78 protein-coding genes and 3 tRNA genes are annotated in these 87,705 nt (G+C 64.4%); 32 read left to right on the top strand and 49 right to left on the bottom strand.

Annotated features, from left to right (window positions below):
• On the top strand, positions 1 to 298 hold a 298-nt coding region (locus ACI3K3_RS11860), incomplete at its 5' end, for an L-serine ammonia-lyase, iron-sulfur-dependent, subunit alpha (RefSeq protein WP_404913866.1).
• A 152-nt stretch (positions 299 to 450) separates the two neighbouring features.
• Positions 451 to 681 carry a hypothetical protein gene (locus ACI3K3_RS11855; protein WP_404913865.1) on the top strand — a complete coding sequence of 77 codons (231 nt, stop codon included), beginning with the start codon at positions 451 to 453 and terminating at the stop codon, positions 679 to 681.
• Between the two features lie 54 nt (positions 682 to 735).
• Here the strand turns inward: ACI3K3_RS11855 and wecC are convergent, their stop codons facing one another.
• From wecC to ACI3K3_RS11840, 3 genes are all read right to left on the bottom strand, one after another.
• Complete coding sequence (wecC, locus tag ACI3K3_RS11850) at positions 736 to 2,049, bottom strand: UDP-N-acetyl-D-mannosamine dehydrogenase (protein WP_404913864.1); 1,314 nt, start codon at positions 2,047 to 2,049, stop codon at positions 736 to 738.
• Positions 2,027 to 3,181 (bottom strand): non-hydrolyzing UDP-N-acetylglucosamine 2-epimerase, encoded by a 1,155-nt coding sequence (gene wecB, locus ACI3K3_RS11845; protein ID WP_404913863.1) that lies wholly within the window; start codon positions 3,179 to 3,181, stop codon positions 2,027 to 2,029. The genes wecC and wecB overlap by 23 nt, the downstream gene beginning before the upstream one ends.
• Positions 3,182 to 3,245: 64 nt before the next feature.
• Positions 3,246 to 3,761, bottom strand: coding sequence for a hypothetical protein (locus ACI3K3_RS11840; RefSeq protein WP_404913862.1), 516 nt, complete (start codon positions 3,759 to 3,761; stop codon positions 3,246 to 3,248).
• A 111-nt stretch (positions 3,762 to 3,872) separates the two neighbouring features.
• On the opposite strand from ACI3K3_RS11840, the gene dcd reads away from it, so the two are divergent.
• The 3 genes from dcd (at position 3,873) to ACI3K3_RS11825 (ending at position 6,990) form a co-directional block, all read left to right on the top strand.
• Positions 3,873 to 4,427 (top strand): dCTP deaminase, encoded by a 555-nt coding sequence (gene dcd, locus ACI3K3_RS11835; RefSeq protein ID WP_404913861.1) that lies wholly within the window; start codon positions 3,873 to 3,875, stop codon positions 4,425 to 4,427.
• A gap of 1,804 nt (positions 4,428 to 6,231) precedes the next feature.
• Complete coding sequence (locus tag ACI3K3_RS11830; RefSeq protein WP_404913860.1) at positions 6,232 to 6,807, top strand: DoxX family protein; 576 nt, start codon at positions 6,232 to 6,234, stop codon at positions 6,805 to 6,807.
• 107 nt (positions 6,808 to 6,914) lie between these two features.
• Positions 6,915 to 6,990: transfer RNA gene (locus ACI3K3_RS11825), tRNA-Val, on the top strand.
• A 1,415-nt stretch (positions 6,991 to 8,405) separates the two neighbouring features.
• Here ACI3K3_RS11825 and ACI3K3_RS11820 read toward each other — a convergent pair.
• Positions 8,406 to 8,696: a hypothetical protein gene (locus tag ACI3K3_RS11820; RefSeq protein ID WP_404913859.1), complete on the bottom strand. Its 291-nt coding sequence runs from the start codon at positions 8,694 to 8,696 to the stop codon at positions 8,406 to 8,408.
• Positions 8,697 to 8,909: 213 nt separating this feature from the next.
• Here ACI3K3_RS11820 and ACI3K3_RS11815 point away from each other — a divergent pair, with 213 nt between their 5' ends.
• On the top strand, positions 8,910 to 11,801 hold the full coding sequence (locus ACI3K3_RS11815) for a TonB-dependent receptor domain-containing protein (RefSeq protein ID WP_404913858.1): 2,892 nt from the start codon (positions 8,910 to 8,912) through the stop codon (positions 11,799 to 11,801).
• Between the two features lie 105 nt (positions 11,802 to 11,906).
• Here ACI3K3_RS11815 and ACI3K3_RS11810 read toward each other — a convergent pair whose 3' ends face one another.
• The 5 genes from ACI3K3_RS11810 to ACI3K3_RS11790 all read right to left on the bottom strand — a co-directional run bounded on the left by ACI3K3_RS11810 (position 11,907) and on the right by ACI3K3_RS11790 (position 17,994).
• Positions 11,907 to 12,827 (bottom strand): SDR family NAD(P)-dependent oxidoreductase, encoded by a 921-nt coding sequence (locus ACI3K3_RS11810; protein WP_404913856.1) that lies wholly within the window; start codon positions 12,825 to 12,827, stop codon positions 11,907 to 11,909.
• A 49-nt stretch (positions 12,828 to 12,876) separates the two neighbouring features.
• A complete protein-coding gene (locus ACI3K3_RS11805; RefSeq protein ID WP_404913855.1) occupies positions 12,877 to 14,085 on the bottom strand; it encodes a CaiB/BaiF CoA transferase family protein in 1,209 nt (402 codons plus the stop codon).
• A complete protein-coding gene (locus tag ACI3K3_RS11800) occupies positions 14,085 to 15,104 on the bottom strand; it encodes an alpha/beta hydrolase (protein ID WP_404913853.1) in 1,020 nt (339 codons plus the stop codon). Before ACI3K3_RS11800 ends, ACI3K3_RS11805 begins: the two co-directional genes overlap by 1 nt.
• A gap of 91 nt (positions 15,105 to 15,195) precedes the next feature.
• Complete coding sequence (locus tag ACI3K3_RS11795) at positions 15,196 to 16,338, bottom strand: MaoC family dehydratase N-terminal domain-containing protein (protein WP_404913852.1); 1,143 nt, start codon at positions 16,336 to 16,338, stop codon at positions 15,196 to 15,198.
• 33 nt (positions 16,339 to 16,371) lie between these two features.
• On the bottom strand, positions 16,372 to 17,994 hold the full coding sequence (locus tag ACI3K3_RS11790; RefSeq protein WP_404913851.1) for an acyl-CoA synthetase: 1,623 nt from the start codon (positions 17,992 to 17,994) through the stop codon (positions 16,372 to 16,374).
• A 120-nt stretch (positions 17,995 to 18,114) separates the two neighbouring features.
• On the opposite strand from ACI3K3_RS11790, the gene ACI3K3_RS11785 reads away from it, so the two are divergent.
• Positions 18,115 to 18,894 carry an IclR family transcriptional regulator gene (locus tag ACI3K3_RS11785; RefSeq protein WP_404913850.1) on the top strand — a complete coding sequence of 260 codons (780 nt, stop codon included), beginning with the start codon at positions 18,115 to 18,117 and terminating at the stop codon, positions 18,892 to 18,894.
• Here ACI3K3_RS11785 and ACI3K3_RS11780 read toward each other — a convergent pair.
• Positions 18,891 to 19,760 (bottom strand): LysR family transcriptional regulator, encoded by an 870-nt coding sequence (locus ACI3K3_RS11780; RefSeq protein WP_404913849.1) that lies wholly within the window; start codon positions 19,758 to 19,760, stop codon positions 18,891 to 18,893. The genes ACI3K3_RS11785 and ACI3K3_RS11780 overlap by 4 nt on opposite strands.
• A 124-nt stretch (positions 19,761 to 19,884) precedes the next feature.
• On the opposite strand from ACI3K3_RS11780, the gene ACI3K3_RS11775 reads away from it, so the two are divergent.
• From ACI3K3_RS11775 to ACI3K3_RS11760, 4 genes are read left to right on the top strand one after another with little or no spacing between them, the layout of a single operon-like run.
• Positions 19,885 to 21,486, top strand: a complete 1,602-nt coding sequence (locus tag ACI3K3_RS11775) for a carboxyl transferase domain-containing protein (RefSeq protein WP_404913848.1) — start codon at positions 19,885 to 19,887, stop codon at positions 21,484 to 21,486.
• Between the two features lie 22 nt (positions 21,487 to 21,508).
• Positions 21,509 to 23,365 (top strand): acetyl/propionyl/methylcrotonyl-CoA carboxylase subunit alpha, encoded by a 1,857-nt coding sequence (locus ACI3K3_RS11770; protein ID WP_404913847.1) that lies wholly within the window; start codon positions 21,509 to 21,511, stop codon positions 23,363 to 23,365.
• Positions 23,366 to 23,416: 51 nt separating this feature from the next.
• Complete coding sequence (locus ACI3K3_RS11765; RefSeq protein ID WP_404913846.1) at positions 23,417 to 23,818, top strand: hypothetical protein; 402 nt, start codon at positions 23,417 to 23,419, stop codon at positions 23,816 to 23,818.
• Positions 23,819 to 23,863: 45 nt separating this feature from the next.
• The gene (locus tag ACI3K3_RS11760; protein ID WP_404913845.1) at positions 23,864 to 24,316 is read left to right on the top strand and encodes a MaoC family dehydratase; all 453 of its coding nucleotides are present in this window, start codon (positions 23,864 to 23,866) and stop codon (positions 24,314 to 24,316) included.
• An 11-nt stretch (positions 24,317 to 24,327) separates the two neighbouring features.
• Here ACI3K3_RS11760 and ACI3K3_RS11755 read toward each other — a convergent pair whose 3' ends face one another.
• The 6 genes from ACI3K3_RS11755 to ACI3K3_RS11730 form a co-directional block, all read right to left on the bottom strand.
• On the bottom strand, positions 24,328 to 25,335 hold the full coding sequence (locus ACI3K3_RS11755) for an LLM class flavin-dependent oxidoreductase (protein WP_404913844.1): 1,008 nt from the start codon (positions 25,333 to 25,335) through the stop codon (positions 24,328 to 24,330).
• Between the two features lie 101 nt (positions 25,336 to 25,436).
• Positions 25,437 to 26,402, bottom strand: a complete 966-nt coding sequence (locus ACI3K3_RS11750) for a DUF2889 domain-containing protein (RefSeq protein ID WP_404913843.1) — start codon at positions 26,400 to 26,402, stop codon at positions 25,437 to 25,439.
• 31 nt (positions 26,403 to 26,433) lie between these two features.
• Positions 26,434 to 27,468 carry an NADP-dependent oxidoreductase gene (locus ACI3K3_RS11745; protein WP_404913842.1) on the bottom strand — a complete coding sequence of 345 codons (1,035 nt, stop codon included), beginning with the start codon at positions 27,466 to 27,468 and terminating at the stop codon, positions 26,434 to 26,436.
• Positions 27,465 to 28,787, bottom strand: coding sequence for a cytochrome P450 (locus tag ACI3K3_RS11740; protein WP_404913841.1), 1,323 nt, complete (start codon positions 28,785 to 28,787; stop codon positions 27,465 to 27,467). The genes ACI3K3_RS11745 and ACI3K3_RS11740 overlap by 4 nt, the downstream gene beginning before the upstream one ends.
• A 2-nt stretch (positions 28,788 to 28,789) precedes the next feature.
• A complete protein-coding gene (locus tag ACI3K3_RS11735) occupies positions 28,790 to 29,590 on the bottom strand; it encodes an SDR family NAD(P)-dependent oxidoreductase (RefSeq protein WP_404913840.1) in 801 nt (266 codons plus the stop codon).
• A gap of 13 nt (positions 29,591 to 29,603) precedes the next feature.
• Positions 29,604 to 31,028 (bottom strand): aldehyde dehydrogenase family protein, encoded by a 1,425-nt coding sequence (locus ACI3K3_RS11730; RefSeq protein WP_404913839.1) that lies wholly within the window; start codon positions 31,026 to 31,028, stop codon positions 29,604 to 29,606.
• Between the two features lie 237 nt (positions 31,029 to 31,265).
• On the opposite strand from ACI3K3_RS11730, the gene ACI3K3_RS11725 reads away from it, so the two are divergent.
• Complete coding sequence (locus ACI3K3_RS11725; protein WP_404913838.1) at positions 31,266 to 32,717, top strand: NAD-dependent succinate-semialdehyde dehydrogenase; 1,452 nt, start codon at positions 31,266 to 31,268, stop codon at positions 32,715 to 32,717.
• 73 nt (positions 32,718 to 32,790) lie between these two features.
• Here the strand turns inward: ACI3K3_RS11725 and cydX are convergent, their stop codons facing one another.
• Genes cydX through ACI3K3_RS11710 form a run of 3 tightly spaced genes read right to left on the bottom strand, consistent with a single transcriptional unit; the run spans position 32,791 to position 35,669 of the window.
• Positions 32,791 to 32,907 (bottom strand): cytochrome bd-I oxidase subunit CydX, encoded by a 117-nt coding sequence (cydX, locus tag ACI3K3_RS11720; protein WP_313435557.1) that lies wholly within the window; start codon positions 32,905 to 32,907, stop codon positions 32,791 to 32,793.
• Between the two features lie 10 nt (positions 32,908 to 32,917).
• A complete protein-coding gene (gene cydB / locus ACI3K3_RS11715) occupies positions 32,918 to 34,066 on the bottom strand; it encodes a cytochrome d ubiquinol oxidase subunit II (protein ID WP_404913837.1) in 1,149 nt (382 codons plus the stop codon).
• A gap of 13 nt (positions 34,067 to 34,079) precedes the next feature.
• The gene (locus tag ACI3K3_RS11710; RefSeq protein ID WP_404913836.1) at positions 34,080 to 35,669 is read right to left on the bottom strand and encodes a cytochrome ubiquinol oxidase subunit I; all 1,590 of its coding nucleotides are present in this window, start codon (positions 35,667 to 35,669) and stop codon (positions 34,080 to 34,082) included.
• A 182-nt stretch (positions 35,670 to 35,851) separates the two neighbouring features.
• Here ACI3K3_RS11710 and ACI3K3_RS11705 point away from each other — a divergent pair, with 182 nt between their 5' ends.
• Complete coding sequence (locus tag ACI3K3_RS11705) at positions 35,852 to 37,369, top strand: ABC transporter ATP-binding protein/permease (RefSeq protein WP_404913835.1); 1,518 nt, start codon at positions 35,852 to 35,854, stop codon at positions 37,367 to 37,369.
• Positions 37,366 to 38,943, top strand: coding sequence for an amino acid ABC transporter ATP-binding/permease protein (locus ACI3K3_RS11700; protein WP_404913833.1), 1,578 nt, complete (start codon positions 37,366 to 37,368; stop codon positions 38,941 to 38,943). The genes ACI3K3_RS11705 and ACI3K3_RS11700 overlap by 4 nt, the downstream gene beginning before the upstream one ends.
• 5 nt (positions 38,944 to 38,948) lie before the next feature.
• Here the strand turns inward: ACI3K3_RS11700 and ACI3K3_RS11695 are convergent, their stop codons facing one another.
• Entirely contained in the window at positions 38,949 to 39,368 is a 420-nt protein-coding gene (locus tag ACI3K3_RS11695; protein ID WP_404913832.1) for an ArsR/SmtB family transcription factor, read from the bottom strand.
• Positions 39,343 to 40,008, bottom strand: a complete 666-nt coding sequence (locus tag ACI3K3_RS11690; RefSeq protein WP_404913831.1) for a redoxin domain-containing protein — start codon at positions 40,006 to 40,008, stop codon at positions 39,343 to 39,345. The genes ACI3K3_RS11695 and ACI3K3_RS11690 overlap by 26 nt, the downstream gene beginning before the upstream one ends.
• 860 nt (positions 40,009 to 40,868) lie before the next feature.
• Here ACI3K3_RS11690 and ACI3K3_RS11685 point away from each other — a divergent pair.
• Positions 40,869 to 41,066, top strand: coding sequence for a hypothetical protein (locus ACI3K3_RS11685; RefSeq protein WP_404913830.1), 198 nt, complete (start codon positions 40,869 to 40,871; stop codon positions 41,064 to 41,066).
• 848 nt (positions 41,067 to 41,914) lie between these two features.
• On the opposite strand, the gene ACI3K3_RS11680 is transcribed toward ACI3K3_RS11685, so the two are convergent.
• The 6 genes from ACI3K3_RS11680 to ACI3K3_RS11655 form a co-directional block, all read right to left on the bottom strand.
• Complete coding sequence (locus tag ACI3K3_RS11680; RefSeq protein WP_404913829.1) at positions 41,915 to 42,478, bottom strand: UPF0149 family protein; 564 nt, start codon at positions 42,476 to 42,478, stop codon at positions 41,915 to 41,917.
• 71 nt (positions 42,479 to 42,549) lie between these two features.
• On the bottom strand, positions 42,550 to 44,130 hold the full coding sequence (tnpC, locus tag ACI3K3_RS11675) for an IS66 family transposase (RefSeq protein ID WP_404913828.1): 1,581 nt from the start codon (positions 44,128 to 44,130) through the stop codon (positions 42,550 to 42,552).
• A 68-nt stretch (positions 44,131 to 44,198) separates the two neighbouring features.
• A complete protein-coding gene (tnpB, locus tag ACI3K3_RS11670) occupies positions 44,199 to 44,558 on the bottom strand; it encodes an IS66 family insertion sequence element accessory protein TnpB (RefSeq protein WP_404913827.1) in 360 nt (119 codons plus the stop codon).
• Positions 44,555 to 44,992 carry an IS66-like element accessory protein TnpA gene (gene tnpA, locus ACI3K3_RS11665; protein ID WP_404913826.1) on the bottom strand — a complete coding sequence of 146 codons (438 nt, stop codon included), beginning with the start codon at positions 44,990 to 44,992 and terminating at the stop codon, positions 44,555 to 44,557. Before tnpA ends, tnpB begins: the two co-directional genes overlap by 4 nt.
• Positions 44,993 to 45,429: 437 nt before the next feature.
• Positions 45,430 to 46,692: a tyrosine-type recombinase/integrase gene (locus tag ACI3K3_RS11660; RefSeq protein ID WP_404913825.1), complete on the bottom strand. Its 1,263-nt coding sequence runs from the start codon at positions 46,690 to 46,692 to the stop codon at positions 45,430 to 45,432.
• A gap of 1,160 nt (positions 46,693 to 47,852) precedes the next feature.
• Complete coding sequence (locus tag ACI3K3_RS11655; protein WP_404913824.1) at positions 47,853 to 48,473, bottom strand: TetR/AcrR family transcriptional regulator; 621 nt, start codon at positions 48,471 to 48,473, stop codon at positions 47,853 to 47,855.
• Between the two features lie 106 nt (positions 48,474 to 48,579).
• On the opposite strand from ACI3K3_RS11655, the gene ACI3K3_RS11650 reads away from it, so the two are divergent.
• Positions 48,580 to 49,455: an NmrA family NAD(P)-binding protein gene (locus tag ACI3K3_RS11650; protein ID WP_404913823.1), complete on the top strand. Its 876-nt coding sequence runs from the start codon at positions 48,580 to 48,582 to the stop codon at positions 49,453 to 49,455.
• Positions 49,456 to 49,660: 205 nt separating this feature from the next.
• On the opposite strand, the gene ACI3K3_RS11645 is transcribed toward ACI3K3_RS11650, so the two are convergent.
• The 9 genes from ACI3K3_RS11645 to pepN form a co-directional block, all read right to left on the bottom strand.
• Entirely contained in the window at positions 49,661 to 49,981 is a 321-nt protein-coding gene (locus ACI3K3_RS11645; protein ID WP_404913822.1) for a hypothetical protein, read from the bottom strand.
• A gap of 302 nt (positions 49,982 to 50,283) precedes the next feature.
• On the bottom strand, positions 50,284 to 51,546 hold the full coding sequence (locus tag ACI3K3_RS11640) for a tyrosine-type recombinase/integrase (protein ID WP_404913821.1): 1,263 nt from the start codon (positions 51,544 to 51,546) through the stop codon (positions 50,284 to 50,286).
• Between the two features lie 166 nt (positions 51,547 to 51,712).
• Positions 51,713 to 51,786: transfer RNA gene (locus tag ACI3K3_RS11635), tRNA-Gly, on the bottom strand.
• 123 nt (positions 51,787 to 51,909) lie between these two features.
• Entirely contained in the window at positions 51,910 to 52,446 is a 537-nt protein-coding gene (locus ACI3K3_RS11630) for an adenine phosphoribosyltransferase (RefSeq protein ID WP_404913820.1), read from the bottom strand.
• Positions 52,447 to 52,540: 94 nt separating this feature from the next.
• Positions 52,541 to 53,353: a cytochrome c1 gene (locus ACI3K3_RS11625; RefSeq protein ID WP_404913819.1), complete on the bottom strand. Its 813-nt coding sequence runs from the start codon at positions 53,351 to 53,353 to the stop codon at positions 52,541 to 52,543.
• Between the two features lie 28 nt (positions 53,354 to 53,381).
• Positions 53,382 to 54,695, bottom strand: a complete 1,314-nt coding sequence (locus ACI3K3_RS11620) for a cytochrome bc complex cytochrome b subunit (RefSeq protein WP_404913818.1) — start codon at positions 54,693 to 54,695, stop codon at positions 53,382 to 53,384.
• 23 nt (positions 54,696 to 54,718) lie between these two features.
• Positions 54,719 to 55,252 (bottom strand): ubiquinol-cytochrome c reductase iron-sulfur subunit, encoded by a 534-nt coding sequence (petA, locus tag ACI3K3_RS11615; RefSeq protein WP_313435530.1) that lies wholly within the window; start codon positions 55,250 to 55,252, stop codon positions 54,719 to 54,721.
• A 275-nt stretch (positions 55,253 to 55,527) separates the two neighbouring features.
• Positions 55,528 to 56,307, bottom strand: coding sequence for a peptidoglycan editing factor PgeF (gene pgeF, locus ACI3K3_RS11610; protein ID WP_404913817.1), 780 nt, complete (start codon positions 56,305 to 56,307; stop codon positions 55,528 to 55,530).
• Entirely contained in the window at positions 56,300 to 58,954 is a 2,655-nt protein-coding gene (gene pepN, locus ACI3K3_RS11605; protein WP_404913816.1) for an aminopeptidase N, read from the bottom strand. The genes pgeF and pepN overlap by 8 nt, the downstream gene beginning before the upstream one ends.
• A gap of 84 nt (positions 58,955 to 59,038) precedes the next feature.
• Here pepN and ACI3K3_RS11600 point away from each other — a divergent pair, with 84 nt between their 5' ends.
• Positions 59,039 to 59,899, top strand: a complete 861-nt coding sequence (locus tag ACI3K3_RS11600) for an SDR family NAD(P)-dependent oxidoreductase (RefSeq protein ID WP_404913815.1) — start codon at positions 59,039 to 59,041, stop codon at positions 59,897 to 59,899.
• On the opposite strand, the gene ACI3K3_RS11595 is transcribed toward ACI3K3_RS11600, so the two are convergent.
• Positions 59,809 to 60,696: a DMT family transporter gene (locus tag ACI3K3_RS11595; RefSeq protein ID WP_404913868.1), complete on the bottom strand. Its 888-nt coding sequence runs from the start codon at positions 60,694 to 60,696 to the stop codon at positions 59,809 to 59,811. The two genes, ACI3K3_RS11600 and ACI3K3_RS11595, sit on opposite strands and share 91 nt — an antisense overlap.
• A gap of 29 nt (positions 60,697 to 60,725) precedes the next feature.
• Complete coding sequence (locus tag ACI3K3_RS11590) at positions 60,726 to 61,721, bottom strand: threonine aldolase family protein (RefSeq protein WP_404913814.1); 996 nt, start codon at positions 61,719 to 61,721, stop codon at positions 60,726 to 60,728.
• Positions 61,722 to 61,785: 64 nt separating this feature from the next.
• Here ACI3K3_RS11590 and ACI3K3_RS11585 point away from each other — a divergent pair, with 64 nt between their 5' ends.
• Positions 61,786 to 62,076 carry a GNAT family N-acetyltransferase gene (locus tag ACI3K3_RS11585; protein ID WP_404913813.1) on the top strand — a complete coding sequence of 97 codons (291 nt, stop codon included), beginning with the start codon at positions 61,786 to 61,788 and terminating at the stop codon, positions 62,074 to 62,076.
• Positions 62,077 to 62,081: 5 nt separating this feature from the next.
• Here the strand turns inward: ACI3K3_RS11585 and ACI3K3_RS11580 are convergent, their stop codons facing one another.
• Both ACI3K3_RS11580 and ACI3K3_RS11575 read right to left on the bottom strand, forming a co-directional pair.
• Positions 62,082 to 63,305: a M20 family metallopeptidase gene (locus tag ACI3K3_RS11580; RefSeq protein ID WP_404913812.1), complete on the bottom strand. Its 1,224-nt coding sequence runs from the start codon at positions 63,303 to 63,305 to the stop codon at positions 62,082 to 62,084.
• Between the two features lie 37 nt (positions 63,306 to 63,342).
• Positions 63,343 to 64,719 (bottom strand): lipopolysaccharide biosynthesis protein, encoded by a 1,377-nt coding sequence (locus ACI3K3_RS11575; RefSeq protein WP_404913811.1) that lies wholly within the window; start codon positions 64,717 to 64,719, stop codon positions 63,343 to 63,345.
• 173 nt (positions 64,720 to 64,892) lie between these two features.
• Between ACI3K3_RS11575 and ACI3K3_RS11570 the strand changes: the two genes are divergently transcribed.
• Positions 64,893 to 65,648, top strand: coding sequence for a sugar phosphate nucleotidyltransferase (locus tag ACI3K3_RS11570; RefSeq protein ID WP_404913810.1), 756 nt, complete (start codon positions 64,893 to 64,895; stop codon positions 65,646 to 65,648).
• 172 nt (positions 65,649 to 65,820) lie between these two features.
• Here ACI3K3_RS11570 and ACI3K3_RS11565 read toward each other — a convergent pair whose 3' ends face one another.
• Both ACI3K3_RS11565 and ACI3K3_RS11560 read right to left on the bottom strand, forming a co-directional pair.
• Positions 65,821 to 66,249: an HIT family protein gene (locus ACI3K3_RS11565; protein ID WP_404913809.1), complete on the bottom strand. Its 429-nt coding sequence runs from the start codon at positions 66,247 to 66,249 to the stop codon at positions 65,821 to 65,823.
• 13 nt (positions 66,250 to 66,262) lie between these two features.
• Positions 66,263 to 67,411 carry a CDP-alcohol phosphatidyltransferase family protein gene (locus ACI3K3_RS11560; protein WP_404913808.1) on the bottom strand — a complete coding sequence of 383 codons (1,149 nt, stop codon included), beginning with the start codon at positions 67,409 to 67,411 and terminating at the stop codon, positions 66,263 to 66,265.
• A 172-nt stretch (positions 67,412 to 67,583) separates the two neighbouring features.
• Between ACI3K3_RS11560 and ACI3K3_RS11555 the strand changes: the two genes are divergently transcribed.
• The 3 genes from ACI3K3_RS11555 to ACI3K3_RS11545 all read left to right on the top strand — a co-directional run bounded on the left by ACI3K3_RS11555 (position 67,584) and on the right by ACI3K3_RS11545 (position 70,403).
• Complete coding sequence (locus tag ACI3K3_RS11555) at positions 67,584 to 68,627, top strand: diacylglycerol/lipid kinase family protein (RefSeq protein WP_404913807.1); 1,044 nt, start codon at positions 67,584 to 67,586, stop codon at positions 68,625 to 68,627.
• 79 nt (positions 68,628 to 68,706) lie between these two features.
• Positions 68,707 to 69,621 (top strand): hypothetical protein, encoded by a 915-nt coding sequence (locus tag ACI3K3_RS11550; protein ID WP_404913867.1) that lies wholly within the window; start codon positions 68,707 to 68,709, stop codon positions 69,619 to 69,621.
• On the top strand, positions 69,618 to 70,403 hold the full coding sequence (locus tag ACI3K3_RS11545) for a nucleotidyltransferase family protein (protein ID WP_404913806.1): 786 nt from the start codon (positions 69,618 to 69,620) through the stop codon (positions 70,401 to 70,403). The genes ACI3K3_RS11550 and ACI3K3_RS11545 overlap by 4 nt, the downstream gene beginning before the upstream one ends.
• A gap of 66 nt (positions 70,404 to 70,469) precedes the next feature.
• Here the strand turns inward: ACI3K3_RS11545 and ACI3K3_RS11540 are convergent, their stop codons facing one another.
• A complete protein-coding gene (locus tag ACI3K3_RS11540; protein WP_404913805.1) occupies positions 70,470 to 70,970 on the bottom strand; it encodes a DUF2141 domain-containing protein in 501 nt (166 codons plus the stop codon).
• Between the two features lie 244 nt (positions 70,971 to 71,214).
• Between ACI3K3_RS11540 and rpe the strand changes: the two genes are divergently transcribed.
• The 7 genes from rpe to dxs all read left to right on the top strand — a co-directional run bounded on the left by rpe (position 71,215) and on the right by dxs (position 78,823).
• Positions 71,215 to 71,877 (top strand): ribulose-phosphate 3-epimerase, encoded by a 663-nt coding sequence (rpe, locus tag ACI3K3_RS11535; RefSeq protein WP_313435502.1) that lies wholly within the window; start codon positions 71,215 to 71,217, stop codon positions 71,875 to 71,877.
• 136 nt (positions 71,878 to 72,013) lie between these two features.
• The gene (locus ACI3K3_RS11530; protein WP_404913804.1) at positions 72,014 to 73,888 is read left to right on the top strand and encodes a heparinase II/III family protein; all 1,875 of its coding nucleotides are present in this window, start codon (positions 72,014 to 72,016) and stop codon (positions 73,886 to 73,888) included.
• A 135-nt stretch (positions 73,889 to 74,023) separates the two neighbouring features.
• On the top strand, positions 74,024 to 75,616 hold the full coding sequence (gene purH / locus ACI3K3_RS11525; protein ID WP_404913803.1) for a bifunctional phosphoribosylaminoimidazolecarboxamide formyltransferase/IMP cyclohydrolase: 1,593 nt from the start codon (positions 74,024 to 74,026) through the stop codon (positions 75,614 to 75,616).
• Positions 75,617 to 75,691: 75 nt separating this feature from the next.
• Entirely contained in the window at positions 75,692 to 75,892 is a 201-nt protein-coding gene (locus ACI3K3_RS11520; protein ID WP_404913802.1) for a hypothetical protein, read from the top strand.
• A 193-nt stretch (positions 75,893 to 76,085) separates the two neighbouring features.
• Positions 76,086 to 76,235 carry a hypothetical protein gene (locus ACI3K3_RS11515; RefSeq protein WP_313435494.1) on the top strand — a complete coding sequence of 50 codons (150 nt, stop codon included), beginning with the start codon at positions 76,086 to 76,088 and terminating at the stop codon, positions 76,233 to 76,235.
• A gap of 81 nt (positions 76,236 to 76,316) precedes the next feature.
• Positions 76,317 to 76,778 carry a Fur family transcriptional regulator gene (locus ACI3K3_RS11510; protein WP_404913801.1) on the top strand — a complete coding sequence of 154 codons (462 nt, stop codon included), beginning with the start codon at positions 76,317 to 76,319 and terminating at the stop codon, positions 76,776 to 76,778.
• Positions 76,779 to 76,900: 122 nt separating this feature from the next.
• Positions 76,901 to 78,823 carry a 1-deoxy-D-xylulose-5-phosphate synthase gene (gene dxs / locus ACI3K3_RS11505; protein WP_404913800.1) on the top strand — a complete coding sequence of 641 codons (1,923 nt, stop codon included), beginning with the start codon at positions 76,901 to 76,903 and terminating at the stop codon, positions 78,821 to 78,823.
• Between the two features lie 75 nt (positions 78,824 to 78,898).
• Here the strand turns inward: dxs and ACI3K3_RS11500 are convergent, their stop codons facing one another.
• The 3 genes from ACI3K3_RS11500 to ACI3K3_RS11490 form a co-directional block, all read right to left on the bottom strand.
• Entirely contained in the window at positions 78,899 to 80,194 is a 1,296-nt protein-coding gene (locus tag ACI3K3_RS11500) for an amidohydrolase family protein (protein WP_404913799.1), read from the bottom strand.
• Positions 80,191 to 81,576 carry an amidohydrolase gene (locus ACI3K3_RS11495; protein ID WP_404913798.1) on the bottom strand — a complete coding sequence of 462 codons (1,386 nt, stop codon included), beginning with the start codon at positions 81,574 to 81,576 and terminating at the stop codon, positions 80,191 to 80,193. The genes ACI3K3_RS11500 and ACI3K3_RS11495 overlap by 4 nt, the downstream gene beginning before the upstream one ends.
• A 67-nt stretch (positions 81,577 to 81,643) precedes the next feature.
• Positions 81,644 to 83,299, bottom strand: coding sequence for a peptide MFS transporter (locus ACI3K3_RS11490; RefSeq protein ID WP_404913797.1), 1,656 nt, complete (start codon positions 83,297 to 83,299; stop codon positions 81,644 to 81,646).
• A gap of 277 nt (positions 83,300 to 83,576) precedes the next feature.
• Here ACI3K3_RS11490 and ACI3K3_RS11485 point away from each other — a divergent pair, with 277 nt between their 5' ends.
• Together ACI3K3_RS11485 and ACI3K3_RS11480 are read left to right on the top strand one after the other, a co-directional pair.
• A complete protein-coding gene (locus ACI3K3_RS11485; protein ID WP_313435482.1) occupies positions 83,577 to 83,858 on the top strand; it encodes an integration host factor subunit beta in 282 nt (93 codons plus the stop codon).
• A 97-nt stretch (positions 83,859 to 83,955) separates the two neighbouring features.
• Positions 83,956 to 84,040: transfer RNA gene (locus ACI3K3_RS11480), tRNA-Leu, on the top strand.
• Positions 84,041 to 84,055: 15 nt separating this feature from the next.
• Here the strand turns inward: ACI3K3_RS11480 and ACI3K3_RS11475 are convergent.
• Together ACI3K3_RS11475 and ACI3K3_RS11470 are read right to left on the bottom strand one after the other, a co-directional pair.
• Positions 84,056 to 85,276, bottom strand: coding sequence for an ABC transporter permease (locus ACI3K3_RS11475; RefSeq protein ID WP_404913796.1), 1,221 nt, complete (start codon positions 85,274 to 85,276; stop codon positions 84,056 to 84,058).
• A complete protein-coding gene (locus ACI3K3_RS11470) occupies positions 85,273 to 86,232 on the bottom strand; it encodes an ABC transporter ATP-binding protein (protein WP_404913795.1) in 960 nt (319 codons plus the stop codon). Before ACI3K3_RS11470 ends, ACI3K3_RS11475 begins: the two co-directional genes overlap by 4 nt.
• A 72-nt stretch (positions 86,233 to 86,304) precedes the next feature.
• Here ACI3K3_RS11470 and queG point away from each other — a divergent pair, with 72 nt between their 5' ends.
• Complete coding sequence (queG, locus tag ACI3K3_RS11465; RefSeq protein WP_404913794.1) at positions 86,305 to 87,420, top strand: tRNA epoxyqueuosine(34) reductase QueG; 1,116 nt, start codon at positions 86,305 to 86,307, stop codon at positions 87,418 to 87,420.
• On the opposite strand, the gene ACI3K3_RS11460 is transcribed toward queG, so the two are convergent.
• Positions 87,404 to 87,705, bottom strand: a 302-nt coding sequence (locus tag ACI3K3_RS11460) for an oxidoreductase C-terminal domain-containing protein (protein WP_404913793.1), incomplete at its 5' end; no start/stop codon positions are given. The genes queG and ACI3K3_RS11460 overlap by 17 nt on opposite strands.

The following is an 87,705-nucleotide window of genomic DNA, read 5'->3' as shown; positions in this document are numbered from 1 at the left end:
GGTCTGGGGCGGCACGCCCGAGCAGGTCTGCGCGGCGGCCGAGATCGGCATGGAGCACAACCTCGGCCTTACCTGCGATCCCGTGGGCGGGCTCGTGCAGATCCCCTGTATCGAACGCAACGCCATCGCCTCGGTGAAGGCCGTCAATGCCGCCAAACTAGCCCTCCACGCAGGCGAAACCCCGCGGGTCTCGCTCGATCAGGTGATCGAGACAATGCGCCAAACCGGGCTCGACATGTCCAGCAAGTACAAGGAAACCAGCCAGGGCGGCCTCGCCATCAACGTGGTGGCCTGCTGACCTCAGCAACATTTCGACCGATTTCGTTCACGTTCATCGCAACTTCAAGCTCGCCCGCGCTTTGCTGCCCTGCCTCGGCAGGAGCAGGGCGGGTGCGACGTCCTGTTTCAGCCAAGGCTTTGCAGAACATGATTTTTCGAAGGACGAAACAGATGACGAAGATTGGCGCGACTCTCCTTGCAACCCTCGCACTCGGCGCACTCGTTCCTGCAGGCGCCGCGATGGCTCAGCCCAACCATCACCCGGCCCCGCATCATGCCGCGAACCACGCAGTCGTGAAGAAGACGACCGTGAAAAAGACTGTAGTTCGCAAGCCCGCCCACCGGAAGGTTACCTGCCACTACGTCATGCAGCATGGCCGCAAGGTCAAAGTCTGCAAGTAAGGCTTTCCCGGCCCCCGCCAACGCGGGGGCCGGAAACTGCCTAGCGGCTTGGCTTCAGGCGGTAAGCGCCAGCCGGGCATCCTCGTCGCGCACGACGCGCGGCTGGTCAGGCCAGATACCGCGAGTGTCGTAGACCAGCTTGTCGGCACGCTCGGCCAGTGGGACCACGCGGAACACGTCGTGGTCGACAAGCACGATAAGGATCTCGCACGTCTCCAGCGCGTCGTCGATATCGATCTGGGTCACGCCGGTATCGGTGAACTCGATCGGCAGTTCGGCCGCATAGGGCTCCACCACGTGGATGCGGCTGCCGAACTTGCGGGCGAGGCGGCTGGTGACGAAGCGTGCCGGACTTTCGCGGAAATCGTCGATATTGGCCTTGAAGGCGAGGCCCAGGCAGGCGACCTTCGCCTCTGGGTTGGCTTCTACCAGAGCCTCTGCCCGGGCGATGACGTGGCTCATCTTGCGGTCGTTCACCCCGCGCGCGGTGCGGATCAGCGGAGTATCTTCCGGCGCGCCGTGGACGATGAACCAGGGGTCAACGGCGATGCAGTGTCCGCCCACACCCGGCCCCGGCGTCAGGATATTGACGCGCGGGTGACGGTTGGCGAGGCGGATGACTTCCCACACATCCAGCCCCATGCGGTCGGAAACCATCGAGAGTTCGTTGGCAAAGGCGATGTTGACGTCGCGATAGGCGTTCTCGACCAGCTTGGTCATCTCGGCCGAGCGGGCATCGGTGGTGACGCATTCGCCGCGCACGAAGCGCTTGTAGAAGGCCAGTGCCTTGCGCGCGCATCGCGGCGTGATGCCGCCGATCGAGCGATCGTTGTTGGTCAATTCCTCAAGGATGCGGCCGGGAAGCACGCGCTCGGGGCAATAGGCGATGGAGACATCGGGTGTATCGCGCGTAAGTCCGGGAATCCTGAGATCCGGCCGCAGTTCGGCGATGAGGTCGCGCAGCCGATCGGTCGTGCCGACCGGCGAGGTCGATTCGAGGATCACCACGTCGCCCGGCTTGAGCACGGTGGCGACCGAGCGCCCCGCTGCCAGCACGTAGGAGATGTCCGGCGCGTGCTCGCCCGTGTCGGTCTTTTCGAAAGGCGTCGGCACCGCGATCACGAACACGTCGGCCGCCGCGATCTCGGTCGACGCCGAAAGCAACCCGCGCGAGACGACGCCCTGCACCAGGCCGTCGAGATCGACTTCCTCGATATGGATCTCGCCGCGATTGATGGTGTCGACCACCGTTTGCGACACGTCCAGGCCCAGCACCCGGCATCCGGCGCGGGCGATCACGGCGGCGGTGGGCAGGCCGATATAGCCCAGCCCCACCACGCAGACGTCAGGCTTGGTGTCCGACTTCATTGGCAAGCAGCTCCACGATTCGACGCGCGGTCTGCCCGTCTCCGAAAGGATTGTGGGCGCGCGCCATGGTCTCGTAGGCCTCTCTATCGTCCAGCAAGGTTGATATTTCGGTAACGATCCGCTCGGCCGAGGTGCCCACCAGCCGGGCCGTTCCAGCCGCCACGCCTTCCGGGCGTTCGGTCGTCTCGCGCATGACCAGCACCGGCTTGCCGAGCGCCGGGGCTTCTTCCTGCACGCCGCCCGAATCGGTCAGCATGATCTCGGCTATGGCGATCAGGCGCGCGAAATGCGGATAGTCGAGCGGCTCGATCAGGGCGACGTTGTCCAGCCCGGACAGGCGTTCGTTCATCACCTTGCGGACATTGGGATTGAGGTGGACCGGGAAGATCACGGCGCTGTCGCTGCGCTCCGCGATCCTGCGGATGGCGGTGGCGATCTGCTCCATGCCTTCACCGAAGTTCTCGCGCCGGTGGCTGGTGACGCCGATGATCCGCTTGCCCGCAAACCGCGCTTCCAGCTCGGCCAAACCGGCGGCCAGCGAAGGATCGCGCGCTATCTCTGCCGTCACCCAGTGCAGCGCATCGATCACGCTGTTGCCGGTGACATGGACGCGGGCGGGATCGACGTTTTCGTTCACCAGTGCGTTCTGCGCGGTTTCGGTAGGCGCGAAGTGCAGGCTGGCCATCGAACCGATGATCTTGCGATTCACTTCCTCGGGCCAGGGATGATAGATATTGCCCGATCGCAGCCCCGCTTCGACATGATCAACCGGCAGCTTGCGGTAGTAGGCCGCGAGCGCGCCAGCCATGGCCGTGGCGGTATCGCCTTGCACGACCACCCGGTCCGGCCGCGCCTCATCCATGACCTTGCCAAGCCCGGTCAGAAGGTTGGCGGTAAGCGCGTCGAGCGTCTGGTCCGGCTGCATCACGTCGAGATCGTGATCCGGCACGATCCCGGCGATCTCCAGCACCTGATCGAGCATCTGGCGATGCTGCGCTGATACGCAGACCACGCATTCGAAACGCGGATCGGCCTTGAGTGCGTGAATCACGGGAAACAGCTTGATCGCCTCCGGCCTGGTGCCGAAGACGACAAGGATGCGGGCCGGTTGCATGCGGGTCTGTGCGGTCATGGCGAGGGGCATAGCAGCGCTTGGTTCATGCTGAAATTAAAAGACGTTTCATCGCGGCCAGTTTTCAGGCTGCCTCTTCCAGTCCATCCGCCGGCCCCTCGTCGTCATTGGCTACACGCCGCGGCGTGCCCCGTCTCTTTCGCGTGCGGCCCGGCGGACGCGAAAGCCGGCGCGGGCGGCGGCTCAGCAGCCTGGACGCAAGCGCCAGCGCGGCCTTCACTCGCACCGTGGCGGAAAAGATCATCAGGGCGGCCATCGCGTCGAGCAGGGTCGATACCTCGAACATCATCGCCCAGGATGTGAGTTCGGGCAGCGCCATCGCGGAAATGTGCAGCCCCTCAGCGCCGATGAGCCAGCTGACGAACGCTAGAAAACCGCCAATGCCGACCACGAGCAGTACGTGCCCGCACGTGATTCTCGAGAGGCTCCTGCAAAGCGGCCGGACCAGACCATTGCGCCAGGCCCGGCCCCACAGGCTGGCTCGCGGCGCGGTGGCCATGACTAGCAGAATGAACAGAAACATCGCCTTGAAAACCGAAACGATCACGCCGCCCCCTTGCAGTTGGACAAGCGCGATCATGCCGACCTCTTTTCTCCCGGCAAATTAAAAGCGCGCAAAGCCGCGATCCATCGTGGACAATTTCCCGCCCCGGCCTTGCCGCCGCCCCGCGCATCGGCAATCAACGCAGGCATGTCTATCCTCAGCGACAAATGGATCCGCGAGCAGGCGCTCGAACACGGCATGATCGAGCCTTTCGTCGAGGCCCAGCGCCGCGACGGCTGCATCTCCTATGGCCTCTCTTCCTACGGCTACGACGCGCGCGTCGCGCCGGAGTTCAAGATCTTCACCAATGTCGATTCGGCAGTGGTCGATCCCAAGGACTTCGACAGCAATTCCTTCGTGGACCGTGAGACGAACGTCTGCGTGATCCCGCCCAACTCCTTCGCGCTGGCCCGCACGGTCGAGTATTTCCGCGTGCCGCGCGACGTTCTGGTCATCTGCCTCGGCAAGAGCACTTATGCCCGCTGCGGAATCATCGTGAACGTCACGCCGCTGGAGCCGGGCTGGGAAGGCCACGTTACCCTGGAATTCTCGAACACGACGCCGCTGCCCGCCAAGATCTACGCCAACGAAGGCGCCTGCCAGTTCCTGTTCCTCAAGGGCAACGAGCCCTGCGAGACCAGCTATGCCGACCGCGCGGGCAAGTACATGGGACAACTTGGCGTGACCTTGCCGAAGCTATGACCTCTAGCACGAGAACAGTCGTTTTGGAATTTGCGTGTTCTTCGGCAAAACTTCTCGGTTAAGCGCTCGCTTTCCGACAATTTTATTCAAGAGATTAGACATTCGAGACAGATGGGTATCTTCGGCCTAGCTACCTAATCCGCCTCATTTCTCTCGACCAGGTCAGCCAGTCGCGGCCGAAAGATCGCGTGCTTTCACTGCGTGCCGATGTTCGAAATTCGTCTGCAGTGAAAAGAAATCGCCTAGTAAGGTCTTTCAGCCTGCAGCCCGTTCGTTGCGAGGAGTGCGTCGGCGCGCTCATCGCATCGCGTCGCGATATCTCTCAGCTGCTGCCCGGTTGGCTTATCGAAGAACAGTGCTGCCGAACGCCTATAATTAGCGGCCTGCGCTCGCAGAAAAATCGCGTGCGTTTTAAAAGGCATATGGAACATCCACTTCGTTAAGAGAGATTTTTCGCGCAGTTACGCTGATATCGTAAATGGTAGCATTGCAAAAACACCTCTAACCGCGCGGGACTCACGCCCCAACCGTCCTTCCAGAGTATTCTCGTCCTAGTTGCAGGCTCCAGAGCCTGTTACGGCATCTCTCGATCCTTTTTTCGTATCTTTTCCAGTCAACTTTGAACGCCACTCTCCAATTAGAGTTCCGGTATTATGCGGCTGGGGGAATGATGGTTGGCCGTGCTGAGTCGATCGATGGGTAAGCCCTTCGGAACAAGGCGGCTCCTCAGGATTTAGTGGCGACGCCGAGACCAGGAACGATCTTGCACCGGTGGCCTCAGAAGGATGTCAGAATGAACCTGAAAATTGAGGGGGGGCAAGCGTCTCGCAGGCACCGAATGCTTTTGCTGGGATCGCAAGCGCTGCTTGGAGGGCTAGTACTATCCTATGCTGGCTATAACGTTTGGTCGCTCGGACAACATACAGCGCCAGCCATTGCACCGTTGCATGCGCCACTAAGATAAGCCAGCGGGGGATGATGAGCAAACCCCGCTTCCAACGGTATCGGGCGCAGATACGCGCCACGTCCCAGCCTTCCGCCTAATTGCTCAGCGGTTCCGGCGGGTTGTCGGCACAGCGGGCTGTTGAATTTGCCTTGGCATAGAAGACATCGCTGCGTGCGCAAGGAATGCAGCGAGACGTTTCAAACGATCCCAGGCGCGAGGCTCGAGTGTCACTAAATAATCCTTCCAGCGTGGCCAGCGCGGTAAGTTGAGCCTCTATGATTGGCTGACTGGTTGCAATTTTAATCAAAATGCAACCTGAAGCGGCCGTAGCTGGGCCTTGGAATGACCGATGGTCGCCAGAGTTGATCTGCTTGCTGGATCAGCAGCATGGCAAAAGGCCGGAAATGCAAATGCCGGACGGTGCGGAGAAGGCGGCGATCCTGGTGAACGCGACGACCGACGATATGCCGGTAAAGTCGCGATACGGCGTCGTTCGGATCACTTCGGCTCGCTCATGATGGCGAACGCTCCGGGGCAGTTACTACCCCTTACCTTTCAACCTCTTTGCTTTCGATTTGCGACAGGATGTCCAAGTCGTTACGATGGATAGGCGAAAGCTGGTACGCGGACCAACTGGGCTATCAATCCCCCGGAATTTCAATCAAGTCTGCGATGATAGAGTGTCACGTTATCATGGCAGCGAATTGCCTAAGATTTAGGCGGGACGAGCGTAGATCGGCAGCACGTTCCATGTGCGAACCGCTTTGAAAGCTAATTTTGGCGGTAGTGGCCGATCAGGGAACAATCCCCCCAGATGTCCGCTTCTCCCGACATGAACGCCATGTCGGGAGAGAAGACATGTCCAAGATCGCTGCCATTATCGGGCGCTTCCTAATCGCCCTGATCTTCGTGATTTCCGGCGCCTCAAAGCTGATGGACGTCGCTTCCACCGAAACCATGATCGTCGCCGCCGGCCTGCCGGGCGGCCTGGCGATCCCTGTCGGCCTGTTCGAACTGCTGGCCGGACTGTGCCTTGCCGCCGGATTCATGGTGCGGCTGGTGTCGCTGCTGCTGATCGGATTCGTCGCGGCCACCATCCTTTTCTTCCACAATCGGTTCACCGATCCGATGCAGCAGATCATGGCGCTGAAGAATGTCGCGATCATCGGCGGGCTCTGCCTGGCCTTCGCGCATAGCCAGATGTGGAGCCACTATTACGCCATCACGCGCGAGCGTCGGGGCGAGCTCGAAGCCCGCAACGCCGAAGAGCGCATTCGCGACGCCGAAATGCGGGCTGCGCGCGCGGAAGCCCGCGCCGACGCGATCGCCGACGAACGTGCCGCCCCGACTTACGTGGAAACCACACCGCACACGGTCGGCGACGATTACGGCCGACCGGGCCTCACCGGCCGCCGCCGCTGGTTCGACTGGTAGGAGCCCGGATGGGGAAGACCAGTGGACAAACCTCGTCTTCCCCGGTTGACCCGCTCGCGATTTTCCGTAAAGCGGCCTCTATCGAGCGTGCCCTCATGGGTCGCTTCGGGCGGTTAGCTCAGTTGGTAGAGCATCTCGTTTACACCGAGAGGGTCGGGGGTTCGAGCCCCTCACCGCCCACCATTCCCAAATCCAGAGTGCCCGTACGGTTTTAGGGTTCCAAGTTCACGACGGACTTGAGGATGGCAATCGCGGCCACTCGTCTACGCCCTCGATTTCCAGCCTGTGAGAGCGCGTCCATCGGCGCTGCCGCGGCCCCCGACATATGTCCTCGGGATTCACCTGGAGCGGCCTGCATATGATTGCCTTAGCAGTGCCGCCGAAAGCGGCACCGGATCGGGTTGAACGAAAGCTTCAAGGCTTTGCCCCGAAGGCAGATCTAATGCCCCTTGACCTTGGGACGCAGAATTAAAATATTATGGGCGGCGGGAATAACCGCCAGTGTGAGGAGAGTTGGAAGAAAGGAGGCAACACAATGTCCCTCTCCAAATTTCATCATCCATTCGAGGTCGCGGGACATCCGCAGCTCGAGCCGGAGGTCAAGCGCGCAATCCTAGCGTCTTGGGCTTCCGACGTCCGAAAAGTCGAAAATCGTCTCCCTCCAAGGCATTCGCCTAGCGCCTCGGAGCCAATGCGACGCTCCGACATAGTGTCCGGCCCTGCGCAACCTTGATGCTCGGGAGGCATGACATGTCGGAAAGGCTATTCACGCTCTTGCGCCAAGAGCGCAAACGCTTGGAAATTGCGATCGCGAAAGCAGAGGCCGAAAGGCACATCCGTCAGAAGTAAAGCGCCTGAGGGTGCTGCTCAGAATCGTGGATGAGCAAATCTGCTCTTGGATGCGAGACCTCTGTAGCGACGATCCAGACCGATTGATGCAAGCCGCATGAATTGAGATGAGCCGGAGGCTGTGACTCCGGCTCATCATTGCCATCGCCGAACATTGCAGGCGGATTGTCGGCCCGTTGTTCTCGATCCAGGCGATACCCCCGCAGCTCGGCGGTAACAGGGCCTGGGGAAGGAAACTAAGAATCAGGTTTGCAATCGGCCACCAGCCAGTTCTCAGGCCGCACCGCTAGAGCGATTTACTTGTTCTGTACGTCCTCCGCGCAGCCAAGAGAAAGCTATCACAGATCAAGGCTGGAACAACGGCCGCTGCAGCATGTTAACCGGGCGTCGTTCTCCAGCGACGATACGGTGACCACCCCTCTCCCAGGTTCACCGTACGGAGGCCGCCCTTCAAAGGGGGGGGCGGCCTCTTTCGTTTTCAGGTCAAGCCGGGCTGATGAACCGAGCAGCGGCTGGCGGGATCCGGAAAAGAAGCCATCTCGAAGCATTCCATCGGTTCGCTTTGGTGATGACAGGGATCGGAGCCATCTCCTCATTGTTGTGCGTCCGTGCCTTCACAGCCGATCAACTGTTCCACCAGGTCGCGCAATTGCAGGAGGTCAGCCGCGTTACTGCACGCGAGCTCGCTAGCGAGTGGAACCGCTCTCATTTACCATGGTTCGTTACGCTCCCCATATTTGAGCTTTCTCCTACTTGGCCGCGTCGGGGACCAAGCGCCGCAGGGTGGCAGGATCGTTCAAGTCGATCTCCTCGATGCACAACAGGCCTCGGGTTTGTTCGACCTTCTCTTCAAGCCGCTGCAGCACCGCAGGAACGATATCCACGAGTTGGACGTAATCGTCGATCGTCGCCCCTCCGCGGTCGGCCTGCGCGTACCGATATTGGGCCAGCCTGAGCAGGTCATCATCGGTCAGGGGAAGCGTCAGTTGGTCATGTGCCACGGTTGGCCCTTTCACGAATCGAATAACTGCCTGTAGCATGTTCCCTGTATGTTCGCATCAGGCTTGCATGCGGCACACGCCCAGATAGCCACGAGGAGCCGTGTACTCCCGAAATTGCGGGAGTTTTCTTCCCGATACGATATTTCGTATACTATATTTGACAATGAAGGAAATGTGACGCAAACTCGCCGTAACACAACGGGAGTTACGACCATGAGGGGTCACAGAAGGAAGCTTTATTGCGCGGCCGCATTGACCGCGATCATCGCGGGCACGGCACAGGCGCAGGAATCCGCGCCGAGCGATGCCGGTGTCGCCAACGACATCGTCGTCACCGGCACCCGCATCAAGCGTGCGGACCTCGAGAGCAACAGCCCGCAGACCGTCGTCGGCTCCGACGAGTTCCGCTACCAGGGCGCCACCACGGTCGAGCAGGTGCTGAACCGCCTGCCGCAGTTCACCGCCGACGCCAATGAGAACGTCTCGAACGGCTCGGACGGCACTTCCAAGATCAACTTGCGCAACCTTGGCTCGAATCGCGTGCTGACCCTTCTCGACGGTCAGCGCCTGATGCCCTCGCAGGCGATCAACCTCTCCTTCATCCCCAGCGCCCTCGTGGAGCGCGTGGACGTTCTGTCGGGCGGCGCTTCGGCGGTCTACGGTTCGGACGCGCTGTCGGGCGTCGTGAACTTCGTTCTCAAGAAGGACCTCGACGGCGTCCGCATCGACGCTCAGACCGGCTTCAGCCAGCACAATAACAACAACAGCCAGCTGCGCGCCCTGCAGCGCGCGTCGGGCTATGACCCCGCTCCGTCCTCGGTCATCGACGGCGGCAAGCAGGACGTCACCATCGCGGCAGGCAAGAACTTCGCCGACGGCCGCGGCAACATCACCGTCTACGGCGGCTACCGCAAGTTCAGCCCGGTCCGCCAGTCGAGCCGCGACGTCTCCGCCTGCGCCCTGCAGGACCGCAAGTCGAACCCCAATTCGGACGATTTCGACGAACTGTTCTGCGGCGGATCCAGCAACACGCCCTACGGCTCGTTCATTCCGCTCTCGGATCTCAGCCCCTACAAGGGCCAGACGCTCATCAACAACGGCAGCGGCACCCTGGTGCCCTACGATCCGTCCTATGCGTACAACACCGCGCCGGACAACTACTTCCAGCGCTCCGACGAACGCATAACCGCGGGCGGCTTCGCGCGGTACGAGTTCAGCAAGGCGGCCGAGCTCTACGGCAGCTTCATGTACATGAACGACCAGACTTTCTCGCAGGTCGCGCCTTCGGCGGTCTGGTTCGGCACGGCCTTCCCGGTCTCGTGCAACAATCCTTACGCCAACGCCTCGCAGCTTACCGCGATCTGCGGCAGCGCAGCGGGTACCGACACCACCGCTCCCACCAACGTGGGCTACCGCGTGGTCGGCCAGCCCCGCCGCGACAACTTGCGCTTCAACGATTACCGCTACTCGGCGGGCCTGCGCGGCGACATCGGCAGCGGCTTCAGCTACGACGTCAACTACATGTATTCGCTGGTGAAGTTCAAGGAAACCTACCTGAACGACGTGAACCAGGCGAAGGCTGGCCTCGCGCTGAACGCGGTCAACGTCAACGGCGTGCCGACCTGCCGCGCGGTCATCGACGGCACCGACCCGAACTGTATCCCGATCAACGTCTTCACCCCCGGCGGCGTGACGGCGGACCAGGCCGCCTACATCTTCGGCGAGAGCAACACCGCCTCGCGCAACTCGCTCAGCGTGTTCTCCGGCTCGCTTAGCGGCGATCTCGGCGAGATGGGCGTGACCATGCCCTGGGCCGAATCAGGTGTCGGCATCGCGCTCGGCCTCGAGCGCCGCCGCGAGACGCTGAAGTTCACCGCCGACGAAGTCGCGCAGCAGAACGGCGTCCTGCCTTCGGACGGTATCATCGCCGTGACCGAAGCCTTCGGTGAAATCGAGATCCCGCTGATCGAGGACAAGCCATTCTTCAAGTCGCTGACCATCAACGGCGGCCTGCGCTATTCGTCCTACGACAACAAGCAGAGCTCGACCGGCATCAAGTCCGGCTACAACGTGTGGACCTACAAGGGCGAACTGTCGTGGGCTCCGGTCGACGACCTGCGCGTGCGCGCCAGCTACAACCGCGCCATCCGCGCGCCCAACGTGGGAGAACTCTTCGCTTCGCAGGCGGTCGGCAACGTGAACGGCACCGACCCGTGCGCGGGCAGCGATCCGAGCGCCTCGTTCGAGATCTGCCAGGCCACCGGCGTAACCCAGGCCATGTATGGCAGCATCCCCGGATGTCCGTCCGACCAGTGCTCCGGCCTTGGCGGCGGCAATGTCGCGCTCAAGCCCGAAACCGCCGACACCTACACCCTGGGCGTCGTCCTCACCCCGAAGGCGCTGCGCCGCTTCTCGCTGTCGGTCGACTACTACAACATCAAGGTGAAGGACTACATCGGCTCGATCGCACCGTCGCTGATCATGGGCCAGTGCGCCGCCACGGGTGATCCGTACTTCTGCGGCTTGTTCGTTCGCGATCCGCGTTCGGGCCAGGTCTTCGGCCAGAACTCGGGCTATATCATCTCCACGACGATGAACACCGGCTACCTCAAGACCTCCGGTCTCGACGTCAACGCCGATTACACCTTCGACATCGGCAACCTGGGCAGCGTCAACCTGGGCTTGGTCGGCACCTACCTGATCGAGCAGGTCTCGCAGCCGGTTCCCGGCGGCGGTTCATACGACTGCAAGGGGCTGTTCGGCTATACTTGCGGCCAGCCGACTCCGGAATGGCGCCACGTCGCGCGCCTGTCGTGGATGACGCCGACCGATACGACCGTCTCGCTTTCCTGGCGCCACATCGGCGGCACCAAGCTGTCGAGCCTGACCGACAATCCGCTGCTTTCGGCAGACCGTACGGTCGTGAACAGCAAGATCGGCGCCTACAACTACTTCGACCTGTCGCTGACCCAGGCGATCGACAAGCGCTTCACCCTGCGCGCAGGCGTGAACAACATGTTCGACAAGGATCCGCCGGTGCTTGATTCCGGTCTGCTGCAGCTGTTCGGCAACGGCAACACCTATCCGGGCGTCTACGACGCGCTGGGCCGCACGATCTTCGTCGGCTTCACCGCCAACTTCTGATCAGGAGGAACGGCGGCTCCTTCCACCCACCCTGGGAGCCGTCAATCCAGGAAAGCCCGTCCGGTCGCGAAACCGGGCGGGCTTTTTCGTTCAGCCCGGCATCATTCAAGCGACGGTAGCAGCGCGGATCATTCCGAAGCCGTAGAGCAGATGTTCGAGCTGGCCGTCCGGCACCGGCGGAAAGGCCAGCGTCTCGCCGCCCTGGCGGATCGCCTCGATCTCGGCGCCGACCTGCTCCAGCGACCAGTCCTTGCGGAAAGCGCCCTCGTTCTCGACGATCTTGGCGCGGGCCAGGCGCCCCCCCATGGCGACGAACATCTCGCCCGAGGCCGCGCAGCTTTCATGGCAGAGATAGCCGACCATCGGGGCCACCTGCTCCGGTTCCATCGGCGGGAACTGGCTGGTGTCGATACCGTCGGACATGCGGGTGACGGCGGCAGGCACGATCAGGTTGGACTTCACATCCGCGTGCTGCCCCTCGATCGCTGCGGTGTTGGACAGGCCCATGAAACCGGCCTTGCACATCGCATAAGTGACATTGTCAGACTTGCCGTAGAGGCCGTTGATCGAACTGGTCAGCACGATGCGCCCGTAGCCTTGCGCCATCATGTGCGGGAACGCCTCGCGCACGACATGATAGGCGCCCTTCAGGTGGACATCGAGGACGGCGGTGAAATCCTCGTAGGCCAGATCGGTCAGCTTGCCGCGCCGCACGTTGCCGGCCGAATGGATCAGGATGTCGATCCGTCCGAAGGCATCGAGCGCCGACTGGATGATCGCCTTGCCGCCTTCCGGCGTGGCGACGCTGTCGGTATTGGCGGCGGCTTCTCCGCCCTGGCTGCGGATTTCGGCGGCCAGTGCCTCTGCCGGGCCTTCGTCGGTGGCATCGCCCGCCATCGAGACGCCGGGATCGTTGATCACGATCTTGCAGCCCCGGCTCGCCAGCAGCAGCGCATGCGCCCGGCCCAGACCGCGCCCGCCACCGGTGATCACGGCGACTCTATTGTCGAAGCGCAGGTCGGCCATCTGGAATTCCTCTCAAGTTCTTGTCCCCAGCCTTGCCGGATGTGGCCGATCAGGCAACCACTCCCAGCTTTCGGAGCTGCGCAATTCGCTCCGGCGAAAGATCGAGCACGTCTTCCAGGATGGAATCGGTGTGCTCGCCCAGCACCGGCGGCGCGGTGGGCACGGGTTGCGGTGCGTCGGTGAAGCGGATCGGGCGGCCCACGATGGGGATCGGCCCCAAGGTCTTGTGCTGCGTTTCCACAACCATCTCGCGCTCCACCGCCTGCGGCTGCGCCAGCGCTTCGGACACACCCAGGATCGGCGCGTGCGGCACTTCGTGCGCGGTGAAGATCGCGACGAGTTCGTCCACCGTATGCCGCTCGGTAAAAGCGCTGACCACGGCGTTCACCTCCGCCCGCGCATCGCGGCGCTTTTCCAGCGTGTCGTAGCGCGGATCCTCGATCAGTTCGGGGCGATCGATGGAGCGGCAAATGCGGCTCCAGAACCCCGGCGTCAGGCAGGCGACCACGATCGAACCCTCCCGCGCCGGGAAGATGCCGTAGGGGACGAGGTTGGGATGCTGCGATCCCACCCGGCTCGGGTCGGTGCCATTGAAGAAGGCGAGCTGCGCGATGTAGCCGAGCATGCCGATCAGCCCGTCCATCAGGCTGACATCGATATGCCGCCCCACGCCAGTCCGCTCCCGCTCGTAAAGCGCCGAGAGGATGCCGATCGGCCCGTTGATGCCGCCGACCAGATCGCCCAGCGGAATGCCCAGCTTGGTCGGCAGCCCGTCCGGCTCTCCGTTCATGGAAAGCGCGCCGGACATGGCTTGGAGCACGATGTCGAAGCTCGGCCGATCCTTCAGCGGCCCGGTCTGCCCATAGCCGGAGATCGAGCAGTAGATCAGGCGCGGATTGATCGTCTTCATGGCTTCGTAGCCAAGGCCCAGCCGGTCCATCACGCCGGGGCGGTAGTTCTCCACCAGCACATCGCACTTCGCCGCCAGATCGCGGACGAGCGCCAGCCCTTCCTCGCTCTTGAGATCAACGACGATGGATTTCTTGCCGCGATTGACCGCGAGGTAATAGTGGCTCTCGCCGTCCCGCGTGGGCGGAAACGTACGCGTCTCATCGCCAGTGCCGGGCGGTTCGATCTTGAACACTTCGGCGCCCATGTCGGCCAGCGCCAGCGAGGCGGCGGGGCCGGCAAGCACGCGGGTGAAATCGATCACGCGCACACCCGCCAGCGGCCCGGCCCAAGGTTCATTTGCGACCATCAGTTCAGGTTCTCGCGAAAGAAGGAGAGGATCGCCGCCACGGCATCTCGGCCCTCGGGAATGCCGAGATTGTAGTGGTAGCAGTGCCCCATCCCCTCGCCCACGATCAGCGTCGAGCGCACGCCCGCCTTGAGCAGTTGCGAGTTCGTGAAGATCGCCGGGCTGAGGTCCATGGCGCGTGTGCCGGTGATGACGAGCGTGGGCGGGAATGTGGCCAGCACTTCCAGATGATAGCCGGGCCAGGCGCTGGGATCACGCGGGTCGCAGCCGTCGAAATAGCCGCGAGTTATGTCGACAGGGGTGCTGCCGTCTGCGGGCGGCGGCGGGAACGAGCCATCGATATAGCCAGCGACGTAGGCGGACTCTCCCGCCCCGAACGGCACGCCGCCCGCGCCGAAAATGCCGACCGCGCCTGCCTGCGGCAGTCCATGTGCCGGCAGCCATGCGGCCGCCTGCGCGGTGAGAGCGCCGCCTGCCGATCCGCCGTAGATGCCGATCCGGCCGGGGGCATAGTCCGTCAGCAACGCGGCATAGACCGCCGCGACATCCTCTACCCCTGCCGGATGGCGATGCTCGGGTGCCATGCGATAATTGACGCTGACGACGCGGAACTTGCCGAGGGCGGCGATGGGGATCGCCTCCATGAGCGCGATTCCATCCCACCCCACGGTGAAGGCCCCGCCGTGCAGGTTGATAAGCACGCGCTGCGGATCGTGGCTGCCATCGGCGGGGGGGACGTCGAGCACTTCGACGCCGCCGATCACCCTGGGGGAGATCTCGACCGCGAAGTTCTCTCGCAGCCGCGCCACCCCGGCAGCAGCATAAGCGTTGATCTGCTCACGCCGCACCGCGACGTCCGCTTCCTGTTCGCCCGCCGCATCGAATGCCGGTGTGGTCGCCTGGGCACGCTGGAAGGCCGCCGCTTCCTCGCTCAGCAGGTCGGAGACCGGCAGGACGAAGGCAGGCACTCGCACATCGCCATTGGCTTCGAACTGCGGCCCGGCCTGATCCTGTCCCATAAGCTCTCCGTTGTTATCTTCGCCAGCATACGACACGGCCCGAACCTTTCGCAAAGGTCCGGGCCGAAATCGCTCCCCCGTTATGCGGCGATCAACCCTTGCTGGGCAGTTCCGCAACGGCGGTGCCGAAGGCCGAAAGCTCACCGCGATGGGTGGTGGCCTTCTGCGCCACTTCGACGAACTTCTTGCCGCCTTCCTCGAACTTGCGCGTCACTTCGCCGGTGATGATGATCGCGTCGCCATCCGGGTTGTGGCGGCGGATCTGGCAGTCGGACTTGGTGAGGAAGCCGTCGTCGCCGATCCAGTTGGTCATGTGGTGCGTCAGCCACGAGCAGCGCTCCGGACCGTAGTCGTATGCGCCCGGCGCGCCGACTTCGAGAGCGAAGGCTTCATCCCAGTGAACGCGCTCGGGGCAGTCCGGCACGTTGAAGCGGTTGCGGATGCCCAGGCCCGGGTGGGCCTTCTGCATCTTGTAGGCCAGCTTGTTGGCGCGGATGTAGAGGCCGCCCCAGCCCTGCGCGTAGCAGATGAAGCCGGTGACGGTCATCGGGCCCTTCATCATCGGCGGCAGCTTGTCGCCGACGTTCACGTCCTCGAAGTAGCGCGGGGTGGCGCCGCGGATCTCTTCCTGGTCGTAGATGTCGTAGAATTCGTCCAGCTGTTCCTGGGTGAACGGTTCCACGCGGCCGCGCGCTTCGGTGTACTTGGTGCCGCGCTCGCGCGCCTCGTCACGGTCGGTGCGGAACACCCACGAGTCCGCGCCGGCAACCTGCTCGCCGTTCTGGTTGAAGAAGTCGACGTGGTAGATCTGCTGGAACGAGCGGCCGGCGAACTTGGTCTGGTGCTCGACCAGATCCTTCAGATAGGCAACCGTGGTGATCGTGTCGTTGCGCAGCACCGGCTTGTGCCAGGTCCAGTCGGCACCCGCCCACATGGCGTGGACGCCCGAAAGACCGCCGCAGTAGCCCGAGACGATGCGGCTGGTGGTGAACAGGAACGAAGGCAGCGCGACCAGCGAGCCGTACTTGGTATTCGCGGCATATTCCGGATCGCACCACAGCGGATTGTCGTCGCCGATGCCGTGGGCGTAGTGGCGGATCGCGTCGCGGGTGGCTTCATAGTTCCACGGCTCGACGGTGTTCTCGATCTTCACGCCGATGCGGGCGCGCAGATCGTCGAGGCCGGCCTCGGTGATCTTGGGGAACTTGGATTGGGGCTCTGCTGTGGTTGCCATTTCGGTACTCTCCTAGATTCTCGAGATTGGTTTTCAGCCGACCGCGGGGACGGCATTGGGGGCAGCTTTCGCCGCCTCCCGGTCGCGCAGCATCTTGCGGTGGACCTTGCCCGCCGGGTTCTTGGGAAGTTCTTCCACGAACTCCACGATGCGGGGGAACTCGTGCTGGGCCAGACGTTCGCGGGTGAAGTCCTGAAGTTCCTTGACGAAGCCATCGTCACCCGCACGGTTGGCGACGACGAAGGCCTTCACCACTTGCCCGCGCTGTTCGTCCGGCACGCCGATCACGCCGCATTCGAGGACGTTCTCATGCCGCAGCATGGTGTTCTCGATCTCGACGGCGGACATCGTCCAGCCCGCCGAGATGATCACGTCATCGGCGCGGCCGCAGTGATAGAAATAGCCTTCCTCATCGATCTTCGCGCGGTCCTTGGTGGTCATCCAGGAGCCGCCCCGCCAGAGCATCAGCTCGCCGATCTCGCCGGGCGCGGTGGGCGTGCCGTTGGGACGCTGCACTTCCAGCTTCTGCCCCGGGACCGCCTTGCCCAGCGAGCCGGGCTTCACCGTGAAATCGTCCGCGCCGGGATAGTTCACCAGCACCACGCCGATCTCGGTGGTGCCGTACATCGAGCAGACGGGCACCTTGAAGGCTTCGTCGATGAATTCCAGCGTCGCCGGATCGATCGGCTCGCCGGTGTAGGACAGCTTGCGGAAGTGGAACTTGTAGTCCCCCGCCGCGCCGCTGTTCTTCATCATCCGGTAGTGCGTGGCCGCCGCCGACATATTGGTGATGCCATAGTCGTCCAGCGCCTTCATCAGCCGCACCGGATCGAAGCGCCCGGCGAAGGTGCCGGTGGTTACGCCAAGGCCCAGCGGGGCCAGCGTACCGTGCCACAGGCCGTGCCCCCAGGCCGGCGAGGACGGGCAGAAGAACTCGTCGCCCTCGCCGTTTGTGGTCTTGGGACGGATGCCGGTGCCGTAGAGCGCCGCGAACATCAGCGTCACCAGCGCCTTGTGCGTGTGCTTCACCGCTTCCGGCAGCTCGCGCGTGGTGCCGCTGGTATACTGGAACACCGCAAGGTCGCCCGCCTTCGTCTTCGGCTCGTAAGTCGCCGGGAACTTCGCGATCTCGTCCAGCAGGCCATCATCGGCAACGATCACGCGCAGCCCGTTCTCCGCCGTCACCGCACCGCGTGCGAGATCCGCCTTCTCGGCATTGGTGATCAGGATGGCGGGCTTGCAGTCGTCGATCCGCAGCTTCAGCGCGTCCGGCCCGAACAGGGTGAACAGCGGCACCGAGATCGCGCCGGTCTGCATCGCGCCGAACAGGCAGACGTAGAACGGCAGCGAAGGTTCGAGCATGAAGGCGATGCGCTCGCCGGGCTTCACGCCTTCGGCATCGAGCCAATGCGCGAAGCGGGCGGCGCCGGCGGCGATCAGGTCGAAGCTAAGGATTTCATCGCGGCCGCCCTCATTTCCCTTGGCGGCGTGCGCGATACGGACGGCGGGACGGCCCGAACCGTCGGCATGGCGGGTGATGCACTCGTGGGCGATGTTGAGCACGTCGCGGTCGCCATCGAACAGCTCCCACAAAGCGGCCGACGAGGCCTGCGCCTGCGCATCGGCATAGCTCGTCAGTTCAGTCAGCCTAACCATCGCTCATCCCATTTCCGTGGATCGAAACGACTCCAGCATCGCCGTTTGTCCTTGTGTTCAACAAATGTGATAGAGCGATCTTGATTTGTAAATATTGAATGTTATTCTGTATATTGAACAATGAGCAGATCAGCCCCCCTGGAAGACGCCGTGCGCGCCAGCAAGGCCCCCGCCATCGCCCGGGCGGCGGCAGTCCTGCGCCTGCTGGGCAAGCGGGGCACACCGATGGGGGTGCAGGCCATCGCCCGTGAACTGGGGCTGGTGCCCAGCACATGCCTTTATGTCCTGCGGGCGCTGGTGACCGAGGAACTGGTGGCTTTCGATGCGGATACGAAGCGCTACGCGCTCGACGCCGGCGTGCTCACCCTTGCGCGCGCCTGGCTGAGAAGGGACCAGTTCAACGACCTCGCCCAACCGCAACTCGATCGGATCGCGCGCGAATTCGGACTGACCACCCTGGGCGTCCAGATTTTCGGCCTGGACCACATCATCGTCACCGCGATGTCGCAGTCCGAGCGGAATTTCCAGCTCTCGACGCAGGTCGGCAGCCGCTTTCCCGCGCTGGTTTCCGCGACCGGGCGCTGCATCGCCGCCTTCGGCGATCGTGCCTTGCCAGACCTCAAGCCACGGTTCGACGCGCTACGTTGGGAGGATGCGCCATCCTGGCCGGAATGGTGCGAACAAGTGGAAGAGGCGCGCCAAACCGGCGTGGCGGTGGATGCCGGGCACTATATCTCCGGCGTTACCGTGGCCGCAGCCCCGGTCTGGAAAAGCGGGCGTACACCCAGCCACGCCCTCGTCGCGATCGGGATCGGCGCTGCCCTGCGCGAGGAACTGGGCGGACTGAAGCAGGCCCTTGTCGGTGCCGCCCGGTCGCTCAGCGAGCAGCTGACTGCCTAATCTTGAGCAGGTGTCGCGCGGCCCAGATGCCGCCGCACGATGTCCAGGAAGGCGCTGCCTTGCACGGCGGCACCGTGCAACAGGCCGATCTCCCGCACGAGTTCGAAATCGCGTACCGGCACGAAACTGACAGTGCCGTCCGCAAAGCCTTCCGGCATCATGCCGACCCCGGCTCCGCTGCGGATTACCGAGAGAACGCGCTCGTCGCTGGTGGTCTTCAGCACGAAGCGCGGACGCACCCCCCGCTGCGTGAAGAAGCGATTGATTTCCGGCAGCGCCTCGCAATGACGGCGCAGAGCCATGCGATCCTGCGCCAGTTGCTCCGCCAGGACTTCGTTTTCTCCGGCCAGCGGATGCTCGCGCGGCAGCACCATCATGTAGCGTTCGCGGGACAGCACCTCCGGCCGGTACCGCGCATGATGCGGCCGCACCACGGTGAGCGCCACATCGATACGGCCGCGTTCGAGGCGTTCGGCCAGGTCGCGCTCGCCGCCGTCCAGCAGTTCCAGCGCGTCGCCGGAGAGTTCGTGGTGCTCTGCCAGCGCGCGGCCGATCAGACGGTTGGGGATGGTGTTCAGAACGCCCACACGCAGCAGGCTCGATTCGGCGGGCTCGGCCAGTTCGACCAGCGCGTGCTCGTACTCGGCGGCGATGCGGCGCGCGCGGATGAGGAACCTGCTGCCGGCCGGCGTCAGGGCAACGCGCTGGCGATCCCTGTCGAACAGACGCGCGCCGAGTTCACGCTCCAGCTTGGCGATTCCCGCCGAAAGCGTGGGCTGGGTCACCGCCACACTGCGGGCGGCCCGGCTGAAATTGCCGGTTTCGGCCACGGCCAGGAAGTAACGCAGCAGATATTGATCGATCATAGATGCTGTCTATTACGAAGGGCGGAAACTTTCAATTTCCGCTGATGGTTCGGCGTGTCTACATGGAAGTGACACGTTATTCTGGTTGAAAAGAGGCCGAGCGGCCCGATCGGAGAAGGAAAGCATGAGCGCACCGGTGCTCCAGACGAGCCTGAATCCCGACAGTCCCGAAGCGCAGGCGCGCGATCGTCACAACCGCGCCCTGGTGGCGGAACTGCGCGGCAAAGTCGCCCGGGCCGCGCTCGGCGGCAACGCGAAGTCGCGCGAACGCCATGTTGCCCGAGGCAAGCTGCTGCCGCGCGAACGGGTGGAGAGACTGCTCGATCCGGGCTCGCCGCTGCTGGAACTGGGCCAGCTCGCCGCCGAAGGGCTCTACGAGGACGACATTCCCGGCGCCGGCCTGATCACGGCCATCGGCACGGTTTCCGGGCGCCAGTGCATGATCGTCTGCAACGACGCCACCGTGAAAGGCGGCACCTATTACCCGATCACCGTGAAGAAGCACGTCCGCGCGCAGGAGATCGCCCAGGAAAACAACCTGCCGTGCATCTACCTGGTCGACAGCGGCGGCGCCAACCTGCCGCACCAGGCCGAAGTCTTCCCCGACCGCGACCACTTCGGCCGCATCTTCTTCAACCAGGCGCAGATGTCCGCCAAGGGCATCCCGCAGGTCGCCTGCGTCATGGGAAGCTGCACTGCAGGCGGCGCCTATGTCCCGGCGATGAGCGACGAATCGGTGATCGTGAAGGAACAGGGCACGATCTTCCTCGCCGGCCCCCCGCTGGTTCAGGCGGCGACCGGCGAGGTGATCTCGGCAGAGGATCTCGGCGGCGGTGATCTCCACAGCCGCAAGTCGGGCGTGACGGATCACCTGGCCGATAACGACGAACACGCGCTCACCATCGTGCGCGACATCGTCAGCCACCTCGGCCCGCTGCATCATCACGACCAGCCTTTGCGCGCGCCGCGCCCGCCCAAATACGACCCCGAGGAACTCTACGCGATCGTGCCGGAAGACGTGCGTGCTCCTTACGACGTGCACGAGGTGATCGCCCGCATCGTCGACGGATCAGAATTCCACGAGTTCAAGGCGCTCTACGGCACCACCCTGGTCTGCGGCTTCGCGCATATCCATGGCCAGCCGGTGGCGATCCTCGCCAACAACGGCGTGCTGTTCTCGGAAAGCGCGCAGAAGGGCGCTCACTTCATCGAACTCGCCTGCCAGCGCCGGATTCCGCTGCTGTTCCTCCAGAACATCTCGGGCTTCATGGTCGGCGGCAAGTACGAAGCGGAGGGCATCGCCAAGCACGGCGCCAAGCTCGTCACCGCCGTCGCCACCGCTTCGGTGCCCAAGATCACCGTCTTGATCGGCGGCTCGTTCGGCGCGGGCAATTACGGCATGTGCGGGCGCGCCTACGATCCGCGCTTCCTGTTCACCTGGCCCAATGCGCGCATCTCGGTGATGGGCGGCGAGCAGGCCGCCTCGGTGCTGGCGACCGTCCACCGCGACGCCGCGAAGTGGTCGCCCGAGGAGGCGGAAGCCTTCAAGGCGCCTATCCGCCAGAAGTACGAGGACGAGGGCAATCCCTACTACGCCACCGCACGGCTGTGGGACGACGGCGTGATCGATCCGGCCCAGACCCGCGACGTGCTGGGCCTTGCCCTTGCTGCCTGCCTCGAAGCCCCGATTCCGAAGGCGCCCCGCTTCGGGGTGTTCCGGATGTGAGCGGCGAAACGGGAGACAAGACATGATTCAATCGCTGCTCATCGCCAATCGCGGCGAAATAGCCTGCCGCGTCATCCGCACCGCCCGCCAGATGGGCATCCGCACCGTCGCGGTCTATTCCGACGCCGACGCCGATGCCCTGCATGTGCGCGAGGCGGACGAGGCCGTGCATATCGGCCCCTCCCCGGCACGCGAAAGCTACCTCGTGGGCGAGAAGATCCTCGCCGCCGCGAAGCAAACCGGCGCCGAGGCGATCCATCCCGGCTACGGATTCCTTTCGGAGAATGCCGAATTCGCGCAGGCGGTGATGGATGCGGGCTTGGTCTGGGTCGGGCCGAACCCTTCCTCGATCACGGCAATGGGCCTGAAGGACGCAGCCAAGAAGCTGATGGCCGCAGCCGGTGTCCCGGTGACGCCGGGCTACATGGGAGAGAACCAGGAGCCTGCCTTCCTGGCCGCCGAAGCCGCGAAGATCGGCTATCCCGTGCTCATCAAGGCCGTGGCCGGCGGCGGCGGCAAGGGCATGCGGCTGGTCGAGGCGCCCGAGGATTTCGTCGATGCCCTGGCCTCATGCAAGCGCGAGGCGTCCTCCTCGTTCGGCAACGAACATGTCCTGATCGAAAAATACATCGCGAGCCCGCGGCACATCGAAGTGCAGGTCTTCGGCGACAGCCACGGCAACGTCGTTCACCTGTTCGAGCGTGACTGCTCGCTCCAGCGCCGTCACCAGAAGGTGATCGAGGAAGCCCCGGCGCCCGGCATGGACGCGGCGACACGGGAGGCGCTCTGCGCGGCGGCCGTCCGCGCGGCCAAGGCCGTCGACTACGTGGGCGCCGGCACGATCGAATTCATCGCCGATGGTTCGGGCAAGCTCTCCGCCGACCGCATCTGGTTCATGGAAATGAACACCCGGCTTCAGGTGGAGCATCCGGTGACCGAGGAGATCACCGGCGTCGATCTCGTCGAATGGCAGCTCTTGGTGGCGAGCGGCGGGAAACTACCGAAATCGCAGGAAGACCTCACCATCGACGGATGGGCGATGGAAGCGCGTCTCTATGCCGAAGACCCGGCCAAGGGCTTCCTGCCCAGCATCGGCAGGCTGGAACTGCTGGAATTCGGTGAGGCCGAAGGGGCCGAAGGGCGAGGGCGCATCGACACCGGCGTCTATGAGGGCGCCGAAGTCTCGCCGTTCTACGATCCGATGATCGCCAAGGTCATCGCCTGGGGCGAGGACCGCGACGAGGCACGCGAACGCCTGGGCGAGATGCTGGAGGACAGCGCGGTCTGGCCGGTCCGCACCAATGCCTCGTTCCTGGTCAAGGCCTTGCAGCATCCGGATTTCGCGGCAGGCAAAGTCGATACCGGCCTGATCGGTCGTGACGGGGAAGCCATGGCGCAGGCGCCGCTCCCTTCCGACGAAGTGCTGGAAGCGGCCGCGAATTCGCTGGTACCGGCAAATGCCCTTCCCGGATTCCGTCTCAATGCCGCGCCGATGCGTTCGGCCTGGTTCTCTCTCGACGGCGAGAAGGTCGAGATCGCGCTGACGGGTGAAGGCAGCGAGGAACCGGACGATGCCGTGCTCGTGACCGAACAGGGTCAGGCCTGGCTGCTCGCACCCTGGCGCCGGGACGGCGTGCACGGCGGGGCGGACGCGTCAGGTGCGATCCTCGCGCCGATGCCCGGCAAGGTCATCGCGGTGGAAGTTGCCGAGGGGCAGGCCGTGACCAAGGGGCAGAAGCTGCTGACCCTGGAAGCGATGAAGATGGAGCACACGCTGACCGCGCCGTTCGACGGGGTGGTCGCTGAACTCAATGCCGTTGCCGGGGCGCAGATCCAGGTGGAAGCCCTGCTCGCGCGGGTCGAGCCGGTAGAGCCGTGAGAAAGTAGGCGACCCAGTCCGAACCGCGAATCCGATACGAGGAGAATGCCCGTGAAACTTTCGTATCTTCCTGCCTTCGCCGCGCTGGCACTGACCGGCATGTCCCTGTCGCAGCCCGTCGATGCGGCGCGGCCTTCGCAGTGGCGCACGATCGCCACGCGCACGCTTGCCCCGCGCACGAGCCGCGAGACGATCGGCCTGAACAACCGCGATCGCTATCGCCAGCTTCAGTTCTGCGTTCGCGGCGCGCCGGTACGGCTGAACTCATTTGCCGTGCGGTTCGATAATGGCCGGGTTCAGAACGTGCGGGTGAATGCCCGCCTGACCTCCGGCGGCTGCTCGCGCGTGACCAACCTCGTCAACGGGCCGCGCCGCCTGGCCCGCGTGGATCTGACCTATCAACAGATCCCGCAAGGCGCGCGCCCGCCGCAGCTTCGCTTGCTGGCGCGCTGAAAACTTCTCCGGCCGGACCCGCCGGACCAATTGGGGAGACAGGATTTGCCGGGACGCTTTTTCGACGAATGGACCGTGGGCGACAGGATCACCCACCAGCCGAGCCGCACCGTCACCGAGACGGACAACCTGATGTTCTCGGCCATGACGCACAACATGCAGCCGCTGCACCTCGACGCGGAAATGGCGAAGAAGAGCGAATTCGGCCAGATCCTGGTCAATTCCACTTTCACCTTCAGCCTCGCGGTGGGGCTGTCGATCGCGGACACCACGGTGGGCACCTTGGTCGCCAACCTCGGCTTCGACAAAGTCGTGACGCCCAAGCCGACCTTCATCGGCGATACGCTCACTTGCACCACCGAAGTGGTCGAGATGCGCGAAAGCAAGTCGCGGCCGACCCAGGGCATCGTGGTATTCCGGCACGAACTGACGAACCAGCACGGCGAAGTGGCGCTGTCCTGCCTGCGTTCGGTGCTGCTGAAGAAGAAGGACGCGTAGGGCGGCCTTTTCTAAGCGGCGGCAACCGCCTCCTTCAGGCGGGGCATGGTTCGTTCCAGCAGCTTCAGGCTCTTCCAGCCTTCTTCCGGCGAAAGTCCGCCGAGAAGTGGCTGGAAGCCGACCTGACCGCCCTTTCCCAGCGCGCGGACGCGCTCAACCAGCTGGTCCGGCGTCCAGGCTGCGAACATTCCGGCGTGGCGCAGGGCGGCCGGGTCCGTCAGGCCCTTGAACGGCGAGTTTGAGCCATCGCCCTCTTGCTCCGCCCATTTGGCGTATTCGGTGATGACGTGGACGGCGTGCGGCGCGATCGCCTCCCAGCCGGCGTCGGGATCCTCGCACAGATGGACGGCCAGCGGCATGCCCGGCACCGGGCGGAAATACGTGCGGGGCGCATGGCCCAACCGCTCGCACTCCGCCAGATAGAGGTCGATGAGTTCGGGCTTCATCGGGCCGAAACCCACTCCGAACTTCGCCGCGCGCTTCGCCGAAGCCGGCACGCCGCCGCCGACCATGACGATATCCTCGGGCGCCTGCACCGAAAGCGGGCGAACGTATATCGGACGCCCGTCGAACTCGAACTTCTCGCCCCGGAGCGCGCGCAGGATGATCTCCAGCCCTTCGTCCATCAGGCGCGCCCGGTCCTTCAGCGACTTGCGGAACATCGCGAATTCGAACGGCACGTAACCCGCGCCGAAGATCACGTTGAGTCGTCCGTTCGACATCTGGTCCACGATCGCGATCTGCTCCGCCAGTTCGAGCGGATCGTGCAGCGGCAGCACCACCGCGCCGAGCAGGAAGCGGATGCGGCTGGTGACCGCCGCCATGCCGCCTGCCAGCGTGAAAGGCTGCGGCAGGTAGCCGTCGTCGGAGCCGTGATGCTGCATCAGGCCGATCTGGTCGGCGCCGATGCGGTCGACGAATGCGGCCATCTCGATCGCCGCGCGGTAAAGCTCGTGCGTAGGCGTTGCCCAATCCGGCGAGCGCATGTCGAACGAGACGTTGATGCGGACATTGTTCACGGCCTGACTCCCCTTCGGCGTTCGATCCGGGTGGTGCGGCAATCGCCGAGCGGCGGCAAATCTCACGCAGGAGATACCGCCGGGGCGCTCCCGAACGAGACTCAGGCCGGCTGCCGCAGTTGCTCGACCAGTCGCGGCACATCCGCCAGCGCGCGCAGGGCATCGTTGAGGTGCGTGCAGCCGTCGGGCCCGCGCAGCATTTCCAGCACGTCCTCGCGCACTTGCGCCAGATTGCGCCCGACCAGCCGCGCAAGGTTGTGGACGGCGCCGGGGCATTCCCGGAACGGCAGGATGCGCGCTTCCGGCTCCAGCGTCAGCACTTCCAGGCTTTCGGCATCGACCGTGGCGGCAAGGTTGTATTCGTGGATGGCGACGCGGCCACCCTCACGCAGCTTGGCGCTGTCCTGGAAGGCGGAATCGATGCGAATCAGGCCTTGCTCCCGCGTCACGTCGATGCGGCGGGCGCGGCGAAAGCCGGGGCCTTCGTATTCCAGGAAAGCATGCCAGCCTTCGGGATCCGCCGGGTTGCGCAAATGGCCCGCATCAGCGTCGGCCACGTTCTCCAGCGAAGTGCCGGTAACGCCGCTGTTGCCCTCCCGAAGCCCCCAGCAGACGTTGGCGCGCTGCGCGAGCACCGGGTTGTCCTCGTCGCCGCCGAGCCGCCGACGCAGCAGTTCCATGCGTTCCGGATACCATTGTCCCCAGGCGAAAGCGGAAACGAGCGCGGTGCCGGAAAGATCGTCGAGCACGAGATAGAGCGGATCCGCGCGCGCGATCAGCTGGGCGATGGCCTCCGGCGCCGGATCGGCGGCGATCTCGGTGATCGTCTTGTCCTCGGTCATCCGCAGCGAGAACTCGCCCTCGGCCAGCGTCCGGCCGGTGCCGTCGGCGCCGGTCAGATAATCGCGCGCCCGGCCGACGAAGAGGCGCTGGCCTTCGGGTCCATCGGGCCAGGCGACGTCGATGCTTGTCGTGCGGCGTAGCGAATCGGCGGGGCGCGGCGGCGCCGGGTTCGCCGTCTGGCGCGGCGGCGGCGGATAGTGGTCCGGCGAGTTGGGAACCGTCATGGTGGCATCCTGCGATTTTCTGTTATCGCGGTCAGCCTGACACCTTCACCAGCAGCTTGCCTAGATGGTTGTTGCCAGAAAACACCCCGGCGAAGGCTTGCGGGGCGGCATCCAGCCCTTCCACGACCGATTCGGCGCACTGGACCCGCCCTTGCGCGATCCAGCCCGCGATGTCTTCCAGCGCCTGCTGTCCGCCGACGAGGAACCCGCCGAATCCGCGGATTTCCAGCCCTTTCGACATGATGGTGCGGAAGAAGCCGGGCAGCCGGTCCGGTCCCGGTCCTTCCATGCCCATACCGTAATAGGCGATGAAACCGCAGACCGGCATCCGCGCCCCGCGCTTCAGATGAGGTAGCACCGCCAGCATTACGTCCCCGCCGACGTTATCGATGAACACGTCCGCGCCTTCGGGCAATGCGCTAGCGAGTTGTGCGGCGAAGTCCGGCGCCTTGTAGTCGGCCGAAGCGTCGAAGCCGAGGTCGAGCAGGCCCCGGCACTTGTCCGGACCTCCGGCGATACCGACCACGCGGGCGCCACGAATCTTGGCGATTTGTCCGGCAATGCTGCCGACCGCCCCCGCCGCCGCCGAGATCACCACCGTCTCGCCCGCCGCCACGCGGCCGATGCCGATGACGCAGGCATGGGCGGTCTGCCCCGGCATGCCCAGCGCGCCCAATGCGGTGGACACCGGCGCCATTGCGGGGTCGAGCTTTCGCGGCGGCCCGCGCCAGTCCGCCTTATCCGGCGCGACCACGGCATATTCGCGCCAGCCGGTGCGGTCCTCCACCACGTCGCCCACCGCATAACCAGGGTGGTTGGAGGCGACCACCGCGCTGACGGTCGGTCCATACATCACCTCGCCCGGACGGACCTGGGTGACGCCGGAAAGTCGCTTCTCGTCGATGGCGAAGCGGATCAGCGGATCGAGCCCCAGCCAGAGCGTCTTCAGCAGCACCTCGCCCTCGCCCGGCTGCGGGGTCGGTGCGTCCTCCACGCGGAAATCCGATGGCTTGGGATTGCCGCTGGCATAGCGAGCCAGAACGACCTGCTTCATCGTCTCGCTCATCTGAGCTTCACCGTCACCGCCGACATGCCGCGATGGTCGAGGCCGCGATATTCCGGCTTCGGCTTGGCGGGGTCGAGCGTCATGTTCGGGAAGCGGTCGAGCAGGCCGTTGATCGCCACCACCATCTCCTGCCGGGCAACGTCCATGCCGAGGCAGCGGTGCGGGCCGAATCCGAAGCCCATGTGGTGCTCCTTGCGGCGGAAGATGTCGTATTCCTCCGGCTTGTTGAACACGGTGGGATCGTGATTGGCGGCGCCGAGGCACAAGTGGATGCGGGTACCGGCGGGGACCGGCACGCCCTCCATCTCGGTATCCTCCATGCAGAGGCGCATGAACACCGGGTCGGTCGCGCGCCAGCGCAGGCCCTCTTCCACGGCGAGGTCGATCACGCTGCGGTCGGCGCGGCAGGCTTCCCAGAAGTGGCGGTGGTTCATCAGCGCATCGATGGTGATGCCAAGCTGGCGCCAGGTGGTGCCGCCGCCCGCGAAGATCGCAAGTTTGCAGTAGCCGAACAGCTCGTCCTCGGTGAGCGGCCGCTTGGAGCCGTCTTCATGCGCGATCTCGCAGCCGATCAGCCCGGCGATCAGGTTGTCGCCCGGCTCGCGCTGGTTCTCCGCGATCAGGCGGCGCAGCGTGCCGTCCACCCAGGCGCGCGCCTCGGCGGCTTCCTCCGGCTTGAGGTAACGGGCGCCAAAGGTTGCGCGGTTGAGCTGGTAGCGGAACTCGATCACGTCCTCGCCCTCCAGCCCGATGGCGCGGGTGACGGTGGCCATCGGCAGACGGGCGCAAAGCTCGGTGTTGAGATCGGCGGTGTCGCGATCGAGCAGCTGATCGAGCAGGACGTCCACCGTCTCCTCGATCCAGCGCTTGTTCCACCAGTCCAGCACCTTGGGCCGCTTGAACAGGGGCTGCGCGGCGGAGCGCAGGCGCTTGTGCGGCTTGCCCACCATCGACAGGATTGTGGTGCCCAAGGTGCGCACGCCCGCGCTCTCGTTATACCCTTCCGAGGAATAGAGCTGGTTCTCGCGAAAACCGATCTCGCAGGCGCGATAGGAGAAGAACGTCATGTTCTCTCGCGGCGCGCCGAGCATCGCCACCATTTCCGGCACGCCCAGCAGTTCGCGCAGGGTGCCTTTGTGAACCGCCCCCGCATCGCGCAGGGCATTCATGTCCTCGGTATAGTCGCGCGTGGGATCGACGCCGGAATTGGCGTCCGCCTTGTCGACATCGAACATTTCCGCATAGCGCGGATTGTCGGACAGCAGCGATGCCAGCGCGTTCGAGCGGGAATCGCTTCCGGAATAGGGACAGGTCGCCATGGTCAGCCTCCTACCTTGCGTCCGGCCGAGAGCCCCCCGTCCACGGGGAGATTCACGCCGGTCACGTTGCTTGCGAGATCGGAACAGAGAAACAGCGCAGCCGACGCCGTGTCGCGCGGGTCGATGGCGCGGCCGAGCGGGTGGACGCGGCCCATGCCTTCGAGGATGCGGCCCCGGTGTTCGCTGTCGGGGTCCATCCCGGCATAGTGGGTGAGCATTCCCGCCGGGCAGACAGCGTTCACGCGGATGCCCTTCTCCGCCACCTCTATGGCGAGCGCGCGGGTAAGCTGGACCACAGCGCCCTTGGTGGCGCCGTAGAACACGCCGCCATAGCCGATCAGCCCGGCGACCGAGGCGGTGGAAACGATGGCGCCGCCACCTCCTTGCTTCTCGAACTGGCGGATCGCCGACTGGCAGCCATGGACCACCCCCATCAGGTTGACCTCGGCCACGCGGCGCATGTCCTCGCCTTCGCATTCGATGAGGGTGCGCAGGCCCTTGCCGGGGATCGGGCTGATGGTCACGCCAGCATTGTTGTAGATGCAGTCGAGCCGTCCGTAAGCCTCGACGCCTGCAGCCACGGCGGCGTCGACCGAGGCGGGATCGGCAACGTCGCACCCGACGGCGATGGCCTCCCCGCCTTCGGAGCGCACCATCTCGGCGGTTGCGGTCGCTTCAGCGGCATTCACATCCGCCGCGATCACTTTCGCGCCGTGTTCGGCAAAGAGCAGGCAAGCCGCGCGGCCGACGCCCGATCCGGCCCCGGTAATCAGTGCGACTTTGCCTTCGAGCAGTCCTTTCATCCCGGTCCTCCCCTCACCCGCCAATGTTCAGCGTGGTCATGATCTGGAATTCGCGCAGGCCCTCGATGCCGCGCTCGCGGCCGAGGCCGCTCATCTTGATGCCGCCGCCGCTGGCATGGCTGGAGGCCAGAGCGCCGTTGACGTTCACCGCGCCGCTGCGGATTTTCAGGCCCACTTCCAACGCCTTGACCTTGTCCTTGCCGTGGACCCAGCCGGAGAGGCCGAAGCGGCTGTCGTTGGCCATTTCCACCGCGTGATCAAGGTCGCGGTAGCCGATCACCGAAACGACCGGGCCGAAGATCTCCTCCTGCGCGGCGGGATTGGCATTGTCGGGAAGGTCGAGCACGGTGGGTTCGAAGAAATAGCCCGTCTCCAGCCCCTCCGGCCGCTTGCCTCCGCAGACCACGCGGCCGCCCCCGGCGACGGCGGCGGCGACGAAATGCTCGCAGCGAGCGCGCTGGGCGGCGCTGACCACGGGGCCAAGCTGCGTCGCCGGATCGCGCGCCGGGCCGATCTTCACATTGGCCAACAGCTTCGCCATCGCCTCCAGCACCTCGGCCTTGCTCTCCTGCGGCACGAAAACGCGGGTGCCGAGCACGCAGCCCTGCCCGGCATGGGAGGTGCAGACGGACATTGCCGCCATGGCCGCACGCTCCACCGAGTCCGGGAGGTAGATCTGCGCCGACTTGCCGCCGAGTTCGAGCACCAGCCGCTTCAGCGTCGGCGCGGCCTGCTTGGCAACTTCCACGCCCACGGTGGAAGAGCCGGTGAAGCTCACCATGTCCACGCGCGGATCACTCGTCAGCGCCTGGGCGCCGTCGACGCCCTCCTCGATCACCAGGTTGAACACGCCTGCGGGAAGCCCGGCTTCCTCGGCGGCTTCGGCGAAGACCAGCGCGGAGAGCGGCGTCAGCGGATTGGGCCGCAGGATTACCGTATTGCCAGCCATCAGCGCCGGCACGACTTTCCAGAGGGCCGTGTAGAACGGCACGTTGTAGGCGGAAATCGCCGTCACCACCCCGATCGGGGACCAGCGCCTGACGCTCTGCACCGCGAAGTGGGCGTTGACCCGCTCGTGCAGGGGCAGCGCATTGTCCTCGATCTCCGGCAGACGCAGGAACATCTCGACGATCTCGCGCGCCATGCGCAGCGGCGAGGCGACTTGCGCGCCCATGACCGTGGAGGAAACCGGACATCCGGCCTCGCGGATGGCAATATCGCGAAGGCGTTCGGCCCGAGCCTCCAGCGCGGCGGCGAAGCGGAACATCGCGGCGCCGCGTTCCCGCATGGCGAGGCGCGGCCATTCGCCTGTGTCGAAAGCCCGCAGTGCCGCGGCAATCGCAGCCTGTACCTGTGCCGGAGAAACGCCCGCGATATGATCCACGACGCTTTCGTCGGACGGATCGAGCACCGCGAAGGACTGCCCCTCTCCGGCCACGAAACCGCCATCGATATAGCCTGCCTGTATCAGGGGCCCTCTCCTCGTTAATTCATTATTGTGAATTTTTATTCGCAGATGAGACTAACCAAGGGCGTCGCCAACGTCAATCGCGTCCGCGCTTCCGGCATGACGATCACCTGTCACAGTTGCCTCCCCCCGAAGCGGTGCCTATTTCCTCCGGCACACGCGAGGCGATGCGTCCGGCATCTCCGCAACCAGCGAGGATCAGCACGAATGGCGTACACCGACTTCCTCCGGCAGCAGTGCTACATCGACGGCCAGTGGTGCGACGCCGACAGCGGCGCCACGCTCGATGTGACGGACCCCGGCACGGGCAAGACGCTCGGCACCGTCCCCAAGATGGGCGCGGACGAGACTTCGCGCGCTATCGATGCCGCCGAAAAGGCCCTCCCCGCCTGGCGCGCCAAGACGGCCGGAGAGCGCGCGAAGCTGATGCGCAAGCTGTTCGAACTCATGCTCCAGCACCAGGACGACCTCGGCGAGCTGCTCACCCGCGAGCAGGGCAAGCCGCTGGCCGAAGGCCGCGGCGAGATCGCCTATGGCGCCAGCTTCATCGAATGGTTCGCCGAAGAGGGCAAGCGCGCCTATGGCGACGTAATCCCCGGCCATGCGCCGGATCGCCGCATCGTCTGCATCAAGCAGGGCGTCGGCGTGGTCGCGGCGATCACCCCCTGGAACTTCCCCAATGCGATGATCACCCGCAAGCTCGGCCCGGCGCTGGCGGCGGGCTGCACCATCGTCATCAAGCCCGCCTCGGCCACGCCCTATTCGGCGCTGGCGATCGCGCGGCTTTGCGAGATGGCGGGCATTCCGGCGGGCGTGGTCAATGTCGTCACCGGCAGCGCCGGGCAGATCGGCGGCACTTTGACCGCCAGCCCCAAGGTCGCCAAGCTGACCTTCACCGGCTCCACCGAGATCGGCCGCGACCTGCTGCGCGAATGTGCCGAGACGATCAAGAAGACCTCGATGGAACTGGGCGGCAATGCGCCGTTCCTGGTGTTCGACGATGCCGACGTGGATGCCGCCATCGACGGCGCGATGATCTCCAAGTTCCGCAACGGCGGCCAGACCTGCGTCTGCACCAATCGCTTCTACGTGCAGGACGGCGTCTACGACGAGTTCGTCGAGAAGCTCGCCAAGCGCGTCTCCGGCATGAAGGTAGGCTACGGACTGGACGACGGCACCGAAGTCGGCCCGCTGATCGACGAGAAGGCGGTCGAGAAAGTGGAGGAGCACCTCAAGGACGCGGTCGATGGCGGCGCCAAGGTGCTCGCGGGCGGCCAGCGCAACGAACGCGGCGGCTCGTTCTTCAACCCCACCGTGATTGCGGGCGTGAAGCCCGACATGAAGCTGGCGCGCGAGGAGACCTTCGGGCCGCTGGCGGGTGTCATCCGCTTCACCGACGAGGCCGAGGCTATCCGCATGGCCAACGATACCGAGTTCGGCCTCGCCAGCTATTTCTACGCATCGGACATCAGCCGCGTCTGGCGCGTGGCGGAGGCGCTGGAAGCGGGCATGGTCGGCATCAACACCGGCCTGATCTCCACCGAAGTGGCGCCTTTCGGCGGCGTCAAGCAGTCGGGCCTCGGCCGCGAGGGATCGCACTACGGGCTCGATGACTACATGGAGGTGAAGTACCTCTGTATAGGCATCAAGCCGGCCTGAGACGCAGCCTGAAACAACGAAAAGGGCAGGAGGCCATCGGCCCCCCGCCCTTTTTCATGTGCCGGCCCTCAGATCAGTCGAGCACGGTGTGCTCATCGGCCGGGTCGGTGTGGAATTCGTGCCAGACGCCATTGATGATGCCGAAGCCGACGGCAAAGCTGACGCCGAGGATCCAGGAAAAGTACCACATCGTCGTTTCCTCAATAGAAGTCGGGGTTGAGGTTCACTTCACGCGTCGTCACCCGGCCGAACATGACCTTGTAGGCCCAGGCCGTGTAGGCCAGCACGATCGGCAGCAGCACCACCGTCACCAGCAGCATGATGAACAGCGTCGTGTGACTGGACGAGGCGTTCCACACCAGCAGGCTCGAACGCGTATCGATCGAGCTGGGCAGGATGAAGGGGAACATAGACAGGCCGACAGAGGCGATGATGCCCAGGTTCGCCATCGACGATCCGGCGAAGACCAGCGCGTCCTTGCGTCCGCGAATGCCGATGAGGGCCACCAGCGGTCCGGCGAGGCCGAGCAGCGGTGCCAGGATCATCCAGGGGTGCGCGCCGTAGTTGGCGAGCCAGGCCCCTGCCGCCTGGACCGTTTCGGTCATGCGCGGGTTGGACGGACCAGCCGCCTCGGCCACGCCGGCTACGCGGTAGCCGATGTCGCCCATCGCCAGCCAGACGCCGCCCAGCGCATAGAGCACGAAGGCTGCCACTGCCGCGACCTGTCCGAAGCGCTGGGCGCGGTCGCGCACCGGGCCGTCCTCCAGCTTCAGCGTCAGCCAGCCCGCGCCGTGCAGCACCAGCATCGCCACCGAGACAAGTCCGGCGAGCAGGGCAAACGGGCTGAACAGGCCGAGCAGCGATCCTTCGTAGAAGCTGCGAAGATCGCTATCGAGCCGGAAGGGTATGCCCTGGAGGACGTTGCCCACCGCCACCCCGAACACCAGCGCCGGCACGAAACCGCCGACGAACAGCGCCCAGTCCCAGCGCGAACGCCAGGCGGGATCGGGCTTCTTCGAACGGTACTTGAAGCCCACCGGACGCAGGATGAAGGCGGAAAGCACCAGGAACATCGCCAGGTAGAAGCCCGAGAAGCTCACCGCATAGACGAAGGGCCAGGCCGCGAAGATGGCACCGCCGCCGAGGATGAACCACACCTGGTTGCCTTCCCAGGTCGGGCCGATGGCGTTGATCACCATGCGGCGCTCGGCATCGGTGCGGCCCACGAAGGGCAGGAGCGAGGCCGAGCCGAGGTCGAAGCCGTCGGTCAGGGCGAAACCGATGAGCAGGACGCCCATCAGCGCCCACCAGATCAGCCGCATCGTTTCGTAGTCGAAGGGTATGGTCATTGTTGCCTCCGTCTCATTCGGCCGGGATGGCGGTGAAGGTGGTGGCAGGCGCCCGCTCGGGCGCGGGTTCGCCCCCGTATCCGCCCTCGTAGATTTCGGGCCCCTTGCGGATCGTGGCGAGCATGAGCTTGACCTCGATCACCGCCAGCACGCTGTAGAGCGCGGTGAAGCCGATGATCGTCGCCCAGATCTGGGTCGTCGTCAGGCTCGAAGCTCCCAGGAACGTGGGCAGCACGCCGTCCACCGCCCAGGGCTGACGACCGAATTCGGCCACGGCCCAGCCCACCTCGATCGCGATCCACGGCGCGGGCATGGCGATCACTGCCAGCCGCAGGAACCACTTGCGATCGAACCGGCGACGGACCGAGAAGGCAAAGGCAGTCGCGAAGAACACGATGAAGAAGAAGCCCAGCCCCGCCATGATGCGGAACATGAAGAACAGCGCCGGTACGTTGGGCACGGTGCTCCAGGCGGCCTTCTCGATCGTGGCGTCGTCCGCCTGGCGCGGGTCTGCCACGAAGCGCTTGAGCAGCAGGGCATAGCCGAGGTCGTTCTTGTGACGCTCCCACGCCTCGCGCGCGGCCAGGTCATTGCGGTTGACCTTGAGCTTCTCCACCGCGTCATAGGCGATCACGCCCTGGCGAATGCGGTAGTCGGCACGTTCCACCAGCGGCACGATACCGGCCACCTCGCCCGAGAGACTGCGCGTGGCGATCAGGCCCAGCACGTAGGGCACCTTGATCTCATAGGCGGTCTCGTGCGCGGAATTGGAGGGAATGCCGAACAGGGTAAGCCCGGCGGGGGCCTTCTCGGTTTCCCACATGCCTTCCATCGCGGCCAGCTTCATCTGCTGGTTGTCGGTAAGCGCGTAACCGCTCTCGTCACCCAGCACCACGACCGAGAGCGAGGCGGCGAGGCCGAAAGCCGCCGCCACGGTGAAGCTGCGCTTGGCCATTTCGATATGGCGGCCGCGCAGGAGATAGTAGCAGGACACGCCCAGCACGAAGACGGCGGCGCAGACATAGCCCGCGCTGACGGTGTGGACGAACTTGGCCTGCGCCACCGGGTTGAAGAGGACGTCCTTGAAGTTGGACACCTCCATGCGCATCGTTTCGGGATTGAACACCGCCCCGGTCGGATGCTGCATCCAGCCGTTGGCGATGAGAATCCACAGCGCCGAAAGGTTCGAACCGACCGCGACCATGATCGTCGTCAGCAGGTGGCCGCGCTTGGAAAGGCGGTCCCAGCCGAAGAACATCAGGCCCACGAAGGTGGCTTCGAGGAAGAAGGCCATGAGCCCCTCGATCGCCAGCGGTGCGCCGAAAATGTCGCCCACATAGTGCGAGTAATAGGCCCAGTTGGTGCCGAACTCGAACTCCATGGTGAGGCCGGTGGCCACACCGAGCACGAAATTGATTCCGAAGAGCTTGCCCCAGAACCGGGTGACGTCCCTCCAGATGGGACGATCGGTTATGACATAAACACTTTCCGTAATTACTAGAATAAAGGAAAGGCCCAGTGTCAGGGGTACGAAGAGAAAATGGTACAGTGCCGTCAAGGCGAACTGCAGCCGTGATAGTTCCACCACTGCCATGTCGATCATGTCGAATCCCGCTGTTTTTAGCGGCTTGAGGCGGAAGAAAGCGATTGCCCCAAGCTGGTTGGTTTCGTAGGGTCGCGTTAGGCTTCGATCCGAAAGCTGTCAAACTTTACTTACATGGTTTACTTAATTTGATCTATGTCAAATTTGCACGGGTATTGATACCCGGAGCCTGGCTTATCGATGTGACGGGAGCGGCGCTCTTTGCATGGGGCGTGGCGACCGGCGTCGGCGCGGTGGCGCGGGACGGAACGCTGCTGCTGCCCGCGGCCTGGATCCTGTGCGGCGCGGCATTGCGCGCCCTGGCGACTTGCGCGGTGAACGGCCTTGCGGTCGCGGCCGCCCAGGCGGCAAGCCGCACACGGCGCGCGGCGTTCTGGCGTCGGCTCCTCGGTGGGCGATTGGCAAAACCGATCTCCTCGGGCGAAAGCGCAAATCTTGCCCTGGATCATAACACCGCGATCGAGAATCGTGACGTGAGGTTTTCCCCTATAAGGATCAACGCCATAGTCGGACCCCTGGTGGTGGCCGCGATCGTCGCCCCGGCAAGCTGGGTGGCTGCGACGATCATGCTGGCGACGCTGGTGCCTTTCGTCATGGGCATGATCCTGGCAGGCACGGCCTCGCGCCGCGCCGCCGAACGCCAGCTTGCCGCGCTGAACGCGCTTTCGGGCCTGTTCGTCGACAGGGTGACGCATCTGCCGCTGATCCGGCACTTCGGCGCGGAAGCACGGATAAGCCGCCAGGTCCGCACCGCCACCGGCGAAGTGGCGCGCCGCACTGTCGCGGTGCTGCGCACGGCGTTCCTCTCCAACGCAGTGCTGGAGTTCTTCTCCGCGCTCTCCATCGCGCTCGTCGCGGTCTATTGCGGCTTCTCGCTGCTGGACCTGCTCCCCTTCCCCGAGCCCGAAACACTGACTCTGGTCCCGGCCTTCTTCGTGCTCGCCATGGCCCCGGAATTCTACCTGCCGATGCGCCGCCTGGCCGCTGCCTATCATGAAAAGCAGCTCGGCGAGGCCGCCACCCAGGCCCTCGCTCCGTTCGAAGACAAGGCTGTTCCCGCGAAGCCGACCCTCGGCACGGACAAAGCCGGCTTCGACGGCCTGCGCGTGGAGCACCTTGCCCTCGCATTCCCCGGCCTTTCGGCAGGGCCGCTGCATTTCACGCTCGAACGCACCGCACTTGCTGCCCTTTCCGGCCCCACCGGAAGTGGCAAGACCAGCATTCTTGCCGCCATCGCCGGGCAGCTGGTGCCCGCCTCGGGCCATATCGCCACCTTGACCGGCGCGCCGGTGGCCCCCGAATTCATAGCCTGGGCCGCACAGCGCCCCCTGCTGGTCACGGGAACGCTGGGCAAGAACCTGGCGATGGCCGCGCCCCGTGCCAGCGAAGCGGAAATTCTGGCCACAGCGCGCACGGTGGGGCTCGGTCCCCTGCTCGACCGCCGCGGCGGACTGGCCATGCCGGTCGATCACGCCGGCTCCGGCCTGTCCGGCGGGGAACGCAGGCGCATAGGCCTCGCCCGCGCGATCCTGTCCGGCCGCCCGCTGATTCTCTGCGACGAGCCCACCGCCGACCTCGACGAAGCCTCCGCCGCCAGGATTATCGAGGTTCTGGTCAACCTCTCGGCAGAACGCTGCATCCTGGCAGCCACGCATGACCCGGCCCTGATCGCCGCCGCAGGCCAGGAGATCGCTCTGTGACCTCTTACTCGCTTCTCGCCACCGCCGGCCTCGCCCGCCGCCGCCTTCTGTTCGCAAGCCTCTGCGCCGGGATCGCCGCACTGGCCGCCATCGGCCTCCTGGCTGTCTCTGGCTGGTTCCTGACCGCCGCTGCCTTGGCAGGTTCGGCCGGATATGCGGCGGCCGCAGCCTTCAACTACCTTGTTCCCAGCGCGGCGATCCGCTTCCTCGCCATCGTCCGCACGCTCTCCCGCTACGGCGAGCGCCTGTTGTCCCACAAGGTCGCGCTGGAAGGGATGGCGGACTTGCGCGGGTCGCTGTTCCAGAAGCTGGCCGCGCAGGACAGCCGCCACGCGCCGGACACCTCGCCGGGAGAAGCCAGCACGCGCCTGATCGACGACGTGGAGGCGCTTGAAGACCTGGTCATCCGCCAGCCGGCACGCGATGCCGCTGTGGTTTCAGGACTGATCAGCCTTGCGCTCGTCGCCTTCGCCGGATGGCCCGCACTGCTCTTTCTCGCCGCAATGATGGCGGGCCTGCCGTTCCTGTTTCGCCGCATTTCGACGCGCCTGACCCAAGCCCCTGCCGAAGAGGCCGCCGCCGCGCTGGGAGACTTGCGGATTCGCTACGTGGAACTGGCCGGATCACGCGCCGAAATCGCCGCCTACGGCCTTGCCGATCAGGCCCTCGCCGAGCTGGAGCCCGCCTCCACCCGCCTGGACCGCGCCCGAGCAGGCCTGTTCCAGGCAGAGGCCGTCCAGGGCGCATTGCTTTCGCTCTATGGCGCCCTCGCCGTTGCCGGTGTCCTGCTGCTGGCGCGCGCATCGGCGCCGATGGTGGCACTCGCCATCCTGGCCACCGCTTCGGCTGTCGAAGCCATGGGCGGACTGTCTCGCAGCCTGCTGCGCCGCGCCTCTCTGGAAGCAGGCCTGCGCCGGATAGCCTCGCTCAATGCTCTGGATGCCACCTTGCACGAACCCGCGCCCGGCCAGTCCCTCGCCATTGCTCTCGGCAGCCGCCGATTCGAACCCGGCGCGCGAATCGCCGTCACCGGCCCATCCGGCTCGGGCAAGACGCGGGTGCTGCTGGCCTTTGCCGGGATGCAGACTCCGGTCGCAACTCTGGCTTGCGGCGACCGGCCCCTGAACAATCTGGCGCCCGAAATACTGAACGGGCAGTTTGCGCTGTCGCCTCAGGATGCGCCGATGCTGATCGGCACCGTGGCCGACAACCTGCGCCTTGCCCGCCCCGGCGTGACGGAAGCGGAAATGTGGGAGGCGCTGGAAGTCGTTCAACTCGATCTGCGCATCCGACGCCACGAATCTGGGCTCGATATGGCGGTCAGCGAAGGCGGCGGCATCCTTTCCGGGGGTGAGCGCAAGCGCCTGTCTATAGCCCGCGCGCTGCTGAGCCGCCGCCCCTGGCTCCTGCTGGACGAGCCAAGCGAAGGATTGGACGCCGCCACCGAAGCGGCACTGGTCGAGAGCCTGCGCGCATGGCTGGATCGGACCGGAACCGGCCTCGTCCTCGTTTCGCACCGCAAGGCGCCGCTGGCGCTATGCGCGGAAAGAATCGACGTGGCCGACCTGCACTGAACGCGTCAGCGGAAAACCCGCGCAAACCTCGCAGCGCCCCCTGCCGGAGCCTCCGCTGGAGCTGAAGACGGTGGAGGCGCGTCCCCGGAAGCCGACTCGCCCACGCTTCCCCCACCCAGCACCGCCAAGGCAGCGCCTATCTCGGCCAGACGCTCGCGGTCGACCTGATAGAACACCTGCTTGCCGCTGCGCTCGGATTGCACCAGTTCCGCCTTGCGCAGGATCGACAGCTGCTGCGAGAGCCCGGGCTGGCCGATTCCGGTACGTTCCTCGATCTCTCCCACCGAAAGCTGCCCGCTCCGCACGGCATGGAGGATTTGCAGACGCAAGGGATGCGCAAGCGCACGCAACAGCTCGGACATCGCATCGAATCCGGTAAAGGTTCCGGTGTCCATCTGGTCAGGCTCCGCTACCGAGCGTGGCATGGAACCACCCCGCGGGATCCTCGGAGGCAAGCGCCGCCTCGGCAGTCTCGCCCGGTAGCCCCAGAAGCGGCGCCCCCGGCTGCCAGTCGGCCGGAGCCAGCCCCACCCCATCCCGCACCTCCTGAAGCGCCCGCAATACCCGCAGCATTTCCGGGATCGACCGCCCGACAGTCAGCGGATAGCTGTTGCTGGCCTGAAGCACGCCATCGGGGTCGATGAAATAAGTGGACCGCACGGTGCCGCTGTCACGCGCATCGGCGCCCACCATTCCATAGGCCCGGGCGATCTCCATCGTGGGATCTTCGATGATCGGAAAATCGATAGTGACGGCCGCGGTGTCGCGGATCAGCCTGATCCACGCGAGATGCGAATAGAGACTGTCCACGGAGAGCCCAAGCAGCCTGCATCCAAACTCCGTAAACTGCGGCGCCGCCCGCGCCAGCGAGACCACTTCGCTGGTACAGACAGGCGTGAAATCAGCGGGATGGGAAAACAGGATCAGCCAGCTCCCGCGATAGTCATCAAGATCGATCGGCCCTTGTGTGCTGCGGGCCACGAATCGCGGCGTCCTGTCGCCTATGCGCAGCGGCGCGCATTTGCGCAGAAAACTCTCATGAATATCATCGTTCGCGCTTGTCATTGCCGGACGGTTACAGATTTATCCTCTATCGTAAAGCGATGCGGCATTCAGTTCCTTAAAACCGCCGCAGGAAGAGCTTTGGAAAAGGAAATCCGTCGAACGACACGTCACTTCCCGTAAGTGTTGTCTAAAGGAAGGGCAGGGTTCTGTGCCCTGACAAGGTACTCTAAACACGCAATCGCGACCCTGACCATTCAAATCGTCATTCTACGCCTTTAACAAAACTGCCCTGCAGGCACCGGCCTTGCGTTCGCCTAATCCTCGGCTGCCAGGTTGCGCGGACGCAGTATCACTGGATCGATCTTTCGGCCGCGGTTTGAGCGGGAACGCCTGGTGAAGGCCCCTCGATTTATGCATCTGGTCGAGGCTTGACCAATGGATTGGTTGGACCGCATCGGCATCACGGAGACTAAAGCGATAGGCACTTCCAGTCGGTATATGGCGTCGGCACCAGCCGCGTCTCATCGATAGGTTTAACCCTACATCTCCGGTCGCCCCGCAAAACCACAGTTAGCTTCAGCACTTTCAACCCTTGCACACCATAAACGGCCCGGCAGCTGGTCGAGTTCGCGGCGGGCTCAAACACGCAGAGAGGAAAATATTCCCTCATTTCATCAGCAACAAGTGATGGAAAATTATCAGTAATGGGAGAGTATTACTTATAAATATCGACGTATAATGAAACCAATGAAAGATTATGGTCGATTGTCGTGTTCAATAAATCAGTTCTTATCGCAGGCTGCGGCTTAGCGATTTTTCTCGCTTTTTCAAAATTTGCGTGATATTAATGAGTCATTATCGACAATGTCTGCACATCGATGACTGAGAGACTGACCGCGCTCCCGCCATTTGGAGAGCGCATGGACCTCAATCAGTTACTTTCAAATCATCAGATCGCACTAATCCGCTACGCTGTTGGCAACGGCGATGCAGAAGAGCGCGGATCTCAGTACGATCTCGTAAAAGATTATGAGTCTCGCATCGCTCGCCTGCGTCACGCCATGGGTGTGCCGGCCTACCCCAAGGGAAATGGGCTCCTAGTCAGTAGGCAAGCGTAACAACGTCCATCGGTAGGCCAAATTCAGATCATTCAGCCATCCTGAATAGCCGCTATCCCTATGCGCCCAGCAGATAGGAACAGTATGACAAGCGAAAAGAAAGTGACGCCGTCATTCGGGTCGAAAGCCCGCTGGTCCGATCGCCCAAAGCTGTCGCCCGACGCCGCAAGCCGGCAAGGCGAAGTTACCAAACTGGCGTTTGAGGCGCTCGGAGGGCGGAACGAAGCCATCGCCTACCTCAACACCGCTTGCGCTAGGCTCGGCGGCCGCCCGCTGGACCTTGCTGTCGAATCCGCTGACGGTCTCCGCCGTGTCGCGAGGGCGATAGCGAGTTTCAAACCGCTTCCCTGAACGGCCTCACGTCCTCCTACGACCAGGCCTACATTTAGATCGTCGCATTCAAGCGTGTGAGAGTGAACGTTCTGAACAAGGAGCGGCGAGCCTTCTAGAGTGGGCAGCTGACCATGGCCGCAAGACCTCGCCCGTCGACTTGCAAGCGCATAATTATGATAGCTGATGAACCCAAGGGGTTAGCGGCTTTTACCACCCCATGATGGGAGGACTTGCAGATGTCCACATTAGGTTTCTACGAAGACCAGGCAAAAATCCAGACGGAAGCGGCGGCTCAAGCCAAGTTACCGGAAGTGAGAGCCCGATGCCTGCGGGCAGCGGACGCATGGGCCGCCCTAGCCCATCGAGCTCAGAAGCTCGACACGGCGCGGGCCCTGAAAGCCGGTCAAGATCGGGAGCGTCTGCTTGAGAAAGCGATCTAAGCGCCAGCCTGTTGAGCAATCGTCTCCACACGAAAGTTGTAAGCGCCGACGGAACCCGGCCTTGACGCTAGTTGTCTAGGCTGCGCAGCAGCGCTTGTACTTCCTGCCCGAGCCGCATGGGCACGGATCGTTACGGCCGACCTTGTTGGCCTGGATAGATCTGAGCGCATTCGCGTCGCCGTCGTGCAGCAGCGCCAGCTTCCTCATACCGACGATTGCACGCGGTAGAAGCTCAGCGTGTTCGTCGCGGATGGCGTCAGCGTCTTCGCGTTCTTCGATCTGCTCGTCTGTCTCGATAAAGCCAACCAGCAGACCAAGAAACGTAGCTGTTCGCTCGTCGTCGGCGAGGTCTGACCAATATTCGGGATGCAGCTTCATGGCTCTATAGAAGCCCTTCATCCATCCCCGGACCCTGCCATGGTCAGCCTTCTGCCCCCTTTCGGAGAAGCTGGGCTGATAGCTCGGCCATCCCTTTTGAAGCTCCGCTTCAATCGCCTTGACCCGTGTCAGAACGGCGGCGAGGGCCTGCTCCATTCTGGCTTGATCCGTCACCGGGGGGAGCGCGGTCCACAAGTCGGCAATCCAGTCGGCGATTTCCAATTCTGGTGTCACCAGCACGCCGGTCAGGTAGCCGTCCATCTCCAGTGGCGGGAGGAGACCGGGATCCCAGACGAGAGGTGTGAACAGAGCGGAGTGAGGTTGTGACGTGTTCATGCAGCCTGAGCCGTATCGCGTAGGGCCTGCCAGCTCCATGGCAGCAGTTCATCGATCCGGTTGATTGGGTGATTGCCGATGCGCGCAATGACGTCCGTGAACCAGGCTTCGGGCTCCACACCGTTCAGGCGGCATGTTTCGGCGAGCGAGTAGAATAGCGCCGAGGCATCCCCCCCTTTGGTGGACCCGACGAACATCCAGTTGCGGCGCCCCAGAGCAACGCCGCGCAGGGCATTTTCGACCAGGTTGTTGCTGATCTCCAGCAGGCCATCGTCACAATAGCGAACCATCGCCGCCCAGCGGTTAAGCGGATAGCGGCATGCCTTCGCCAAAGTGCTGTCAGAAGACAGTCCCTGCATCTGGGCTTCGAGCCATGGTCGCAACGCTGCCAGTTTCGGGCAGGCCAGCTGCTGGCGAACCCGCCGTCGCTCATCGGGTGGTGCCCCCTTGATGTCCCGTTCGATCGCGAAGAGGTCGTTGATCCTCACAATCGCTTCAGCCGCAACCGGCGACGGGTTCTTTGCCAGAATGTCGGTGAACTTGCGCCGCGCGTGCGCCCAGCAGCCGACCTCGATCACGCCGCGCGGCACCTTGGTCTTTGGGTCATGATACAGCGCGTTGTAGCCGGCATAGCCGTCCGCCTGAAGGTATCCGCAGTAACCGGCAAGGTGGGCCGCCGGATGCTTACCGCCGCGGCCGGTCGTGAAGCGGAACGCCACGGCGGGCGGGCTCATATCCCCGCTTGAACGGCAGTCGCGCAGATAGACCCAGAAGTAGGCGGTGTGGCTACCGTCTTCGCCCCGCAGCAAGGTCACAGGCGTTTCATCGCCGTGTATCTTTGGAGCTTCGAGGATGTGGGCGAGCAACCGTTCGCCGAGCGGCGCCATCAGCCAGGCCAGCTTGCGCGACCAGCGGCCCATCACGTCGCGATCGATCTCCACGCCTTGACGGCGCAGAATCACCGACTGGCGATGCCAGGGCTGATGATCGACGAAGCGGCTGACGACGAGATGCGCGAGCAGTGCGCTGCTTGCCATCACCTTGGGCAATGGCAGATCGACTGCCGGCGCCTGGCGGATTGTTTCACAGGACCGACAGGCGACGCGAGGGCGAACATGACGCAGGACCCGGAAGCAGGCGGGTACGTAATCCAGCACTTCCGTGACGTCTTCGCAGATGACGGTCTCGTTACCCCCGCAGCCGCAAGGCTCGGGAAGATGCTGCGTCGTCTGCCGCGGGATATGCGCGGGGATCGGTGCCCTGGTTCCGGCCTTGCGCGTCGATTTCGCATCTGACGCCGCAGGGGCGTCATCATTGGCCGGCTCTGGGGCATCGACCTCCTCGAACATCAGGCGCAGCTGCGCGATGTCCATCTTCTCGGAGCTGCGACCGAACTGGACGCGCAGCAGCCGGGCAAGACGGTGCTCCAGCTTCTCGATCGTCAGACCCTGAGCTTTGACGGTCTGTTTTGCCGCCCCCAGTTCGGCCCGCTCCAGCTCCATGACCTCAGCCATCTCCCGCAGCATTTTCTGCAGGAGAACGGGGTCTGTGGGAAGGCGATCAAGGTCGAACCGCATGCCCAGGACTATAGCGCAAGCGGCATTCCTCGCCTACATAAACCGGTATTTTCCCGCGCTTTTATCGCTCATGCGAGGGTCGGCACGAGCACCTCGTCGTGAACAATTGCCTGCCGCCAATCCAGCCCCTCGATCAGCATTGCCAACTGCGCAGCCGAGAGTCGGGCGGCTGCTCCATCCTGAGTCCTGGGCCACACGAACTTTCCGCGCTCGAGACGTTTTGCATAAAGACAAAGTCCCGACCCGTCCCACACCAGCGCCTTCAATCTATCGCCTCTTTTTCCGCGGAAGAGGAAAACGGCGCCGGAGAAAGGATCGAGCTGGAGGATATTGCGCACCTGCGCCGACAGGCCATCGAAGCCCTTGCGCATGTCGCACGGTGCCAGCGACAGATAGATCTTCGCCGACGGCGGCAGCGTCAGGCTCAACGTTCAAGCTCCCCGACAACCTCGAGCGCCAATCTCAACGCCTCCCTGTCGACCAGCTTGTCGATCGATACCGTGAAGCCACCGCCGCGCCGGATTTCGATCCGGCCAGCGTCGGACGACTTGCCGAGCGGTTCGGCAGGCGTCAGTTCGACGGGCACGAACCCGGCCATCGCGCCGCGGAGCAATTGCTTGCGCCAGGTGTAAAGTTGACCCGTTCCGATCCCGTACCGACGCGCCACCACCGCCATGATGGCGCCGGGCTGCGTCGTCTCCTTCAGGATCGCCAGCTTCTCTTCGTCGCTCCAATGCCGGCGACGTTCCACCCGTACGACCGCTCCGCCATCTCGGCGAGCACTCATACGAGGCTCTTTTGACTGCTCGATATCCACTCGCAAGGCCTCCATGTACCCTGCGAACTTCACGCCGACCGCCATCCGCACAAGGCGGGGTTCGGTCGGCGCTTACCGAAAGTTCACAGCATCCGGACATTCGCGAGACCCGATACGCCCCGGATCAAGGAAGTCGGTCGCAATCGCCATCACCTGCCTGCCTTCCCTGCCCTTCCCCCGTCGAAAGATCGGCACGCTGATTGGTCGTGCGATCACATCGAACCATTGTGCTACGGCGTTGCGCCAAGGGGCCTCGCCGACCACGACTTCGGTGATCGGACGACTGGGGCGAGGCAAGTTTCAATTCTTAGGAATGTATTCGCACCGGAAAATACGCTCGCCGTTTTCCCGTCACTGTTGATCATGACCATCGGCTGCTCGTCGTCGAGGCCCTCATCACCTGCAACAGCTCCCGATGCCTTGTGATTGGGGTTGAATTGAGCACGGCGGCCATACCATCGCTGGCGGGCGCCGATGGCCCATTAAACCAGGGTCAGCTTCGGCTCTCTTCGGCCGAATTGTGGACGAATGATTTCAGCACCCCCGCGCAGCTGATCCAGGTAATCCGACCAATGCTGCATCATGCGAACGCGCTCCTCCCAATGTTGACCCCGGGTATAGGCCCGGCGCACCGAGTTCGGCTCCGCGTGGGCCAATTGCCGTTCGACCGCGTCGGGATTCCACATGCCCATCTCATTGAGCAATGTGGCCGCCGTCGCGCGGAAACCGTGCGCCGTCATTTCATCTTTTTTGTAACCCAACCGGCGCAACGCGGCATTGATTGTGTTGTCGGACAAGGGGCGCTTGGTTGATCGGATCGACGGGAATAAATATTTGCTGAAATTCTCGTCGTGGTCGATTTCCCCGATCAGTCCGATTACCTGCTGCGAGAGTGGTATCGAGTGGGGGCGTCGCATCTTCATCTTCTCTGGCGGAATAATCCAGACCTCGCGCTCGAGATCGAATTCATTCCATTCAGCATGTCGCAATTCACCGGGCCGGACGAATGTGTGCGCAAGCATCCGTAGCGCGATCGCAGTCTGGCGGGCGCCCTCGTAATCGTAGATCGCGCGCATGAGCGCGCCGACCTGTTTGGGCATGGTTACGGCAGGCCTATGCACAGTTTTAGGCGTTACGAGCGCTCCGCGCAGATCAATACAGACATCCCGTTCCGCTCTTCCCGTAGCGACAGCAAATCGGAACACTTGCCCACACAGTGCCCGGACACTCATGGCAGTGTAGAATTTTCTGGTGCGTTCTATTTTCTTCAGTGAGACCAATATCTCATGGGCAGCTATCTGAGAAATTGGCCGGTTCCCGATATCCGGCATGACCAGACCCAACTGCCACTGATATTTTTTTATAGATTTTGGCGATTTCTCCTCAAGATGCATCTTTTCCAACCATTCCAGAGATACCGCCCGAAATGTGTTGTTTGCCGAAATCGACGCAGCAACTTTGTCTAGCCTCGCTTGATGAACAGGATCTATGCCTTGTTTGAGCAGCCGCCGTGCCTTGAGCAGTAGCTGACGGGCTTCTGCGAGCGTAACTTCGGGGTAGCGGCCGAACGACGCCGTTCTCTGGAGCTGGTGTAGTTTGAAATTCATCCGCCAGTAGCGGGCACCTGACGGCTTAACGAGCAGATACAGGCCATCACGGTCGGATAATTTATAAGCTTTCTCCCGGGGGCGAGCGCGATCGACTGCCGTTGAAGAGAGACCTGATTTGGATGATTCACACGGCATTTGGAAAGGGCCTGACTCAGTTCTTGCGAACTGCGGGTCGCTGTGCGGTCTTTGGCTGAAACGCGGTAACGCTTACCCAGACTTGCCCGGATAGTGCATCAGCCGTAGGCCACCGAAAAAAGCCAGCTACGGCCGTATCTGTTGCTTCTCGAGATCCATTCGGGACCGGGATGGCAGATAAGCCACCCCCATGGGCACTGCTCGTGTAGCGCAACCGCAGTCCGTCCAACAGCATCAGCGTGGCATCGCTGCCCAGGCCCCTGTGATTGATTGAGGATTTGCTGCCGAAACCGACACACCTTCCACCCGCCACTTCGTTGCCAGCACCAGCATTTAGGCCGTCACTGAAATTCTTCAGTATCGAGTTCAGGACGTTCGCAACGGACGATTGCCTCGTCTCGCAGATTGTATTCAACCCGTAGACGAAGGTGGTCGAGGCAATGGCTGCATCCCGAATGCGCTCCCGCACGATACTGTCTTCAGCCTGCCTTTCCCGTTCTAGCCGCGCGTTATCGAAGAGCTCACTATTCGCCCTCGCCATTAAAGCGTTTCCCACGAGGAAAACGCGAAGCACTTTTCGAGAATACCATGACCGTCCAGCCGCCCCCCGATCCGATCGGCGATATCGGCGCTGATGCCGACAGCAAATATCCTTCCGAGTTCGTGAAGCATGCCAGACAGCGGCGGCTCCGAAAGATTAATCGGCTTTCGCCTACGCCCCTTGAAACTTTTCTGAAGCGGCGCGATGATTGGAGCGCGGGACGCAATTGCGGCTACAACCAGACTGCCCCACGCCCCTAAATGGTAACGCACTTGGTAACCTCCATCCGAGAATCCGCTGTTCGCGGGATACTTAGTGAAGGAAACGGTGCCACTTCAGATCTACCCTAACGCTTTTTCATATTTTTTTCGCGCTAGGGAAAACTAAGAGCCATTTTGCGACGCTCTTCGCTTCTATTCGCTGACCGAAAGTTTTTGCTACATGCCGAGCAAACGCCTCGCCATTTTTGGGACGGGAACTTTTAGGCGCTATTTCCTGGAGAGCGATGATAACCTGCCTTTCCGCTGAAAGACGATCACGGCAGCGCCGGGAAAGGCTGAAAGGGGTTGAAAGCGGACCGTTTGATCTCCCGGAACTCGGCAAATGACGGGATTGCTGACTATGGGCGCTTATCCCAAGCCAATACACACGGCATCATATGATCCATCAAAAGTGTCAATGTAGCACTAGCCTCCTCATCTTGTCTGCCCTTCGGCAAGTGATTTTCCAGCGCCTGTAAACAGGCGAAGGCACACCGCACAGTTGCCTGTACCGTTATATTGTCATGGTTTTCATTTTTAGACGCATTCGCGAGATAAATGTTCGCCGCTTCTAGTTGAAGAGCTTCCATCAACGCTAGCTGTCGCGCCAGCAAGGCAGGGGTTTGCCGTATAAACTCCTGAACATCAAACCCGCCGTGACAAGACGCCTCTGGATCACAGGCGAGGGCTGTCTGTCGAAGGGTCAACTCAAGTGATCTCCAGAGGGTGTTTTCCGCGATGTGTTCGGAAAATTCTCTGAGAAAAGCGACTTGGAAAGCGGATGACGGTTCAAGAAGCACATCATCCTTGGATGCGAAGTACCGGAAGTATGTCCGCGCGGAGAGGCCGACGTCCCCTGCGATTTCCTCCACAGTCGTCTTCTCAAAACCTTGTTGCTGGAAACGCGTGAGCGCGGCTCGGGCTATTTCTTCCCTGATAGCGCGGCGCGCGATCTCTCGTGAGTTAGAAACTTTTGCCATACGAAACAGTTACCACAAGACAATCTTGTCATCCAGTGACAAAAAAGACTTGCTGTGACACATCCGGGCATTAGGTAGGTACGGGCTAACGTTGAGGAGGATATCCGTGGTCCCCAGAGTGCTCGTTTTAGGCGCGACCGGAAATGTAGGGTCGCAAGTCGTTCGTGAGTTGGACGCCAACAGCGAAGGTTTGCTGGTGCGGCTATCTACCAGCAAACAAGTTACGGCTGAGAAATGGCGTAGCGAAGGTCGGGATGCTGTTGTGCTCGACCTAGACGACGCGGCCACGTTCGCCAGTGCGCTCGCGGGTGTCGATCGAATATTCCTGCTGACCGGCTACACCGCAGACATGCTGTTCCAAAGCAAAAGGCTTGTTGATGCCGCGCTGGACGCGGATGTTACCCACATCGTCCATTTGGGCGTGTTCACGTCGCGGCGGGACCTTCAGCCGCATTTCGCTTGGCACGACCTGATCGAGGCGTACGTCGCGGCCAGTGGCATCGCTTGGACTAATCTACACCCCAACGTCATAACCGACACGATGTTAGCAAGAACGCCATCAGTTCGAGAGACTGGCTCCTTCATGGGCTATCCGGGCGATGTGTCCGTTGGCTGGGCATGTACGGCGGACATTGCCGCAGTTGCTGCCACCGTTCTTCGTGAGGGGCCGGAAAGGCACGGTGGCAAGGACTACTATTTGAGTGTCGAGGTGCTGCGCGGAACCGAGGTTGCAGCGATACTTTCCAAAGAACTCGGCAAAGAGATTAGCTATCAGCCTCTCGATCCTGCGGCTCAGAAAGCTTTCGGGTCATCGATCAGCGACACGGGCGCACGCTATTACATGGAAAGCGCGACGATCACGATGGAACTGGCCGACGCTGGGAAGCTGGAATACCAAGCAGTGGTGCGCGACGACGTTCAGACAGTTGTCGGTCGGCCCGGAACGACGATGGCCGAATGGGTCCGTAAGAACCTCACCTGAACTCTGATCCGCGAAAAGGCGTAACGGGCCGATTGTTTGTAAGCATTTTCGACAGCGCGCCCCGTTGTCCGCAACGGAGCGCGAACTGCCAGACCGCTTTTTCCTGTCGGGCTATGGTAAGCTGCCTGTCCGCTGATAGAGGGCCAACGGCGCGCGGAGAGAAACTGGAAGGGGTGGGTAGCTGCCGATCAGTTACCAGGCATGCTCAGCACTTCCCAGCTCTCCTCATCTGCCGATGGTGTACAGAAACTTGTCCTTGCGCCCATCGCAGCGCAGCGCTTTCATTGGTCTTCCGGCTTATGCTGCGATAGCGGTTCACGATAACGTTGCCATCAGACTCGGACAAGTTCTTGAGAGTGCAACGCGCCTCGGGACCTGCGGCGCCTAGCTTGTTAAAAAGCTCAGTTTTAGCCGCCCATTCGCTGTCACTATTTCCTTTATAGCGATGGTTGTGCGTGTCTGCCCAACCGGGAAGATAATTATGATCCTGCGCCTTGGCCGCGACCGGCATGATGAGGGCGGTCATAGCGACAAGCATGGATCGATATCGATTCATCAAAGCAGCTCTTCTTCTGTGATGTAAAAAATAACCCACAAGATGCCCTGATGATCCGTTACATTATATAGCAAACGGCCGCTTAGGGGCGGAACGAGCTGTGAGCGTCATCTTGCTCATAACCGCGCCGCTGATGACGACTGCAATCACGCCGTTCAGGCAAGTAAGGGAAGATGGTCCTATATTATCAGCCCTTGAGTCCTGGGTCGGTGCCTCGGCATGGACCCCGGCCGCCCTCGTGTCGCCCTCGCCGCGATTCCCGCTCTCCCGCACTAAACCAACGTCAGCTTCGGATCTCTTCTGCCGAATTGCGGGCGAATGATTTCCGCACCGCCGCGTAGCTGATCCAGATAATCCGACCAGTGCTGCATCATCCGCACGCGTTCGTCCCAGTGCTGACCGCGGGTATAGGCCCGTCGCACCGAATTCGGTTCGGCGTGAGCCAGCTGTCGCTCGATCGCATCGGGATTCCAGTTGCCCATCTCGTTGAGAAGGGTTGCAGCCATCGCCCGAAACCCGTGCGCCGTCATCTGATCTTTCTCGTAGCCCATCCGGCGCAGTGCCGCATTGATGGTGTTGTCTGACATGGGACGCTTGGTCGAGCGGATCGAAGGGAACAGATACGTGCTGAAGTTCTCTCCATGATCGATCTCCGAAATGATGGCGAGCGCCTGCTGGGAAAGTGGAATGGTGTGGGGCCGTCGCATCTTCATCTTGTGCGGTGGGATGCTCCAGACCGCCCGCTCGAGATCGAACTCGCCCCATTCGGCGTGTCGCAGTTCTCCCGGGCGGACAAAGGTGTGAGCGAGCAGCCGCAGAGCGATGTTCGTATAGCGTGCCCCGTCGTAGTCGTGAATCGCACGCATGAGCGCGCCGACCTGTTTGGGCATCGTGACCGCCGGGCGGTGCACGACCTTGGGCGTTACCAATGCGCCGCGCAGATCGACGCAGACGTCCCGTTCCGCCCGTGCGGTGGCGACGGCGAACCGGAAAATCTGGCCGCACAAAGCCCTTACGCTCATGGCGGTGTAGAATTTCCGCGTACGCTCGATCTTCTTGAGCGAGAGGAGCACCTCATGCGCGGTGATCTGGGAAATCGGCCTATTGCCGATGTCAGGCAGGACCAGGCTGACCTGCCATTCGCATTTCCTGATCGACTTGGGCGATCGCTCTTCCAGCCGCATCTTTTCAAGCCATTCCTCCGCGATAAGCCGGAAGGTGTTTCCGGCAGCGATGGAGGCGGCGACCTTGTCCAGCTTGGCTTGATGGACAGGATCGATGCCCTGCTTCAGCAGGCGCCGCGCTTCAAGCAGCCGCTGGCGGGCCTCTGCGAGACTGACTTCGGGGTAACGTCCGAAGGAAGCCGTACGCTGGAGTTGGTGAAGTTTGAAGTTCATCCGCCAGTAGCGGGCGCCGGATGGCTTCACGAGCAGATAGAGCCCGTCGCGGTCAGAAAGCTTGTACGCTTTTTCGTGTGGGCGAGCTCTATCGACCGTCGTGGCCGAGAGACCGGATTTGGATGATTCGCCTGCCATTGTGAGTGGACCTCCGTCAGCTCAAGAGAACTGCAGGTCCACATATGGCGCCAACTTTGACTGAGACGGCATGAAACATATCCGGAACTGCCCGGACATTGTATCAGTCAAAAACCGCAGAAAACAGCCATTCACGGCTCTTTATGAGCACGTTTGAGACGCGCACTGGAGCGGGTAGCGGGAATCGAACCCGCATAGCCAGCTTGGAAGGCTGGAGCTTTACCACTAAGCTATACCCGCTCATCGAGGGAGCCACCTATCGTGAGGCTGCCCAGTAGCGTCGTGGCAGCCGATTGCCACGGGAGCGGGGCTCTCGTCAACGCTTTCGTTGAAACTTATCGGCAGGTTGCAACGCCAAGGCGTTCAGTGGCCGGGATAGTCCAGAAGGGCATGCGGTGTGATGCCGGCCGTACGCAGGCGTTCGGAACCGCCCAGGTCGGGTAGATCGATGGCGAAGAGTGCGTGTTCGACCCTCGCACCTGCCCGGCGCAGAAGTTCGACGGCGGCGAGTGCGGTGCCGCCGGTGGCCAGGAGGTCATCGACGAGGATCACGTGATGGCCCTCGCCAACGGCCTCGGGGTCTACTTCCAGTGTGTCCGTGCCGTATTCCAGCGCGTAGTCGATAGCGATGACCGGCACCGGCAGCTTGCCCGGCTTGCGGATCGAAACGAAGCCCAGGCCCAGCCGGGCTGCGATCGCGGCGCCGAAAATGAACCCGCGTGCCTCTACGCCCGCGATCACGTCTGCACCGGAGGCCTTGACCGTATCCGCCATCAGATCGACCGCCGCGGCGAAGCCGGGGCCGTTGCCGACCAGCGTGGTCACGTCGCGGAACAGGATGCCGGGCTTGGGGAAGTCCGGCACGGTGCGCACCAGCGCCTTGATTTCATCGAGGGTCATGGTCGCCGTTCTTACGGGCTTGAATGGGTAAACGAAAGGGCCCCGTCATCGCAGGATGACGGGGCCCTTTCGCTTGAGCAAGATGGTAGAAGCCTCAGTGCTTCTTGCCGGCCCAGATATTGCGGTACGACATGTAGCCCAGGATCGTGGCGAAGAGCAGGAAGCCCAGCACCACCCAGCCGGTCTGCTTGCGCTTCTCCAGCTTCGGCTCCGCAGTCCAGATCAGGAAGGCCGAGACGTCCTTGGCCATCTGATCGACATTCGCCTTGGTACCGTCGCTGTAGGTAACCTGTCCTTCGCCGGTCAGTGGCGGCGGCATCGCGAGGTTGAGGTTCGCGAAGTACGGATTGTAGTGCAGGCCGTCCGGCGTCTTCGCGTCCGGGAACTTCTTCAGCAGTTCGGCGGGCTGGTTCTGATAGCCGGTCAGCAGCGAGTAGACGTAGGCCGCGCCGTCGTGGCGCGCCTTGGCCATCAGCGAGAGGTCGGGAGGCGTGCCCTGCCCGGCATAGAGCACGGGCGGGAAGTAGTCGGTGGCCACGCCTTCGCGGGTTTCCACTTCGCCCGTGCCGTTGTTGTAGACCGGAACCTGGAAGCCCTTGGCGATGGCCTTCACTTCGGCGTCGTTGTAGCCCAGCGCCGCAAGGTCGCGGAACGCCACGTGGCGCAGCGCGTGGCAGGCGGCACAGACTTCCTTGTAGACCTGGAAGCCGCGCTGGAGCTGCTGGCGGTCGAACTTGCCGAATCCACCGTCGCTGGCGAAATGCACTTCCTTCGGATGCAGGTGGAATTCGTGCTCGGCGGTTGCGGCTGCCGGTTCGGTGATCTCCTGGTAGGCCCCTTTGCCGAAGGACCACGCCAGCGCCACCGTGAAGAACAGCCCGACGAGGATCGAGAGAATGCGTGCCATGTCTTTCGTCTTTCGCTCTAGCTGTTGATCACACGTCGCCGTGGACGGCTTCGGTGGCGCCATGGGCGGGGCGCAGTTTCGCGCCTTCGTCGTGGCCGAGCACCGATTCCGTGATGGAGAAAGGCAGCGGATCCGGCTTTTCGATGGCCGAAACGATCGGGATCACGATCAGGAAGTGTGCAAAGTAATAGAGCGCCGCGATCTGGCTGAGCATCACGTAGGGCTCCTCGGCCGGAGCGCCGCCGCAGTAGAACAGCACCGCCATCGCCGGGATCAGGCCGAAGAAGAAGAACTTCCGGTAGAGCGGGCGGAACGAGCCCGAGCGGACCGGCGAACGGTCGAGCCAGGGCAGGAAGAACCACACGAGGATCGCACCGAACATCGCCAGCACGCCCATCAGCTTGGCCGGGATGAAGAAGAAGTCCTGGGTGAAGGCGCGCAGGATCGCGTAGAACGGCCAGAAGTACCATTCGGGGACGATGTGCGCGGGCGTGCTCATCGGGTTGGCCGGAATGTAGTTGTCCGGGTGGCCCAGCGCGTTCGGGAAGAAGAACAGAGCGGCGCAGAACAGGATCGCGAAGACCCCGATCGCCCAGCCGTCCTTGGCGACATAATAGGGGTAGAACGGTACGGTGTCGCTCTCGGTCTTCACTTCCACGCCGGTAGGATTGGACGAGCCGGGAATGTGCAGCGCCCAGATATGCAGGATCACCACGCCTACGATCACGAAGGGCAGGAGATAGTGCAGCGAGAAGAAGCGGTTGAGCGCGGCGTTATCCGGCGCGAAGCCGCCGAGCAGCCACTGCTGGAGCGGTTCGCCCACGAAGGGGATCGCGCCGAACAGGCCGGTGATGACCTTGGCGCCCCAGAAGCTCATCTGGCCCCAGGGCAGGACGTAGCCCATGAAGGCCGTGGCCATCATCAGCAGGAAGATCACCACGCCCAGCAGCCACACCATCTCGCGCGGGGCCTTGTACGACCCGTAGAAGAAGCCGCGGAAGATGTGGATGTAGATCACGACGAAGAAGGCCGAGGCGCCGTTGGCATGCGCATAGCGCATCATCCAGCCCCAGTTCACGTCGCGGACGGTCTGCTCGATGGTGTCGAACGCCACTTGCGTGTTGGCCGCGTAGTGCATGGCCATGACGATGCCGGTGACGATCTGCAAGCCGAGGCAGAGCGCGGCCAGGAAACCGAAGTTCCAGAAATAGTTGAGGTTGCGCGGAACGGGATAGCCGGCGCCGACAGCGTTGTAGACGAGGCGCGGCAGGGGCAGCCTTTGATCCATCCACTGCATGAAGGGGTGGCTCGGCTTGTATTCCTTGGCCCAGGGAAAGCTCATGTTCTTGATCCTCTCTCTTGGCCTCAACCGATCTTTACGACCGTGTCGGTGGTGAAGGCGTATTCCGGAACCTCGAGGTTCTTGGGCGCAGGGCCCTTACGGATACGGGCGGCCGTGTCATAGGAAGAGCCGTGGCAGGGGCAGAAGTAGCCGCCGAACTCACCCTTGGATTCGCCCTCGCCGGCTCCGAGCGGAACGCAGCCCAGATGGGTGCAGACGCCCATGGTGATGAGCCAGTTTTCCTTGCCTTCCTTGGTGCGTTCCTCAAGCGTCTGCGGATCGCGGAGCGAGGAGACATCCACCTTGTTTGCTTCCGCGATCTCATGCGCCGTCAGGTTGCGCACGAAGACGGGCTGCTTGCGGAAGATCGCCTTGATGGCCTGTCCGGGCTGGATCGAGGAAATGTCGACTTCCGTGGAGGACGCCGCGAGAACGTCCGCCGATGCGGACATCTGGCTGACCAGCGGGACGACGATGCCCACGCCGGCGACACCCGCCGCGCTTACAGCGGCGATATTGATGAAATCGCGCCGCCGCACGCCATCTGCTTCTGCCATGATTGCCCTTGCCTTGTTATTGACAAACCTACTCCCGGGATTCCGGAAGCAAGCCCAGATTCCTGACCAATTCTATTTTTTGTCTGGTATCCCCGTAACGGCCCCCCGTTGACGGCTGGATGCCTTGGGAGCGACCCAAGACGAATACCGACTTTGGGGTTCTGATATACAGGGAAGCCTGCCCTGCCAACCGTGTTTTTGGTTATGCAGCCGGCGGATGGTCGTCAAGGAATTCAAGGTATAACCATCCGGCGACCCTGCCGGATGGAGCAGGGTCAGCCCATTGCAATCAGCGAAATCTGGCGTCCGTAGCTTGCCTCCTGGCGGTGGGTGGCACGGCGATAGGAATAGAAACGCTCCGGCGCTGAATAGGTATCGAGGCCGAGCCGCTCGACCTTGGCGATTCCGGCGGATTCCAGCCGTGTCGCTACATAAAGTTCCAAGGCGAACTGCCAGTGTTCGTCGCGGCCTTGGGCGAAGAACCGGGCGTTTTCTTCATCCCGGTCGAGAAAGCGGTCGCGGAATGCGCCGTCCACCTCGTAGGAGGCCTGCGAGATGCACGGGCCGACCGCCGCGACGATGCGGGAGCGTTCGGCGCCGAGCGATATCATCTGGGCGATAGTGCTGTCCGTCACCCCGTCGATGGCGCCTTTCCAGCCCGCATGGGCAGCGCCGATCACGCCCGCCTCGCGGTCTGCCAGCAGCACCGGCGCGCAGTCTGCCGTGACCACGCCGATCAACACGCCCGGCCGATCGGTGACGAGGGCGTCGGCATGGGGACGCTCGGCATCGCTCCACAGCGCATTGCCCAGGATCACGCAGTCGGGCGAATGTACCTGATAGACCGAGGCGAGCGAAGCGCCCGGCAAGACGGCTTCGGCCGCGCGGCGGCGGTTTTCGGCCACCGCCGCCGGCTCGTCTCCGGAGCCGAGCCCGACATTGAGGCCTTCCGCCTCGCCGATGCTTACACCGCCGCGACGGCCCAGAAAGCCGTGCGGCAGCCCGGCCAGAACCTCCGCGCGGTTGACCTCGACCGCATCGCCGAGATCAGCCAAGGCTTTTGCCCACCTGCTCGCGCACGTCGCGCGAAAGGCCGGTTTCGGCGGCGATCTTTTCCAGTTCAGCGCGCATCATGGCGGCGCGCTTGGGTTCGATCCGGCGCCAGCGCCCGAGCTGGGGCACGAAACGCGCGGTGGTTTGCGGGTTGATCGGATCGAGCTTGCGGATCAGTTCGCCGATCATGCGGTAGCCTGCGCCCCCGCCGTCGTGGAACGCCTTCGGGTTCACCGCCGCCGACATGTAGAGCGCGCGGACGCGATTGGGGTTGTTCAGCGTGAAGTCCGGATGCCGGGAGAGCGCCTCAATATGGTCCAGCACTTGCGGATGGAACGAGCCTGCCTGAAGGGCGAACCACTTGTCGATGACAAGGGCATTGCCCTGGTAGCGGCGGTGGAAATCGGCCAGTGCCTCTTCGCGTTCGGGGCCCTCGATATTGCAGAGCACGCTCAGCGCCGACTGGCGGTCGGTCATGTTGTCGGCCGCGCGGTACTGCGCAATGGCGCGGCGGGCGCCTTCGGCGGCATCGCCCGATGCGATCAGCACGAGCGCCTGTCCCTTGGTCTTGCGAGCCCCGCGCGCGGCGGCATCGCGGCCGTAGGGCACGGCGGAAACGCGATCGTGAAGCGTGCCGAGCAGTTCGCCGAGTTCGCGGCCGAGCCAGGCCTTCAACCCCTCACGCTCGTCGTGGATGGCGGCGGGATCGGCCACCAGCACTTGCTCCGCGAGATAGGCGACGCCGGGCAGGACCATCAGTTCGCCGCGCATCAGGTCGTCCAGCGCCTCGTCCGCGAGCACGGCGGCGTAGGCCTCGCCGATCGCCCTGCGCCCTTCGGCACGCGCGGAATCGGTGAGGCCACCGCCGACCGCTGCCACCAGGTGCTGGACCACCAAGCTCTGCATCGCCTCGTAACGGGCAAAGGGATCGTCGTCATGCGCGGCGAGGAATACCAGATCCTCGTTGGTGCGCTCCATGTCGATGGCGACCGGCGCCGAAAAGCCGCGATTGATCGAAACGACGGGCGGCCGTGCGAAGCCCTCGAAGGCGAAGCTCTGGCTGTCCTTGTCGAACACGATCAACTGCTCGCCCGCGTGGCGCCCGCTGTCGCGGTCGAACAGGGCCAGGCGCAGCGGGATCGGCACCGGCTGCTTCTCGGGCTGGCCGGGGGTGGCGGGCACGATCTGGGTGAGGGTCAGCGTCGCCGTGCTCCCCTCGTGCGCCAGTTCCACGGCCACTTGCGGCGTGCCTGCCTGCGAATACCAGAGACGGAACTGCGCCAGATCGAGTCGGGTGCCGTCCTCGATCGCCTTGACGAAGTCCTCGCAGGTCGCCGCCTCGCCGTCGTGCCGGTCGAAATAGAGGTCGGTGCCCTGGCGGAACTTCTCCGGCCCAGCCATCGTCCGCATCATGCGGATCACCTCGGCGCCCTTGTTGTAGACGGTGGCGGTGTAGAAGTTGCTGATCTCCTGATAGGAATCAGGGCGGATCGGATGGGCGAGCGGGCCCGAATCTTCGGGGAACTGGGCCGAGCGCAGGACGCGTACGTCCTCGATGCGCTTCACCGCTTCGCTGCCCATGTCGGCGCTGAACAGCTGGTCGCGCAGCACCGTGAAGCCTTCCTTGAGGGAAAGCTGGAACCAGTCCCGGCAGGTGACGCGGTTGCCGGACCAGTTGTGGAAATATTCGTGGCCGATCACGCTTTCGATGCCGTCATAATCGGCATCGGTGGCGGTTTCCGGGTCGGCAAGGACGTAGCGGGTGTTGAAGACGTTGAGGCCCTTGTTCTCCATCGCGCCCATGTTGAAGTCGGATACGGCGACGATGTTGAACAGGTCGAGGTCGTATTCGCGGCCGAAGGCGTCTTCGTCCCACTTCATCGAGTGGATCAGCGAATCCATGGCGTGGCTGGTGCGCTGCTCGTCGCCCGAACGGACCCAGATGTTGAGATCGACCTTGCGGCCGGAACGCGTGGTGAATGCGGCGTGGTTGGCCACGAGATCGCCCGCGACGAGCGCGAAAAGGTAGCTCGGCTTGGGCCAGGGATCGTGCCATTCTGCCCAGTGGGTGCCGTCTTCTCCTTCGCCCGTCGCGGTGCAGTTGCCGTTGGCGAGCAGGATCGGGAACTGCGCCTTGTCGCCGCTCATCCGCACCGAGTAGGTCGAGAGCACGTCCGGCCGGTCCGGGAAGAAAGTGATGCGGCGGAAGCCCTCGGCCTCGCACTGGGTGCAGAGCATGCCGTTCGAGGCGTAGAGGCCCATGAGCTGGCTGTTCGCCGCCGGATTGACGGCAGTTTCGATCTCCACCTCATGCGCATCGCCGCTGAGTTCGACCAGCAGGTCGGCGCCGTCCATGCGCCAGTCGTTCACCGCCTCGCCATCGACGCGCACGGCCAGCGGGGTAAGCTGGTCGCCGTTCAGGTGCAGGGTCGAAGCACCGTTTCCGTTCGAATTGCGGCGGACGGACAGGCTGGCGGTGATGTGGGTTTCGTCCACGCCCAGCCGGAAGTCGAGTGCGATCTGCGGCACCAGCCAGGCCGGCGGCTGATAGTCTTCGCGGCGAATGACCGGCGGAGCTTGCGGCGCGAGTGCCGCATCGGCGATCTGCGCTTCGGTATCGGGCGTGGCGGGGGTGCTGGCAATGTCCATGTCGCTAAATTAGAGCCTTGTTCCTCGAATGCCAGAGACGGCGCGACGAATTCACCGCCGAAACGAAACGAAAGGAATGCCCCGATGTCCCCCGCCCTGCCGAAGCGCCTTTTCATCTTCGGACTGGGCTATACCGCGAAGGTCATCGCTTGCCGGGCTGTTGAAGATGGGTGGGAAGTGATCTCCACCGGCAGCGAGGGCACGCTCTCGTTCGAGGACGAGGGCAACGTGCGGCTGGCGCTGGCCGATGCCGATCATGTGCTCTCCTCGGTTCCGCCCGGTAGCGAAGGGCGGGGAGAGCCGCTCGACCCGGTGCTGGAGCGCTATGGCGATGCGCTGAAGGGTATTCCGCTCTCCTATCTCTCCTCCACCGGAGTCTACGGCGACACCGGCGGCGCCTGGGTGGACGAAAGCGCACCGGTCGGCACCGGCCGCCGCACCGCGCGGGCAGAGGCGGATGCGGAATGGCTGGCGCTCGGCGCGCGGGTCTACCGCCTCCCCGGCATCTACGGACCGGGCCGCTCGGTGCTGGATCGGGTAAGGCAGGGCCGCGCCCACCGGATCGATCTGCCGGGGCAGGTCTTCAGCCGGGTCCACGTGGAGGACATCGCCGCCGGGGTGATCGCCGGGCTGACAGGGCCTGTCGGGGCCTACAATCTCGCGGACGACCTGCCCTGCGGCCAGAACATCCTGGTCGAGGAAGCCTGCCGTCTTCTCGGCCTGCCACTGCCGCCGCTCCAGTCCATGGAGGAGGCGCAGCTCTCGCCCATGGCGCGCGGATTCTATGCCGAGAACCGGCGCGTGGCGAACGGCAAGGCCCGGCGCGTGCTCGGCTGGAAGCCCCGCTTCCCGACCTATCGCGAAGGACTGCGCGCCTTGAGCGCCACGACCAGGCCTACGGTGGCCAGCGCGGCCCCGGCAATCGCCAGCAGCGACCAGCGATAGCCCTCGAACGCGGTGGAGATCAGCATGGCGATGATGATCACCATCACACCGTTGTAGGCGGCCTTGCCAGCGCCCAGCTGGCGGATCAGCGTGTAGTAGAGCGGGAAGGTCACCACCGAGCCGAGGATGGCCAGATAGGCGGTGCCCAGCCAGTAGAGCGGGTCGCGGGGGATAACGGGCGGCCCCGAAGTCACCCAGGCGATGCCGACGTCGGCCAAGGTGCCGTAGAGCATGGCCCAGGCCAGCAGGCTGACCATCGGCAGCGCCTTGCCGGTCTCGTTGGCCTGGATCACGTTGGACACCGAGGCGCAGAGCATGGCGATCAGCGCGAAGACGGTGCCGAGCAGAACCTTGCCGCCGAGCGGCGCCTCGTGCGCCTCATGGAGCAGCAGCAGGGCCAGGCCGGCGATGGCGATCAGGCTGCCGATGGCGAAGCGCCCGGTGATCGGCTGACCCAGCAGCAATCGCGCAAGGATGGCATTGGGCACCAGCAGCAGCCCGATCATCACCGCGACGATGCCGGAGGTCAGGTGCATCTCCGCGCGGTAGACGAAATTGTAGTTGCCGCAGAACTGCGCCACGCCAACCGCCAGCGCCAGCCACTGGCCCGCCGCGCCAAGCTTCAGGCTTTTCCGCATCACCACGGCCACCAGGAACATCGCCGGCGTCGCCAGCACGAAGCGCCAGGCGACCGACCAGCTTGCGGGCACCTCCCCGATCTGGCCGGTGATCACGAACCAGGTGGAACCCCAGATCAGCGCCACGACCAGGAACGGCAGCGCAACGGCCGGCTTCATGAAGCGCGGCGCGCTATCGACGGGACCGTTCACAGCGCTGCGATCGCATTGGCAAGGGCCGCGACGTGATCCTCGCGCGAATCCCAGGCGGTGACGAGCCGGGCGGCATCGTCTCCCCAGTCGTAGAAGGCGAAGCCCTGCTCGCGCAGCGCCAGCCGCTCGACGGCGGTCGTGGCCAGGAATATCTCGTTCGCTTCCACCGGATGGAGCAGGCGCTCTTTCGCCGTGTCGGCGATCTCGGCAGCGGCGGCGTTGGCTGCGCGGGCATTATCCAGCCAGAGGTCGCCTTCCAGCATGGCGAGTATCTGCGCCGCCAGATAGCGGCCCTTCGATTGCAGGTGCCCCGCCCGCTTGCGCCGGAAGCGAACCTTGTCGGCCATGGCAGGGTCGAAGAACACGATCGCTTCCGCGCCCATCGCCCCGTTCTTGACCATGCCGAAGCTCAGGGCGTCGACATCTCCCGCCGTCCGGGCCGCATCGCCGCCCAGGAACGCCGCCGCATTGGCGAAGCGCGCGCCGTCCATGTGCAGGCCGAGATTCCTGTCCCGCGCGAACAGGGCCAGTTCGGCCAGTTCTTCGGGCCGGTAGACGCGCCCGTATTCGCTCGCCTGGGTGATCGAAATCGCGTGCGGCTGCACTTGGTGCACGCCATCGCGAATCGGGTCGATCACCTTGGCTACCGCTTCGGACGTGATCTTGGCGCCCACGCCATCGGCCAGCAGCAGCTTGGCGCCGTGGAGGTAGAAGCCGGGCGCGCCGCCTTCGTCCATCTCGATATGGGCTTCGCGGTGGCAGATCACCGCTCCATGCGGTTCCACCATGGCGGAAAGCGCAAGGCAATTCGCCGCCGTTCCGGTCGCCACCCAGAGCGCGGCGCAATCGCGCCCGAACAGCGCAGAGAAGCGCTCGTCCAGCAAGCCGCTGAGCGCGTCGCTATCGTAAGGCGAATCCGGAGCGTCGGCCGCCATCATGGCGTCCCATACCCTCGGGTGGACCCGTGCGGCGTTGTCGGAGAGGAATTTCATGACCATATCCCCCTGTAAGCGGACGAACGCGCCGTCAAGCAGACCTTTTTCAGGAGACATGCCCATGGTCGGCCTGACCATCACCAAGCACGAGACTGCCACCGGCGGCGAATACCAGGCCCATGTCGCGGACAGCGACGTCACCGGCCACCTCACCTGGCAGGCCCGTGACGGGGTGCACTACGCCGACCATACCCTGGTGCCGTCCGAGATCGGCAATCGCGGCGTGGCGGCGCGGCTGGTCGAAGCCATGGTCGCCGACGCGCGGGAGAACCATTTCAAGATCGCGCCTTTGTGCAGCTATGTCGTGGCGGCGTTCCGGCGCCATCCCGAATGGGACGACGTGAAGGCCTGAGGGCCTCAGCCGAAACCTCGCGTCAGCCAATTCTGCGCCAGTCCGGCCAGGAAGGCGGAGCCGCGCGGCAGGGCCTTCTCGTCCACCATCATCCGCGTCGAGTGGATGCCGCAGCAATGCTTCCAGTCTGCGCCGTCCTCCGCCACGCCCAGGAAGAACATCGCGCCGGGCACCTTCTCCAAGACATAGGCGAAGTCTTCCGCACCCATGATCGGGTCCGCCAGACGCTGGAACGCGGTGTCTCCGTAGAGATCGCGAGCCACGCCCTCTCCGAAGTCCACCGCGCGCGGATCGCATATGGTCACGGGGAAGCCTTCCAGAATCGCGACCTCGCCCTTGAGCCCGTGGGCTCCGGCGATACCGGCGACGAGCAGGGGCAGTTCTTCCTTCAGCCGGGCGCGATTCGCCGCCGACAGCGTGCGCATCGTGCCGGTGAGCCGGGCGGTGTCTGGAATGACGTTGTGCGCGCTTCCCGCCTCGACCTTGGCGATCGTCACCACCACCGGATCGAACACGCTGTAGCGGCGCGCGACCATGGTCTGGATGGCCATGACGATCTCGCAGGCGACCGGCACCGGATCGACCGTGTCGTGCGGCATCGAGGCATGACCGCCGCGCCCGGTAATAGTGATCCGCAGTTCGTCCGCCGCCGCCATCAACGGCCCTGCGCGGCCGCCGATCACGCCGTGCGGGGCATTGGGCATGATGTGGAGCGCGAAAGCCGCATCGGGCAGCGGGCGGTCGAAACCGTCGCCGCCGAGCAGGCCGTCCTCCAGCATGAAGCGGGCACCGTGATGGCCCTCCTCGCCCGGCTGGAACATGAAGCGCACTTCGCCGGCAAGGCTTTCGCGGCGGGCCGACAGGAGTTCCGCCGCCCCCGCCAGCATGGCGACATGGGTATCGTGCCCGCAGGCGTGCATGACGCCGGGGTTGGTGGACGCGAAGTCCAGCCCGGTTTCCTCCGGCATCGGCAAGGCATCGGTATCGCCGCGCAGCAGGACGCAGCCGCCGGCTCCCGCACCGCCCTTGAGCGTGGCGACAAGCCCGGTGGTGGACGGCCCTTCCCGCCATTCCAGCGGGAGATGCGCCAAGGCCTGCCGGATCTTGTCCCGCGTCCTGGGGTTGTGAAGCCCGATCTCCGGATCGGCATGGATGGCGCGGCGCAGGGCGACGATACGGTCGGCGAGGCCCGCGGCCTCCTCCGTCAGGGTGTTCGCGGTCGAGAGCATCGTCGCATGATAGCTCCCAGACCGCAGGTGTCGAGCGTCAGACCGCCGAATCGGCTACGGGAAGGTCGTCCTCGGGGTCCGGCTTGATGGTGATTTCGTTGCGATCGATCTGCTGGAGGGTGCGCCAGGCCATCAGGCCCATGACGATGTACGATACCGCCCCGCCCACGGCCACGGCCCAGGCCGCCCCGCTGGGGCCGACGGGAAGCAGGTACACCAGCCCGATAGCCAGCGCGATCAGGGCGATCAGCCGCGCGACCAGCGAATGACGCGCCCGGCCGGTGGCGTGAAGCACCGGTTCGAACGCCACGCTGGCCAAGTCGAAACAGGCGGCCAGCGTCAACGGCACGAGAATCGCCGCGCCCTGTTCGAAATCGTCGCCGCCGATGAATTCCAGCATCTGCTTGCCCAGCAGCACCGCCACCGTCACCACGACGATCCCCGCAACCCCCGCGATCTTGCTGGTCTGGAGCGCAAGCTTGCGGAACTCCGCAGCCTTCGAGGATACCCGCGCTCGCGCCACTTCGGCATAGACCGAGCGCGTGAGCAGCGAGGACAGCTTGCTGAGCGCCTGGGAAAGCTGGGAGGCAAGGCGGTAGAGGCCGGCCGCCTTGGTGCCTACCCAGGCACCGACGATCAGCAGCGGGCCGTTCCGCATCGCCGCGTCGATCGTCGAGGCCCCGTAAGTCTGCATGACGAAACGGGTAACGCCGGGGTTTTCGTCGATAGCCTTGCGCCAGTTGCGCAAGTTCGACAGGTTCACCGCTTCGGGGCAGAGCCGCCGGGCCATGATCCAGTAGAGCAGCGCTTCCAGGATATCGATCGCCGCCCAGGCGAACAGGAACCGGCCGACGCTCGGGCCGGTCAGCCAGATCGCCAGCGACGCGGCCAGGCGTCCGCTCGGCACAATGGCCTCTACATAGACCGCCATGTCGAAGCGGTTGAGGGCGCGGACGATGCCGGTCGGCGCCGAGACCAGCGCCCAGAGCGACCCCACGCAGAACCAGAAGGCCACGTCCACGAAATGCGGGTTGAGTTCCAGCTTATGCGCGAACCCGTAGATCAAAATCGCCGCCAGCCCGCAGCCGATGATCGCGCCCACGCCGTCCAGAAGCCCGCAGAACATGCCGAGACGCCCCAGCTTGCCCCAGTCCTTCTGGTGGACGTGCTCGCTGCCGTAGCGCACCACCACCCGCCAGGTCTGGAAACTGGCCAGCGCGATGAGCGCCTGCGCCGTCCCGAAAATCAGCGAGAAGTGGCCGAAATCCTTCAGGCCGAGCGATCGCGTCTGAATGGCAAGGTAAGCCAGGCCGCAGACGGCGCCGAAGCCCTTGCCGCCCAGCAGCCAGGCCGTGTTCTGTAGGATCCGCCCTAGCGGAGAGTTGCTCTCGCGGCGGTGAAATTTGGCGGACATTGCGGCTGCATTTGAACGAGGGGAATGAGACTTGCAAGCTGTGGCGAGCAGCGATGCCCTCCATGGCGAAAGAAAAGCGGAGCCGATGGGCCCCATGCGCGGCGCACCTTTCCCTTTCGCCCCGCAGTCCCTAGATGCGGGCATCTCCCCCTTTGACGAAGCGCGAAAATCCCATGATCGAACATGCCATTCTTCTCAGCGCCGGCCAGGGCTCGCGCCTGCTTCCGCTTACCGCCGAACGGCCCAAGTGCATGATCGACTTTTCCGGCAAGTCGCTGATCGAATGGCAGATCGAGATGCTGGCCCGCGGCGGCGTGAAGCGGATCGACGTCGTCACTGGTTTCATGACCGACATGCTGGAAGAGCACCTCAAAACGATTGTCGATCCGCGGGTAGAGATCAACATCCGCTTCAATCCCTTCTTCAAGGTGGCCGACAATCTCGGCTCCTGCTGGATCGCGCGCGAGGCCATGCGCGGCGACTTCCTGATCCTGAACGGCGACACGCTCGTTTCCGAGGAGATCGTCAGCAAGGTCCAGCAGGGTGCAACCGACGCCTCCGGCCGGACCTGGCCGATCACCGTCACGGTGGACGTCAAGGCAGAGGGCTACGACAGCGACGACATGAAGGTGGAACGGGAGGCCGACGGCCGCCTCGTCCACATCGGCAAGACGCTGACGGCAGCCCAGTCGAATTCCGAATCGATCGGCTTCCTGGCTTTTCGCGGCGAAGGCGCGGACCTGTTCCGCGAAACCGTCCGTCAGGCCATGCGCACCCCGGAAGGCGTCCAGCACTGGTATCTCAAGGTGATCGACTCGATCGCCCCCACCGGCAAGGTTGGCACCGTCTCCATCAAGGGAATGCACTGGGCGGAAGTGGACTTCCTCAACGATATCGAGATCGCCACGAAGCTGACCGACACCTGGTGAGAATAGCCGGTGAGAGAATCTGGCGAGGGAATTCGGTGAGAGAATAACGTCGTCCCGGACTTGATCCGGGACCGCTGGCATTCTTTAGACGCGAGCTTGCGGCGGGGCGCCCAGCCGAGAGCCGGGTGACGCGAGGCCAGCGGTCCCGGATCAAGTCCGGGACGACGGACTACTAGCCGAAATGCCCCTTCAGCCAGGCCACCAGCCCGGCAAGTTCATCGCCCTCCAGCGCCACCGAGTGCCCCAGATCGGGCACCTTGGGCCAGCCGCAGTCCACGAACTCGCGCCCCTGCCACTCGCGCGCGCCTTCGTAGCGCGGGATGACGTGGAAGTGGACGTGGGGGTCCACCATCATCAGCATCAGGTAGTTGAGGCGGGCATAGCCGACCGCCTTGCCCAGCGCGGCCTCGATCGCGCCGGTCACGGCCTTGAGTTCAGCATGGGCTTCTGCGGGCAGGTCGCCGAAGGCGGTCGCCTCCGACCGGGCCGCCAGAACCAGCGAGCCCAGCGTCGGCTGCGCAGGGCGGGCCAGCACCACCCAATGCGCGAATTCCGCGACGAGCGTGCGCGGATATCCGAACTTTTCGATCGTCGCGTTCAACTTCGTTTCTCCCTCAGGCGTCCGCCAGCCAGGACGTGATCCTGCCGCCTTGCGCGCGGACGATCCAGGCCTGCACCAGCCGGACGGCATGGATAAGACAGGAAATCGCCGTCCACCACGCCACCGCGATCAGACCGATATCAGGGCGGCCGAACAGCATCGCCACGAACAGGATCACCATGTTCGGATTGCGGCGCGCGGTGAACAGCCGGAACCGGCTGTCGAACTTGCGCCAGACGTGGATATGCATGAGGCCGTTCTGCTTCATGAACAGCCCTTCGATCAGGCGCTGGACGACATAGCCGCCTTGGATGGCGCCCTGCACCCACCAGAACGTGACGTCGTCATAGGCCAGACCCCAGGTGGCAAGCCCGGTCGCCCAGAACCACCACCAGAAGGGCGGATGGACCAGATCCATGCCGTGATCGGCCACATTGCCCCATTCCGAAGAGGTGATGGTGCAGCGAGCGAGCTTGCCGTCCACCGTGTCTAGCACCATGAACGCCAGCCCCAGCGCCATGCCCAGCCAGTAATGGCCGTAGGCGAACAGCACCGTGGCGGCCACGCAAAACACCGCGCCCAGGGCCGTCACCATGTTCGGCGTGACGTGCAGCCTGGCGCAGATTCGCGTCAGCACCAGCGCCCATTCGGGCCAGAGGTACTTGGTGAGCACGTCCGTCACGCCCTTGTAGGCGCCGAAGTAGCTCGCCCGCTCGATCGTGCGGACCGTGTCAGGCGTCAAGGCCATGAGGAACGGCGTCTCGCGCTTGCGCAGCTGCTTGTTCTCGATGGTGGGCCCGCTCTCGTAGGCGACGATTTGCAGGCCGGATGCATCGCGAAGCGGCACGCCCTCCGCCATGGCCCCGGCGATTCGCGAAGCCTGGGCGGGATCGGCGGCGTGGGCCAGCGCGGGCAAGCCGCCCAGCGTCAGGACCATGCCGGGATGGGATGATACATATTTGAACCAGGCCGGATCCCAGGCAAATGCCGCATTCGAAAGAATAAACGGGCCCTCGGCGCCGACTTCCGGGAAGCCGGCCTGCGGCTGCGCGCCGTTGGCGCGGGCTATGCGCGCCACGCGCTCCGCCATCGTCAGACCCCAGAGTTTGACGGGGTTCGCACCGATTGTGGCGACTTGGGGGGCAATGTCATGTTCGGGCATGATTCCGGCCGTAATCGGTCGTTTCGCCGGAAGCAACGGCGGGACTTGCGGAAAATGCGGCACATTTTGCCGGACTTGCAAGTGGCGCATAAACGCCATACAACTGTAACCTTAATGTGTCAGTGAATGTTTCCTGATGATTTTCCTGCACGGCATCCCTACATAGAGATCCGTGTACGGAACCATTTACGAATTCGAAACGCTGCCGACCTTCGGTGAGCAAGGCAAGCGTAAGGCCACTGGTCCTGCGCGCGTGGCCCGTCGTGGCCGCGCCGTTCCTCTCGTCGGCATCATTCGCAATCCCCGTAGCCATCGCAACAAGGGCCACGCGCCCGAGATGGAGGATTGCTCCAACATCCTGACGGAAACGCCGCGCACGCGCCCGGAACTTTACCGGGTGCTGGAAGGCTTCGCCCGCCGCAGCGTCGATTACCTCGTCGTGGACGGCGGGGACGGCACCGTTCGCGACGTGCTGACCTGCGGCGCCGAGATCTTCGGTGACGAATGGCCCACGCTCATGGTCCTGCCGAAGGGCAAGACCAATGCACTGGCGATCGACATCGGCCTGCCGACCCACTGGTCGCTGGCCGAAGCGCTGGCCGCCGCGCACAAGGGCAATACGGTTACCCGCCGCCCGCTCCGCGTGTCGTCGCAGGATGGGGCCAGCGGCCAGATCATGGGCTTCATCCTTGGCACGGGCGCTTTCGCGCTCGCCACCGAGGCTGGCCAGGAAGCGCATCGCCGCGGTGCGTTCAACAGCTTCGCGGTGGGCCTGAGCGTGCTCTGGGCCATGATCCAGACGCTCTTCGGCCGCGCGGGCAATCCGTGGCGATCCTCCACGCCGATGCGTCTGATCGACCGCCACACCGGTCGCGACCTGTCCTACATGGGCGAGGGTAATCCGAACGAACGGTTCATGGCCGTCGCCACCACGTTCGAAAAGTTCCCGCTGGGAGCCAAGCCGTTCGGTCGTGACGTAGCGCCGGGCATGAAGCTGGGGGTGATCGATTCGCCGGTACGCTGGATCATCGCCCTACTGCCCGCCATTCTGTTCGGCCTCAACGGCAGGTTCCTCGAACGTCGCGGCGCCCATCGCCTCAGCGCCAGCGTTGTCGACCTGGAACTGGGCGGCTCGTTCATCCTCGATGGCGAAGCCTTCCCGGCCGGCGATTATGTGCTGGAAGAAGGCCCGCAGCTGACCTTCGTGGTACCTTGATCGGCATTTTTCGGATCTCGGCGTGCTGAATGGCATTGGCGCGCTTGATTTCGCTGCGCCGGTGCCCGAGCATGACGATATGACCCAAGATCTCGAAGGGCGCGTAAGTCAGGCGCTTCAGCGTCCTGTCGTGCCTGAAGTACGCGCATTCGCGGAGCGGCTGGCGTATGCCTCGGGAAGCGCCGTGGCAGTGCTGTTCTACGGCTCGAACTTGCGCACCGGTTCGCTGGAGGGCGTGCTGGACTTTTACGTCCTTACCGAAGGCCCCCAGGTCGAGAAGATCTGGCCTCGCGTCAGCTATCACGAATGGACCTTCCAGGGCGTGCCCCTGCGCGCCAAGGTGGCCACCATGGCGCTGGAAACCTTCCGCGCGGCCGCTGCCGGTGAGCTTGTCGACACCACGATCTGGGCTCGCTTCGTCCAGCCCAGCGGTCTGGCATGGCTTCGCGGCGAAGCAACGCGCCAGCCTGTCTTCGCTGCCGTTTCCGGCGCGGCCCGCACCGCCGCGCGGCTCGCCGTGGCGCTCGGACCGGAGACGGGCACGGCCGAGGATTACTGGCGCGCCCTGTTTCGCGCGACCTACGCTGCCGAGTTTCGGGTCGAGAAAGCCGGTCGGGAAGATTCGATCCTTTCCGTGAACCAGGAGCATTTCGACGGGCTGCTGCCGCTGGCGCTCGCCGCTGACGATATCGCGTTCGAGCGGCTGCCCAACGGCACGCTGCGCCCGCAGGTATCTCCGCGCGAAAGAGCCCGCGTGCTGGACTGGTGGAAGCGCCGCCGCCGCCTGGGCAAGCCCTACAACGTCCTGCGCCTGCTCAAGGCCTCCACCACGTTCGAAGGCGCCGCCCGCTATGCCGCGTGGAAAATCGAGCGCCACACCGGCGTGCCGGTGACGATCACCCCGTGGCGCGAGCGACATCCCGTGCTTTCGGCACCCGGCGTGCTCTGGCAGGTCTGGCGCGCCAAGAAGGCAATGGAGCGCAAACCGGCATGACCCGGCCCTCGGCCCTGATCCTGGCAGGCTCGCGCCCCGGCGCACCCGATCCGGTCGCCGCGGCGGAAGGCGTCACGCACAAGGCCCTGGTGGAGCTGGAGGGCAAGCCGATGCTCGCCCATGTCGTGGAAGCCTTGCGCGATGCGGGGATCACGCGCCTCGCGGTCGTCGCTAACGACCCGGCGGTGGTCGCCCTTGCCGAACTGCTCGGCTGCGAGACCGTGCCCGCCGAATCCGGCCCCAGCGCCAGCGTCGCGGCGGGCTTCGCCCTGCTCGGCGCGCCGATGCTGGTGACCACCTCGGACCATGCGCTGCTTCGCGGGCAGTGGGTGCGCGACTTCTTGCAAGACACGCCTGAGGACGCCGACGTCTCCGTGCTCCTGGCGCGGCGCGAAGCGATCGAGACGGCCATGCCGGGATCGCGGCGGACCTACCTGCGCTTTGCCGATGGCCATTGGTCCGGCTGCAACCTGTTCCTGCTCAGGACCAGCCGCGCCGAAGCGGCGATCGAGACCTGGAAACTGGTAGAGGCCGACCGCAAGCGGCCATGGCGTATCGCCGCGCGGCTGGGGCTGGGCATGCTCGTGAGCTATGCGCTGGGCCGCCTGACCCTTTCGGCCGCGCTGGCCCGGTTGGGCGCAAAAATCGGCCTCAACGCCCGCCTCGTCGCCGCGCGGGACGGGCTGGCGGCGGTCGACGTGGACAAACCGTCCGACCTCGTGGATGCCCGCGCCATCCTGGCGGAACGTAGAAACATCTCGAAGCAGGCCCCTCGCCCTTAAAGCGACCGTCATCCTGAACTTGTTTCAGGAGCCAGCCTGGCACATCAAACAGCGCCCACCAACGCTTTACATATAGCGCATCTGGATGCGGATCGACTTCACTTCCTTGCTGCCCACCGGCACGCCGACCTTGGTATAGCTCGGCTTTCCGAGGTTGAAGATGTTGATCGAAGGATTGTTCGACATCGCGCCGCCGTCCGAGCCGAGATCGGTCTTCCCGTTCCCGTTCACGTCGTGACGGACCGCGATGCCGTATGTCCCGCTGGCGGGAACCGGCACGCAGAACGTCATGGTCCCGGCCTTGGCAGGCGCCTCGATCCGCTTCAGCCACTTGCCCTTGGCAAGCCATTCCGCCGATGTCGCGCGGTAGGACTGCACGCGCATGCGCCCCTCGGACGCCTTGATCCCGTCCACGGTAACCATGATCGCGGGGCCGCCGCCAGCGCGGCACTGGCTCATGTCGTTGCGAGCCTCGTCACGGTACTGGGCTGCGGCGGGCATCGCGGCGGCCAGGGCAGCAAGGCCTGCGGCGGCGGCCAGGGGCGCCTTGGGGAACTTCAATCTCATCTCCGGTTCCATTGCTCTTCACGCGGTCCAACCCCGTGAAATATCTGGCGCGGCACTGCCATTCGGGCCGTGAATGCACTCTGAATTGGCAATTCACAACCGCCCGGATGCCGGACGGCGCCCTTCCGGCTCGGCGAATTCACGGAGCCTCCTCCATATGGCGTGTGGAAAACGGCGCCGCCGCGCTTGTAGCCCCAACATCTGGTGCCCTATCCTTCGCACCCGAGGAGTACCGTTCTTTACCATGACCACGCCGCTGATCTCGCCCTCCATCCTGTCCGCCGACTTCGCCCGCCTGGGAGAGGAAGTCCGCGCGATCGACGAAGCCGGCGCGGACTGGATCCACGTCGATGTCATGGACGGCCACTTCGTCCCCAACATCACGATCGGCCCGGCCGTGGTGAAGGCGCTTCGCCCGCATTCGGCCAAGGTGTTCGACGTCCACCTGATGATCTCCCCGGTGGACGCCTATCTCGAAGCCTTTGCAGAGGCCGGCGCGGACTACATCACCGTCCACCCCGAGGCAGGCCCGCACGTCCACCGCACGGTGCAGACGATCCGCAATCTGGGCAAGAAGGCGGGCATCTCGCTCAACCCGGCCACCCCGGCCAAGATGCTGGACTACCTGATCGACGAGATCGACCTTGTCCTGATCATGAGCGTGAACCCCGGTTTCGGCGGCCAGAGCTTCATCTCCAGCCAGCTTCGCAAGATCGAGGCGGTGCGCAAGATGATCGAGAAATCCGGCCGCGACATCCGCCTCGAAGTGGACGGCGGCGTCGATGCCAAGACGGCGCCGCTCTGCGTTGCGGCGGGTGCTGACGTGCTTGTGGCCGGTTCGGCGACCTTCCGGGGCGGCCCTTCGCAATATGCCGCCAACATCCGCGCCCTGAAGGGGCTTGACTGAGACGGTGCCCCTGGACGCCCATCCGCGCTTCCCCAACGGGAACCTGGGCGATGGGAACCTAGGCGATGGGAACCGGGGCGGGCTCCGGGAGATTTCTTCGGCGGATGGACCGCAATTCGGCGGGGTGGAGGGTGCCTTGAATCAGAGCGTTAGCGGAGCGCCGTCCCTGACGACGGCCGCCGAACCCGACATCACCGATATCTCCGCTTTCGGGGCCGAGGATCACGGATTCCTGCCGCCGCGCGACCAGATCCATTCCGGCCCGCAAGTGGAGATCGGCCAGATCGACGGCGGCCGCGCACTGGCCCTCGCCGATTTCTCGCCTCCTGCAGTGGGCGCGGGCGAGCGTTTCATCCGCTTCGCCTACCGGCTCGGCATACCCGGCTCGATGTTGTCGGCACCGATGGGCAAGAAGGCCCGCACGCGCCTGCTGGCGACGGTCAGCAACACCCTGCCCGGAAATGCGGCCGCCGGAACCGCGCTGCGGGCCGGGCATTTCCTGATCCACGGCGCGAAAACGCCGATCGCGCAGGTCGACTATGCCGGCCCCTCGCGCGTCACGCCGCCGCTGGAGCGGGTGGTGCACAGCTTCTCGTGGCTTACCGATCTGGAAGCCTGCGGTCCTCGCGAGCATGGCGCGCCCACGGCCGAGCGCATCCTTGCCGCCTGGCTCCAGGCCAACCCCAAGCCGCCTGCAAAGCCCGGCAAGGGTCCGGCCTGGGACGTCGGCAACACCGGCGCCCGCCTGATGAACTGGCTGGCCCATGCCCCGCTCATCCTTGCGGGCGAGAAGGCGCTGCGCAACCGCACGCTGGCGCATATCTCCGAGACGGCGCGCTGGCTGGACCGGCACGTCGGCCGGGCCGAAGACGAACTCGCCGCGCTCGCGGGCTGGAGCGCGATCGTCGCCGCCGGCCTGCTCCTGCCCGAGGGACGCCCGCGCCGCCTCTATGGGGAGGCCGGGCTGATCAAGGCGCTCGGCGAACTGATCGGCGACGATGGCGGCGTACTGTCGCGCAGCCCCCTTGCGCAGATGGAAGCGATCGCGGTGCTCGTGCGGCTGCGCAATTGCTATCACGCCACCCGCAGGGACGCGCCCAAGGCGGTGGAACGCGTGATCGAACTGCTGGTACCACCGCTGCTCGCGCTGACCCATGGCGATGGCTCGCTGGGATCGTGGCAGGGCGGCTGGGCCGTGGATGGCGAGGACGTCAACGCCCTGATCAAGGCCACCGGCGTGCGCACGCGCCCGCTGCGCGAGGTGCGCCAGTGGGGCTACCAGCGCGTGCTGGCGCACAAGTCCATCCTCCAGTTCGACACCGCGCCGCCGCCGCTGCCGGCGCACGCGCGCTACGGCTGCGCCTCCACGCTGGCCTTCGAGATGTCGCATTCCGGCCATCGCCTGATCGTCAACTGCGGCGGTTCGGCCAGCGGCGGCGGGCTGGTGCCGGTGCGCCTCGAACAGGGCCTGCGCGCCACCGCCGCCCATTCCACGCTGACGCTGGACGATGCCAATTCCACCGCCGTCCTCATCAACGGGGCGATCGGCGGCGGCGTCAGCGAAGTCGATATCGACCGCAAGACGCTGGTGCAGGAGAACGGCGGCAACGCCACCCGCATCGAGGCCAGCCACAACGGGTACGAGGCGCGCTACGGCCTTACCCATCGCCGCATCCTGATCCTGCGCGACGACGGCAGCGAGCTTCGCGGCGAAGACGTGCTGATCCCGGCGGGGCGCAAGGGCCATCGCGGCAAGGTGGGCTTCGCCATCCGCTTCCATCTGGGTGCCGATGTCGAGGTGCTCCTCACAGAGGATGGCCAGGGCGCGGGCATGGCCCTGCCCGACGGCAGCCTCTGGCAGTTCCGCAGCAGCGCGGGCGAGGTGACGCTGGAGGATTCGCTCTGGGTGGACGGCCTGGGCCGCCCCCAGGCGACGCAGCAACTGGTGATCCAGGGAATGGTCTCGCGAGGAGGCGGTAATTTCGGCTGGCTTATCAAGAAAATGGGGTGAACTGCCGCGACGAGCCCCACGGCTTGTGGCACCCTGACCTTGCGGGAGCTTTGCGGCCCCCTTGCGGACTCGTTGCCGGCGACCTAGAGCGCGCGCAAAATCCCTAGTCCGCCAGTCCAGAACGAGGCCATTTTCATGACCGATACCGTCCAGATCCGCCGCGCATTGCTTTCGGTTTCCGACAAGACCGGCCTCGCCGATCTGGGCAAGGCGCTCGCCGCGCGCGGGGTGGAGCTGGTCTCGACCGGCGGCACGGCCAAGGCGCTGCGCGAAGCCGGCCTGGACGTGAAGGACATCTCCGAAATCACCGATTTCCCGGAGATGATGGACGGCCGCGTCAAGACCCTGCACCCCAAGGTTCACGGCGGCCTGCTGGCCGTGCGCGACAACCCGGAACATGCCAAGGCCATGGCCGACCACGAAATCGACGCGATCGACCTCGTGGTCGTCAATCTCTATCCCTTCGAGGCAACCGTCGCCAAGGGCGCGGACCGTGACGAGATCATCGAGAACATCGACATCGGCGGCCCGTCGATGGTGCGCTCGGCCGCGAAGAACCATGCCTTCGTCGCCATCGTCACCGACCCCAAGGACTACGACGGCCTGCTGGCGGAACTGGAAACGACGAACGGCGGCACCACTCTGGCCTTCCGCAAGCTGCTGGCCGCCCGCGCCTATGCGCAGACCGCCGCCTACGATTCGATGATCTCGCAGTGGTTCGCCTTCGCCGACCAGGGCGTTGAATTCCCGGAGATGCTGAGCATCAACGGCCGTCTCGGCACCGAGCTGCGCTATGGCGAGAACCCGCACCAGAAGGCCGCGCTCTACACGCCCGTAGGCCCCTTCACCAAGGGCCTTGCCCAGAGCGAGCAGGTGCAGGGCAAGGAACTGTCCTACAACAATTACAACGACGCCGATGCCGCCTTCGAACTCGCCGCCGAGTTCAAGGGCCAGGATCCGGCCGTGATCATCGTCAAACATGCCAACCCTTGCGGCGTGGCTCAGGGTTCCAGCCTGCTCGAAGCCTGGCAGGGTGCGCTGGCCTGTGACGACGTTTCGGCCTTCGGCGGCATCGTCGCGGTGAACACCACGCTCGACGGCGCTACCGCCGAGGCGATCTGCCAGATCTTCACCGAAGTGGTCGTCGCCCCCGATGCCGACGAGGATGCCCGCGCCTTCTTCGCCAAGAAGAAGAACCTGCGCCTGCTGCTGACCGGCGACCTGCCCGATCCGCGTCGCGCCGGCCTGCTGGTGCGACAGATCACAGGCGGCCTGCTCGTCCAGAACCGCGACAACGGCGCCATCGGCTTCGACGACCTCAAGGTCGTGACCAAGCGCGCGCCGACCGACCAGGAACTTAAGGACTGCCTGTTCGCCTGGACGGTGGCCCGCCACGTCAAGTCGAACGCCATCGTCTATGCCAAGGACGGCGTCACCGCCGGGATCGGCGCGGGCCAGATGAACCGCCGCGATTCCTCGCGCATCGCCGCGATGAAGGCCGCGGAAGCCGCCGAGAAGTTCGGCTGGGCGCAGGCGCGCACGGTCGGCTCGGCGGTCGCTTCGGACGCGTTCTTCCCCTTCGCGGACGGTCTTCTGGCCGCCGCCGAAGCGGGCGCGACAGCGGTGATCCAGCCGGGCGGCTCGATCCGTGACGACGAAGTGATCGCCGCTGCCGACGAAGCAGGGCTGGCGATGGTCTTCACCGGCATGCGCCACTTCAAGCACTGATCCCGAAGGACGCGGCCTGAACCACCCAGCATCTTGCCGGGGTCCGACGAAGCGAAGGAGACGAATATGTGGCTGATGTGGCTTGGACCGCTCGTCACCGTCGCCTTCCTCGTCGGGCTGGCCACGGCGGCGGTGCTCGTGCGCCTCGGACGGATCCGGAAGCCGCATCACGTCGTCGGCGCACTGGCCCTTCCCTTCGGCTGCGCGGCGCTGCCGGTTGCGGTACTGGCCGTCGTCTCGGTGGCCTCGGCGCTAATCGCGGGCACGCCCCGCTGACCAGGGCGTGTGGGGATTCAGCCCAGGCGGGCCCGCATTGACGGAAATGTGACGGTTCCGCCGCTTCGCCGCCTGCGAAAAACGGTTCGTCGCATAACATGGCGCAATTCGTCGCCATTCACTGGACGGCAAGGCGATTCGTCCCAAGTGGGCGGCACGCAATCGTTACCAAGCAACAGAGCTGATTTTCGTCATGGGACTCTTCAAGGCCGACTTCTACCGCTTCTTCGCTCTCGGCTTCGCCGGCGGTGCGCTGCTGGTGCTCGGCGTGATGGGCGTGGGCAATCACTCGATCGCGGATGGACTTTTGCCTCCGGCTGAAGCCGCAGCGCAGGTGCGTTGATCGAGAGGGGCCTACCTCTCTAGCTTTCCGCCTCTCCAGCTTTCAATTGCGCACGAGGCAGGCAGTGCCCATATGGGCGAAATGGCTAATGCGCATCATCATCACGAACATTCCGGCGAAAACCTGATCGACGCGGCGCGCGCCGCCCTCGAAAAGGCCGGCGAGCAATGGACAGAGATGCGCGCCGACGTTTTCGGCGCGCTGGCTGAACGCGACCGCCCTGCCTCCGCCTACGATCTGGCTGAAAGCGTCTCGACCTTGCGCGGCAAGCGGGTGGCGCCGAACAGCGTCTATCGCATCCTCGACCTGTTCGTGCGCACCAACCTCGCACGCCGGGTGGAAAGCGCCAATGCCTATCTCGCCAACAGCCACCCCGGCTGCCAGCACGACTGCATCTTCCTGATCTGCGACGTCTGCGGACAGGCAGTCCATATCGACGACGACAAGCTGACCGGCGCCCTCATCGCCGCCGCGAAGCAGGCCGGGTTCGCGGGTGTGCGCCCGGTGGTGGAACTGCGCGGCACTTGCGCCACTTGCAGCTAGGACGCGCGGAAACGGAGCGTCGAAGCAGCAGGCCTCATGTTTTTCCTGTCCTTTCGGACGGCACCTGCTTATTCCCCACCGCTTAATTCGACACCAGAACATGTAGCGTGTAGAAGCAGACCATGACAGCCAACCCGGCCACGCCGCTCCTCGACACCGTTGACACCCCGGACGATCTTCGCAAGCTCAAGCCTGCGGATTTGCGTCAACTGGCCGACGAACTCCGCACCGAGATGATCTCCGCGGTGGGCCAGACCGGCGGCCACCTCGGCTCCGGTCTCGGCGTCGTCGAGCTGACCGTTGCGATCCACTACGTGTTCGATACGCCGACCGACCGGCTGATCTGGGACGTGGGCCACCAGGCCTATCCGCACAAGATCCTCACCGGCCGCCGCGACCGTATCCGCACCCTGCGTCAGGGCGGCGGACTTTCGGGTTTCACCAAGCGTTCGGAAAGCGAATACGACCCCTTCGGCACGGCCCATAGCTCCACCTCGATCTCTGCCGCGCTCGGTTTCGCCGTCGCCAACAAGATCAAGGGCACGCCGGGTCGCGGCATCGCCGTGATCGGCGACGGCGCGATGAGCGCGGGCATGGCCTACGAGGCGATGAACAACGCTGCCGAGGCCGGAAACCGCCTGATCGTCGTCCTCAACGACAACGACATGTCGATCGCGCCCCCGGTCGGCGGACTGTCCTCCTATCTCGCGCGCCTCGTGTCTTCGGGACGGTTCCTGGGCCTGCGTGACCTTGCCCGCAAGTTCGCGCGGCGCCTGCCCCGCCCGCTCCACGCCGCCGCCCGCAAGACCGACGAATTCGCGCGCGGCATGGCCATGGGCGGCACCCTGTTCGAGGAACTCGGCTTCTACTACGTCGGCCCGATCGACGGCCATGACCTCGACGCGCTCGTTCCCGTGCTGGAAAACGTGCGCGACGCTGCCGAAGGGCCGATCCTGGTCCATGTCGTGACCCAGAAGGGCAAGGGCTACGGGCCGGCCGAGGAAGCGGCAGACAAGTATCACGGCGTGCAGAAGTTCAACGTCGTCACCGGAGAGCAGGCCAAGGCGCCCGCCGGCCCGCCCAGCTATACCGGCGTCTTCGCCAAGGCGCTGGTGGCCGAAGCGGAGAAGGACGACCGCATCTGCGCCATCACCGCCGCCATGCCCTCGGGCACCGGGCTGGACAAGTTCGCGCAACTCTTCCCGAACCGCAGCTTCGACGTGGGTATTGCCGAACAGCATGCTGTCACTTTCGCGGCCGGTCTGGCCGCGCAGGGCATGCGGCCGTTCTGCGCCATCTACTCCACGTTCCTCCAGCGCGCGTTCGACCAGGTGGTCCATGACGTGGCGATCCAGAACCTGCCCGTGCGCTTCGCGATCGACCGCGCCGGCCTGGTCGGCGCCGACGGCGCGACGCACGCCGGTTCGTTCGACGTGACCTATCTTGCCACGCTGCCGAACATGGTCGTGATGGCCGCTGCCGACGAGGCGGAGCTGGTCCACATGGTCCACACGGCCGCGCAGTACGATGCCGGGCCCATCGCCTTCCGCTATCCGCGCGGCAACGGCGTGGGACTTGACCTCCCTGAAGTGCCGGAACTGCTGGAGATCGGCAAAGGCCGGATCGTCCGCGAAGGCACCAAGGTCGCGCTGCTCTCGCTGGGCACGCGCCTCGGAGAAGCGCTCAAGGCCGCCGATCTGCTGGATGCCAAGGGTCTCTCCACCACCGTGGCGGATCTGCGTTTCGCCAAGCCGCTCGACACCGATCTGATCCGCAAGCTGATGCTCAGCCACGACGTGGTCGTCACCGTGGAAGAAGGCGCCATCGGCGGCCTGGGCGCCCACGTCCTGACGATGGCCAGCGACGAGGGCCTGACCGATGCCGGTCTGAAGATTCGCACCATGCGCCTGCCGGACGTGTTCCAGGACCACGACAAGCCCGAGGCGCAGTACGACGAAGCGGGCCTGAACGCGCCGCAGATCTTGGACACCGTGCTGAAGGCCCTGCGCCACAACAGCGCCGGCGTGAACGAAGCACGGGCCTGACGGCGCCGTCACGATCGGTACGACGGCGGAGTAAAGGAAAAGGGGCCATCGGCAATGCCGATGGCCCCTTTCCTGTTACCAGTCGTAAGCCTTGGGCAGATACGTCCGATCGAGGCTCTTGTAGCGCTGCTTCAAGCGGCTCTGGTGATTGTCGAGCGGCTGCCTGATCCCGTCGATATAGACCTCCACCGGCGCCGATGACAGTTCCAGCGGATCGCCGTCCCAAACCACGACATCACCCACCGCGCCGGGCGCCAGCACGCCCTTTTTACCGCCCATGCCACTGATCTCGGCCGGAACCGAGGTGATCGCGGCAAGCGCCTCGCCCCAGGTCAGACCCACCGCACCGGGCAGCCTGTTCAGGGCCACGAGATTGCCGGCCTGCTGCGGCGCATAGCGCGGCTGGTTGCTGCCCCCGAACATGCCGATGGCAACCTTTACGCCGGCCTTCTTCATCCGCCCGACGTTCGACTGGGTGGCTGCGAGGCTCTCGAAGCTGGCGGGAAGATCGCGGAGCGGCATGGCGATGACCGGCACCTTGGCAGCCGCAATGGCGTTCGCCACCAGCCAGCCTTCGGTCGCGCCCACCAGGACGAGGTTCAGCTTGGGAAACTCGGTCTTGAGCGCCAGAACGCTGCGAATGTCGGCGGCGCGTTCGACGCCGACATAGAGCGCCTGACGGCCGTCCAACACCGGAGCCAGTGCCAGGGCATCCGCACGGGTGAGCATGGCATCGCTGCTCCGCGCGCCGGGCACCGTTGCCAGGTCGCGCGCCTCGCGCAGGGCATTGCGCAGCGCGACGTGGGCCGCGACGCGGCTGCCGCCTGCAAGCTTGGCCCCCGCTTCGCCCAGTTGCACGAACTGGAAGGCCCGCGCCGTGTTCACCAGATCGACGCCGGTGCCCAGATCGATCAGCGCGCCCTGCCCGGCAAAGATCGAATCACCGTTCACCGGCGCGACGCTGGCGCGGGTGACGCCGCCTTCGCGGCTGATCGCGATATGCGCGTTGGCGGGATTGATCGCCGGGGCCACATCGAGCGCGGCATTGAATGGCGACTTGCCCGCTTCGGAATCGTTGCTGTCGGCCACGCCCTCAACGTCCCAGAGGCCGAGATCGGTGACCGCCGAGAACAACCCCGGCGTCACCCATTTGCCGGTGCCGTCCACACTCCGCATCCCGGCGGGCACGGTAACACCGGCCCCCGCCGCGACCACCTTGCCGGCCCGCACGACGACGGTGCCATGCTCGATCGGCGCGCCGCCGTCACCCGTGGCGACGGTGGCGTTGGTGATTGCGAAGTCCTGCGCAGAGGCCATGACCGGAAGGGCGACTGCCGCCAGCGCGGCTATGACAAGGGCGCGGCGGCTCATTTCACGTCTCCTTCACCCGGCTGGCCCAGCTCGAAATCGCTGACCGGACGGCGTCTGGCGTCCTGCGCGTCGAACATCAGGGCGCCGTCGATCCACACTTTCTCAGGCCGCGAATAGACCGAGAGCGGATTGCCGTTCCACAGGACCACGTCCGCCATCTTGCCCGCTTCGAGGCTGCCGGTCTTCTCGCCTATACCCATGGTCTTCGCGGCATTGTAGGTGAACCAGCCGACCACCTGCGCGTCGGGAATGTCGATGCCGATGCGGCGGCCGTCGGCCTGTGCCTTGGCCGCTTCCTGGTTGAGGCGCTGGATGCCGTTTTCGTCATCCGAGTGGATCACCACGCAGGCCCCAGCATTGGCGAGCAGCGCCGCGTTCTCGGGGATGCCGTCATAGGCTTCCATCTTGAAGCCGTACCAATCGGCCCAGATGGCGGCGCAGATGTCGTTTTCGCGCAGGATATCGGCGATCTTGTAGGCTTCCACGGCGTGATGGAATGCGGTGACCTTGTAGCCCATCTCCTTGGACATATCGATCACCTGCGCCATCTCGTCGGCGCGGTAGCAGTGGTTCTGGACCAGGATCTCACCCTTGAGCACGCCTTCCAGCGTATCCTTGCCGAGGTCGCGCTCGGAATGGTCGCCGTCCATGTACTGACGCGCATCGATCCAGGCCTGGCGATCGACCGACATGTTGCCCATCCGGGTCGAGGGCTTCTGGCCCTTGCCGCCGTAGACCCGCTTGGGATTCTCGCCGCAGGCCATCTTCAGCGCATAGGGCGCGCCGGGGAACTTCATGCCCTGCACGGTGATGCTCGGCACGTTCTTCAGCGTGACCGCGCGGCCGCCGATGAGGTTGCCCGATCCGGGCAGGATCTGGAGGCTGGTGACGCCGCCGTTGGCCAGCGCGCGGGTGAAACCCGGATCCTGCGGCCAGACCGAGTGCTCGGCCCAGACGTCGGGCGTGGTGGGGCTGGTCATCTCGTTGCCGTCCGCCAGCGCGTCGACGCCCGGCGAGGGATAGACGCCGAGGTGCGAGTGGATGTCGATCACGCCCGGCGTGACGAACTTCCCGGTGCCGTCGATGCGGGCATAGCCCTCGGGGATCGGCATGTCGGCAGCGCCCACGGCCTGGACCTTGCCGTCGCGGAACAGCACCACGCCGTTCTCGATCCTGCCGCCGCGACCGTCGTAGACGGTGGCGCCCACCAGAGCGGTCGGCGTGCCGGGATAGGACTTGTAGGTGGAAGGATAAGGGTCGGCTACGATAGGCGCCGCCTTCTTGTCGTGCTTCTTGGCGTCCGCACCCGTAGCGCCCAGCGCCAGTGCCGCGCCCAGGACGAGCGTGGACGACCAGCGCCGCAATGCCGGCGATACCCTCATGTCGTGATTCCCCTGTTCAAATGGAGTCCGGCCCGGAAGAACCTTGGTTCGCCGGGCCGGTGTGATGTCAGTGCGGTTTGCGTTCCGGGTGGAAGCCGGCTTCCTGCGCTTCCAGCCCCAGTTCGCTCTGCCCCGCGAGGTCGCGGTCCATACCGCGATCCTCAAGGGTGTTGAGATGCATCCAGCGCTTCACCAGTGGCGACAGCGCCAGGACCACCACGGCCACGCCGATCGTGGTCCAGCCGATCGTGGAGTAGATGCCCAGCGTCACCTGCTTGTCCATCACGCCGCTTTCGCCGCCGGTGGCCTCGCCGATCTTGCCCGCCACGAAGTTGCCCACGGCGGTCATGTAGAACCACGCGCCCATGATGAAGCTGCCGAGGTGCAGCGGCGAAAGGCGCGTCATGGCCGAGAGGCCCACGGGCGACAGGCAAAGCTCGCCGGTGGTGTGGAGGGCATAGATCAGGAACACGAACAGCACCGAAGTCATCGCCGCCGGATCGCCGCTGCCCGCGCCCCAAACGAAGACCAGGAAGCCGAGGCCGACCTGGATCAGCGCCAGGCCGAACTTGGCGGGGGCCGAAGGCTCGATGCCCTTGCGGCCGAGGTACTGCCACAGGGCCGCGAAGATCGGGCCGAACAGCACGATGTAGATCGGGTTGATCGACTGGAACAGGCTGGTCGGCACGCCGCCGCGGTCCACGAACTTGTCGGTATAGAGGCTCAGCGAACCGCCCGCCTGCTCGAACAGGCCCCAGAAGATCGGGTTCAGCGCGATGAGGAACAGGATCGCGAAGATGCGCTCGCGCGGTTCCTTGGGCAGCTTGAACGCTTCGTAGAGCGTATAGCCGAGCATCGCGATGCCCGAAACGACCAGCAGCGACTGGATCACGCTGACGTACTGGATCAGGAACCAGATCACCGCCACCGAGCCGATGCCGATGCCGTAGAGCGTCAGTTCGCCCTTCTTGGCCAGCGGCTTGGGCGGCTCGCCCCGGCCCTTGAGCGCAGGCTTGCCGGCCACGAAGATGAGCAGGCCCAGCACCATGCCGATCCCGGCGAGGCCGAAGCCCCAGGACCAGCCGATCGTCTCGCCCAGGTAGCCGACCAGGATCGTGCCCAGCGCAGCGCCGGTGTTCACGCCCATGTAGAAGATCGTGTAGGCCGAATCGCGGCGGGAATCGGTCATCTTGTAGAGCTGGCCGACGATCACCGAGATGTTCGCCTTGAGGAAGCCCGAGCCGACGATGATCAGCGCCAGGGCCAGCCAGAACACGTTGATCGCCGGGTCCGCCTGCTTCACCAGCGGATCGGTGGCGCCGTGGATGCCCTCATAGGCCATGAACAGGTGGCCCACGGCGAGCACGATGCCGCCAAACAGCACCGCCTTGCGCTGGCCCAGGTAACGGTCGGCCAGATAGCCGCCCAGCACCGGGGTGATGTAGACCAGGCTGGTATAGGCGCCGTAGATCAGGTTGGCGCTGCCGTCATTGAACAGCCAGAATTTAGTGAGATAGAGGATCAGCAGCGCGCGCATGCCGTAGTAGGAGAAACGCTCCCACATCTCGGCATAGAACAGCACGAAAAGGCCGCGCGGGTGGCCGACGAATTCCTCGCTCTTGCGGGTGGCGATCACGCCGCCGATGGCCAGAACGGCAAAGAGGAGTATGGCGCCGATCGCGGCGATCCAGTCCCCCTCGTTCCAGGTTGCGATATCTTTCATGCGCCCTTCTTTTGTCCTGTCGCCCGAAAAGCTTGACCCACAAGCTTGAAAGCGGGGACGTTAGCGGCCAAATCGGCCGTGTAAATGGGGAGAGGGCTGGCAAACCGGCGGCCCGGTCGGCAATAGCTAACGGAATTTCCCTACCTCCGGTGAGGCATTGCGCGAAAACCACCGGAATGGCATTTTCTTGTGCTGGTGGAACCAAGTCACGCGAAATATTATGATTCGTTCGTGGCCTCGGGTTTTTCCGAAGGGCAATTTTTTAGGGAAGCATGCGATGATCAGATCCGAACTGCTGCTCGCTCTCGCCAAGGAGAATCCCGAACTTCGCGCCGAGGATGTCGAGCGCGCGGTGGATACGTTCTTCGACGAGATCACCCAGCGCCTGGCCGATGGCGGCCGCGTGGAACTGCGCGGATTCGGTGCTTTTTCCACCCGCCATCGCGACGGCCGCACCGGCCGCAATCCCAGAACCGGCGAAAGCGTGGACGTGCCGGAAAAGCGCGTACCCTATTTCAAGCCCGGCAAGGAAATGCGCGCCCGTCTCAACGTCGAGTGATCTGAACGCCGCACCGGCATAATTCGCGTGTCGCGGTTGCCCTGTCGCGCACGATCTGCCAGATCGCGCGCAGACACCAGCAGATAGCCGATCTCGTGCGGACGTGGCGGAATGGTAGACGCAGGGGACTTAAAATCCCTTGATCCTTGATCGTGCGGGTTCGAGTCCCGCCGTCCGTACCAGAAAACCGCGCCCCCTCAGCGGCGGCGCGAAAAGCGGAATCCTGAGCGCTTCACCTTCCCGGCCGGTCCCGATTTCATCACCCGCGAACGGAACAGGCGCGCTCCCCCGCGCACCAGCAGCAATACCCACAGCGCCTGCCAGCCGATCGCCAGCACATGCGGCAGCAGGGCCGGCTCCTGCGCCGCGCGTGCCAGCATCGCGAAGGGCGAGCTGAAAGGCACCAGCACCGCGGCGATTTCCACTGCGCTGCCGGGCTGGGTCATGGCAAAGCTGGCAAAGAAGAACACCATGAGCTGGGCCATCGTCACCGGCATCGACAGGGTCTGCACTTCGCGCACGGTCGTGGCCATCGAGCCGATCGTCAGGAACACCGAGCCGAGCAGCAGATAGGCCATGGCGAAGTAGATCACGCCAAGCCCGATCAGCAGCGGCCATCCCACCGCGGGATCGGGGAAGCGCTCCGGCGAGATACCGCCGCCAAGCCAGAGCAGCCCGCCTGTCGCCGCCCAAGTGGCGATGCCGACCAGCGAAACGCCAAGCATGGCAAAGAGCTTGCCCAGGAACACCGCGTCCATCGGCACCGCCGCCGCCAGCACTTCGATGATCTTGTTGCCCTTTTCCTCCACCAGGTTGGACAGGACCATGCCCGCCAGCATCATCGTCAAGAGGAACAGCAGGGTCTGGGCGCCCTGAGCGGTGGCAAAGCGCCCCTTGCGGTCGGTCGCGTTGCTGCGCGCCACCGGCTCCAGCGCGACTGCGGGATAGGCGATCGGCTGCCCCGACCGCGCCTGCGCCGCAAGCATCGCCACCGGCCCTTGCCAGGCCTCGATCAACCCGTCCGGCCCGGTCAACACCGGCGCGGCCAGCGAGCCCGTCAGAATGGCCGCAACATTCGCCTTGCGTGAAGCCAGCGTCTGGGCGGGATCATGGCGCTCGCCATCGGCCAGCCTGCCGATCACCACCAGCCGTGGCAGTTCGTCATCCAGCGCAGGCTCAAGCCGGGCGCGGGCCTGCTCCAGCTTACGCACCTCGCCCGTTTCCATCGCCACCCCGAGCAGGGGCCGTTCCTGGCTTGCATCGACACGCGAGCCGAGGCTGCCCGCCAGCAGCGCTATGACGATCGGGAACAGTGGCCCCAACAGGAAGAAGAAGAAGCTGCGGCTGAACAGGATGGCCGTGAAATCGCGACGCGCCACGACCCAGGCGGCGGCGAGGCCGGAAAGACGCCCGATCATCGGACTTCCTCCTGCTCTGCGCCGGCTTCGAGCGCGCGCGCGGCGGCCTCTCCGGCGATCGCGACGAAAGCATCGTGGAGTCCGGCCCGCTCGATCGACAGCGAGAGAATCCCGGCATCGCCTTCGATAAGCGCACGCAGCAGCGGCTCGACACCGCCCTCCGGCAAGGCGAAACTCCAGCTCGCCCCCTCCCGTCGCGCGTCCTCGGGCAATGCCCGGCGCCAGAGCCCATCCGGCTCCCGCGTTTCGAGGCGGACCTGCCGGGGAATGCGGTCCCGCGCGGCATCGACGGGCCCGGCAAAGGGCACCTTGCCCCCGGCGATGATCGCCACGTCGTCGCACAGACGCTCGGCGTGGGCGATGACATGGGTGGAGAAGATCACCGTCGTTCCATCCTCGGCAAGCTGGCGGATCAACCGCTCCAGCTTCCCTTGATTGAGTGCATCGAGCCCGGAAAAGGGTTCGTCCAGGATCACCAGGCGAGGATTGTGCACCAGTGTGCCGAGAATCTGCACCTGTTGCGCCATACCCTTGGAAAGTTGGCGAATCTGCCGATCGGCGGCATAGCCCAGCCCGTGCCGCTCCAGCAGGTCGTGCGCGCGGCGGCGCCCTTCCTTCAGCGGCAATCCGCGCAAGGCACCGAGGAAGGCGATGGCTTCGGTGGCCTTCATCGCCGGATAGAGGCCGCGCTCCTCGGGCAAGTAGCCGATGGCATGGGCCACGTCGTGGGGCCGCTCGGCGCCGAGGATACGGCGGGTTCCCGCATCCGGGTCGATGATTCCCAGCAACATGCGCAAGGTCGTAGTCTTGCCCGCGCCATTGGGGCCGAGAATGCCGTAGACTGCGCCCACCGGCACTTGCAGGTCTACTCCGTCCACTGCCGTGAACCCGTCGAAGCGTTTGACCAGGCCCTGCGCCTCGATCGCGAGGGAAGGCCCTTCCAAGTTGCTGGCCAAGGACCAATCTCCTACTGCGGCGTTCCGGCAATGGCGCCGTGGTCGTGCCTATGTACGAGAAAGTCCGCAAGCTTGGTTAACGATGCCCTCAATGCCCTGACCCGCGATCTCGAGGCGCAAGCCCGGGAACTGGGGTTCTGCGCGTTCGGCGTCGCTTCGGCCGAGGAAGACCCGGAGCGGGCGGCACGGCTCGATTCGTGGCTGGCCGAAGGCATGCACGGATCGATGGAATGGATGGCCGATCGCGCCCATCATCGTCGCTCCCCGCAAGGGCTCTGGCCCGAGGCGCGGCGGGTGATCGCACTGGGCATGAGCTATGCGCCCGCAGGCGATCCGCTCAGCCTTGCCGATGTAGCGGATGTCGGCCGAATTTCGGTCTACGCACAGGGCGCCGATTATCACGACTGGGTCAAGAAAGCGCTCAAGAACCTGGCGCGCTGGCTGGTTTCAGAGGCCGACAAGCGCGGATTGGGACCGGCCGGGGTGAAAGTCTTCACCGATACCGCCCCGGTCATGGAAAAGCCGCTGGCCGCCGCCGCCGGGCTGGGCTGGCAGGGCAAGCACACCAATATGGTCAGCCGCGAACATGGCTCGTGGCTGTTCCTGGGCGAGATCTACACCACGCTGGACCTGCCGCTTTCCACGGAGGGCCGGGATCGCTGCGGGTCGTGCCGGGCCTGTCAGGATGCCTGTCCGACGGCCGCCTTCCCCGCCCCCTACCGCCTCGATGCAAGGCGCTGCGTCAGCTACCTCACGATCGAGCACAAGGGTCCGATTCCGGAGGAGTTCCGCGAGGGTCTGGGCAACCGTATCTATGGCTGCGACGATTGTCTGGCGGTCTGCCCGTGGAACAAGTTCGCGGAGACGGCGAATCGCCTGAAGGCGTTCCTGCCGCGCGCGGAACTGACGGCGCCGAACCTGGCCGATCTGCTGACGCTGGACGATGCGGGCTTTCGCAAGCTGTTTTCGGGTTCGCCCATCAAGCGAATCGGCCGCGACCGCTTCGTGCGAAACTGCCTCTATGCCGCCGGAAACAGCGGAAATGCGGCGCTCATGGCGCAAGTCTCTTCGCTGCTGGAAGACCCGGACCCCGCCGTGGCGGAGGCCGCAGACTGGGCCGCGCGGCGATTGCAGGCCTCCCCGCCGATCGGCAGGGAGAACCCCGTATCGCTTACAGCAATTCCTTGAGCGGCTTTTCCTTGTCCGCCAGCGCTTCCAGATCCGGCTTGGCGCCCGCTTCTACCAGCTTGCGGCCCTGGACGTAGTCCTTGACCATGTTCACGCAATCGAGCGCGAGCACTTTGCCTTCCTTGAGGTAGATCACCGAGAAGCTGCGATCCTCGGGATTGCCGCGGATCACGGTCTGGTCGAAGCCCAGGTTGATGCCCGCGGTCTGGAGCTTGAGGTCGTACTGGTTGGACCAGAACCACGGGAAGGCCTTGTAGGGCTTCTCGTCACCGCAGATCGCCTTGG

The organism is Novosphingobium sp. ZW T3_23 (genome assembly GCF_044987305.1).
Lineage (GTDB): Bacteria > Pseudomonadota > Alphaproteobacteria > Sphingomonadales > Sphingomonadaceae > Novosphingobium.
This window is presented reverse-complemented; position numbering and strand designations above follow the sequence as displayed.

Bases quoted from the DNA above. Each gene is read 5' to 3' on its own strand.
- ACI3K3_RS11855 (WP_404913865.1), top strand. From the start codon at position 451: ATGACGAAGATTGGCGCGACTCTCCTTGCAACCCTCGCACTCGGCGCA.
- wecC (WP_404913864.1), bottom strand. From the start codon at position 2,049: ATGAAGTCGGACACCAAGCCTGACGTCTGCGTGGTGGGGCTGGGCTAT.
- wecB (WP_404913863.1), bottom strand. From the start codon at position 3,181: ATGACCGCACAGACCCGCATGCAACCGGCCCGCATCCTTGTCGTCTTC.
- ACI3K3_RS11840 (WP_404913862.1), bottom strand. From the start codon at position 3,761: ATGATCGCGCTTGTCCAACTGCAAGGGGGCGGCGTGATCGTTTCGGTT.
- dcd (WP_404913861.1), top strand. From the start codon at position 3,873: ATGTCTATCCTCAGCGACAAATGGATCCGCGAGCAGGCGCTCGAACAC.
- ACI3K3_RS11830 (WP_404913860.1), top strand. From the start codon at position 6,232: ATGTCCAAGATCGCTGCCATTATCGGGCGCTTCCTAATCGCCCTGATC.
- ACI3K3_RS11820 (WP_404913859.1), bottom strand. From the start codon at position 8,696: ATGCTACAGGCAGTTATTCGATTCGTGAAAGGGCCAACCGTGGCACAT.
- ACI3K3_RS11810 (WP_404913856.1), bottom strand. From the start codon at position 12,827: ATGGCCGACCTGCGCTTCGACAATAGAGTCGCCGTGATCACCGGTGGC.
- ACI3K3_RS11805 (WP_404913855.1), bottom strand. From the start codon at position 14,085: ATGGTCGCAAATGAACCTTGGGCCGGGCCGCTGGCGGGTGTGCGCGTG.
- ACI3K3_RS11800 (WP_404913853.1), bottom strand. From the start codon at position 15,104: ATGGGACAGGATCAGGCCGGGCCGCAGTTCGAAGCCAATGGCGATGTG.
- ACI3K3_RS11795 (WP_404913852.1), bottom strand. From the start codon at position 16,338: ATGGCAACCACAGCAGAGCCCCAATCCAAGTTCCCCAAGATCACCGAG.
- ACI3K3_RS11790 (WP_404913851.1), bottom strand. From the start codon at position 17,994: ATGGTTAGGCTGACTGAACTGACGAGCTATGCCGATGCGCAGGCGCAG.
- ACI3K3_RS11785 (WP_404913850.1), top strand. From the start codon at position 18,115: ATGAGCAGATCAGCCCCCCTGGAAGACGCCGTGCGCGCCAGCAAGGCC.
- ACI3K3_RS11780 (WP_404913849.1), bottom strand. From the start codon at position 19,760: ATGATCGATCAATATCTGCTGCGTTACTTCCTGGCCGTGGCCGAAACC.
- ACI3K3_RS11775 (WP_404913848.1), top strand. From the start codon at position 19,885: ATGAGCGCACCGGTGCTCCAGACGAGCCTGAATCCCGACAGTCCCGAA.
- ACI3K3_RS11770 (WP_404913847.1), top strand. From the start codon at position 21,509: ATGATTCAATCGCTGCTCATCGCCAATCGCGGCGAAATAGCCTGCCGC.
- ACI3K3_RS11750 (WP_404913843.1), bottom strand. From the start codon at position 26,402: ATGACGGTTCCCAACTCGCCGGACCACTATCCGCCGCCGCCGCGCCAG.
- ACI3K3_RS11745 (WP_404913842.1), bottom strand. From the start codon at position 27,468: ATGAGCGAGACGATGAAGCAGGTCGTTCTGGCTCGCTATGCCAGCGGC.
- ACI3K3_RS11740 (WP_404913841.1), bottom strand. From the start codon at position 28,787: ATGGCGACCTGTCCCTATTCCGGAAGCGATTCCCGCTCGAACGCGCTG.
- ACI3K3_RS11735 (WP_404913840.1), bottom strand. From the start codon at position 29,590: ATGAAAGGACTGCTCGAAGGCAAAGTCGCACTGATTACCGGGGCCGGA.
- ACI3K3_RS11725 (WP_404913838.1), top strand. From the start codon at position 31,266: ATGGCGTACACCGACTTCCTCCGGCAGCAGTGCTACATCGACGGCCAG.
- cydX (WP_313435557.1), bottom strand. From the start codon at position 32,907: ATGTGGTACTTTTCCTGGATCCTCGGCGTCAGCTTTGCCGTCGGCTTC.
- cydB (WP_404913837.1), bottom strand. From the start codon at position 34,066: ATGACCATACCCTTCGACTACGAAACGATGCGGCTGATCTGGTGGGCG.
- ACI3K3_RS11710 (WP_404913836.1), bottom strand. From the start codon at position 35,669: ATGATCGACATGGCAGTGGTGGAACTATCACGGCTGCAGTTCGCCTTG.
- ACI3K3_RS11695 (WP_404913832.1), bottom strand. From the start codon at position 39,368: ATGCCACGCTCGGTAGCGGAGCCTGACCAGATGGACACCGGAACCTTT.
- ACI3K3_RS11690 (WP_404913831.1), bottom strand. From the start codon at position 40,008: ATGACAAGCGCGAACGATGATATTCATGAGAGTTTTCTGCGCAAATGC.
- ACI3K3_RS11685 (WP_404913830.1), top strand. From the start codon at position 40,869: ATGGACCTCAATCAGTTACTTTCAAATCATCAGATCGCACTAATCCGC.
- ACI3K3_RS11680 (WP_404913829.1), bottom strand. From the start codon at position 42,478: ATGGACGGCTACCTGACCGGCGTGCTGGTGACACCAGAATTGGAAATC.
- tnpC (WP_404913828.1), bottom strand. From the start codon at position 44,130: ATGCGGTTCGACCTTGATCGCCTTCCCACAGACCCCGTTCTCCTGCAG.
- tnpA (WP_404913826.1), bottom strand. From the start codon at position 44,992: ATGGCGGTCGGCGTGAAGTTCGCAGGGTACATGGAGGCCTTGCGAGTG.
- ACI3K3_RS11660 (WP_404913825.1), bottom strand. From the start codon at position 46,692: ATGCCGTGTGAATCATCCAAATCAGGTCTCTCTTCAACGGCAGTCGAT.
- ACI3K3_RS11655 (WP_404913824.1), bottom strand. From the start codon at position 48,473: ATGGCAAAAGTTTCTAACTCACGAGAGATCGCGCGCCGCGCTATCAGG.
- ACI3K3_RS11645 (WP_404913822.1), bottom strand. From the start codon at position 49,981: ATGACCGCCCTCATCATGCCGGTCGCGGCCAAGGCGCAGGATCATAAT.
- ACI3K3_RS11640 (WP_404913821.1), bottom strand. From the start codon at position 51,546: ATGGCAGGCGAATCATCCAAATCCGGTCTCTCGGCCACGACGGTCGAT.
- ACI3K3_RS11630 (WP_404913820.1), bottom strand. From the start codon at position 52,446: ATGACCCTCGATGAAATCAAGGCGCTGGTGCGCACCGTGCCGGACTTC.
- ACI3K3_RS11625 (WP_404913819.1), bottom strand. From the start codon at position 53,353: ATGGCACGCATTCTCTCGATCCTCGTCGGGCTGTTCTTCACGGTGGCG.
- ACI3K3_RS11620 (WP_404913818.1), bottom strand. From the start codon at position 54,695: ATGAGCTTTCCCTGGGCCAAGGAATACAAGCCGAGCCACCCCTTCATG.
- petA (WP_313435530.1), bottom strand. From the start codon at position 55,252: ATGGCAGAAGCAGATGGCGTGCGGCGGCGCGATTTCATCAATATCGCC.
- pepN (WP_404913816.1), bottom strand. From the start codon at position 58,954: ATGGACATTGCCAGCACCCCCGCCACGCCCGATACCGAAGCGCAGATC.
- ACI3K3_RS11600 (WP_404913815.1), top strand. From the start codon at position 59,039: ATGTCCCCCGCCCTGCCGAAGCGCCTTTTCATCTTCGGACTGGGCTAT.
- ACI3K3_RS11595 (WP_404913868.1), bottom strand. From the start codon at position 60,696: ATGAAGCCGGCCGTTGCGCTGCCGTTCCTGGTCGTGGCGCTGATCTGG.
- ACI3K3_RS11590 (WP_404913814.1), bottom strand. From the start codon at position 61,721: ATGAAATTCCTCTCCGACAACGCCGCACGGGTCCACCCGAGGGTATGG.
- ACI3K3_RS11585 (WP_404913813.1), top strand. From the start codon at position 61,786: ATGGTCGGCCTGACCATCACCAAGCACGAGACTGCCACCGGCGGCGAA.
- ACI3K3_RS11580 (WP_404913812.1), bottom strand. From the start codon at position 63,305: ATGCTCTCGACCGCGAACACCCTGACGGAGGAGGCCGCGGGCCTCGCC.
- ACI3K3_RS11575 (WP_404913811.1), bottom strand. From the start codon at position 64,719: ATGTCCGCCAAATTTCACCGCCGCGAGAGCAACTCTCCGCTAGGGCGG.
- ACI3K3_RS11570 (WP_404913810.1), top strand. From the start codon at position 64,893: ATGATCGAACATGCCATTCTTCTCAGCGCCGGCCAGGGCTCGCGCCTG.
- ACI3K3_RS11560 (WP_404913808.1), bottom strand. From the start codon at position 67,411: ATGCCCGAACATGACATTGCCCCCCAAGTCGCCACAATCGGTGCGAAC.
- ACI3K3_RS11550 (WP_404913867.1), top strand. From the start codon at position 68,707: ATGACCCAAGATCTCGAAGGGCGCGTAAGTCAGGCGCTTCAGCGTCCT.
- ACI3K3_RS11545 (WP_404913806.1), top strand. From the start codon at position 69,618: ATGACCCGGCCCTCGGCCCTGATCCTGGCAGGCTCGCGCCCCGGCGCA.
- ACI3K3_RS11540 (WP_404913805.1), bottom strand. From the start codon at position 70,970: ATGAGATTGAAGTTCCCCAAGGCGCCCCTGGCCGCCGCCGCAGGCCTT.
- rpe (WP_313435502.1), top strand. From the start codon at position 71,215: ATGACCACGCCGCTGATCTCGCCCTCCATCCTGTCCGCCGACTTCGCC.
- purH (WP_404913803.1), top strand. From the start codon at position 74,024: ATGACCGATACCGTCCAGATCCGCCGCGCATTGCTTTCGGTTTCCGAC.
- ACI3K3_RS11520 (WP_404913802.1), top strand. From the start codon at position 75,692: ATGTGGCTTGGACCGCTCGTCACCGTCGCCTTCCTCGTCGGGCTGGCC.
- ACI3K3_RS11515 (WP_313435494.1), top strand. From the start codon at position 76,086: ATGGGACTCTTCAAGGCCGACTTCTACCGCTTCTTCGCTCTCGGCTTC.
- ACI3K3_RS11510 (WP_404913801.1), top strand. From the start codon at position 76,317: ATGGCTAATGCGCATCATCATCACGAACATTCCGGCGAAAACCTGATC.
- dxs (WP_404913800.1), top strand. From the start codon at position 76,901: ATGACAGCCAACCCGGCCACGCCGCTCCTCGACACCGTTGACACCCCG.
- ACI3K3_RS11500 (WP_404913799.1), bottom strand. From the start codon at position 80,194: ATGAGCCGCCGCGCCCTTGTCATAGCCGCGCTGGCGGCAGTCGCCCTT.
- ACI3K3_RS11495 (WP_404913798.1), bottom strand. From the start codon at position 81,576: ATGAGGGTATCGCCGGCATTGCGGCGCTGGTCGTCCACGCTCGTCCTG.
- ACI3K3_RS11490 (WP_404913797.1), bottom strand. From the start codon at position 83,299: ATGAAAGATATCGCAACCTGGAACGAGGGGGACTGGATCGCCGCGATC.
- ACI3K3_RS11485 (WP_313435482.1), top strand. From the start codon at position 83,577: ATGATCAGATCCGAACTGCTGCTCGCTCTCGCCAAGGAGAATCCCGAA.
- ACI3K3_RS11475 (WP_404913796.1), bottom strand. From the start codon at position 85,276: ATGATCGGGCGTCTTTCCGGCCTCGCCGCCGCCTGGGTCGTGGCGCGT.